Raw genomic sequence first — 115,343 nt, forward strand, 5'->3', positions numbered from 1 at the left:
CCGAGCAGCACCGAGGAGACGTACCCGCTGGGCAAGTCGCTGACCCCGTTCGGCTTCGCGCTGCCCAACGGGGCCATCAAGTACGGCGAAGTGCTGGGGTTCTAGGCATCCGCGCGCCCTTCGTCCCATGAACTCGCCCAGGGGCGAACCAGCGTCCCGTCTCGGACGGCTCCCTCGGCAGCGGCCGCAGTGTGCTGGACGACGTGGACGCGGCCGGGGCGGGCGCTGCACTTCGGGGCGGGGCCGGCTGTCGGTGCGAGGCACTGCCAGGTGTCGGCCGTGACTCACGCGAGGATCACGGTGGCGACTGGTCGCGGGCGGCGGGTCGAGGGCCTCGCCGGCCGAGTTTCCGCGCAGGCCCCGCGAGCGTCGTGACGGAGCCTGACGCCGTGCGCAGGCTCACCGAACACGCCCGCACCGGCTCGCCCAGTGATTCGAGCATCCTCTTCCTGAACTTCCTGACAGAGTCCCCTCCTCTTCACTGCCGCCGCATCGACGGGCGCCAGGTCGGGGGCACGCTCACGCATCGCCCCCTCATGCTGGACCGCCCATGGCGCAATCGGCGCAGAGCCTCAGGCACCCTGGCACGCTCATGAGGGTCCATGCGCGTGACCTTCGCTACCGCAAGGTCGATACTTCCAGCAGATGCGACTCCGCCGACCCCTGCCCGACCTCTCCAGACACCTGACGCCCCGTCATCAAGGTCGGTAGTGAGCCGACATCCGTATCCGCCGCAGTCCGCCCACGAGCGCCACGAACCACCAAGGTCGACAACTGGCCGAACCTGTGATGACCTGCAAAGGCCCAGGCCGGAGGCTCGTCTCATCGTCTCACCAGGAGGTACCCATGAAGATGCTGATCAACGTCGCCGAGAGCGTTGTCGCGGACGCGTTGCGGGGTATGGCGGCGGCGCATCCCGAGTTGACCGTGGACGTGGAGAACCGGTTGGTGGTGCGTCGGGACGCGCCGGTGGCCGGGAAGGTGGGAGTGGTCTCCGGGGGCGGCTCGGGACACGAGCCGTTGCACGGCGGGTTCGTGGGGCCCGGGATGCTGTCGGCGGCCTGTCCCGGTGAGGTGTTCACGTCGCCCGTACCGGACCAGATGGTGCGGGCAGCGGCGGCCGTGGACAGCGGTGCCGGGGTGCTGTTCATCGTGAAGAACTACACCGGTGACGTGTTGAACTTCGACATGGCGGCCGAACTCGCCGAGGACGAGGGCATCCGCGTCGCCAAGGTCCTCGTCAACGACGACGTGGCCGTGACCGACAGTCTCTACACCGCCGGGCGGCGCGGCACGGGCGCGACCCTGTTCGTGGAGAAGATCGCGGGGGCCGCCGCCGAGGAGGGGCAGCCGTTGGAGCGGGTCGAGGCGCTGGCCCGGCAGGTCAATGACAACTCCCGCAGTTTCGGCGTGGCTCTCAGCGCCTGCTCGACTCCGGCCAAGGGCAGCCCCACCTTCGATCTCCCCGCCGGAGAGCTGGAGTTGGGCGTCGGCATCCACGGTGAGCCGGGGCGTGAGCGGCGCGCGATGATGACCTCGCGGGAGATCGCCGACTTCTCCGTGAACGCCATCCTGGACGACATGAGCCCGCGCAACCCGGTGCTGCTGCTCGTCAACGGCATGGGTGCCACTCCCCTGCTGGAGCTGTACGGCTTCAACGCGGAGGTGCAGCGTGTGCTCACCGAACGCGGGGTCGCCGTGGCCCGCACCCTCGTCGGCAACTACGTCACCTCGCTCGACATGGCCGGCGCGTCGGTGACGCTGTGCCAGGTCGACGAGGAGTTGCTGCGGCTGTACGACGCCCCGGTGCGGACGCCGGGACTGCGCTGGGGTGTGTGAGGGAGCCGACGGTCGCCGCGCCTGGCGGCGCCGCGCGGCCCCATCCCTCACGGTCAGTCAATTCACGTACCACGCAAGGAGATTCCGTGCTCGACGCCGACTTCTTCCGTCGCTGGATGACGGCTACCGCGGCCTCGGTGGAGCGTGAGGCCGAGCGGCTCACGGCGCTCGACTCGCCGATCGGGGACGCCGACCACGGCAGCAATCTGCGCCGCGGTTTCACCGCCGTGGTGGCCGTCCTGGAGAAGGAGGCGCCGGGCACACCCGGCGCCGTCCTCGTGCTCGCCGGGCGGCAGCTGATTTCGACCGTCGGCGGCGCGTCCGGCCCGCTGTACGGCACCCTGCTGCGCCGTACCGGAAAGGCGCTCGGCGAGGCGGCCGAGGTGAGCCAGGCGCAGTTGACGGACGCGCTGCGTGCCGGGGTCGACGCGGTGATGGCGCTGGGCGGGGCCGCGCCGGGCGACAAGACCATGATCGACTCGCTGGTCCCGGCGGTCGCCGCGCTCGCCGAGTCGTTCGCCGCCGCGCGGGCCGCCGCCGAGGAGGGCGCCCTGGCGACGACGCCGTTGCAGGCCCGTAAGGGGCGGGCCAGCTACCTCGGCGAGCGGAGCATCGGGCACCAGGACCCCGGGGCCACGTCCGCCGCGCTGCTGATCGCGGCCCTCGCCACCGTCGAGAACCCGGAGGCCGCCGATGTCTGACGAGAAGCCGGTCGGCATCGTGCTGGTGTCGCACAGCGCCGCCGTCGCAGCCTCGGTCGCCGAGCTGGCGAAGGGGCTCGCCGGTGCGGGTGCCGCCGTTCCCGTCGCTCCGGCGGGCGGCACCGAGGACGGCGGCCTGGGCACCAGCGCCGAGCTGATCTCGGCCGCTGCCGCCTCCGTCGACCGGGGCGCCGGGGTCGCGGTCCTCACCGACCTCGGCAGCGCGGTCCTCACCGTGAAGGCCCTCCTCGCCGAGGGCGACGAACTCCCCGCGGGCACCCTTCTGGTCGACGCCCCGTTCGTCGAGGGCGCCGTCGCCGCGGTCGTCACGGCCTCGACGGGCGCGGACCTCGCGGCGGTGGCGGCCGCCGCCACGGAGGCGTACGCGTACCGGAAGGAGTGATCCTTCACGGAACCCGGCCCGCGTTCCGGGGCCTGCCGTCCGATCGGACGGCAGGCCCCGGACGGTTCGGTCAGCCCGCCGCCCCGCCCCGCATCGTCGCGCCTCTGCGCATCGTCACCCCCTCCACCCAGGCCCGCGCCAGTTCCTCCCCCTGTGCCACCGCTGCCTTGTGGTTCTCGATCGGGGTCACCCGGGAGTCCTCGAAGACGATGTAGGTGACGCCGGAGCCGGTGCCGCCGCTGCGCGGGTCGGGGCGGATGCCGAGGCCCTGGGCCGTGGCGTACGAGGCCTCGCCGATGATGTTCTTGGGGCCGGTGTCGCCGACGACGGCGTACTGGACCCGGTCGCCGTGGACCACGGCGGCGACGGAGCCGCCCTTGATGCCGTGGACCCGGTAGTCCCAGGTGCGGCTCGCGACGGGGACGACGATGAACGGCAGGCTCTCGGAGCGGAGATACCGGCCGTCGGACTGCAGGAACGACGTGGCGGGCTGGAACCAGGGGTCGGTGTTCTTGTTGCAGCGCGGGCTCGGCCGGCCGTCGCAGTCGATGTCCATGTCGGCCTTCCAGTACACCGCGCCGTCGACACCGCAGACCGGGATGACGGCGGGGGTGCCGGCGTCGCTGCTGTAGAGCCCCTCGGAGACCCGGACGCAGCCGCGTGCCTTGGCCAGCAGCTCGGCGGCGCTCACACCGCCCTCGCGTTGTGCGGGGCCCTGCTGGTGGGCCAGGGCGGGAAGGGTGACGGGGGCCAGCAGAGCGGCGCCGACGGCGGCCAGCGTCAACGAGCGGACACGCACGATGGGGACCCTCTCCTGGGGGGACATGACGGACACTCACCCAAAGGTGGTGGGGGGCGGAGAGGACGGCCACCGGGAGAGGGCCGGACGGATCACGGCGACCGCCGCACAGGTGTGCGGCCGAGGGCCCGGGCCCCACTCGGCCCCGGCCGCTCGGCCGCTCTCGTCGGCGCGGGATCGGCGACGACAGCGGCCCGCGCCGTACGACATGAACTGACCTGGCAAGAAGGCGAGTTCATGCCGTGTCGGAGCACCAGCATACGTAGCCGCACGCCGTGCCGTGAACCGTGTCCCGACCGGCACCGTCGCGGGGCGGAACATCCGGCCCGCATCCGTTCACTCCGCGCCCACCTCTTGATGTGACCGCGTCAGTCATGTCATACAGGGAGACAGGTACAGACCAATCCCGTCATGGCTCGACGACCGAAGGGGCCGGATCGTGCGACGCGTTCCCGTGCCGGCACTCGTCCTGGTGCCGATGCTCTGCGGCTCGCTTCTCCTCACGGCAGCCTGCGCGACGCGGGAGAGCCCCGGTCGCCGCCCACCGCCGGCCCCGCCCGGTGTCACCGCCACCGCGGGCAGCGCCACCAGCGTGCACGTCATGTGGAACCGGGCGTCCGGCGAGCCGGAGATCGCCGGGTACGAGGTCTACCGGGGCCGTACGAAGGTGAAGGACGTGCCGGGCGGCGAGCACATGGTGGACGTCACCCGGCTCCGGCCGTCCACCACATACGTGTTCACGGTCCGGGCCCGCAGTGCCGCCGGGGACCTCGGGCCGCCCAGTGCGGAGGTCCGGGCCACGACGCCCGCCTCCGGGGTGGCGGACCACAGGCCCCCTGCCCGCCCGGGGCGCCTCGGCGGAAAGGTGGTCGGGAGCAGGGCGGTACAGCTGTCCTGGGAGCCGTCGACGGACGACCGGGACGTGGTGTCGTACGACATCCTGCAGGGCGACTCGAAGATCCACGGTGTGGGCGGGGAGCAGACGGCGGCCGTGGTCACGGGGCTGCGGCCCGGCACCCGGTACTCCTTCACCGTGCGGGCGCGGGACGCGGCGGACAACGTCTCACCCGTGAGCCGGTCGGTCCGGCTGACCACCGCCCCGGGGACGGACGACGGACGGGGCACCGCGCCCACCGGGTTCCGCGCCGTCACACGCCGGGACGAGGGGGCGTACTCCATCGAACTGTCCTGGCTGCCACCGTCGGTCGACGGGGTCATCACGGAGTACGAGATCCAGCTCGACGGGCGGCCGGCGACCACGCTCGTCTGGGGCGCGACCCCACCCCGGGGCCGGGCCGCCCACCGCTTCTACGTGGGCCGGGAGACCGGGGTGTCGTACCGGGTGCGGATCCGGGCGAAGCTGCCGGACGGAACCTGGGGCGGGTACTCGGCGGAGCGGACGGTGACCACCGGCGGGTGAGGCGGGTCGACCACTGAAGGGCGCGCCGGGCGGATCACCGCCGGCTCGACCGCCGTGGACCGAGCCCGGTCCCCCGCACGGCGCAATCCGTCACCTGGCCGGGGGCCGTCCGCATGCGGACGGCGCGAACGGCACGTTGGCTCACCCTGAGGCAGCACGGGTCTCCCTATCCTCGGCGACGCAAGGGATGTGCCGCCACCGTGCCGCTGGAGGACAGACCATGCGTACGTCTCAGCTACTCCTCCGCTCCGGCCTGTCGGTGGCCGCCGCAGCGCTGCCGATCGCCCTGACCGCGCCGACGGCCGTCGCCCTCCCCACGGGGATCTCGGTGAGCACCACGGGCTCCTCGGTCACCGTCACCACCAGCGATTGCCCCACCAGCACCAACGGCACGTTCGGCACCGCCTCGCTGCTCTCCAGCGGGCAGGCGAACTTCTCCCAGGGGCGTCAGGTGACCCTCACCGGCACGAGCACCACGCAGTCCGCCTCCTGGGCGAACGTGGGCCCGGGCACGTACACCGTGATCGTGGTGTGCAAGGACGGCACCACGGCGGGCACCCAGTCCGTCATCGTCACCGCCGCCACCCCCACCATCTCCACGACGGCCTCGCCCTCCCGGGGGCCCTCCCGGGGTGTCATGGGCGGTGTCGGTGGAGCGACCCGGGAGTACGGCACCGTCACCCTCGTGGGCGGCGGGGCGCTGGTGGCCGTCGGCACGGGGGCGGCCGTCTGGTACCTGCGTCGCCGCGCGAAGCCGCACCGTCTGTGAGCACCGGGTGAGCGGTCGCCCCGTGACGCGGACGGCCGCCTACTCGTTGCCCCCACGTCCTCCGCCGCTGCCGGTGTCCCCCGGCAGCGTCTCGAACTCCTCGAGGGCGTTCGTCAGCCACTGGGTCCAGAAGGTCTGCAGGTCGATCCCGGCCCGCAGGATCAGATGCTGGAGCCGGTCCTGTGCCGTGTCCCGGCCGGGTCCGAAGTCCCGCCTCTCGATCTCCTCGTACTCCGCCAACTGCCGCTGATGCAGGCTGAGATGGCGCCGCAGATCGTCTTCCAGACCGTTCGTGCCGACCACGGCGGCCGCGCGGAGCCGGACGAAGAGCGCGTCGCGCCACGGCTTGGGGTCCTGGGGCGCGGAGGTCCAGCGGGCCAGTTCGTCGCGGCCGGCCGGCAGAACCTCGTAGCTCTTCTTCCCGCCCCGGGCGGACCGCTCGGAGGGCAGGGCCCTGATGTAGCCCTCGCCTTCCAGTTTCCCCAGCTCGCGATAGATCTGCTGGTGCGTCGCCGACCAGAAGTAGCCGATCGACCTGTCGAACCGCCGGGTCAGCTCGAGGCCGGACGACGGCTTTTCGAGCAGGGCGGTGAGGATCGCGTGCGGGAGTGACATGGGCTCATCCTAGGAAGGGCCCGGGATCACGACAGCCGCACGCATCCTGTGGCCAGGCCTTCTACAGCGCCGCCGCCACCTCCGTCCCCTGCTTGATCGCCCGCTTGGCGTCCAGTTCGGCCGCCACGTCGGCGCCGCCGATGAGGTGCGCGGAGCGCCCGGCTGCGACCAGGTCGTCGTACAGGTCGCGGCGCGGGTCCTGCCCCGTGCAGAGGACGACCGTGTCGACCTCCAGGACCTGGCGGACGCCGTCGACGGTGACGTGCAGTCCGGCGTCGTCGATCAGGTCGTACTGGACGCCGGGGACCATGGTGACGCCGCGGTGCTTGAGCTCGGTGCGGTGGATCCAGCCGGTGGTCTTGCCGAGTCCGGCGCCGACCTTGGAGGTCTTGCGCTGGAGGAGGTGGACCGAGCGCGGCGGGGTCGGACGCTCGGGGGCGGCGAGGCCGCCGGGAGCGCGGTAGTCCATGTCGACGCCCCACTGCCGGAAGTACGCCGCCGGGTCCTCGCTCGCCTTCTCCCCGCCGTCGGTCAGGAATTCGGCCACGTCGAAGCCGATGCCGCCCGCGCCGAGGATCGCGACGCGGTCGCCCACGGCCGCGCCGTCGCGCAGGACGTCCAGGTAGCCGAGGACCTTGGGGTGGTCGACGCCGGGGAGTTCGGGGGTGCGCGGGGTGACGCCGGTGGCGACGACGACCTCGTCGTACGCCGTGAGGTCGTCGGACGCGACGCGCGTGTCCAGGCGGACGTCGACGCCGTGCGCGTCGAGCTGGGTGCGGAAGTAGCGCAGGGTCTCGTCGAACTCCTGCTTGCCGGGGACCTTGCGGGCCACGTTCAGCTGGCCGCCGATCTCACTCGCCGCGTCGAACAGCGTGACCTCGTGGCCGCGTTCGGCCGCGCTCACGGCGCAGGCGAGGCCGGCCGGCCCCGCGCCGACGACCGCGACGCGCAAGCGCCGCCGGGTCGGGGAGAGGACGAGTTCCGTCTCGTGGCACGCGCGCGGGTTGACCAGGCAGGAGGTGATCTTGCCGCTGAAGGTGTGGTCGAGGCAGGCCTGATTGCAGCCGATGCAGGTGTTGATGGCGTCGGAGCGGCCCTCACGGGCCTTGTTGACGAAGTCCGGGTCGGCGAGCATCGGGCGGGCCATGGACACCATGTCGGCATGGCCGTCGGCGAGCAACTCCTCGGCCAGCTCGGGGGTGTTGATGCGGTTGGTCGTGACGAGCGGCACCGAGACCGCGCCCATGAGCTTCTTGGTCACCCAGGTGTACGCGCCGCGCGGCACCGAGGTCGCGATGGTGGGGATACGGGCCTCGTGCCAGCCGATGCCGGTGTTGATGATGGTCGCCCCGGCCCCCTCGACGGCCTTCGCCAGGGTGACCACCTCGTCGAAGCTGGAGCCGCCGGGCACGAGGTCGAGCATCGACAGCCGGTAGACGACGATGAAGTCCTCACCGACCGCCTCGCGCACCCGGCGCACGATCTCCACGGGGAAGCGCGTCCGATTCTCGTACGAGCCGCCCCAGCGGTCGCCGCGGTGGTTGGTGCCGGCGGCGATGAACTCGTTGATCAGATAGCCCTCGGAGCCCATGATCTCGACGCCGTCGTACCCGGCCCGCCGGGCGAGGCGGGCCGCGTTCGCGTAGTCGTCGATCGTCTGCTCGACCTCGGCGTCGGTGAGCGCGTGCGGGACGAACGGGCTGATCGGGGCCTGGAGGGCGCTCGGCGCGACCAGGTCGCGGTGGTAGGCGTACCGCCCGAAGTGCAGGATCTGCATCGCGATCCGGCCGCCCTCGCGGTGTACGGCGTCGGTGATCTGCCGGTGCTGCTCGGCCTCGGCGTCGGTGGTGAGCTTGGCCCCACCCTCGTACGGGCGTCCGGCCTCGTTGGGCGCGATGCCGCCGGTGACGATGAGGCCGACTCCCCCGCGCGCCCGGGCCGCGTAGAACTCCGCCATGCGCTCGAAGCCACGCTCGGCCTCCTCCAGGCCCACGTGCATGGAGCCCATGAGCACGCGGTTGGGGAGTGTGGTGAAGCCCAGGTCGAGCGGGCTCAGCAGGTGCGGGTAACGGCTCATGGGGCCCTCCGTGCGTGGCGTCGTCCCCACCGTTGTAGACGACGCCACGCTCTTTGTGCAACTAGTTGCACAACGGCTGAGGGCAAGGCCACATCGGGGCGCGGCGAGTCCCGTGACAGGGGTCGCCCGGAGGTGCGGGATGCCTCAGGGTCTGGTGCCCGTCACCACGTGGGCGTACATCTCCTCCGAGACGGCCACGCGGGCGGTGAGGCCGGAGCGGCGGAGGGCGTCGAGGGCGAGCGGTGTCTGGCGTTCGCTCGTCTCGACGAACAGATGGCCGCCCGGGGCGAGCCATCCGGGGGCCTCGGCGACGACTCTGCGCAGGACGTCGAGGCCGTCCGTGCCGCCGTCGAGGGCGACGAGCGGTTCGTGGTCGCGGGCCTCGCTCGGCAGGAGCGGGACCTCGCCGCTGGGGACGTACGGCACGTTCGCCGCGAGGATGTCGATGTGGCCCCGCAGGCGGGCGGGCAGCGCCTCGAAGAGGTCACCCTCGTGGGCGTGACCGCCGCGGGGGGCGATGTTGCGGCGGGCGCAGCGGACCGCCGCCGGGTCGATGTCGGCGGCGTGGAGTTCGGCCGCTTCGAGCGAGGCGGCCAGGGCGGCGCCCACCGCGCCGGAGCCACAGCACAGGTCGACGACGACCGAGGCGCCGGGAACGGTGGCGAGGGCCTGTTCGACGAGGAACTCGGTGCGGCGGCGGGGGACGAACACGCCGGGTTCCACGGTGATGCGCAGGCCCGCGAACTCGGCCCAGCCGAGGACGAGTTCGAGGGGCAGGCCCGCGACGCGCCGAGCGACCATGGCGGCGGCCTCGTCGGGGGTGCGTGCGGTGGTGAGGATCAACTCCGCCTCGTCCTCGGCGAAGACGCAACCGGCGGCGCGAAGTGCCGTGACGACAGAGGTGGTGGAGAGAAGTGGCATGACAGCCGAGAGCCTTTCGGTGGGCCGAAGGGCGCTCCCGCGGTGGCCTATCGGCGATGCACCGCGCCGCGTTGAGGTGAGAGCACCCGACCTGACACAGCGGTAATGGGTCCCACCTCCTCGGTCGACGAGCTGACTGGCCCGGCAACCCTACCCCATGGTCACGGCCCGCCTTCAAGGACGCGAGCGCCTCCGCCGGGGCGCGCTTCGAGCGCTCGTTTCCGATGCTTCCGGCGACCTGCGACGCGCAGGGCCGGGCCGCGACGCGCAGGCCGAGGTGCGATGCGCAGGAATCCGAGCGCGTGCCGAGCGAGCAGCGCCGCGCCGAAGCCCGAGCCCGCCGCGTCGTCGGTGATCTCCAGCGGCATGTCGAGCGCGGCGGCGACGATCTCCGCCCACTGGGGGAGCCCAGGGCTCCCCCAGTGGGCCGTACCGAGGTGATCGGCGCGTCGGCGGCGAGCAAGGAGCGCCAGGGCCGGGCCGCGATGCGCAGGCCGAGGTGCGATGCGCAGGGCCGAGGCTCCCGGCGCGGCTCCGAGGCGCACGGCGGGCCCTCCCGGCACACTCCACCACCACACGCCGGCCACCCAGGGCCGCCTTCTCGTCACACGACCGGCCAACCCGGCCCGCCTCCCGGCCGCACGGCCGCCTCCCCGCCGCACGGCCAGCCACCCGTCGCACCTCCCCACCACACCGCCGCGTCGGCGGTCTCGGCACGGCACCGCGTCGCACACCCGGCCGTCGCTCCGGGCTCGGTTCCGAGGCGCACGACCCGGCACCCCGACACACCCTCCAGCCACACGACCGGCCCACCCGGCGCACCTCCCCACCACACCGCCGCGTCGGCGGTCTCGGCGCGGCTCCCCGCGCCCGGCCGACGCTCTGGGCGCGGCTCCGGTACTCGGGCACGCTGCCCGCCGCGCGTCCGCTACACCCCCACCCGCTCCTCCCCCGCCTCGACCACCGGCACGCGGGCCGCCATGAAGCGGGTGGTGCGGCGCAGGCGGAAGCCGAGGGATTCGTAGAGGCGGATGGCGCTCGTGTTGGTCGCGGCGGTGTGGAGGAAGGGGGTTTCACCGCGTTCGCGGATGCCGTGGGCGACGGCACGGATGAGGCGGGTGGCGAGCCCGGCGCCGCGGAAGGCCGGGTCGGTGCAGACCGCGCTGATCTCGGTCCAGCCGGGCGGGTGGAGCCGCTCGCCGGCCATGGCGATGAGGGCTCCGCCCCGGCGGATGCCGAGGTAGGTGCCGAGTTCGACGGTGCGGGGCAGGAAGGGGCCGGGCTGGGTGCGCTCGACCAGGTCGAGCATCTCGGGCACGTCGGCGGGGCCGAGGCGGACGGCCTCGTCGTCCGGGGCGGCGGCGACCCCGTCGTCGACGAGTTGCACGCCCGCCAGGTCGAAGGTCACCTCCCAGCCGGCCGGGAAGCCCCTGCTGTAGGCCGGGACCGGCACCTCGGCGCCGGGGCCGGCCAGCGCCGCCAAATCCGCCCAGTCGTCCGCGTCGAGGTCGTCGGGGAGGCCCAGCCACGGCGAGACGTCGAGCGGGTAGCGCAGCACCCGGCCGCGCCGCTCCGCGAAGTGGGCGTGCGGCCCGGTGAGGGAGGCGCGGGCGGGGTTGTCCAGGACGTGCGGCACGGTGCCCGCGCCCTTGCCGCCACTCGCGTACTCGGTCATGCGCTCTCCCACTCTGCTGCGCGGTCGTTCCGGTCGTCGGCCGCCGGGTCCGCCAGGTCCGTCGGCACCGGCTGAAGGCGGCAAGGGAGATCGCCGGGCCTCTATTCCCGGGCCTGCGGAGAGTTCACGCGGCCGCAATGATCGCCGCCCGCCCCGGGGCCGGAGCACCCTCCCCGGACACGTACGGTTGGACGGCTCAGCAATCACCGCCGTCACGTGGGACCCCATGAACGTCACCCGAGGCTTCACCGGACGCCCCCGCGTCCACCTTCCCGGACTGCCGCCCGGCCAGTACGACGCCGGCGACGACTGGCCCGTCCTGTCGGCCGAGGTCACCCCCGACCTCGCGCCCGCCGACTGGACGTTCCGGATCGACGGCCTGGTCGCCGAGCCGCGCTCGTGGGACTGGGACGAGGCGCACGGGCTGCCCGCGTCGGTGTACGAGGGCGACATCCACTGTGTGACGAGCTGGTCGAAGTTCGGGGTGCGGTTCGGGGGCGTATCGCTGGACGCGTTCCTGGACGTGGTCCGGCCCGACGCGTCCGCCACCCACGCGGTGGCGTACTCGCACAGCGGCTACACCACGAACCTCCCGCTCGCCGACCTCACCGGCGGGCGCGCCTGGATCGCCTGGGAGTACGGCGGCCGGCCACTGCCCGCCGAGCACGGCGGTCCGGCGCGGCTGCTGGTGCCGCATCTGTACTTCTGGAAGAGCGCCAAGTGGATCGCGGGCCTACGGCTCCTCGACCACGACGAGCCCGGCTTCTGGGAGCAGAACGGCTACCACGCGCGGGGCAACCCGTGGGAGGAGCAGCGGTACTCCGGTGACTGAGACGACAGCGACTGAGACGGCACAGACCGTGCCGGCAGGATCCGAGCCGGCACAGACCGATCCGGCACAGCCCGGGCCGGCACGGACCGAACTCGCCTTCACGCCGCCCACGCGGTTCGCCGTGCCCGGCCGTATCGCGGTGAGCGACCGGGCGGCGGCGCTCTGGCAGACGGCGACGCTGACGGAGATCCGGCGGGAGACACCGGCCGTGGCCACGTTCCGGTTCGCGGTGCCCGGGTGGGCGGGGCATCTGCCGGGGCAGCATCTGATGCTGCGGCTGACCGCCGGGGACGGCTACACGGCGCAGCGCCACTACTCGCTGGCGTCCCCGCCGGACGACGCCGGGCACATCGAGCTGACTCTGGACCATGTCGAGGGCGGCGAGGTCTCCGGGTGGTTCCACACCGAGGCCCGGCCCGGCGACGAGGTCGAGGTGCGCGGCCCGCTCAGCGGTTTCTTCGCCTGGCCCGGGGACCGGCCCGCGTTGCTGATCGGCGCCGGTTCCGGTGTCGTACCGCTGATGGCGATGCTCCGCCACCACCGGGCGCGCGGGCTCGACGTACCCCTGCGGTTGCTGGTGTCCGCGCGCGGGCCCGAGGAGCTGATCTACGCGGCGGAGTACGGCGCGGAGACCACGGCCGTGTTCACGCGGCGGGCGCCCGAGGGCGTGCCGGTGGGGCGGCTGTCGGCGGCGCAGGTGGCGCCACTGCTGGCCGAGCGGCCGCCCGGTGGGTGGGAGGCCTATGTGTGCGGCTCCAACGCGTTCGCCGAGCACGCCTCACGGCTGCTGGTCGCGGCCGGGCAGCCGGTGGACCGTATCCGCATCGAGCGGTTCGGCTGACCCTCCGGCCCGGACACCTCACCGTGCCGCCGGTCCGGACTTCCATGATTTCTGGCGCAAACCATGCCATCGCGTCCTCTTTCGGGTACACCGGAAGTGCGGACCAGTCCTAACCGGGGTTCTCGTACACGAGGGCCGTGCCGGTGAGGGAGGGCGAGATGCGAGGCCAGGTGTTCGGGTGGCGTTGGCGCTCCAATTCGCTGCGCCGACGCTCGGACGTCGTCGAGGCGTGGACGGTGCTGTGCGTCGTTCTGCTGCTCGTCCTCGTCGCCCCGGCCGCCGGGTTCGCGGTGGGCCGGTGGGCCCATGGGGACGCACAGGCGCACGCCGTGGCCGAGCGGGCCGCGCTCGACCGGGTCAGTGCCGTGGTCGCCGAGAAGGCCCCGGCCTCCGTGCCCTCGGCGCACGGCGACAAGCAGCCCACCTACTGGGTGCGGGCCCGCTGGACCGAGCCCGACGGCGGCTCCCGTACCGGTGAGGCCCGCGTGCCGGCGGGCACCGAGCGCGGCGACCGCGCCGACGTCTGGCTGGACGAGGCGGGCCGCAGCGTCCAGCCACCGCCGACCGACACGGCCGTCTGGCAGCACGCGCTGGCCATGGGGACCTGCGCCACCGGCGGAGTCGTCGGCATCGTGCTGCTCGGGCACTTCGTGGTCCGCAGGGTCGCCACCCGGCATCGACTGGCCGAATGGGAACAGGAGTGGGCGCGGACAGGACCCGACTGGGGACATCGCTGGGCGTGACAGTAAACAAGAACATTGCTCAGCTAAAGGCCGTGCACCACCTGTCGAACAACCCCAGAACATCCACAAAATTCATCCCGCCAACGCAGTTGATACTTCAATTGCCTTGCTGCCATACTCCGCTTTCTCCCCCACAGGCATGAGGCAGCGAAGAGGGTGCATTGTGTCCAACTCCACGGCACGGTACGACAGTTCCGTCCCGTATCCCCCCACACGGACAAGTCGACAGCCCATACACGCACACCCTGAATTTCGTTCAATAAGCGCCGCATATCGCAGATTCGGGGTAGGGGCGACCACGTTGTCCGTCGGTGGATTCCTGTCGTACGTCCTCCTGTCGAGTTTCGTACCAGGAGTAATGAACCAGCGATTGTTCGGACATCTGACGCTGGGGCTGACCCTCGGTCTGGCGCAGTTCGCCGTCATGGGTGTGACCGCGTTCCTGTACGTACGGCACATGCGCCGGAACATCGATCCGGTCGTCCGCCGGCTCCGGTCCCAGCTGGAGGACCGTGAGACCGAGCATCGTCGGGTTCCGGCCGGACGGCGGTTCCGCGCATGGTGACCTTCTCCGCGAGTGTGGCCGACGCGTTCGGCCTGCGGCTGACGTTCGTGCTGTTCCTGTCCGTCGTCGTGATCACCCTGTTCACCGCGTTGCTGACGGCACCCCAGCGGGACGAGATCAGCGAGTTCTACCTCGGCAACCGCGACATGTCGCCGCTGCGCAACGGCCTCGCCATGTGCGGCGACTACCTCTCGGCCGCGACGCTGCTCGGCAGCACCGGCCTCGTCGCCCTCACCGGATACGACGGTCTGCTCTACCTCGGCGGCACGGTCGTCGCCTGGATGATGGTGCTGCTGCTCATCGCCGAACCCCTGCGCAACGCGGGGAAGTTCACGCTCGGCGACGCCCTGGCCCGACGGCTCCCGCTGCAACAGCGGCCGGTCCGGCTGGCGCTCTCCATCTGCACACTCTCTGTGTGCACCCTCTATCTGGTGGCCCAACTGGTCGGCAGCATCGCGCTGATGACGCAGTTCGTCGGCGAACCCGGCCCGACCACCCGCACGATGACCGTGATCATCATCGGCACCATCGTGACCATCTACGCGGCCATCGGCGGCATGCCCGGCGCGACGTTCATCCAGGTGGTCAAGGCCGTGATGCTCGTCGCGGGTGTCACGGTGGTCGCCGTGCTGGTGTTGAACCGCTTCGACTGGAACATCGACGAACTGCTGGCGTCCGCGACCGCGGGCAGCGGACTGGGCAGCGAGTACCTGCAACCGGGTCTGCGCTACGGGGCGGGCCCCATCAGCAAGATCGACTTCTTCAGTCTGCAACTGGCCATCGTGCTCGGGCTGGCCGCGCTCCCCCACGTGATGACGCGGCTGCTCGCGCCGCGCCGGACCCGGGTGCTGCGGGCCTCGGTGGTGTGGGCCGTGGGCCTGGTCGGGTTCGTGTGTCTGATGGCCGGCGTGCTGGGTCTCGGCGCCACGGCCGTCGTGGGCCGGGAGACCATCTCGGACATCGACCACAAGGGCGACGCGGCCGTCCTGCTGCTCGCCAACGAACTCGGCGGCGAGGTCCTCACGGCGATCGTCTCGGCCCTGGCCTTCGTCACCCTGCTCGCCGTCGCCGCCGGTCTCATGCTCGCCGCGGCCTCGTCCGTCGCCCACGACCTCTACGGCGAGGTCATCCGCAAGGGCAGGGCCAAGGAGACGCAGGAGCTGGGCGTCGCCCGGATCGCCGCGGTGATCCTGGGCGTGCTCAGCATGATGTTCGCCCTCCTCGCCTGGGGCACCAACACCGCCACCCTGGCGTTCCTGGCCTTCGCGATCGCCGCGTCCGCGATCCTGCCGACCATCGTCTACAGCCTGTTCTGGCGGGGGTTCACAGGCCGAGGCGCCCTGCTCAGCCTCTACGGCGGACTGGTCATCTCGGTCCTGCTCGTGCTGTTCTCACCGGTCGTCTCCTCCACCCCCGGCTCGGTCTATCCGGACGCAGACTTCGCGTGGTTCCCTCTGCAGAACCCGGGCATCGTCTCGATCCCCGCGGGCTTCCTGCTGGGCTGGCTCGGCTCCCGTCTCGGTCCTCGGCAGGAGGAGAGCGTGTACGAGGACTTCGAGGTCCGGGCCCTGGTCGGGGCCGACCAAGGGTGAGCCGTGGGGCGTCGCGGGCCGGGAAAAGCCTCTTGGCGGGCCCGCGACGCCCCACGTACGGTGTGATCATCCGCACCTCAGAACTCAAAAGGTGGTCCTTCATGGCCCTGTTCGACCTGCCGTTGGACGAGCTCCGTGGTTATCGAAGCGCTTCGACGGAGCCCGAGGACTTCGACGCCTTCTGGGCGAAGACGCTCCAGGAGGCCCGCGAGCACGACCTCGACGCCAGGTTCGAGCCGGTCGAGACCCACCTGAAGACGGTCCAGGTGTACGACGTCACCTACTCCGGGTTCGGCGGACACCCGGTCAAGGGCTGGCTGGTCCTCCCGGCAGGCGCCACCGAACCGCTGCCCACTGTCGTGGAGTTCATCGGCTACGGCGGCGGACGCGGTCTGCCCCACACCTATCTGCTGTGGGCCTCGGCGGGCTACGCCCACTTCGTCATGGACACCCGTGGCCAGGGCAGCGCCTGGGGCGGAGGCGGCGACACCCCCGACCCGGTGGCCGGCGCCCCCGCCTTCCCCGGCTTCATGACCCGGGGCATCGACGCCCCCGAGAACTACTACTACCGCCGGGTCTACACCGACGCCGTACGCGCGGTGGAGGCCGCCCGCTCGCACCCGCTGACCGACGCCGCGCGCACGGCGGTCGTCGGCTCCAGCCAGGGCGGCGGCATCTCCATCGCGGTCGGCGGCCTCGTCCCCGACCTGGTCGCGGTCGCGCCCGACGTGCCGTTCCTGTGCGACTTCCCGCGCTCCACCACCATCACCGACCGCGACCCCTACCGCGAGATCGGCAAGTACCTCAAGACCCACCGCGGCCGCACCGAGCAGGTCGGGCGCACCCTCGCCTACTTCGACGCCGTGCACTTCGCCGCGCGCGGCCGGGCCGCCGCCCTGTTCTCGGCGGCTCTGGAAGACCAGACCTGCCCGCCGTCCACGGTCTTCGCCGCCTACAACGCCTGGGCCGAGGCCAACAAGCGCATCGAGGTCTACGACTTCAACGACCACGAGGGCGGCGGCCCCTTCCAGGAGGCGGTCAAGCTGCGCTGGCTGGCCTCGCGGCTCTGAGAGGACCCGACGGGATGGACACGGCCGAGGCCGCACAGCGGTTCGTGGAGGTGTGGCGGTGGGCGTGGGCCGCCCATGACGTCGACGCGATCCTGGAGCTGTACGCGAAGGACTGCGTGCACCGCTCGATGCCCTTCCGGGAGCCGCACCGGGGCCGCGACGAACTCGCCGAGTACCTGCGCTGGTCGTTCGCCGACGAGCGGGTCGACGACGTGCGGTTCTCGGAGCCGGTGATCGGCCAGGACGGTCTGGCCGTCGCCGAGTTCCGGGTGCTGTCCGAGGTCGACGAGGAGCCGCAGACACTCGCGGGCTGTGTCTTCGTCCGGTTCGACGCGGCCGGACTGGCCGTGGAGACCCGGGACTACTGGCACCTGGTCCCGGTCCGCACGGAGCCCGCCCGGCCGATGTTCCTGCCTCGGGCCCCTCGCCGGTAGGCGCGGGGCCGCCGCACGGGTTCCCTCCTGTCCGACCAGTCGGTATGTTCGGGGGGCCGGGCGGCCGCGCCCCGGCGAACGGCGGTGGACGACGGAGGGTTGATGTCTCAGTCTCAGGTGCGGGGTCACTGCGAGGGTCGGTTCAAGGCCGTGCGGAGCGCCTTCGAGGAGAACTTCGGCGAGCGTGACGAGCTGGGCGCGGCGGTCACGGTGACGCTGCGCGGGGAGACCGTGGTGGACCTGTGGGGCGGCTGGGCCGACGCGGCGCGGACCCGCCCCTGGGAGCGGGACACCGTGGTCAACATGTGGTCGACGAGCAAGGGCCCGACCGCGCTGTGCGCGCACATCCTCGCCGACCGGGGGCTGCTCGACCTGGACGCCCCGGTGGCCGCGTACTGGCCGGAGTTCGCGGCGGCCGGCAAGGAGCGGGTCCTCGTACGGCATCTGCTGTCGCACCGGTCGGGGCTCGCCGGGCCGCGTGAGCCGCTCTCGTTCGAGCAGCTCTGCGACTGGGAGCTGACCGTCAAACGGCTCGCGGCGCAGGAGCCCTGGTGGGAGCCGGGCACGCAGTCGGGGTACCACGCGATGACGTTCGGTTTCCTCGTCGGCGAGGTGGTCCGGCGGGTGTCGGGGCTGCTGCCGGGCGCGTTCCTGGCGCGGGAGGTCACCGGGCCGCTCGGCATCGACTTCACGATCGGCCTGCCGGACACAGAGGCGTCGAGGGCGGCCGAACTGGTCCATCCGCCGGCCGCTACGACCAGTGAACAGGCCGCTGTCTTCGCCCAGTTGACGCCCACCGCGCTGGCCGCGCTCGCCAACCCGCTCGTCGGCGCCGCCGAGGCCAACACCCCCGAGTGGCGGGCCGCCGAGGTCCCGGCCGCCAACGGCCACGGCACCGCGCGGGCGGTCGCCGCGTTGTACGGGATCCTCGCGCTGGGCGGTACCTGGGGCGGGCGGCGGGTGCTGTCGCCGGAGGCGGCCGAGCGGGTCCGCGAGGGCCAGGGCGCCTGCCGTGACCTGGTGCTCGGCGCCGGGTTCGGCCGGGACACGGAGATCGGGCTCGGACTGTGGCTGAGCGGCCCGCACGGCTCGTACGGGCCGAACCCCAGGGCCTTCGGCCACGACGGCTACGGCGGTTCCAGCGGCCTCGCCGACCCGGAGGCCGGCGTGTCCCTCGGCTACGTCATGAACCGCATGGGCCCGCACATCGCCGACGACCCGCGCAAGATGGCGCTCGTCGAGGCCCTGTACAGCGCGCTGTGACCCACCCGAGGCTTGGCCGAGGCGCCCTGCGCCACTCCTTGCGGTGCCCCTCCGTAGACCTCCTCGAAGCGCCGCGTGACGTGGCTCGGGCCGGTGAGAGCCCGGGCCCGGGCCACCGAGCGGATGGTGCGTGCGCGGTCGGCGGGCGGGCGGGGCCAGGGTGGAGGCGTACGGCGATGCCGTGGGCGTGTGCGATCCGGGCGGTGGTGAGGTCGGGCTCGGTCATGGGCGAGGGCCCGGGGCAGCGGTGACTCGGGCGGCGCGGCCCGGGCGGGAGACTCCGCGCCAAGCGGCCGGACAGCCGGTACGTGGCGTCGGTACGCGGGAGGGGCACACGTTCAAGGTGCGCGAGGCACAGGAGGCGATCGTCGGCGCGGTCACCGGCCCGCTGACGGCACCGCGGACTCTGCCTACGACAAGCCACGCCCCAACGCCCGGCCCGTGCTGAAGTCCGTGGGTGCACACGCCCGGCCATCGGCGTGGGCGTGTGCGTGGCCCACCGGAGGGGACGGACGTCAACTCGTCCGCCCCCTCCAGTACACGACGTCGTGTTATGCGTTCGCCGGTTCCGGCCGCGCCTCGCGCACCGGTGGTGCCAGGCGGCCCGTGCGGTGCAGCCCGTGGAGGGCGGCCGCGCACGCCAGACCAACTACCAACAGAGCCACCCACGGCAGCGCGGACATCCCCGCGGCCCGTGCGGCGTCGAGCGCCGCACCCGTCAGCAGGTTTCCGAGGGTGATGCCGACGCCACAGATGGTGTTGTACAGACCGTAGTGGGTGGCGACGAGGCGGTTGCCGGAGAGCCGGACGATGGTGTCCATCTCGAAGGGGTAAGCGATCATCGTCCCCATCGCGAGGAGCAGCGCGGACAGTGCCGGCGGCACGGCCGCGAGCATCCACAGCCCCACGCCGCCGTCCGGTACCGGGACCGCGGTGGCCGACAACAGCGGGACGAACGCCAGCCCCATCGTCAGCAGCCCCCAGGTCAGTGCGCGGCCCGGTTCCATACGGGCCTTGCACCAGGCGGTCACCTTCGTCTGGCCGAGGATCGTGCTCAACCCCGACACCGCGAAGAGCACCGCCACCGCGGCCGTTCCGAAGGTCCCTTCCCCGCCCAGCCGCCGCACTTCGAGCGGCAGCGCGAGGTAGACCTGGAAGGACATGACGTACGAGCCGATCATGGCCATGGAGAACAGCAGGAACGGCCGGTTGGCGAAGATGCCGCGCCACTGCGTCAGCACGCTCTCTCCCTGACCTCGCTTGCCGTTCTCGGCGTCGTCGCCCCGGCGGTCGGGCAGGGCCCTGAGCTGAACGACGCTCAACAGCGCGAAGATCCCCGCCGCGGCAAGGCACGTGACGCGGAAACTCACGCCGGTCAGCAGCATGCCCACCAGCGGGCCGAGCAGGATCCCGGCCTGGTAGAAGATGTTGAACAGCGCGAACGCCTCGACCCGCCGCTCGCCCGCGTCCGCCGCCAGATAGGCCCGGACGGCTGGGTTGAACAGCGCGCCGGCCAGTCCCGTCGCCGCCGAAGCGGCCAGTAGGGCGGGTACGGACTCCACCAGCCCGAGGGTCGCGAAGCCGATGATGCGCAGCATCAGCCCGGCTATGATCATGGGCTTGTACCCGAGCCGGTCGGCCAGCGTTCCGCCGAGCAGGAACATGCCCTGCTGGCTGAAGTTGCGTACGCCGAGGATCAGCCCGACCAGCCAGCCCGCCAGCCCCACGGGGCCTGCCAGATGCGCGGCCAGGTAGGGCATCAACATGTAGAACCCCAGGTTGATGGTGAACTGGTTCACCATCAACAACTGGACGCTGCGTTCGTAGGAACGAACCTGGGCGATGGTCGTCCTCACCTGTTCCCCTCCGCGAGTACATCGCTGCCGTCAAGCCGTTCGGCGACGTCGCCGTCCGCGGACGCCCCGGCGTCCGCGTCGTACGTGTCGAGCGGACCGGCCACGTCGGACCGCGGCGCGGAGTCGGCCGGCGTGAGCGGGTCGATGACGTTCTCGCATCGCGTCCAGCGGGTGACCTCCTTCTCGTCCAGGCGGCCGATCACCTCGGGTTCGGGCGCGGGCTGGGCGTCGAGCAGTCCGTGAGCCGCGCAGTAGTCGTCGTCGAAGACCGTGCCGAGGTACCGCTGCGGGCCGTCGGGGAAGATCGCCGCGATCCGGGTGTCGGCGGGCAGAGTGCGGGCCAGCCATCCGGCGACCATCGCCACCGCGCCGACGCTCCAGCCGCCGGTGGCATAGTGGGAAGCGGCCAGCTGACGGCAGGTCCACACCGCCTCCGCCGGGGCGACCCAGTGCACCTCGCTGAAGTTGTCGTAGGCGACATTGCGCGGGTAGATGCTGGAGCCCAGTCCCCGCATCAGGCGGGGACGGGCGGGCTGGCCGAAGATCGTCGACCCGATGGTGTCGACGCCGACCAGCTTGAGGTCCGGGTAGAGCTGCTGGAGTACGCGGGAGACTCCGGCGGAGTGTCCGCCCGTTCCCACGCTGCACACCAGCACGTCGATGTGGCCGAGCTCGGTGGCCAGTTCGAGGGCGAGCGGGGTGTACGCGGTGGTGTTGTCGGGGTTGTTGTACTGATCAGGGCACCACGAACCGGGATGCTGCCGCATCAGCTGGGCGACCCGGTCGCGGCGGGCCTGCTGCCAGCCCCCGGTGGGGTGCGGTTCGGAGACGAGATTGACCTGAGCCCCGTAGGCGGTCAGCAGCCGGGTCATGGACATCTCCAGACCCGGGTCGGTCACCAGCGTGACGGGGTGCCCGAAGACCATCCCGGCCAGGGCGAGCCCCAGTCCGAGGGTGCCGCTGGTCGACTCGATGATCCTGGCACCCGCCTGGAGTTCGCCGCGGGCGCGGGCGCGCTCGACCATGTGCAGGCCCGGACGGTCTTTGATGCCCCCGGGGTTGAAGCCTTCCAGCTTCGCCCAGAAGCCGCGGTCCGGCTCGGTGAAGGGCTGGGAGACGTGGAGGAGCGGGGTGTTGCCGACAAGCCCCCGTAGGGCGGAGCCGGCAGGAGTGAGGTCACTCTTGGTCATGGAGTGCATTTCGTCTTCGCTCTCATATCGATAGGGATGCGTGCGGATGCTCGTCCCGCGAGACGGTCGAGGCGCGCCACGTGGGCGGGGCAACCAGGGCCGACCGCGGTGGGGCTCCTATATGCGCCACCGGCAGATGGCAGTGAGAGCGGATCTGCCGCCGCTGGGAAGCGGTCTTCGAGCGGCGCCGGGGTGGTGACGCACGGGAGTTGCTGTGGCATCCGTCAGCGACAGCGCGGCGACGGCGGGCGGTGGAATCCGCGGGGACGACAGCGGGAAGGCTGCCTGCCCGAGGCGAAGGCCGTGGCAACGGTCGGGAGACTCGGAGGCATCCAGCTTCTCGACGTCCGAAGCCTCCGCAGACAGCGGGATTTCAGTCGCCGCAGCGGCCGAACGAGCCGGCGACTCCGGCGCATGGCGCTGATCGCCGAGGCACGTCAGCAGCACGAACAGCAGGGCGTACGCCGTGCTGCGGACGAGCCGGCTCCTCCACGGGGGACGTACGAAGGAGAGAGGGGCAAGGGAAAGGGCAGGGGTGGGCGGCACAGGTCCTCCGCGCGGCGGTCCCTGCCCGTGCGGGAACTCTCCCGGTCAGGGCAGGGATCGGTGGGGGTCGGGGAAGAGAGCGGTCGACCTTCCCCGCGCCACGCGGTGGGGCGCGGTGGGGCGCTGTGCGCAGGAGGTCGGACGCCGTGGAACCGGTCACCGGGGAAGGCATGACGCGGCCTTGGGCCGAGTCCAGAAGTCCCGGGAAGGGTCGACCGGTCGGGAAAGCGCCGACCTAGATGCGAAGAATCGCGGAGTCCGCCGCTCGCGTTCTCGGGGCCGCGAAGTCCCGTGCCTCTGCCAAGTGCCGGGCGGGTCCGGAGCCGGGCGCCTCGTCTCCGCTCTCAGAACTCAGCCGAGACAGACAGGGCACAGCCACAGCGGGCCCCTGGGAGGGCTGCCCGACCGCACAGGTCTCACCTGCGTGCGGCTGTCCGTGGCCGTCGTGGCGGCCCTCCGGCTTCCCCGCCGACTGCACCCACGTGGCACTCGCAACGTTCACGGGTCCGACAGTTGGCTCGAAATGCCCGCCCGACGCCACGACGCTCTTGGCGGAGGTGAGGTGACTCATCGTCGCGTCCGGGCTGACGGCATGCGTATACAGCAGGCCGAAGAGGAACAGGCCCAGCCCAAGCACACGCGACAGAGCCGCTGATGAGCGGCTCCTCGGCATGCGAGAGGGAGACCAGTCCGTAATCACGTCGTGATCCTAACCTGATCACCGCGCCCCGGCGCGCCACCTCGGAAGAACATCGCCTGAACCCAGCCACATGACAGCTTCAGGGGCACCGGGCGGGACCAACCGCCCCGAACCGCCGGGGACTTCAGCGTTCGCAAACGCCCTGATCCGCTCTGCACGACTGCCTCGAAGAACGGGGGAACGGTGCGACCGGACCGCAGTCCGCTCCTCCGGGAGCGTCGACACAGGCGCATGTCGAAGTCAGAGCCTGTGGAGCTGCCGGTCCCTGACGTCGGGGCCGTGGTGCCCTGCTGCCCGCCGATCACCGCCGATCACCGCCGATCACCGCCAAGCAGCTGTAGCAGGCCGACGCGGAGAAGATGGACGCGATGTCCAAGGCCCTGTCCGACCCGGACGCGGTCACCTCGCCGGTCAAGTCGGCGGTGGTCGCCGCCCGTTGACCCGCTCCGCCGGGCCGGGCAACCATGCCGGGCCCCGGCGACCACACCACCCGGTCACCCCTTGCGGGTGGCCACGACCATCCGGCAGCGTGGGCTGCCGTCGGGCCGCCGCCCGAACTCGGGCAGCGCGAACAGCTCCACCTCGAACCCGGCGCGTTCCAGCTCACGCCGTACGACGCCGAGCCGGAACGGCCGGTAGTACATGACGAACGGCGGCCGCCAGACCGCGTTGCGCACGCGCATCGCCGCGTCGAAGCCCAGGGCCGCCCAGTACCAGGGGGAGTTCGGAGGGGCGGGAGCCGGCAGCGGGAACGCGAAGCGTCCGCCCGGCCGCAGCACGGAGTGCGCCTCGGCGAACAGGCCCGGCAGTTCCTCCGGCAGGAAGTGCCCGAACGCGCCGAAGCTGACGGCCAGGTCGAAGACGGGGGCGAAGGGGAGCGCCAGGGCGTCACCGCGCACCCACGAGACGCGGGGGCCGCCGGAGCGGGTGGTGGCCCACCCCGGGCCACCGGAGCCAGGGGTGACCGGAGCCGGACCCTCGGAGTCAGACGGGGCCAGACCCGGGCCCTCGGAGCCAGACGTGGCCGACACCAGACCCTCGGAGCCAGGGGCGGCAGAACCGGGGCCACCGGCGCCAGGTGTGGCCGGGCTCAGGGCTTCGGGGCCGACGGATGCGGCCACCGGGTCTGCGGAGCGGGTGGTGCCGGAGCCCACCCGTTCCCTCCCCACCGCCAGCATTCCCGCGCTGATGTCGACGCCGGTGACGCTCTCGCGGCACACCTCGCGCAGCACCTCCATCCCGGCTCCGGTGCCGCAGCAGAGGTCGAGGCCGTGCTCGAACGGGCCCATCGACGACAGGGCCGCCTCGACCGCTTCCAGGACGGAGTCGGGCGTACGGAACGGCGTCTGGTCGAACTTCGGCGCGAGCAGGTCGTAGCCGTGTTCGACGGACGAGAGCGCCTGGACGGCGAGTTCGCGGAGGCTGGGGCCTTGCGGGGTGAACATCACGTCAGCTTAGGCCTTGGCTCGGGGCAGCGGCGGGCGCGGACCCTCGCCTATGGTCCAGGGCATGACTTCGTTCCGTCCTGCCCCGACCTGGCTGGCCGACGCCGTCTTCTACCAGATCTATCCGCAGTCCTTCGCCGACTCCGACGGAGACGGCATCGGGGACTTCGCCGGAATCACCGACCACCTCGACCATCTGTCCTGGCTGGGCGTCGACACCGTCTGGCTGAACCCCTGCTTCGTCTCCCCGTTCCGGGACGCCGGGTACGACGTCGCCGACTATCTGAACGTCGCCCCGCGCTACGGCTCGAACGACGACCTCGCGGGGCTCGTCGACGAGGCGGGCCGCCGGGGCATCCGGATCCTGCTGGACCTCGTCGCCGGCCACACGTCCATCGACCACCGCTGGTTCCGGGCCTCCGCGAACGACCCGGACGACCACCGCTACATCTGGACGACGGAGGGCCGGCCCGACGGCTTCGTGGCGTCCCCCGGCACCCGCCCGGGCGCGTATCTCCCGAACTTCTTCGACTCCCAGCCCGCCCTCAACTTCGGCTACGCACGCGAGAATCCGGCCGAACCCTGGCGACTGCCCGTCGACGCCGACGGCCCGCGTGCCAACCGCCACGCCCTGCGCACGGTCATGGACCACTGGCTGGGCCTGGGCATCTCCGGCTTCCGCGTCGACATGGCCGCGTCGCTCGTCAAGGACGACCCGGACAAGACCGAGACCACCCGCGTCTGGACGGAACTGCGGCACTGGCTGGACGCCGCCCACCCGGACGCCGTGCTGCTCGCGGAATGGGGCGAGCCGGAGGTGTCCATCCCGGCCGGCTTCCACGCCGACTTCTTCCTCCACTTCGGCGGCCCCGCCGACGGCCTCGCCCTGCGCTCGCTGTGGAGCAACGGCGAGGGCACGGTCCACGAGAACTGGGACCCCCTCGACTGCTTCTTCGACGCGAGCGGCCGGGGCTCACCGCGGCCCTTCGTCGAGGCCTGGCAGCAGGCGTCCGCCGCCGTCGCCGATACGGGCGCCATCTCCCTGCCCACCGCCAACCACGACTTCTCCCGCCTCAACTGCGGCCCCCGCACGGCCGATCAGCTCCCCGCCGCCTTCGCCTTCCAGCTGACCTGGCCGACGCTCCCGGCGATCTACTACGGCGACGAGATCGGTATGCGCTACGTCCCGGGACTGCCCGACAAGGAGGGCAGCGTCCTCGGCCCCCGCTACAATCGCGCGGGCTCCCGCACCCCGATGCAGTGGGACGACACCGCGAACGCGGGTTTCTCCACCGCCCCCACCGACCGCCTCTATCTCCCCGTCGACCCCTCCCCCGACCGCCCGACCGTCGCCGCCCAGCGCGCCGACGACACCGCGCTCCTCCACCTCGTACACCGCCTCATCTCCCTGCGCAGGCGCACACCCGAGCTGGGCTCCGGCGGTTCGGTGGAGGTCCTGCACGCCGGATATCCGTTCGTGTACGTGCGGGGCGGGCGGTACCTGGTGGTGATCAACCCGCAGCGGCACGAGGCCTGCCACCCGTACACTCCCGCCGTGCGGAGCGCTCTGGAGGGGCAGGGCGTGGCCCTCGTGGACGGCACGATCACCGCGCGGGGTTTCGGATACGGGATCTTCGAGCTCGGCGGTTAGCCGTCGGGGCCGGATGCCCGGAGCCCCGCTCCGGGCATCCCCCGTGTACCGTGCGGACGCCTACGCGGACTTCTACGGCGCGGGCGAGGCGGCCACGTTCGGCTCTTCGCCGTACGCCGTGAGGAAGCGGTCGCGGAAGGAGTCCATGCGCCAGACCGGGGCGTCGTCGCCGGGCCGCAGTCCGTCGGACCAGCCCCAGTCGTCGATCCTGTCGAGGACCTCGGGGTCGTGGGCGACGATGGTGACCGGTACGTCGTGGTCCGCGCCGTTGCCGCTGACGCTCGCCATGGGCTGGTGGTCGCCGAGGAAGACCAGCACCGTGTTCTCGTCGCCGTACTTCTCCACGTACTGCAGAAGACTGTGCAGCGAGTACTGGACGGACTTGCCGTACTCCTCCTTCACCTTGACCGGGTCGGTGAACACGTCGGCCGGGTCCTTGCCCGCCTTCTCGATGTCCTGGTAGACCGAGCCGTCGCCGACCTCGTCCCAGCCGACCATCGTCGGCAGCGGCGCCCACGGCTGGTGGCTGGAGGTCAGGATGATCTCCGACATCAGCGGTTTGTCGCCCTTCTTGGCGGCCTCCAGACGCTCGAACGCGGTGAGGGCGTACTGGTCGGGCATGGTCGACCAGCTGAACTTCGGCCCCTGGTAGCCGAGATCACGGGAGTCGTAGACCTTGTCGAGGCCGTAGAAGTCGCCCTCCGGCCAGTTCTTCTGCACCCCGGGCACGATGCCGACGGTCCGCCAGGCGCCCGTCTTGCCGAAGGCGCCGGGCAGGGTGAGGCGTTCCCCGGCGGTGACGGTGCGGTAGCGGCTCTGGTTGTCGATCCACAGGCCGGTCAGGAACGTGGAGTGGCCGAGCCAGCTGCTGCCGCCGTACGTCGCCGAGGTCAGCCAGCCACTCCTCGCCGCGAACCCGGCCTTGCCCAGCGCCTCGCCCTCCTCGTCGAGGGCCGCGTTCACCCCGGGCGCGATGGCCGGGTCCTCCAGGGCGGCGCGGCCGTAGCTCTCGATGAAGGTGATCATCATGTCCTTGCCGCGCAGCCCGGTCAGCAGCCGGTCGGCGGGCACATCGGCGAACTTGTCCTTCTTGGCCTCCTTGGCGAACGCGGCCTCGTCCCGGAGGGTCTCCTGGACCCGGCCCCAGCGGTCCTGCACGAAACCGATGGTGTTCCTGGAGGCGACCGCGGTGTTCTGGATCGGCGTCAGGCCGAGCGCCGCGCAGGTGATCCACACGGTTCCGGCGACGATCGTACCCTTGGTCGCCCGGTCCCGGTCACGGACCAGGAGGTTCACAAGCCGCACCACCGCCAGGGACATGACGACGAACAGCAGCAGCACGAGGGCCACGAGACCGATGACGGCGGCCAGCGCGCCCGTGGAGCCGAACGTGTCCTGGACGTACGATTCGGCGTCGTCCAGCAGGCCCCAGTCGAGGACCACGTTGAAGCCACGGCCGAGGAATTGGTTGAAGCCGATGTCCAACGCCTTCACGACCACCAGCGCGGCCAGCCCCACCCCGATGACGACCGCCGCGGCCAGCCTCGGGCGGCGCGGCAGCACCATCAGCAGGGCGGCGGCGAGGATCGGCTCCACCGGTATCCGCAGGAACTGACGCGCCTCGAAGAACTCGGCCTTGCCCGGCATCAGCAGTGCGAAGAACACCAGGGCGGCGGCCAGCGCGGTGACGCTCCAGGACAGAACGCGTGCGGCGACCGGGTACTTCGTCCGGAACGCCGTCCGGTATCTCCGCCATCGGCGGACGGGCTCACCGGTCCTGGCCGGCGTGTCCTCGACGGGGGTGTCCGACACCGACGGGTCCTCCGCCGGCGACGGGTCCTCCGCCGACGACTCGCTCGCCTCGTCCGTCTCGTCCGTGTCCGGTGATGGGCTGGAGCGCGTGAAGAGCGACACGCGACGTTCCTTCCGTGCGAAGACCGCTGGTGGTGCCCCCCTCTGTACGAGGGGCCGACGGCATCAGTTCAAAGACCACGGGTAAGCCATCGGTAAGGAACTCCCCAACGACCGGCCACCGGTGGTGGTACACTCGCCTTGGCACGTGTGTATCGCCCACTCTCGGGCTCCGGTGCCACTCTCTCGGATCGTCAGATCCCTCTCGCCGAACCGCCCGTCGATTCGCGACAGGCCGTCGGCTTCCCCGCACCACCCGCCACCTTTCGGCCCGCCCTCTTCCGCGCTGCCGTGCACGGCTCCGCCGTACCCCGGGTGTATGCCCCTCCCCTCCCCCTTCCGCATGCGTTTTCCCCTTCCCTGACGTCCTCGAAAGGACCACCACCCATGACCACCACCACACTCGAACGCACCTCCACCGATCGGCAGCCTCCGGCCCGGGTCACCGGCGTCCTGGAGATCGCGCAGGGCGGGCAGGGACACCTGCGCGCCGAGCGCGGCCTGCCCACCCCGTCCGACCCGCAGGTCCCCGCCGCGCTGATCCGCCGGTACGGGCTGCGCAAGGGCGACACCGTCGAGGGCGTACGCGACGGCCGGCGCGCCCTCACCGAGGTCGAGCGGATCAACGGGCGTACGCCCCAAGAGCTGCGCGGCCGCCCGCACTTCCACGACCTCACCCCGCTGCACCCGCGCGAGCGACTGCGGCTCGAACACCCGGCGAGCGGTCTGACGGGCCGTCTGGTCGACCTCGTGGCACCCGTCGGCAAGGGGCAGCGCGGGCTGATCGTGGCCCCGCCCAAGACCGGCAAGACGGTGCTGCTCCAGCAGGTGGCCGCCGCGATCGCCGCCAACCACCCCGAGGCCCACCTGATGGTGGTGCTGGTCGACGAGCGGCCCGAGGAGGTGACCGACATGCGGCGCTCCGTGCGGGGCGAGGTGTACGCCTCCACGTTCGACCAGTCCCCCAAGCAGCACATCGCGCTCGCCGAACTCGTCGTGGAGCGCGCCAAGCGGCTCGTCGAGCAGGGCGAGGACGTCGTGATCCTGCTGGACTCCCTGACCCGGCTGTGCCGGGCCCACAACAACGCGGCCGCCTCCGGTGGCCGCACCCTCAGCGGTGGTGTCGACGCCGCCGCGCTGCACGGCCCCAAGCGGCTCTTCGGCGCCGCCCGGCTGACCGAGGAGGCCGGCTCCCTCACCATCCTGGCCACCGCCCTGGTGGAGACCGGGTCCCGCGCCGACGACTTCTTCTTCGAAGAGCTCAAGGGCACCGGCAACATGGAGCTCCGCCTGGACCGCGCCCTCTCCGACCGGCGTGTCTTCCCCGCCGTCGACATCACCCCGTCCGGCACCCGCCGCGAGGAACTCCTTCTCACGCCGGGCGAGTTGACGGCCGTGCGCGGGCTGCGGCGGGCCCTGCGGTCGCGCGAGGGGCAGGCGAACCTCGAAACGCTCCTGGAGCGGATGCGCGCCACCCCTGACAACGCGACCTTCCTGCGGCAGGTGCATCCCACGCTCCCGGCGGCATGACATGAGGCATCCGGGTGCTCGATCCGCGCGCTCGGCCCTGGCACCCCGCTCCACGGCACGACCGTTCCTACGTTTGCGATATGACCATCGGATTCTCATCCCGCGTCCCTCGTGTTGCCCGCGCCGCCGTCAGCTGCTCCCTCGTCTGTGCGCTCGGGGCCCTGGCCGTCGCGACGAACCCCGAAGGTGCCGGCCTCCCGGTCGAGGCGGGCGCGCAGGACCCCAAGGCCGCGCAGGAGACGCCGTCGCTGCACCGGCCGGGGACGCGGGTACGGCCGCGGGCCGGGGCGCCCCGGGTGCCGCAGGACGTCTCCGCGGTGTCGTGGCTCGTGGCCGACGCCGACAGCGGCAAGGTGCTCGCCGCGCACGACGCGCACCGGAAACTCCCGCCGGCGAGCACGCTGAAGACCCTGTTCGCGCTCACCGTGATGCCGGGACTCCCGGCCGGCCTCCGACACACCGTCGACCGCGAGGAGCTGGCGGGCATCGGCGCCGGGAGCAGCCTGGTCGGCGTCAAGGAGGACCGCACCTACAGCGTCGCCGACCTGTGGCGCGGGGTCTTCCTCAGCTCGGGCAACGACGCCGTGCGCGTCCTGGCCGCCCTCAACGGCGGCTGGAAGGCCACCGCCGAGCAGATGCAGGACAAGGCCCGCGCCCTGGGCGCCCGGGACACCCACGTCGTCTCGCCCGACGGCTACGACGCGCCCGGCCAGGTGTCGTCCGCGTACGACCTGGCGGTGTTCGGGCGGGCCGGGCTGCGCAACGCGGAGTTCGCCGGGTACTGCGCCACGGCCACCGCGAAGTTCCCTGCGGGAGGCTGGTCGTACGCCATCCAGAACACCAACCGCCTGCTCACCGGCGCCGGTGTCGAGCGCTATCCCGGGCTGATCGGCGTCAAGAACGGCTACACGAGCAACGCCGGCAACACGCTGATCGCCGCCGCCAGGCGCAACGGGCGCACCCTCGTCGCGACGGTGATGCGGCCCCGGTCGGGTAGCCGCTACGCCGTCTACGAGGAGGCGCGCTCCCTTCTCGACTGGGGTTTCCGTGCCGCCGGGCGCGTCGACGCCGTGGGCTCGCTCCTGCCGCCGCGTCCGGCGGCGGGCCCTCAGGCCGCCCCCGGGTCACCACCCGCCCGCGAGGACGAGGCCGAGGTCACCGCCCCCGGCTGGCCGGTGGCGGGCACGATCACGGGCGCGGCCGGGTTCGGCGCCGCGGCCGTGGCACTGATCCTGCGGCTCAGCAGGGGCCGGTTCTCCCGCGGCTGACCGACCGGCAGCCACAGCAGCAGGCCCAGGGTGATCCACACATAGGTGTTGCTGCCCACGAAGCCGCCGAGGCCGGACGCGTCGTCGAACCACAGCCAGACGACGCTGCTGCACAGCACCCCGTACAGCGCCGCCGCGAGCGGCAGCAGTCGGCGGTGTCTCACCAGGACGGCGAAGGACGGGAGCAGCCAGACCAGATGGTGCACCCAGGTGATCGGGCTGACCAGACACGCGGTCAGCCCGGTGAGGGCGAACGCGGCCGCCCAGTCCTCGGCACGCACCGCCGCACGGACCCGCCGCACCCACAGGCACAGCACCGCCAGCACGAGCAACGCCCATATGACGCGGCCCGGTTCGTGCGGTGCCCCGAGCCGGGCCAGGACGCCCTGCAGCGACTGGTTGGAGACGTAGTCGAGACGGCCGATGCGGCCGGTGTCCCACAGGGCCTCGGTCCAGTAGAAGCGGGAGGCGGCCGGGGCGATCCAGGCCGCCGCCGCGGTGGCGGCCGCGGCGACGGCCGTCGCGAGCCCGGCGGCCCGCCACCGCCGGGCGAGCAGCAGCAGTCCGATGAAGATCGCGGGCGTCAGCTTGATCGCCGCCGCCAGGCCGATGCCCACGCCTGCCCGGCGGCCCCGGCCGGTGGACAGCAGCCAGGCGTCGCCGAGCACCAGGGCCAGCAGCAGGAGGTTCACCTGGCCGAAGCTGAAGGTGTCCCGCAGCGGTTCGAACAGGGCGAGCGCGCAGAGGGCGAGGGAGGCGCCGAACCAGCCGTGGCGGCGCAGGAGCGGCCCGGCCAGCACGTACAGGACGGCCGCGAGCGCCGCCAGGTTGAGCCCCAGGCACAGCACGATCGCGGTGCGCAGCCCGACCAGCGCCATCGGCAGCATGGTGACGGCCGCGAAGGGCGGATAGGTGAATCCGTAGGTCGTGCCGGGCACCAGGTAGTCGTAGATACGGCCGTCGTGGTGGACCCAGGTGTCGATCGTGCCGTGGTAGACGCGCAGGTCGAACCAGTCGCGCAGCAGTGGGACGGTCGCGGTGAAGACGGTGACGGCGACGGCCAGGGCGAGGACGAGGAGGACGCGGGCGCGGTCGGTGCGCGGCCGGAACCACCTCTGGCGCGGTTCGCTCATGCCGTGCGCTCCAGGGCCGGCGCCCGGGAGGCCTGTTCGGCCTGCCACAGCACGACCACCGCGAGCACTCCCCCGCACACCGCCAGAACGATCTGCGCGGTGTCCGCCGGATCACCGCTCGGCAGGACGGCGAGGGCGAGCACCCCGCTGGCGGCCGCGACCCGGCGCTGCACCGAGGCGTTCCGGGCGGCGGCGATGAGGAACAGGCCCCACAGCGCGTACCAGGGGCGGACCGCGGGACCCAGTGCGGCCACGACGGCCAGGCTGAGGCCGAGCGCGTACACGGGGCCCGGCCTCAGCCGGAGCCAGATGAAGAGGACGACGGCGAGGGTCAGCAGGAGTCCGGCGGCGCGCCAGGCCGGGAGGGCGAGGGGGGCCAGGTCGCTGCCGAGGCCGTGCAGGAGGGTGCCGGTGGCGCGGCCGAGGACGCTGGTGGGCGACCAGTTCTGCGGGGACACCGGGGTGCGCAGGGCGGCGATCCAGCCGTATCCCGTGCCGGCCAGGGCGGTCACGGCCGCCGTGGTGGCGGAGGCGACGGTCAGGGTGGCCGCGGTCGTCCGGATCCATCGGGTACGGCCGCGCATCACGACCAAGGCCAGCAGGCCGAGCGCGGCGGGTGCCTTCACCAGGGCGGCGAGCGTGACGAGGACGACGCCGAGGAGGTACCAGCGTCCTCGCGCGAGCACCAGCCCGACGCCCAGCAGCCCCAGCATCATCGCGTCGTTGTGAGCCCCGGCCACCAGGTGCAGGAGCACGAGCGGGTTGAGCGCGCCGAGCCAGAGGGCGACGGCCGGGTCGGTTCCGCCGTGCCGGGCGAGGCGGGGCAGCGCCACGGCCATCAGGGCCACTCCGAGCAGGGCGATCAGGCGCATCCCGATGAGCCCGGCCGGTATCCGCCCCTCGGTCAGGCCGGAGAGCCCGGAGGCCATGACGAGGAAGACCGGGCCGTACGGTGTCGCCGTGTGCCGCCACATCGGTGCCACCTCGTCTGCGAGCGGACCGCCGAGGTGGGCGGGCCCGTGCAGGTAGACGTCCATGTGGGCGTCGACCATGGCGCCCTGGGCGAGGTAGCTGTAGACGTCCCGGCTGAACAGCGGTGGCGCGAGGAGCAGGGGTGCCGCCCAGACGGCCAGCACGAGGAGCAGGGCGCGGGGTGTGGGTGGTTCGGGTCCGCGTATCACCTTTCCCAACAGCGCCCAGGCTGCTGTCAGCAGGACGACGCCGAAGTAGACACCGACCAGACCCAGCGCACCGCGCCCCGAGGTCGGCGAGAGCAGGTCCTGGACCGGCAGGGCACCGGCAGTTTCACCTCCCAGGGCGAGAAAGGCGGATCCGGCCAGGCCGAGCGCCTGGCAGCGGCGGAGATCGACGGGAAAAGCGATGGCCAACACTCGGTCAGCGTGTCAACGCCGGGTGGCGCGGAGGCGACGCGGCACCTTCCTGACGGGTACCGGGACGTGACGACGAAGAAGTGACGGACCGTTGGTCCTGGTGCCGGACGGGGCCTCAACGCCGCGCGTGGCGGATCTTCAGCCGCCCGAACCCCATGGCCCCGGAGATCCGGATCGTCGGCCCGCCGGCCGGGGGGCGCCGTGGGGGCTTGTAGAGCGTGTCCTTCCACCCGGTGCGCAGATCCTCGAAGTCGACGATCGCGTCGCGAGGCAGCGTGATCTTTGCCCTGCCGGTGCCGAGGTGCAACTCGATGTCGACCACCGGATGCTCGATGACCGCCCGGGACAAGTCCAGGTGCACCCTTCCGAATGCGGACTCGACCTTGAGGGTGCGAGGTACCCGCCATGCGCCTCGCCGCTTGATCCGTCCGCCGGCGGCGGCAATCGTGGACGTGGTGCCGGCATTCTTCTCCGGGAGCGAGGCCAGAGCCGGCACGAGCTCGCTGTGCGTCTTGGCGGTGAGGGCCCGGTGGAGGCGTTCGTCCATCGCCTCGTGTGAGAGGTGCCCTTCGGCGTAGGCCTCCTGCAAGCGCTGCACGGCCATGTCGCGGTCGTCTTCGCTGATCAGTGACGGCAGGTCTTCCGGCACAGAGGTCATCGTCTCACTCTAATGCCGTGCCGACGAGGCACCATAGGTGACCGCGCCTCGGCCGACCGTCCGAGGGTCGACCCACCGGAGCCGGAATTCCCGGTGCCGCACCGCCGGTTCACCCACTGTCGTGGTGAGCTGCGGATCATCGGATACCGCGCGTCCTTCGCCGCACGTCTGCTCGACCGCCGTACGCGCGACGTTCCTCCGTGGTCCCGGCCGCGGCGGCCGACCGCGTGTGGGTCACCAGGTCGTGGCCACTGAGCGCAGCGCGGTCCACGTGTCGCCGTCCCTGGCGTAGTCCATGGTGAATCGCAGTGGCCAGTCGGCGTGTGTGCCGTAGACCGTTGCCTCGGTGACGATGCGGGCGACGAGGCGGGCCGTGTCGCCCTCCACGTCGACGGTGACGTTCTTCTCGGTCACGCCGTGGTAGACGAACCGGCCGGCTCGCATCTGGGACAGCCACTCGGCCTTGGGCTGCTGGTACCCGGTGATGTGGGTGAGGGTGAAGCCGTCGTCGAGCAGGTCGTCCAGGGCTTCGGTGTCGCCGTCGGTCATCGCCCGCAGGTGGGCGCGGTAGGCCGCGAGCACCTCTTCGCGGGCGTTCACGTCCAAGGGTGCGTTCATGGTGGCTCCTGTCCTGTTCGGGGTCATTCGGCGGCTTGGCGTCGGGGCAGCCGTACTTCTTCGAGGTCGAGATGGCGCTGGACGTGGCGCAGCACGGTGTCGTCGATCTCGTGGTCGTCGCGGAGGCGGAGCACGGTGGAACGTTTGTGGGCGAGGAGGGCCAGGCGCAGGGCGGTGTAGTGCCGGTGGTGGCGCAGGGCGTCCGTCTCGTCGGAGGCAGCGGTGTCGCCGCCGGCGCGGACGACGAGCAGGTGGGTCTCGTACTCCTGGCGCATGCGTTCGGCGACCGCCGGGTCCGTGTCCAGTTCCTCGGCGAGCGTGGGGAGGGCCTTGAGTGCCTCCTCGGTCGCGGTCGTCTCGGCGAGGAGGCGTTCCCCCGCCACGTCCCTCTCGACCCCGCCGGCCTGGACACGGCCCTCGTGGCAGGCTCGGGTGCCGCGGAACCAGGCGGAGGTGGGGCCGTTGACGGAGCGGACGTAGATGCCGTTGTCCACGCGTACGACCCAGATCGTGCGCCAACCGCTCAGTAGGCCGTCCCGGCTCCGGGAGGCGACCTCCAGTTCCTCGGCCGCGCCGACCCGATCGAGTTCGTCGTCGGTCCAGGGAGCAGTGCTGGTCATCGGTTCATCTCCTCGGTCCTCGGATGACTGCTACCGCAGGGCGGGCTCGAACAGGGCGAGGCGGGAGGGGACTCCCCTCACCGCGGGAAGATCTTCAAGCCTGGTCGCCGTGCTCGCATCACGGCAGACCGTGCCATGCCGGAAGCCGGCGTTCCAGGGTGTGACAGGGCCCCCCACATCGCTGTCGGCGCCGCCGTGATGGTGTCTCCGCCGACAGTGAACCGGCCGCGCCGGGTGACGAACCGTCGCATGAGGGCCCCACGAGCGCCCGCTGTTCGCCGCCGCGCCCCGGTCCTGTCAGCGGCACAGCTCAACCGAACATCGCGGATACGTTCCCAAACTCTTGACGACTGCCATATGACTGCGTAGACATGACCGCGCAGTCAGACGAACGGCGTCTGACCTCATCGGGCTTCGATCGTGCGGCCATCGGGAGACGTCATGACGCGAGGGACGGGGCGGGACGAAATCCCCGGCGCGCCGCGCAGCGTGGACGTGGCCCGTGCGGCCGGGGTCTCGCAGAAGACGGTGTCGCGGGTCTTCAACGACGAGCCGTACGTCTCCGCCGAGGTGCGCAGGCGGGTCACGGAAGCCGCTGAGCGGCTCGGTTACCGGCGTAACAACGCCGCCCGGGCGCTGGCCTCCGGACGGACCCGCTCGATCGGCGTGGTGACGTTGGGCACGACCCTGTACGGTCCCGCCTCACTGCTCATGGGTGTGGAGAGGGTGGTCCGGGACACGGGCTACGCGCTCCGCGTGGTCAACACGATGGAAGGCGACCCGGCGGGCCTCGCCGGCGCTGTCGAGCTCCTCGACCAGGGCGTCGACGGCATCGTCATCTCCGAGCCGATCGAGGAGGAGGGGGGCGCCGACCTCTCTGTCCGCGTCAGCGTGCCGGTTCTGGTCCTCGGCGCGCCACCGCCCTTCGCGGCCTCCACCGTGTTGTTCGGGGGAGGCGGCTCGGATCTGATGGCCCGGGCGGCCGTCGAGCATCTGCTGGACCTGGGGCACCCGACGGTCCATCACCTCGCCGGTCCCCAGCGGTGGTACGCCGCCAAGGACCGTCTCGAGGGCTGGCGGACGGCGCTGGCCGTACACGGCAGGGACGAGCCGCCGGCCATCGAGGGCGACTGGTCGGCCGCCTCCGGTTACGCGGCGGGCCGGGAACTGGCCGCCGACCCCGAGGCGACGGCGGTGTTCGCCGCCAACGACGACATGGCGATCGGCCTGATCCGGGCTCTGACGGAGGCCGGGCGCCGGGTGCCGGAGGACGTCAGTGTCGTCGGCTTCGACGACAACCCGGTCGCCGCCTATGTGACACCTCCCCTGACCACGGTGCGGCAGCCGTTCGACACGGTGGCGCAGGAGGGGCTCAAGCGACTCGTGCACGCCATCGAGAACCCGCAGGCAGAGGCCGTGCCGGCGAGCGACCCACCGGTCGACGTCGTTGTCCGTGCTTCGACCCGGCCCCCGCCGCTCCGGACGCCCCGGACGCCCCCGGGACGTCGACGACATAGCGGCTCCCGATCCCGAGGAGAGGCGTCCAGTCCCTCGCTCCCGAAGAAAGGCCCGTCCACCCACCACTGAACGGCGCCGATCGGTCTGGGCCGCAGAGCCCGGACCCGGCGTGTGAGCCCAGGGGCCGCCCGCCGTACCGGCCATGGTTCAGCCCTGTCCATCCCGACCGCGTCCCCGCCACGGCGGACGACCCCGCACCACGGACGACGCGCGCATTCCCCTTCGCCCCGCGGCTCTCGAGCCACATGGCTACCTGGCCACATGGCTACCTGGCCACATGGCCGCATGGCCGCATGGCCGCAGCGCTCCTCGGCCCGTCCCGCAGACGCCTGCGTGCCGTACACCGGTCGCAGCCCGCGCAGCCGCGCTTCCCGAACCCGTCCGGATTCGACGTCCAGATCGTCCCGCCCACGCCTGCTCTCTCCTCGTCACCCCCTTGCCACACGCCCTCCCCCGGCGTGCCGTCCCCTTCGCCATCGGCGGGAGTTCACCATGCCCACATCCGGATCCCTCACCGGCTCCTCCCCCATGAGCCATCCCCTGTTCCTCTGTTCCTCACCACGACGGGTGCCTTGTCGCCCGGGGCGGCCCTGGCCCTCACCGCCTGCGGCGGCGGTGGTTCCGGGAGCAGCTCCTCCGACTCCGCCGAGCCGGCCGGTCAGACCGACATCGACAGGGCGATGAAGACGCCGACCGGGCTGAGTTCTGGACCTGGGTTCCGAACATCACCGAGGAGGTCGCGCTCTTCGAGAAGAAGTACCCGTGTGCGCGGGCCGAGGACGCGAAGCTCTCCGACGCCCTGAACGGCACGTCACTCCCCGCAGGCGCGGCACTTGACCTCGGCGCCTGGGAAGTACGCGTGTTCGTCTCCTGATCCGACCCGGACAGGTATCACCTTGATCATCCCCCGAGGAGAAACCATGCATAGAAGAAGAGCAGGGAAAGCGCTGGGAACTTTCGTCGCGGCGTCCGCGCTGCTGGCCATACCCGCGTCCGGTGCGCAGGCGTACAACCCGACGGGCGGGACCCTGTACCAGCTCGGCAGCGAACCGTGTCTGAAGGGACGCGGTAACTGCGCGATCTACCCGAAGTCGGCGCAGCTGCCGAGCGGACGTCTGGTCGCGGCTTTCGAGAAGTCGACGGTCGTGACGGAGACGGGCAGCGCCGACAAGCAGACGCTCCCGGTCTACAAGAGCGACGACGACGGCACGTCGTGGCAGCCGCTGTCGGAGGTCAAGGCGCCCGCGTACATCTCCAGCGACTCCAAGTACGCGAAGTACACGAGCAACTGGACCAACCCCTACCTCTACACGCTTCCGCAGGACGTCGGGGACCTGAAGCAGGGCACACTGCTCCTGGCGACCGTGGTGTCGGGCGACGACTACTACTACAAGGAGCACAAGGCGGCCGATCCGAACTGGACGCCCTCCAACGACGGCGACCGCAAGGACCTCGCGATCGCCCTGTACTCCAGCACCGACGACGGTGCGACGTGGAAGATCCTGAACGTCGTGGCGACCGGCGGCTGGCAGGGCGGCAGCGCGGGCGCGACCGGACAGAACATCGCGAACGCCAACACCAACAAGCAGGTCGATCCCCTCTGGGAGCCGTACCTGATGGTCCACAAGGGCAAGCTCGTCTGCTACTACTCCGACGAGAACGACTATCTCGGCTTCAACGCGACCACCGGCGTCCCGACCCTCGACCCGGCGAACGACACCGCCAAGGACTCCCTCGGACAGATCCTCGTCCACAAGACCTGGGACGGCCGCAGCACGAACTGGAGCGCGCCCGTCGTCGACATCGCCGGACTGACCCAGGACATGGGCGGCGGCAAGACGGAGATCGGCGGCGGCCGGCCCGGCATGACGAACGTCGTCCGCACGACGGACGGCAAGTGGATGCTTCCCTTCGAGTACTGGGGCGGCGGGGCAAACACCAGGTACGTGCTGGCAGACAGCCCGCTGGAGTTCTACAAGGGCTCCGCCACCGGCACGGACGTCGCTTCGCTGCCGGTCGACTCCGGTTCTCGTCCGCTCGCCAGAGGCGGCAGTCCGGTGATCATCAGGCTTCCGGGAGGGCGCCTGGTCTACAACGCGGCCGGCAGCGGCAACGTCTGGGTCAACGAGAGCGGCCGCAGCGACGGTACGTGGAAGGAGTATCAGACGACATCTCAGGGCGGCTACAGCCGCAACCTGCAGTACGTCGAGGGCACCGGCCGCATCGCGATCCTCAACAACCAGGGCACCTCGACACTCAAGTTCGCCGAGGTCGATCTCGGGCACTCGGACGGCGCCTACTACCAGCTGGTGAACAGGAAGACGGACCAGGTGATCGGCACCGGCAACAAGACCAACGACGCGAACCTCGGCAACGGCGACGTCCCCGACGTCCGTCTGGAGGCCCCCGGCTCGGCGGCGAACGCGGACACCCAGTTCTGGCACGTGGTGACCGAGCCCAACGGCGGCAAGACGCTGCTGAACAAGGCGGGCGGACGCGCGGCAGCCATCTGGACAGGGAACGCGACCGTCGGTCAGCGCATCGGCCAGTGGGTCGACAACAGCGCCACCGGCAGCTGGAACCTCATCAAGACCGACGACGGCTTCTACAGACTGCAGTCGGTCAAGAACACGAACCTGTACCTGACTGGCGCGTCCGCCAGTGCGCCGCTGACCTTGCAGAACGCGGCCACGGACGGCTCGCAGGACTGGGAGCTCGTCGAGTAGGCTCCGGCCCGGCCGCGGGCCCATCGCTCGGCGGGTGCTGCTGCGCGGGGCGTCGTACTCCTCCTCCGAGACCTTCTCCAGCCACTCGGTCTCGGAGGTCTCCTCGCCCGGCGGGGTGTGGATCGTGTCGCCGGGGGGCCTCGATGACCGTGCCGTCGCGCGTGTCGAGGAACAGCGGGCGGCCCTGCTCGTCGACTGCGGGGTTGCTGCGGGCGCGGCTGGTGCGTTGTCCCCCCATGGCCGGGTGACCAGCCCTGCGGCGAGCGGGCTCCAAGGCGGCGTTCGGCTGCGTTTGGTCGGGGTGCGTGATGCAGACGCGGTCGACGCCGTCGAGCATCGACGACGCGCCGAGGTAGCGGACCTTGCCCGCCTTGACGACGTCGTGCAGCACCCGCGTCTCGGGGTCGAAGCGGTGGATCTGGTACAGGTCGATGTAGTCGGTGTCCAGGCGGGCGAGGGACGCGCCGACCTGCTCCAGGATGGCCTTGCGGGACAGCCCTCCACCGCCGGGGCCCTGGCGCATCGGATAGAACACCTTGGTCGCCAGGGCGATGTCCTCACGGCGGGCGTACGTGCGCAGCGCGCGCCCGACAATCTCATCCGAGGAGCCCCGCAGCAGATGTTGGCGGTGTCCCAGAACGTCACGCCGAGCTCGGCCGCCTGCCGGAGACCGGCTCGGCCCGCTCGCCGTCGAGTAGCCACGGCATCTCCGCCGCGGGGATGCCGAAGCTCATGCGGCCCAGTGCGATCCGGCTGACCTTCACGCCCGAGGTTCCCAGGCGTGTGTATCCCATCGAGTGTCTCCTTGTGGTGAACGTCCGCTCTGCACCCACCTCGCGGCAGCAGCCGACCGCCGGTGACGGCTCCCTCGCAGTGCATCGCAGAGCTTCGGTCAGCAACTTCTCGTTGCGCGGCCCGACATGGGCAGAGACCTGCAGGACCGCAGACACGGGGAGGGGGCGAGGTGATCCGGTTACGGCCTGGGCCTGCGGGCGTGCAGGACGTAGGCCGACGGCGAGTTCCGCCAGACGGTGCGGCCGGGAACGACCTCTTCCAAGCGGTCGGACAGCAGGTCGCGGAATCGGCGTGCTGAGACCAGAGGGGCGGCGTGGCGATAGGCGAAGGTCGTGAAGGCGCCGGTCGGTGCGAGAACCGCAGCCAGTACCTCGACGAGGTGTTCCTGGACTGTGACCGCACTGTGGCGCGGACCGGAGGAGAACGTCCTGCCGCTCTGCGAGGAACTCGGCATCGGCTTCGTGTGCTGGGCGCCGCTGGGCATGGGCTTCACGACCGGCGCGATGAGCCCGTACTTCCCGTTCGCGGAGGGAGACCGCCGGACCGCGATGCCCCGCAACAGCCGGGACAACCTGGCCGCCAACATGCCACTGGTACAGCTCCTCCAGGACTGGGCCGTACGCAAGGGCGCCACGCCCGCCCAGATCGACCTCGCCTGGCTGCTGGCCCAGAAGCCGTGGATCGTACCGATCCCCAGCACCACTCGGCTGTCCCATCCTCCTGGAGAACATCGGCGCGGAAGAGGTCAGGTTCAGCCCCGACGAACTCCAGGAACTGAACGCCGCCGTCGCGAGCATCACCATCCACGGTGCCCGGCTCTCGCCGGCGGGCCTCGCGCTGACGGGCGTCGAAGCACCGCCCCGCTGACCGACCACGCGGACCTGTCTGATCCGGTCCCCTGCCGAACTCCCGCACATCGAGGCGATGTTCCGCCGGGGACGGCTTCGGCTCGCGCTCAAGCGCTCGTGATGACCGCCCGCCGATGCCGGGCGGACCAACTCCTCGTTGGCGGACTGCTGTCAGAAAACAGACAATCCCGTCAGGGTGGTGAACCGGTCCAGCGCCGCCACTCCCGCCACCGAGTTGCCCCGCTCGTCCAGCCCCGGACTCCACACGCACAGCGTGCAGCGCCCCGGGACGACCGCGATGATGCCGCCGCCCACCCCGCTCTTGCCGGGCAGGCCCACGCGGTAGGCGAACTCGCCGGCCGCGTCGTAGGTGCCGCAGGTGAGCATCACCGCGTTGACCTGTTTCGCCTGGCTGCGGGTCAGGAGGCGGGTGCCGTCGGCGCGGACGCCGTGCCGGGCGAGGAAGGTGGTGGCGAGGGCGAGGTCGGCGCAGGAGGCGGTGAGGGAGCACTGCCGGAAGTACTGGTCGAGAAGGGCCGGTACGGGGTTGTCGATGTTGCCGTACGCCGCCATGAAGTGGGCGAGGGCCGCGTTGCGGTCGCCGTGCGCCGACTCGGAGGCGGCGATCTGCGTGTCGAAGTCCAGGTCGGGGTTGCCGCTCTCCGACCGCAGGAAGGACAGCAGTTCGCCCGCCGCGTCGCCGGTACGAGTGTGCAGGCGGTCGGTGACGACGAGGGCGCCCGCGTTGATGAACGGGTTGCGCGGGATGCCGCTCTCGTACTCCAGCTGGACCAGGGAGTTGAAGGGGTTGCCGGAGGGCTCGCGGCCCACGTGCTCCCAGAGGGCGTCGCCCTCCCGGGCCAGGTCGAGAGCGAGGGTGAAGACCTTGGTGATGGACTGCGTGGAGAACGGCTCGCGCCAGTCCCCCACGCCGTACACCGTGCCGTCGAGCTCCGCGACGGCCATGCCGAAGTGGCGCGGATCGCGTGCGGCGAGCGCCGGGATGTAGTCGGCGGGCCGGCCGCGGCCCGGGGTCCGCTCGATCTCCTCGGCGATGCGTTCCAGGACCGGCTGGAAGGTGAGGGACGACGTCGTTGTCATGATCACCATTGTGCCTTCCGCGCCGGTCCTGGCGCGTCGTCGCAGGTCAGTGGGTGGGCCGGTGCGGGGATGAGCCGGCCCTGGGTACGTCAGGCCAGGGGGCCTACGCTGCCCGCGAGCACCTCGGGCCGCAGCAGTTCCCGGAGCCGTTCGGCGGGCAACAGGCCCTTCTCCTGGACGAGTTCGGCCACGCCCCGGCCGGTGGCGAGGGCTTCCTTGGCGATGTCGGTGGCCGCCGTGTAGCCGATGTACGGGTTGAGGGCGGTGACCAGGCCGATGGAGTTCTCCACGGCCGCGCGCAGCTCGTCCTCGTTGGCGGTGATGCCGTCGACGCACCGCTCGGCCAGGGTCAGGCAGGCGGCCCGCAGATGCGTGAGGGACTCCGACAGGGAGTGCAGGATGATCGGCTCGAACGCGTTGAGCTGGAGCTGTCCGGCCTCGGCCGCCATGGTGATGGTGACGTCGTTGCCGATGACCTCGAAGGCGACCTGGTTGACGACCTCGGGGATCACCGGGTTCACCTTGCCGGGCATGATGGACGAACCGGCCTGCACCGGCGGCAGGTTGATCTCGTTGAGGCCCGCGCGCGGCCCGGAGGACAGCAGCCGCAGGTCGTTGCAGCTCTTCGAGAGCTTGACGGCGATCCGCTTGAGGACGCCCGACATCTGCACGAACGCGCCGCAGTCCTGGGTGGCCTCGACCAGGTTGGCGGCGGTGACCAGCGGCAGGCCGGTGATCGCCGCGAGGTGGCGGCGGGCCGACTCGGCGTATCCGGCGGGGGCGTTGAGGCCGGTGCCGATCGCCGTGGCGCCGAGGTTGATCTCATGGATCAGCTCGACGGCCTCGTCAAGACGGGACCGGTCCTCGTCGATCATGACGGCGTATGCGGAGAACTCCTGACCGAGCGTCATGGGGACCGCGTCCTGCAACTGTGTACGGCCCATCTTGAGCACGTCGCGGAACTCGACGGCCTTACGGGCGAAGGAGTCCTGCAGGACGGCCATCGCCTTGAGCAGTCCGTGCACCGCGAAGACCGTCGCTATCTTGACGGCGGTCGGGTAGACGTCGTTGGTGGACTGGCCGAGGTTGACGTCCTCGTTGGGGTGCAGGTACTCGTACCGGCCCTTCTCGTGGCCCAGCAGCTCCAGCGCCCGGTTGGCGACGACCTCGTTGGCGTTCATGTTGGTGGAGGTGCCGGCGCCACCCTGGATGACATCGACGACGAACTGGTCGTGCAGCTTGCCGTCGCGGATCTCCCGGCAGGCCTCGATGATCGCGGCGGCCTTCTCGGGGGCGAGCAGGCCGAGTTCCTCGTTGGCGCGGGCGGCGGCCTCCTTGACGGCGGCCAGGGCGTCGATCAGATGGGGGTAGGCGGAGATCGGGGTGCCCGTGATGGGGAAGTTCTCCGTGGCGCGCAGGGTGTGGACGCCCCAGTACGCGTCGGCGGGGATGTCACGGTCTCCGAGCAGATCGTGTTCGCTGCGGGTCGCTGCGGCGGTCATGGCGGTGCGGGTCCTCTTCTTTGAGGCGGGTGCGGGCGGCCGCCTTCGTCGGGCGCGGCTCCTGTGGGGCCGCGCCTTCGAAGGCGGTTCGAAGGGAGACGAGATTGCGGAGCCGAGGGTTCAGATGTCCGTGGTGTCCGCGAGCGGATCGAGAGCCCTGGCCGGCCGGATGTGCCCGACGACGTCGCCGCCACCGAGCAGCGGGGCGCCCGCGAAGCCGGCGAGGACGACCGGGTCGACGCCGGCGCGGGTGAGGGCCGCCGCGGTGACGGGGATCCTGGCCCGGTTGGCGCCGTCGGCGATCTTCACGGCGACGGCCCGGCCGTCCGGGAGCGCGGCGACCTGGACCCCCTCGAAGCCGTCCTTGGTGAGCAGTCCGGGCACGGCCCGCATCAGCTCGGCCACGTCGCGCCCGGCGCCGGACGCCATCTCGGCGTGCGCGCGCATGGCGTCGGCGACCGTGCGCTCGGGGGTGCCCTCGGTGGCGGTGGTGATCCGGGCGAGGGCGCGGGCCAGGCCGTGCAGGGAGACGGAGAAGAGGGGGGCGCCGCAGCCGTCGACGGTCACCCGGGCGATGGCCTGCCCGGTGAGGTCCTCGACGATCTCGGCGATGGCCTGCTGCAACGGGTGGGCCGGGTCGAGGTAGTCCTCCAGCGACCAGCCGTTGAGCCTGCAGGTGTAGAGCATGGCCGCGTGCTTGCCGGAGCAGTTCTGCGCGAGACGGGAGGGCTGCCTCCCCTCGCGTATCCACTCGTCCCGGACGGCCGGGTCGTAGGGCATGTCGGTGACGTTGCGCAGATCGTCTTCGGTCGCCCCGGCCAGCTCCAGGATCTGCCGGGTTCCGGCGAGGTGGCGTTCCTCGCCGGAGTGGCTGGCCGCGGTCAGGGACAGCAGTGCGCCGTCCAGGGGCAGTCCGGCGCGCAGCATTGCCACGGCCTGGACTGGTTTGAGCGCCGACCGGGGGTAGAACGCAGCCTCGATGTCGCCGAGTTGGAGTTCCACCTCCCCGTCGGCACCCAGCACCACGACGGAGCCGTAGTGGATGCCCTCGATGACACCTCCGCGTACGAGGTGGGCGACGGGGGCGTGGAGCGGTTCCCGGATCGCGGGGGCCGCGGCCACCGGAGCCGCAGGGATCGCCGCGGCGCCGGTGGTCGTGGGGTCGTACATCACTGCCTGAATCACTTCTTCACTCCGGCCGACTGCTGGGCGACCCGGCGACGGACGCCGAACCACCCCGCGATCAGCGCCAACACGATGAGGGGGAGGCACAGCACGGTCGTGCGGCCCGCGCCGCCGTCCGCGTACATCAGGACGAGGACCGACGCCAGGAAGAACAGCGTCACCAGCTCGGTCCACGGGGAGCCGGGCAGCCGGTAGCTCGGCCGGGTCAGCTCACCCTTCTCGGTCTTCTGCCAGAACACCAGGTGACAGATCATGATCATGCCCCAGGTGCAGATGATGCCGATCGCGGCGAAGTTGAGCACGATCTCGAACGCGTCGGCCGGGACCACGAAGTTCAGCCCGACGCCCAGCACACAGATACCGCTGGTGAGCAGGATGCCGCCGTACGGGACCTGACTGCGGCTCATCACGCCGGTGAACTTCGGGGCGGAGCCGGCCATCGCCATCGAGCGCAGGATGCGGCCGGTGGAGTACAGGCCCGAGTTGAGCGAGGACATGGCCGCGGTCATCACGACCAGGTTCATGATGCCGCCGGCCGCCGGGATACCGATGTTGGAGAGCACGGTGACGAAGGGGCTCTCGCCGGCCTTGTACGAGGACCAGGGCAGCAGCATCGCAAGGAGCAGGACGGAGCCGACGTAGAACAGGCCGACGCGCCACATGATCGAGTTGATCGCCTTCGGCATGATCTTCTCGGGGTTCTCGGTCTCGCCCGCCGCGACGCCGACCAGTTCGACGGAGGCGTAGGCGAAGACGACGCCCTGGATGATCAGCAGCATGGGCAGCAGGCCGTTGGGGAAGATGCCGCCGTTGTCGGTGATCAGGGACGGGCCGGGGGTGTGGCCGTCGACGGGCTGCTGGGTGACCAGCAGGAAGATGCCGATCAGCATGAAGATGACGAGCGCGCTGACCTTGATGATCGCGAACCAGAACTCCAGTTCGCCGAACATCTTCACCGAGATCAGGTTCACCGCGAGGACGACCCCGAGCGCGATGAGCGCGATCACCCACTGGGGGATGTCGGAGAACATGCCCCAGTAGTGGGTGTAGAGGGCGACCGCGGTGATGTCGGCGATACCGGTGGTGGCCCAGTTCAGGAAGTACATCCAGCCGGCCGTGTAGGCGCCCTTCTCGCCGAGGAACTCCCGGGCGTAGGACACGAAGGCGCCGGACGAGGGCCGGTAGAGGACCAGTTCGCCGAGGGCGCGGACGACGAGGAAGGCGAAGAGGCCGCAGACCGCGTACGCGATGAAGAGGGACGGACCGGCGTCGGCGAGACGGCCGCCGGCGCCGAGGAAGAGGCCGGTGCCGATCGCGCCGCCGATGGCGATCATGTTGACGTGGCGGGACTTCAGGGACTTGCTGTAGCCGGCGTCTCCGGCGTCGACGTGACCGGGGGTCTGTCCGGCCTGTACGACGTCTTTTTCGAGGGACTGCTCGCTCACGTCTCGCGTCCGCCTTCCGTGGAGCTGTCCGTGCGCGGGGAACGCACGATGTCGGTGAGGGTGGTCTCGACGCGGTCGAGGTGGTGGGACATGGCCTCCACCGCGTCGTGTTCGGAACCGTCGATCAGCGCCTCGACGATGGCCCGGTGCTCGCGGTTGGACTGCTCGCGCCGGCCGCCCAGCTCGTTGAGGAAGGCCGACTGGCGGGCCAGTGCGTCCCGGATCTCCTCGATCACCCGGCGGAACACCGGGTTCTGGGCGGCCTCGGCCACGGCCAGGTGGAAGAGCGTGTCCATCGCGACCCAGGCGGTGGTGTCGGTCTCCCGCTCCATCCGGTCCAGGAGGTGGGCCAGATGGTCCAGGTTCTCCGGGGTGCGGCGCACCGCCGCGTACCCGGCGACCGGGATCTCCACGTGCCGGCGCACCTCCAGCAGGTCGCTCGCCGCGTAGTCGCCGAAGGTGGGGTCCTCGACGGTGTTCGCGATCACGAAGGTGCCCTTGCCGGTGCGGGACTGGGTCAGGCCCATCACCTGGAGCGCGCGCAGCGCCTCGCGCAGTACCGGACGGCTCACTTCGAGCTGCCGGCAGAGCTCCGCCTCCGAGGGGAGCTTGTCGCCGATGGCGTACTTGCCGCGCTCGATGGCGCCGCGGAGGTGGGTGAGCACCGCTTCCATGGCGCTGATGCGCCGGGGTGCCGAGCCACCTGTCTGGCTGTCTGACAGGTTCACGGGGGTGATCCTGCGGGTGACGGGCGGGGGCTGTCAAGGGGTCCCGGATTCGATCTTCCAGGTCACGGGCGGTTGTGGATCAGCCCGGTGCCACCGGCCCTGCCCGGGCCGAGCACTGTCAGCTGAGCCCGCCCGCGCCGAGCAGCCCGAAGAGGAGCACCCCGACCACGATCCGGTAGGACACGAACGCGTTGAAGGAGTGCCTGGTCACGAACCTCAGCAGCCAGGCGACCGAGGCGTATGCGACCGCGAACGAGACGGTGGTGCCGGCGATCAGCGGGGCCGCGCCCACCCCCGCACCGAGGGCGTCCTTCAGTTCGTACAGCCCGGCGCCGGTCAGGGCGGGGATACCGAGGAAGAAGGAGAGCCGGGTGGCCGCGACCCGGTCCAGGTCGAGCAGCAGCGCGGTGGACATGGTGGCGCCGGAGCGGGAGAAGCCCGGGAAGAGCAAAGCGAGGATCTGCGAACCGCCGACGAGCATCGCGTCCCGGAACCGGGTGTCCTCCTCCGCGCGCCTGCGCCGGCCCACCTGTTCCGCGACCCACATCACACCGCTGCCGACGATCAGCGATCCGGCCACCACCCACAGGGAGGCGAGCGGCCCCTCGATGAGCGACCGGGCGGCCAGCCCCACGACGACGATCGGGATCGTCGCGGCGATCACCCACCACGCGAACCGGTAGTCGCGGTCCTGCCGCTCCCCCGCGTCGAAGAGGCCCCGGAACCAGGCGGAGCCGATCCGCGCGATGTCCTTGCGGAAGTACACGAGGACGGCGGCGATCGCGCCGACCTGGATGACCGCCGAGAACCCGACGACGGCCTTGTCCTCGACCTGGATCCCCATGAGCCCTTCGGTGATCTTCAGATGACCGGTGGAGGACACCGGCAGGAACTCCGTCACTCCCTCCACCGCTCCGAGGACGACGGCCTGACCGACGCTGATGGTGCTCATGGGGTCCAGTTCTGCTCGGCGAGGGCATGACCGACAAGGGCATGACCGACGTACGGCCGGCCACGGTCACCACGGTCACGGCGACCGTGATCGCGCCGGGGACGCAGTCGTACTACAGCCGGGTAAGGGTCCGTCGTTCAGGACCAGAGGGCCTGCGCCGCCGCCACCCCCACGAAGGCCGCGCCCAGCCCCGCCGTCACGCTCGCGACCACGTTGGCGGCGGCGTGGAAGCGGGCACCGCTCTGGGCCAGCCGCAGGGTCTCGTACGAGAAGGTCGAGTACGTGGTGAGTGCCCCGCAGAGTCCGGTGCCGAGGAGAAGGTGCAGGTCGGAACTGGCGGCACCGGCCGCGACGGCACCGGTGAGAGTGCCGAGGACCAGGGATCCGGCGACGTTGACCGCGAGCGTCCCCCAGGGGAAGTGCGTGTCGTGGCGTGCCTGCACGGCGCGGTCGGTGAGATAGCGCAGGGGGGCGCCGACCATTCCGCCGACGATGACGAGCACCCAGTTCACGACGACCTCTTACCTTTCTCACGTGCTGCGGCCGGCTCTGCGAACCCGGCCCGTGGGGGCCGGCTTCGCAGAGCCGGCCGCGCCGTCGTCGCCGCGAGCCAGACCGCGGTGAGGGCGGCGAGGAGGGTCGCGGCGAGATAGGCGAGGGCGGTGGCGGGGCGGCCCTCCTCCATCAGGCGCTGGATGTCGACGGCGTACGTCGAGAACGTGGTGAAGCCGCCGAGCACTCCGGTTCCGAAGAAGGGGCGGACGAGGCGGTGGGCCGCGCATCTCTCCGTGATCGCGACCATGACGAGACCGATCAGGAAGCAGCCGACGACGTTGACCCAGAACGTGGTCCAGGGAAACCCGGCGGTCCCCGTGGGCCAGAGCAGGGAGGCGCCGTAGCGGGCCGCCGCGCCGATGCCACCACCGACCGCGACCACCGCGACGACGGGTGCCTGGCCGTGCCAGGGGGCGGGGTGGGGTGGGTCGGCGACGGGGGCGTCGGGGGACCGCGGTGCCTCGGGCGTGCCGGAGGGTTCCAGGGCTGCGGCCCCGCCGGAGGAGGGGAATCTCCGAGCTTCGGGCCCGTTGGGGTGCGGGGCTGGCATGGGCGTGCGTCTCCTACTCGCCGGGGTCCGGGCGTCCGCCGGGCGCGCTCCGTCGCAAGCAGGGACCGTTGTCGGCGCCGGTGCCGCGGTTCGGGTACGGCGGGCCCCACCGCCGCGCCGCGAGCAGATCGCGGCCGGTCGACAGCCTAACGCGACCGCCCTCCGCACCCGTACTCGGCCCGTGGCGGGGCGAGGGCTCCACGCGTCCGGGCTTCGTCGGGCGCCGGACCCTGGCCGGGATGGACCGGCGATCACCGCTGACCGACTGCGGCCCTGACCGGGCCCGGCCTCCCCCGGCCCCTGGCAGGGCACCGGGCCCTCCCTCACGACCTCGGGTTAGGTTGGCCGTCACCGACCAGGGAGACCGCCGTGCCCGCCCGCCCCCGCCTGCTGTACGTCACCGACCTCGCCTACCCTGCCCGGGGGCGGCGCTACGGCGACGAGGACATCTTCCTCACCTCCCGGCTGCGCGCGGACTTCGACCTCGCCCTGTGCCACCCGCTGGACGCGGCGGCGCTGATGGACCGCTTCGACGCCGTCGTGGTGCGCAACAGCGGGCCCGTCCTGCACTACCAGGAGGCGTACGAGGCCTTCCGTGAGCGGGCGACGACTCTCGCGACCCGCGTCTACAACCCGCTGACGGGCCGCGCCGACATGGCCGGCAAGCAGTACCTGCTGGACCTCACCGGGGCCGGGTACCCGGTCATCCCCACCGTCGACCGGCCCAAGGACCGGGGACGGCTGCCCGAGAGCGTCGCGTACGCGGTGAAGCCGAAGGCCGGCGCGGACTCCATCGGCCTGCGTTTCCTGACCGGGCCCGAGCTGGCAGACCTCACCTGGGGTGACGTTCTCGTCCAACCGCGCGTCGACTTCCGCTACGAGGTGTCCTTCTACTACGTCGACGACACCTTCCAGTACGCCCTGTACGCGCCCGACCCCGACCGGCGCTGGGTGCTGGAGCCCTACGACGCCTCCGGGGCCGACCTCGACTTCGCCGGGCGCTTCATCGGCTGGAACACCCTCGACCACGGCATCCAGCGAGTGGACGCCTGCCGTACCCGGGACGGGGGTCTGCTCCTGGTCGAGTTGGAGGACCTCAACCCGTATCTGTCGCTGGACCGCGTGCCCGAGCCGGTCCGGGACTCGTTCGTGGACGCCATGACAGCCTCGCTGCACGGCTTCCTGGACACGACGGTCGGCTCCTGACGACCGACAGGGGCCACACGCCGAGGCGTGTGGCCCCTGTCAGGGACGCTGAGCGCTACCGATGGCTGAACCACGCCATCGCAGGAAGCGCCCTGTCGTCATAGCCGAACAGCGCCTGGTTCTCCCAGCCGTTGCCGGAGGACGCGTCGGTGGGGTCCCAGCCGTTGCCGGTGCGTGCGGTCCAGGTCGACTCCCAGTAGAAGATCCCGAGACCACGGCCGTTCGGGACGGCCTCGACGATGCTCGCGACGTCCTTCATCCAGCGGGTCTGACCGGCGGTCGTGGCCGGGTAGCCGGACACGAGTTCACTGCTCAGGTCGATGATGTTCTCGTGCGAGTCCTCGCTGTCGAGACGGAAGGGGTAGGCCGTCTCGGCGAGGAACACCGGCTTGGAGTACCGGGATGCCGCGTCGTCCAGGGTCGTCTGGAAGTCCGCGAGCGTGCCGTGCCAGTAGCCGTAGTACGACAGGCCGATGACGTCGAACTTCACGCCGTTGGAGACCGCGCTGTCGAACCACCAGCGGGTGCCCGACAGGTCACCGCCCTTGGCGAGGTGCAGTGCCACCTGGGTGGAGGAGTTGACCGCCTTGACCGCGTCGTAGCCGGAGTTGAGCAGACCGGCGAGCTGCGACCAGTTGGAGGTGGAGCCGGCGGACCACAGCATGCCGCCGTTGATCTCGTTGCCGACCTGGACCATGTCGGCCGTGGTGCCCTGGGACTTGAGGGCGTTGAGGACGTCGTAGGTGTGGTTGTAGACGTCCGTCCTCAGCTGGCTGTAGGAATGCCCCGTCCACGGAGACGGCACGGTCTGCGCGCCCGGGTCCGCCCAGGTGTCCGAGTAGTGGAAATCGACCAGCAGCTTCATGCCCTGCGCCTTGATGCGCTTGGCGGCGGCGAGCACGCGCGTCTTGTTGTTGTAGCCGTCGGCGGGGTTCACCCAGACCTTGACGCGCGCGTAGTTCTGCCCGGCGCTCTTGAGGATGGCGAGCGCGTCGCCGGTGGTGCCGGAGCTGTTCTTGTAGACGCCGCCCTTGGCCTCGCTCTTGATGAGCGACGACACGTCGGAGCCCTTGATGGACAGGCCCGTCGTACCGGAGGCGAAGGTCAGGTCGTCGACGTTGATCCAGTTACCGGCGTTCGCGTCGGAGTTGACGCTGATGGTGCACTGGTTGTTCGTCACCGCGATCGAGGTGACGATCCGGATCCAGCCGCTGGAGGAGACCGGGATGTCGGTGCGCTGCTCGGCGCTGCCGCAGTTCTTCAGCGCGAGGTAGGCGGAGTTCTGGCCGCCACCGGAGCGCACCCACGCGGTGAGCTTGTAGTTCCCGTTGGTCAGGCCGGACAGGTACTGGTAGGTCTCCACCTTGTAGGCCGAGGCCGAGTAGTGGGAGAGGCGGTAACTGCCGCCGTGGCCACCGGACTCGGTGAAGGAGGCGGAGTTCTGCCCGCCGGCCGAGTACGTCGACCAGCCGGCCGGCGTCGCGGTCCCGGTGCCGCCGGACTCGAAGCCCCCGTTGGTGAGCGTGGAGGCGGCGGATGCCGACGTGGCGGGCAGGGTGGTGAGCGCCAGGCCTGCGAACAGCGGTATGAGCAGGGCCCTGAGGGCGCGTCTCGCGTGGAACATCGTCGTCCCTTCGACGAAGGTGGGGACCTGGTTGCGCGGTGCTGTGGTGGCGCCGCGCCCGAAGGCCGTGGGCGCGGCGCCACCGTTACCGGCCGGATGTCCCCAGAGATCCGGCCGGTGTCGGGGATGGCCCGAGGCTGGGGGGCGGCCCCGGGCGGGGAGCGGCGGCCGTCACCTCCTACGGCTCGGTGACCGGCCGCCGCCCACATCTGGTGATCAGGTGTCGAGGCGTACGACCCTGATGCCGCCGGCGGGTACGGCGAGGTGGCCCGCCGCGCGTTCGCCGGTGAGGAGTTCGGTGCCGTCGGTGTCGAGCGGCACCTTCGTGTCGAGGGCGGTGTGGTTGATCGCGAAGAGGAAGTCGCCCGACTCCCCCGCGCGGCGGACCACTTCGACGTCGCGCGGCAGGTCGGCGCGGGGCGCGATGCCCGCGTCGTCGGCCGCCCAGCCGAGCAGCGCGTCCAGACCGTGCGCGTCGAGGCGGGTCGACACGTACCAGGCGGAGCCCTCGCCGAGCCGGTGCCGGGTGACGGCGGGCCGGTCGGCGGCGAGCCCGTCGGCGTACGTCCACACGGCCTCGGCGCCGTGCGGCACCACGAACTCCGTCCACACGTCACCGGTCAGTTCGGAGCCGTCGGGCCCGGTGATCCGCACGCTCTCCCCGCCGAGCAGCGGCGAGAACTCCTCGACCGTCAGACCGAGTACGTCCCGCAGGGCGCCGGGGTACGGGCCCTCGTGGACGGCGTCGTGCTCGTCGACGATCCCGGAGAAGTACGAGACGACGAGGGTGCCGCCGTTCTCGACGTACGCCTTGAGGTTGTCGCCCGCCGCTCGCGTCATCAGGTACAGCGCGGGGACGACGACAAGGGGATAGGCCGACAAGTCGGCTTCCGGGTGGGCGAAGTCGACCGTGAGATGACGGTCGTAGAGGGCCTCGTAGAACGCGTCGGCGCGTTCGCGGGCCTCGTGGTCCTCGCTGGGGCGCCAGGCGAGGTTCTGCGCCCACCAGGAGTGCCAGTCCCACAGGACGGCCACGTCGGCGACGGTCCGGCTGCCGCGGATCTGGCTCAGCGAGTCGAGGGAGGCGCCCAGTTCGACGACCTCACGCCAGACCCTCGACTCGGTGCCGGCCTGCGGCAGCATCGCCGAGTGGAACTTCTCGGCGCCCCGCCGGGACTGCCGCCACTGGAAGAACATGGCGCCGTCGGAGCCGCGCGCCACATGGGCGAGGGAGTTGCGGGCCATCTGCCCGGGGGCCTTGGCGGGGTTGCGGGCCTGCCAGTTGACGCCCGAAGTGGAGTGCTCCAGGAGCAGCCAGGGGGCCCCGCCGCCGACCGAGCGGGTGAGGTCGGCGGCCATCGCGAGGTTCACCTGGGTGCGGCGGCCGTCGGTGATCAGGTAGTGGTCGTTGGTGACGAGGTCGACCTCGCGGCCCCAGGCCCAGTAGTCGAGGGAGTCGCACTGGCTGAGCGCGGTCATGAAGTTCGTCGTGACCGGGATGCCGGGCGCGAGGCGGTGCAGGATGTCCCGCTCGGCGACGAAGTTCTCGCGGATGGTCTCGTCGGCGAACCGCTTGTAGTCCAGCGCCTGGCCGGGGTTGCCGACCGTGGGGGCCACGCGCGGCGGGTTGATCTGGGCGAAGCCGGTGTAGTGCTGGCCCCAGAAGGCGGTGCCCCAGGCCTCGTTGACCGCCTCGACCGTGCCGTACGTGCGCTCCAGCCAGCGGCGGAAGTGCGCGGCGCAGGAATCGCAGTAACAGGCGGAGACGGGGACGCCGTACTCGTTGTGCACGTGCCACAGGGCGAGCGCGGGGTGGTCGGCGTAGCGCTCGGCGAGCTGGGTGGTGATGGTCGCGGCGGCGGCCCGGTAGTCGGCGTTGCTGTGGCAGATGGCGCCGCGCGAGCCGAACTCGTAGCGGGTGCCGTCGGCGGTCACGGGCAGCGCCTCGGGGTGCTCGCGGTAGAACCAGACCGGCGGGACGACGGTGGGGGTGCCGAGGTCGACGCGGATGCCGTTCTCGTGCAGCAGGTCGAGCAGGCGGTCAAGCCAGGCGAAGTCGTACACCCCGCGCTCGGTCTCCAGCAGGGCCCACGAGAAGATGCCGACACTCACCATCGTGACGCCGGCCTCGCGCATCAGCCGGACGTCCTCGTGCCAGACGGTTTCCGGCCACTGCTCGGGGTTGTAGTCCCCACCGAAGGCGAGCCTGGTGAGGCCCGTGGGGGTGGTCTCCGGCATGGATTTCTCCCGTTGCGTCGATCATCTGGGAACGTGCACACACAGCGGCGGCGGTGCGAGCCCAACATAACCGCACAGCAACAACCATTGACAAGTGTCCGGGATGTTTCTCTACTGTGAACGCTCACAGACGCACTACCTGTGAACGCTCACAGAGCATGGCATGGTCTTCGCAGCAGGCGAGGACCCAGGTCAGGGGAGAACGATCCATGCCCAACATCACGAAGCACCGGCGCTTTGTGGCCACTGCCGTCGCCGTCACGCTCGGCGCCACCACACTTGCCGCCTGTGGCGGGTCCGACGACGACAGCGAGGCCCAGTCGGGGCCGGCGAAGCTGACGTACTGGACCTGGACGCCGGGCATGGACAAGGTCGTGGACCTGTGGAACAAGGGGCCCGGCAAGGAGCAGCAGATCACCGTCACGGTGAAGAAGCAGGCCTCCGGCGACACCCTGGTCACCAAGATCCTCACCGCGCACAAGGCGGGCAAGGGCCCGGACCTGGTGCAGGCCGAGTACCAGGCACTGCCGACGCTGGTCAGCAATGACGCGGTGGCCGACATCGCGGACGAGGCGCAGGACGCCAAGGGCAAGTTCGCCGACGGTGTCTGGCAGCAGACGACGCTGGGCTCGGACGCGGTCTACGCGATCCCGCAGGACATCGGGCCGATGATGTTCTACTACCGCGAGGACCTCTTCAAGAAGTACGACCTCACGGTCCCCAAGACCTGGGACGAGTTCGCCGAGACCGCGCGGAAGCTGAAGAAGGAGGACCCGGACGTCGATCTGACGACCTTCTCCGCCAACGACTCCGGTCTCTTCGCCGGTCTCGCCCAGCAGGCCGGCGCCGCGTGGTGGACCACCGAGGGCCAGAAGTGGAAGGTCGGCATCGACGACGCGGCCACGCAGCGGGTCGCCGACTTCTGGGGCGGCCTGGTCAAGGAGGGCGCCGTCGACAACCAGCCGATGTACACCCCGGCCTGGAACAAGGCGCTCAACACCGGCAAGCAGATCGCCTGGGTCAGCGCCGTGTGGGCGCCGGGCACGCTGACCACCGCCGCGCCCGACACCCAGGGCAAGTGGAAGGTGGCGCCGCTGCCGCAGTGGTCGTCCTCCGAGAACACGACCGGCAGCTGGGGTGGTTCCTCGACCGCCGTCACCACGGACTCGAAGAACCAGGGTGCCGCCGCGAAGTTCGCCACCTGGCTGAACACGGACCCCGACGCGCTGACCGCGCTGGCCAAGGAGGGCGGCATCTACCCGGCCGCCACGACCGCGCAGACCAGTGACGCGTTCGCCGAGCCGCCGGCCTTCTTCTCCAACCAGGCCGACTTCTACACCACGGCCTCCGAGATAGCGAAGACCACGGCGCCCTCCGCGTGGGGCCCGAACGTGAACGTCGCGTACACCACCTTCAAGGACGCGTTCGGCGCCGCCGCCAAGAACAAGTCGGACTTCGGCGCCGCCCTGAAGACGATGCAGGACGACACGGTCGCCGACATGAAGAAGCAGGGCTTCGAGGTCGCGGAGTGACGACGGCACGCCGGAGGTCGTACGGGGTCAAGGGGGCCCCGTACGCCTTCCTCCTCCCCGCGACGCTTCTCTTCGCCCTGTTCTTCGCGCTGCCCATCGGTTACGCGGTCTGGCTCAGCCTGCACAAGGTGCAGGTCAAGGGCCTGGGCCTCGGCTCGGGGGCACGAAGCGAAGTGTGGGCGGGCTTCGAGAACTACACCGACGCGCTGACCGACTCCGAGCTGCTGGACGGCACCCTGCGCGTCCTCGGCTACGGCGCGATCGTGGTCCCGCTCATGCTCGGCCTGGCGCTGGTCTTCGCCCTGATGCTGGACAGCGACAAGGTGCGGCTGGCCCCCTTCACCCGGCTGGCGATCTTCCTGCCGTACGCCGTCCCGGGTGTCGTGGCGGCCCTGCTCTGGGGCTTCCTCTACCTCCCGGACGTCAGCCCCTTCTACTTCGTCCTGGAGAAGCTGGGGCTCCCCCAGCCGGACCTGCTGGACGGCGGCGGCCTGTACGCGGCGCTGTCGAACATCGCGATCTGGGGCGGCACCGGCTTCAACATGATCGTCATCTACACCTCGCTGCAGGCGATCCCCGTCGAGGTGTACGAGGCCGCGAAGCTGGACGGCGCGACACCGCTGCAGACCGCCCTGCGGATCAAGATCCCGATGGTGGCGCCCTCGCTGGTGCTGACCTTCTTCTTCTCGATCATCGCCACGCTCCAGGTGTTCAGCGAGCCGACCACCCTCAAGCCCCTCACCAACTCCGTGTCCACGACGTGGAGTCCGCTGATGAAGGTGCACCGGGACGCCTTCGGCGAGGGCGACATCTACTCGGCGGCCGCCGGCGCGGTGATCATCGCCGTGGCCACCCTGGTCCTCTCGTTCGGCTTCCTGAGGGCCGCGAACTCCCGTCAGAAGCAGGAGGCAGCACAATGAGTTCTCTTGCCGTACACAAGGCGGCCCCGGCGGCGGGGACGACCCCGGGAACCGCCCAGGGCCCGCCGCTGCGCCGCCGGATCGCGCTCGTCCCGACGCTCACGCTGTTGCTGGGCGCGATCTACTGTCTGCTCCCGGTCGCCTGGGTGCTGATCGCGGCCACCAAGTCGGGCAGCGAACTGTTCTCCACCTTCACCTTCCTGCCGGGCAGCGGTTTCGGGGACAACCTGTCCGACCTGAACGCCTACCGCGACGGCGTCTACTGGCAGTGGATGGGCAACTCCGCCCTCTACGCCGGCCTCGGCGCCCTCCTGTCGACGGCCGTCTCCGCGGTCAGCGGCTACGCGCTGGCGATCTACCGCTTCAAGGGCCGCGAGGCCGTCTTCAACGTCCTGATGGCGGGCGTGCTGATGCCGCCGGTGATCCTCGCGATCCCGCAGTACCTGCTGATGGCGAAGGCGGACCTGGCGGACAGCTACTGGTCGGTGCTGCTGCCGCTGGTCCTCTCCCCGTACGGCGTGTACCTGTCCCGGATCTACGCCGCTGCCGCCGTCCCCTCCGACGTGGTCGAGGCCGGCCGGATGGACGGGGCGGGCGAGTGGCGGATCTTCACCCGGATCGCGCTGCCGATGATGGTGCCGGGTCTGGTGACGGTCTTCCTGTTCCAGTTCGTCGCCGTCTGGAACAACTTCCTGCTGCCGTACATCATGCTCAGCGACGACGAGAAGTTCCCGATCACCCTGGGCCTGTTCACGCTCCTCGAACAGGGCGCGAACGCTCCGGCGCTCTACACCCTGGTGATCACGGGTGCGCTGCTCGCGGTGATCCCGCTGATCGCGCTCTTCCTGGTCATCCAGCGGTTCTGGAGCCTCGATCTGCTGTCCGGAGCCGTAAAGTCATGACCATGAGCAGTACGGGGGGCAGGCGCAAACCGCCGACCATTCACGACGTGGCGCGCGAGGCGGGAGTCTCCAGGGGAACCGTCTCACGCGTGCTCAACGGCGGTCACTACGTCAGCCCGACGGCCGCCGAGGCGGTCAACGCCGCGATCCGCAGGACGGGTTATGTCGTGAACCGGCACGCCCGCTCGCTGATCACGGGCCGCTCCGACTCGATCGGCTTCCTGCTGACGGAACCGCAGGAGAAGCTGTTCGAGGACCCCAACTTCAATGTCCTGCTGCGCGGTTGCACCCAGGCGCTGGCCGCGCACGACATCCCGCTGCTGCTGATGGTGGCCGGCACGGAGGACGAGCGGCGCCGGATCACGCGGTACATCACGGCGGGCCACGTCGACGGGGTGCTGCTGGTGTCCAGCCACTCCGGGAACCCGGTCGCCCAGGAACTCCGCGAGGCGGGGATCCCCCTCGTCCAGTGCGGCAAGCCCATGGCGCCCGGCTCCAAGGTGAGTTACGTGGCCGCCGACGACCGGGACGGCGCCCGTGACATGGTGCGCCATCTGCTGTCGCTGGGCCGCCGCCGCATCGGCGTCGTGACCGGCCCGCTGGACACCCCCGGCGGCGTCGACCGTCTCGCCGGCTACAAGGAGGTGCTCGGGGAGGCGGGCGTCGAGATCGACGAGCGGCTCATCGTCTCCGGGGACTACAGCCGGGCCAGCGGCGAGGCGGGCACCGAACACCTGCTGGCGCGGGCTCCCGACATGGACGCCGTGTTCGTGGCCTCCGACCTGATGGCGCAGGGCGCGCTCGCGGCACTGCGCCGGGCGGGCCGCCGGGTCCCCGAGGACGTGTCGGTGGGCGGGTTCGACGACTCGGCCGCGGCGACGGAGGCCGTCCCCGCGCTCACGACGATCCGCCAGCCGTACGACCGCATCAGCAACGAGATGGTGCGGGTCCTGCTGGCCCAGATCGGCGGCGAGGACCCGGCGGCGGTGATCCTCCCGACAGAGCTGGTACGGCGGGAGTCGACGTGAGGCACCGCACGGCGTGAAGGGCGGGTTCTCCCACGCCTCTCGCGCCGATTCGTCCGGTTGCCGGCCGAACGTCATCGACACGGCGGACAGCATCGCCGCGCGTGCCACGCTCTGGCGCGGCGGAAAGCGGAGCCGGTCGCGGCCGGCCCGGACGTGGGCCTTTCCGTCTGGTCGGCCCTGGAGGGAATCCTCCCTTCGTCCGGCACGCAGCGCATGCGCGAGTGGCCCACCGTAAGGGGCGGGGACGCCTGGTCATCACCCGAACAGTCGTCCGAAGATCGCGTCGCCACCGGGATCGGAACACCGACGTGGGGGTACTCGACGCGCACCGGCCCGGCATCCGGTTGGAGACTGGAGTGCGGCCGGGGTGTGCCGACGGACGAGACCAGGACACGACTGCCATGAACAGCGACAGCAATCACCGGGGCACGGAGACCGTCGTCTCCAGCCATTCCGTCTTCGGGGCGCCCTGCTGGGTGAGCCTCACCAGCCGGGACCTGCCGGCCACGGAGAACTTCTACGCCGCCGTGCTGGGCTGGCAGTGGCGTACGGCCAAGCTCGGCGACCACTTCCGGATCGCGCTCGCGGACGGTGTGCCGGTCGCCGGGATCGCCGGGGTGGCGACCCTGTGGCAGATGGCGGTCGCCTGGACCCCGTACTTCGCCGTGTCCGACGCGGACGCGGCGGCCTCCCGGGCCAGGGAGCGCGGCGGCACGGTGGCGGTCGGTCCCCTCTCCTTCCCGCCCGGCCGGGCGGCCCTGCTGGCGGACCGGCACGGGGCCTCCTTCGGGATCTGGGAGGGCGCGCTCTTCACCGACTGGGACACCTGGCGCAAGGCCGCCCCGGCCTTCATCCGGCTCCACACCCGGGACGCCTTCGACGCCGCGATCTTCTACGGCGAGGTGCTGGAGTGGGCCACCGAGAAGCCCGGCTGCTGCGAGGTCCGCTACGAGGGGAACGAGGTCGTTCTGCGCAGCGAGGGCGAGGCGGTGGCCCGGATCACCTCCGGCGCGCTGGAAGCCGCGCCCGATCCCACCATCCGCCCGCACTGGCAGGTCCACTTCTCCGTCTCCGACGTGGCGGATCGTGTCGAGGCCGCCCAGCACCACGGCGGCACGGTCCTCGCCCAGAACGCGTCCGAGGCGGTGCTCCGCGACCCGGACGGCGCCCAGTTCACGATCACGTCGCGCAGCGAACGCTGACCGCCGCCGGGTGACTCCGGCGGAGTCCGCGGGCCCGTGACGGCCGTGACAGCGGCGGGGGTCAGCCGGCCCGGGAGGGCCGCGACAGCAGGACCAGCCCCCGGGCCTCGACGGTGATCTCCGTGCCCGCCTTGTGCTCGGACTCGTCCGAAACATCGTCCGGCTCCGCGGCCGTGTCGACGCGGGTCGTCCAGCGTTCGCCGTACGCGGCCCCGGGAAGGCGGAAGACGACCGGCTCCCAGTGGCTGTTCAGCAGGAGCAGGAAGGAGTCGTCGACGACCGGGCCGCCGTGGGGGTCGGGCTCGGCGATGGCGTCGCCGTTGAGGAAGACGGCCACGGCGTGGGCGTCGGAGCGGTCCCAGTCGGCGTCGGTCATCTCCTCGGCGTCCGGCAGCAGCCACACCAGGTCCGGGAGCGGCTGGTCCGCGCGGGTCGGCGTGTCACCGCGGAAGAAGCGGCGGCGGCGCAGCACGGGGTGGGCGGCGCGCAGCGCGATGAGGTCGCGGGTGAAGGCGAGCAGCGCACGTCGTTCGTCGTCCAGCCGCCAGTCGAGCCAGGAGACCTCGTTGTCCTGGCAGTAGGCGTTGTTGTTGCCGCGCTGGGTGCGGCCGGACTCGTCGCCGTGACTGAGCATCGGGATGCCCTGGGACAGCAGCAGCGTGGCCAGGAGGTTGCGCTGCTGGCGGGCGCGGAGCGCTCGGACGCGCGGGTCCTTGGTGGGGCCTTCGGCTCCGCAGTTCCAGGAGCGGTTGACGCTCTCGCCGTCCCGGTTGCCCTCGCCGTTGGCCTCGTTGTGCTTGTCGTTGTACGAGACCAGGTCGCGCAGGGTGAAACCGTCGTGCGCGGTGACGAAGTTGACGCTGGCGCGCGGGCGGCGCCGGCTGTGCTCGTACAGGTCCGAGGAGCCGGTCAGCCGGGACGCGAACTCGCCGAGCGTGTGCGGGCGGCCGCGCCAGAAGTCCCGTACGGCGTCCCGGTACTTCCCGTTCCACTCCGACCACAGCGGTGGGAAGTTACCGACCTGGTAGCCGCCTTCGCCCAGGTCCCACGGTTCGGCGATGAGTTTGACGCGGCTGATCACGGGGTCCTGCTGGATCAGGTCGAAGAACACCGAGAGGCGGTCCACCTCGTGGAACTGCCGGGCCAGCGTGGCCGCCAGGTCGAAGCGGAAACCGTCGACGTGCATCTCGGTGACCCAGTACCGCAGCGAGTCCATGATCAGCTGGAGGACGTACGGGTGCCGCATCAGCAGGCTGTTGCCGGTGCCGGTGGTGTCGTAGTAGTGACCCCAGTCGCCGTCCACCAGGCGGTAGTACGAGCTGTTGTCGATGCCCCGGAAGGAGAGGGTGGGGCCCTTCTCGTTGCCCTCGGCGGTGTGGTTGTAGACCACGTCGAGGATCACTTCGAGGCCGGCCGCGTGCAGTGCCCTGACCATCGACTTGAACTCGGTGACCTGTTGGCCGCGGGTGCCGTGGGCGGCGTAGGCGTGGTGCGGCGCGAAGAAGCCGATGGTGTTGTAGCCCCAGTAGTTGGCGAGGCCCCGGTCCTGGAGGACACCGTCCTGCACGAACTGGTGGACCGGCATCAGCTCGATCGCGGTCACGCCCAGCGAGGTGAGGTGCTCGACGACGGCGGGGTGGGCCAACCCGGCGTAGGTCCCCCGCAGTTCGGCGGGGACGTCGGGGTGGGTGCGGGTGAGGCCGCGGACGTGTGCCTCGTAGATGACGGTGTCGGCGTACGGCCGCCGGGGCGGGTGGTCGTCCCCCCAGTCGAAGAACGGGTCGGTGACCACGCCGAGCATGGTGTGCCCCGCGCTGTCGGCGCCGGGTTCGTACAGGGAGGGGTGGTTGTCCATCTGCCCGTCCACGGCCGTGCTGTACGGGTCCAGCAGCAGTTTCGCCGGGTCGCAGCGGTGGCCGGCGGAGGGATCCCAGGGGCCGTGCACGCGGTAGCCGTAGCGCTGCCCCGGTCCGACGCCGGGGAGATGGCCGTGCCAGACGAAACCGTCGACCTCGGTGAGCGGGACGGAGCGGTGGCGGCCTCCGTCGTCGACGAGGACGAGGTCGACGCGTTCGGCGACCTCGCTGAACAGCGCGAAGTTGGTGCCGGTGCCGTCGAAGGACGCACCCAGCGGGTAGGGGTGCCCGCTCCACACGGGCGCCCCTTTCCGGTCACGCCGCGCGGTCACCGCGCGTCTTCGCGTGCGTCCGGCGCCTCACCGGCGGGTACACCGGCGAGGACGGCCACGGGCATCTCGCGGGGTACCTGGAGCACTTCGCGCAGGGCGGGCTCGGGCACCGCCGGGATCAGGCGCACGCTCTGGTCGACCGGTGCGCGCTGGGTGAACCAGATGACCGTGCTGCCGGTGTCCGTGGTGCAGCAGCCCCAGCCGTTGCTCAGGGCGGCGATACGGGTCAGGCAGGGGCGCAGTTCACGGTCCGGGCGCAGCTCACGGTCGTTCTCGGCCACCGCAGCGATGAGGTGCTGACCGTTCCACCACATCTCGATCGACGTGTTCTTGTCCGTCGCGTGCTCCTCGATCGCGCGCAGAAGCAGTTCCGCGCTGTGGCAGACGGGCTCGACGAGGGTCTCCAGGTCCCAGAACCGGAGGTGAGCGGCCAGGATGCGCCTGACCCGTTCGACCCGCTCCGGACTGACTTCCACGTCGAGGTGGTAGTAGCGAGGCACTGCGGTCTTCATCGTCGTTGGCTCCTCACCGGCGAAGCTCACGCCCACATGCACCAAGCGTGAGCACCGATCACTTCTGAGTCAGCTCCAGAGTGGGAGGGCTACGCCATTCGTGCAACACGAGCGACTCCCGAGGTAGTTGAAGAACTAACAAGACGCCTGGTGGTTGCGCGTGCACCATGAGTGAAGTCATCGGCTCCGTAAGGGGTCGGTGCTCCTCCGTGCACGACCTCCCCCGGGAAGCGTGCTCCGCCGAGAGTGCCGGGAGGGACCAGCACATGCTGCTGCCCGCCAAGAACGAGGTGGCCAGACATCTGCGGCGCTACCGCACCTGGGAACGCGCGATGCTCGCGTCCCCGACCGACCGCGCGGCCCGGGAGAACTTCGAGAACTCGGGCTACACGCTGTGCGTGCTGATGGGCAAGCGCTGCGCCCGCGAGGCCGTGGCGGCCGCCGAGCGCTACCTGCAGACGAGCCTGCCCACCTACCTGCAGGAACAGACCGGCGTGCGCAAGCAGGAGACGACCGGCGCGACCCGCGAGGAGCGCACCGGCAAGACCCGTAAGGACCGGACCGGCAAGACCCGTTCCGTCCGGCGTGGTCCGCCCTCCGGGCGGCGTTCCACGGCGGGGCGGTAGGACCCGTTGCAGCACCCGTTCGGCCCAGCGCCGACTACCGAGCACGGCGGAGGTGAGACCCCATGAGCCCGACCCCGGCACCGGCCGTCGGCCGCGTCCCCGTCAGGGACGTCCGCCCGCTCGTCGAGTGTGGCAGGCGTCCCGCGAAGGCGGTCGTCGGCGAGACCTTCGAGGTCACCGCGACGCTCTTCAGGGAAGGGCATGGCGTGGTGGCCGCCAATGTCGTGCTCAAGGACCCGGAGGGCCGCCCCGCCCCGTGGACCCCGATGCGCGAACTCGCCCCCGGCACCGACCGCTGGGGCGCCTGCGTCACCCCCACCTCCGTGGGCCGATGGACGTACCGCGTGGAGGCCTGGAGCGACCCGATCGCCACCTGGCGCCACACCGCCCGCATCAAGGTCCCGGCCGGCATCGACACCGGACTCGTCCTGGAGGAGGGCGCCGAACTCCACGCGCGGGCCGCCGCGGGAGTGCCGGAGGCCGGCCCGCACGCCGCCCTGGTGACGGCCGTCGCAAAGCTCCGCGACGACACCCTCCCGGTCGCCGACCGTCTGGCGGCGGCGTTGGCGCCGGAGGTGGACGAGGTCCTGACCCGCCACCCCCTGCGGGAACTGGTCACGTCGTCGGAGCCGTTGCCGCTGCTGGTGGAACGGGAACGGGCCCTGTTCGGCTCCTGGTACGAGTTCTTCCCGCGTTCCGAGGGCACCCCCGAGCAGCCCCACGGCACGTTCCGCACCGCCGCCCGCCGCCTGCCCGCCATCGCCCGGATGGGCTTCGACGTCGTCTACCTCCCCCCGATCCACCCCATCGGCACCACCTTCCGCAAAGGCCGCAACAACACCCTCTCCCCCACCCCGGACGATGTGGGTGTGCCGTGGGCGATCGGCTCCCCGGAGGGCGGCCACGACGCCGTCCACCCGGATCTGGGCACCATCGACGACTTCGACCACTTCGTCACCGAAGCCCGCGCACTGGGCCTGGAAGTCGCCCTGGACTTCGCCCTGCAGTGCTCCCCGGACCACCCCTGGGTGCACAAACACCCCGAGTGGTTCCACCACCGCCCCGACGGCACCATCGCCTACGCGGAGAACCCGCCGAAGAAGTACCAGGACATCTACCCCATCGCCTTCGACGCCGACATGCCCGGCCTCATCACCGAAACGACACGGGTGCTGCGGCACTGGATGGACCACGGGGTACGGATCTTCCGCGTCGACAACCCCCACACCAAACCGGTCGTCTTCTGGGAACAGGTGATCGCCGACGTCAACGCCACCGACCCCGACGTCATCTTCCTGGCCGAGGCCTTCACCCGCCCGGCGATGATGCACACCCTGGCCGCCACCGGCTTCCAGCAGTCCTACACCTACTTCACCTGGCGCACCACCAAAGCGGAACTCACCGAGTACGCCACCGAACTCGCCGGCGAGGCCGCGAGCTACATGCGGCCGAACTTCTTCGTCAACACCCCCGACATCCTCCACGCCTTCCTCCAGGAAGGCGGCCGCCCCGCCTTCGAACTCCGCGCCGTCCTCGCCGCGACCCTCTCCCCCACCTGGGGCGTGTACTCCGGCTACGAACTGTGCGAGAACACCCCCCTCAAACCCGGCAGCGAGGAGTACCTCGACTCCGAGAAGTACCAACTCCGCCCCCGCGACTGGGACACAGCCGAACAAGACGGATGTACGATCGCGCCCCTCATCACGGCGCTCAACGACATCAGACGGCGCCACCCCGCACTGCACGGGCTCAGGAACCTGCGCTTCCACCACACGGACAACGACGCGGTGATCGCGTACGGCAAGCGCACGGGCTCGGACGCGGTCGTGGTGGTCGTCAACCTCGACCCCCACCACATCCAGGAGGCCTGGATCACGCTCGACATGGCGGAACTCGGCCTGGGCCCGGGCGAGCACGTGCCGGTGCGCGACGAGCTGACGGGAGAGACCTACCGCTGGGGAAGGACGAACTACGTGCGCCTGGAACCCGGGCGGGCACCCGCGCACGTCTTCCACGTCCAGCTCCCTGCCGAGAGCACGTCGTCCTCGTCGCAGATCGGAGCGTCAGCCACGCCATGACCACGAACAAACCCATCCCGGACACCTTCGAGGACACTCCGCAGAAGGACCGGGACCCTGACTGGTTCAAACGCGCCGTCTTCTACGAGGTCCTCGTCCGCTCCTTCCAGGACAGCGACGGCGACGGCATCGGCGACCTCAAGGGTCTGACCGCCAAACTCGACTACCTGCAGTGGCTGGGCATCGACTGCATCTGGCTCCCGCCGTTCTTCACCTCGCCCCTGCGCGACGGCGGCTACGACGTCTCCGACTACACCGCCGTCCTCCCCGAGTTCGGCGACCTCGCCGACTTCGTGGAATTCGTCGACGCCGCCCACCAGCGCGGCATGCGCGTCATCATCGACTTCGTCATGAACCACACCAGCGACGAGCACCCGTGGTTCCAGGAATCGAGGAAGGACCCCGACGGGCCCTACGGCGACTACTACGTCTGGGCCGACGACGACAAGCAGTTCCAGGACGCCCGCATCATCTTCGTCGACACCGAAGCCTCCAACTGGACCTTCGACCCGGTGCGCAAGCAGTACTTCTGGCACCGGTTCTTCTCCCACCAACCGGACCTCAACTACGAGAACCCGGCCGTCCGGGAGGAAATGCTGGCCGCCCTGCGGTTCTGGCTGGACCTCGGCATCGACGGGTTCCGCCTCGACGCCGTCCCCTACCTCTACCAGGAGGAAGGCACCAACTGCGAGAACCTCCCGGCCACCCACACGTTCCTCAAACACGTCCGCCGGGAGATCGACGCGTTGTATCCGGACACGGTCATCCTCGCGGAGGCGAACCAGTGGCCGGAGGACGTCGTCGACTACTTCGGCGACTTCGCGAGCGGGGGCGACGAATGCCACATGGCGTTCCATTTCCCCGTCATGCCACGCATCTTCATGGCCGTGCGCAGGGAATCCCGCTACCCGGTCTCGGAAATCCTCGCCAAGACCCCGGCCATTCCCTCCAGCTGCCAATGGGGCATCTTCCTGCGCAACCACGACGAGCTCACGCTCGAAATGGTCACGGACGAAGAACGCGACTACATGTACGCGGAGTACGCCAAAGACCCGCGCATGCGCGCCAACATCGGCATCCGCCGCCGGCTCGCCCCGCTCCTGGACAACGACCGCAACCAGATCGAACTGTTCACCGCCCTGCTGCTGTCCCTGCCCGGCTCGCCGATCCTCTACTACGGCGACGAGATCGGCATGGGCGACAACATCTGGCTCGGCGACCGCGACGCCGTACGCACCCCCATGCAGTGGACGCCGGACCGCAACGCGGGCTTCTCCTCCTGCGATCCCGGCCGCCTCTACCTGCCGACGATCATGGACCCCGTCTACGGCTACCAGGTCACCAACGTCGAGGCGTCGATGTCGTCGCCCTCGTCGCTGCTGCACTGGACGCGCCGGATGATCGAGATCCGCAAGCAGAACCCGGCGTTCGGCCTCGGCAGCTACACCGAGTTGTCGTCGTCCAACCCGGCCGTGCTGGCGTATCTCCGGGAGGCCCCCTCGATCGAGGAGGACGGGGACGACCTGGTGCTGTGCGTGAACAACTTCTCCCGCTTTCCGCAGCCCACCGAACTCGATCTGCGCGCCTACGAAGGACGCCACCCCGTCGAACTCATCGGCGGCGTCCGTTTCCCCGCCATCGGTGAACTGCCCTATCTGCTCACCCTCGCGGGCCACGGCTTCTACTGGTTCCGGCTCTCCCGAGTCCTCTCCCGCGCTGCCCGAGGGCGTTGAAGCGCGGGCCGGCGAAAGGACGCGTCACCATGTCGAAGACCGCAACCGCACTGCTCCGGCCGAGCAGCGACGGGGTCGCCGCCGACCTCATGACCTCGCTCGCCGGACTGCTGCGCGCGTGGCTGCCGCGGCAGCGCTGGTTCGCCGGCAAGGACCGGCCCGTCACGGACCTCGCCCTGCTGTCGATGACCGAGCTGTATCCGGGCTGTCTGCATCTGCTCGTGCACACCGGTCAGCCGAGCCACACCGGCCACAGCGGGGTGCCCGCGCCCGGTGGCGCCGCCCCGGCAGGTGACTGCTATCAGCTGCTGCTCGGGGTGCGCGAGCAGGTGGTGCCGCGCCTCGGCCGGGCGCTCATCGGGCAGGCGCACGAAGGTCCGTTGGCGGGGCTGACCGTGTACGACGCGCTGTACGACCCCCGCTCGGCCCAGTTGCTCCTCGAGCGGCTGCGGCACCCCGGTACGACGGGCCCGCTGTGTTTCGAGGCGGACCCGGACGTACGGGTACCGGCCGGTCTGGCGCCTCGGCTGCTGGATGCCGAGCAGTCCAACTCCTCGCTGGTGTACGGGGACGCGTTCATCCTGAAGGTCTTCCGGCGCATCCAGCCGGGCGTGAACCCCGATCTGGAGGTGCCGGGCGCGCTGGCCGGGCAGGGGTGCGGCCGGGTACCGGCGCCGGTCGCCTGGTTCAGGACCACCGATCCGTTCCCGGCGACACTCGGCGTGCTGCAGCCGTTCCTGCCCGACGCGTCCGACGGCTGGACGCTGGCGCTCGGCGCGCTCGCCGCCGGGCACGACTTCACCGCGCAGGCCCGTGAGCTGGGCCGGGCCACGGCGGAGGTGCATCTGGCACTGGCCTCGGCCTTCCCCTCCGGGGCCCATGACGAGAACGGACGGACGGCGGCCGCGATGACCGAGCGGCTGGACGCGGCAGCGCGCTGCGTACCGGCGCTGCGGCCGTTCGTCCCCGGGCTGCGCACCGCCTTCCGTGCCCTGCTCTCCTGCGACGTCGGGCCGCCCGCGCAGCGTGTCCACGGCGATCTGCACCTGGGACAGGTGCTGCGGGCCGGCCGGGAGTGGTTCGTCATCGACTTCGAGGGCGAGCCGTCCCGTCCGCTGGCCGAACGGTGCGGCACCCAGTCGCCGGTGCGGGACATCGCCGGCATGCTGCGTTCCTTCGACTACGCCGCCCGGCAGCGTCGCCCCTGGCGCCCGGAGTGGGCCCGCCGCTGCCGGGAGGCCTACTGCGCGGGCTACGCGGCCCACGCCGGCTGGGACCCGCGCAAGAAGCACGGACTGCTGCGCGCCTATGAGACGGACCGGGCCGTGTACGAGGTCCTCTACGAGGCCCGGCACCGCCCCGACTGGCTTCCCGTACCGATGGCGGCGATCGAGCGTCTCGCCGTGAGAGGAGACTGACCGTGGCCCTGCGCGACACCACTTCCCCCGAGGCGGCGGGCCCGCCCCCGCGCAGGCCCCGGCTGACCGTGGCCGCCCCTCCCCTGGCCCCCGACGACCGTGCGCGGCTGCTCTCCGGCGCCCACCACGATCCGCACGCCCTGCTCGGCGCCCATCCGGTGCCGGGCGGGGTGGCCGTGCGGGCCCTGCGTCCGTACGCGCATGCCGTGAGCGTCGTGATCGACGGCGAGCGCACCTATCTCGCCTCGGAGGGCGACGGTCTCTTCTCCGTCCTGCTCCCGCTGGACGCCGTCCCGGAGTACACGCTGCTCGTCGCCTACGAGGACACCGACCACGAGGTCCATGACCCGTACCGTTTCCTGCCCGCGCTCGGTGAACTGGACCTGCACCTGATCCGTGAGGGGCGGCACGAGCAGCTGTGGAAGGCGCTCGGCGCCGAGCCGATGACCCACCAGGGCGTGACCGGCACCCGCTTCACCGTGTGGGCGCCGAACGCCCGAGGGGTGCGGGTCGTCGGGGACTTCGGCTGCTGGAACGGGACGGCGTTCCCGATGAGGTCCCTCGGTTCGTCCGGCGTCTGGGAGCTGTTCGTGCCGGGGGTGGGCGAGGGCGCCCACTACAAGTTCGAGATCACCTCCCGGCACGGCCACCGTCTCCTCAAGGCCGACCCGATGGCACGCCAGGCGGAGGTGCCGCCCGCGACGGCGTCCGTCGTCACGGCCTCGCACTACGAGTGGGATGACGCGGAGTGGATGGCCGGGCGCGGGGACATCCCGGTGCACGAGGCCCCGTTCTCCGTCTACGAGATCCATCTTCCGTCCTGGCGGCCGGGGCTGACGTACCGTCAACTCGCTGATGCACTCCCGGAGTACGTCCGCGACCTCGGCTTCACCCACGTCCAGCTGATGCCGGTCGCCCAGCACCCGTTCAGCGGCTCCTGGGGCTACCAGATCACCGGTTTCTACGCGCCCACGGCTCGGCTCGGCACCCCCGACGACTTCAGATACCTCGTCGACGCGCTGCACCGGGCCGGGATCGGTGTGATCGTGGACTGGGTGCCCGCCCACTTCCCCAAGGACGACTGGGCACTCGGCCGCTTCGACGGGGAGCCGCTCTACGAGCCCGGGGACAGCCGGCGGGCCGAGCATCCGGACTGGGGGACGTACGAGTTCGACTTCGGCCGCACCGAGGTGCGCAACTTCCTTGTGGCGAACGCCGTGTACTGGTGCGAGGAGTTCCATGTCGACGGGCTGCGGGTGGACGCGGTCGCGTCGATGCTCTACCTCGACTACTCGCGTGACTCCGGCCAGTGGTCGCCCAATGTGTTCGGCGGACGCGAGGACCTGGACGCGGTCGCGTTCCTGCAGGAGATGAACGCGACCGTGTACCGGCGGGCGCCGGGTGTGGTGACCATCGCGGAGGAGTCCACGGCCTGGGACGGGGTGACCCGCCCGACGGACAGCGGTGGGCTGGGCTTCGGGCTGAAGTGGAACATGGGGTGGATGCACGACTCGCTGGGCTACATCGAGCACGAGCCGGTGCACCGCAAGTACCACCACAACGAGATGTCGTTCTCGATGGTGTACGCGTACAGCGAGAACTACGTCCTGCCCATCTCCCACGACGAAGTCGTGCACGGGAAGCAGGCGTTGGTGTCGAAGATGCCGGGCGACTGGTGGCAGCGGCGGGCGAACCACCGGGCGTATCTCGGGTTCATGTGGGCCCACCCCGGCAAGCAACTCCTCTTCATGGGGCAGGAGTTCGCGCAGGGGGCGGAGTGGTCGGAGGCCCACGGACCCGAGTGGTGGCTGCTCGATCCGGAATACGTCGCGCAGGCCGACCACCGGGGGGTGCGGGACCTCGTCCGCGACCTCAACACGACCTATCGCCACACCCCCGCCCTCTGGCAGCGGGACACCGACCCGGCCGGCTTCCAGTGGGTGAGCGGGGACGCCGCCGAGGACAACGTCTTCGCGTTCCTGCGGCTCGACGCGGACGGCACACCGCTCCTCGCCGTCTCCAACTTCAGCCCCGTGGTCCGCGCGGACTACCGCCTGGGAGTGCCCGGAGACATCTCGGCGTGGCGCGAGGTGCTGAACACGGACGCCGCGGTCTATGGGGGGAGCGACGTCTCCAACGCGCACCCCGTGACACCCGAGCCCCACGCCTGGCACGGTCGTCCGGCCGGCATCCGCGTGACCTTGCCTCCGCTGGCGACGGTGTGGTTCCGCCCGGCGTGACGTCCTCGCCCCCGCCGCACCCGCCCTTCCCGTCCCCAGGGGCCGCGCCCCTTCTGGTCAGGATCGGAGAAGCCCGGCGGGGCCCTCGCGTCCTAGCGTGGACCGCAGATCCCAACGACCGGAAACGACCTCGGAGGAATACGCCATGACCGCCGGACTCAAGACCATCATCTACCCCGTCAAGGACCTGGCCGGGGCGAAGGCCCTGTTCAGCGCCCTGCTGAAGGTGGAGCCGTACGCGGACTCGGCGTACTACGTCGGGTTCAAGGACGCGGGGCAGGACGTGGGGCTGGACCCCAACGGCCACGCGAAGGGGATGACGGGTCCGGTGCCGTACTGGCACGTCACCGACATCCGGGCGACGCTGGCGGGGCTGCTCGGCGCCGGGGCGGAGACGCTGGAGGACGTCCACGACGTGGGCGGCGGCCGGCTGATCGCCTCGGTGAAGGACACGGACGGGAACCTGATCGGGCTCGTGGAGGACACCGCGGCGGAGTAGCGCGAGGGCGATCGTTGCGCCTGCACAAGTTGCACGGACAACGATCATCTCGCCCTCTGTTACCGTGCACATATGGCAGCGAACACGGCCGACGTCCGGCTCGAGGAGCAGTGGCGGGGCATCCTGTCCGTGCACGCCCGCACGATGTGCGAGATCGACCGCGTGCTGCATCCGCACGGCCTGGGCGCCAGCGACTTCGAGGTGCTCGACATCCTCGCGTCGGGCATGGCGGCGGCCACGGCGGCCGGGGACCTGTGCCGGGTGCAGAACATCGCGGAGAAGGTCCACCTCAGCCAGAGCGCGCTCTCCCGGCTGATCGGCCGGCTGGAGAAGGACGGCCTGGTGGAACGGTCCGTCTGCGCGGAGGACCGGCGCGGGGTGTGGGTCACCCTCACGGACAAGGGCCGCGACCTGCACGCGGAGGTCCTGCCCCTGCAGCGTGACGTCCTGGCCCGCATGTTGCGGCAGGGCTGACCCAGGGCGTCGCGAGAGCGAACGGCCGGGCCCCACCCGGTTCTCCGCGCACCGCTCCCTCAGCGCAGCAGTTCCCGTACGGCCTCGAAGGCGGCCTCCACCGTGGCCGGGTCGGCGCCGGGGCGGGCGAGGGCGCTCATGGGGATGGGGGTGACGGGCGGGAGTCCGTCGTACGGGGTGAGCCCGTCGGGAGCGGGGCCGACGGCGGCGAGGAGGGCGACGCCCTGGCCGGTGCGGGCGATGTCGAGGACGCCGGCGAGATAGCCCGCGTCGCCGACGACCGTGGCGGCGACACCGTGCGCGGCGAGCGTGGAGATGGCCCGGCGACGGATCGCGCACGGGTCCTCGACCGCCACCAACGGGACCGGGACGGGGGCCGTCGGCGCCTCCCAGCCGGGCGGGGCGTGCCAGGTCAGGGGCAGACCGCCGACAGGGGTGCCCTCGGTCGCGGCAGCCTCGGTGACGTACACCGCGACATCGACACTCCCCCGCTCCACGGCCTCGACGAGCCGTGCCGAGCGGTCGATGCGGAACCGCACGCGGCAGCCCGGGCGCACCTCCTGCACGGCCGCCGTCAGCCGTGGCAGGAACTGGTCGGCCGCGTGCTCGGTGGAGCCGATGGTGACGGCGTCGCCGTCGGTGTCGAGCAGGGCACGCACGGCCTCGTCGTGGACGGCGAGGATGCGGCGGGCCTGCTCGACGAGGAGCCGTCCGTCGGGGGTGAAGCGGGTACCGCGCCCCTCGCGTTCGACGATCGCGCGGCCGAGCGTCTTCTCCAGCCTGCGGACGTGCTGGCTCACCGCGGACTGGCTGAGGGCGAGGGAGCGGGCCGCGCGGTGGAAGCCGCCGCAGTCGGCTATCGCGGTCAGACTGCGCAGGGCCACGATGTCGAGGACAGGTTGGGGCATGCGGCGACGGTAGCCGCCGCCCGGCATCGATCGCGATTCCTGATCGGTTTCGATGCGGAATCGTCGTTGGACGTGACGCGGCATCGCCGGTCATGATGAACGCATGATTCCCGCGACCGCCTCTGCTGCCTTTCTGACGCAGCGCCGAGTCATCGACTTCGGCGTGGCGTGCAGCGCGCGTTGTCGTTGATCCGCTGATTTCCCCCGCCGCCGCTACGGCGGCGCTCTCTCCGCGCGCACGTCGAGTGATCCTCCGTTGAACTGACACACGTGTCCGTCCGGCTCTCGCCCACGTGCGCTCTCGCTCCTTTCCCCTGCCCTGAAACGGGAGTTGCTTCCCCATGCCCTCCTCCGCACTGTCCTCCTGGGACGAACCCGAAGGCCTCGCCGCGCGCGGCACGCTCGTCGTGCTCGCCGGACGGGGTGAGCACGGCGGCGTGTACGAGCGGTTCGGCCGCCGTCTCGCCTTCGACGCCTACCGTGTCCGCGCCCTCGGCGATCCGACCGCCGACCCCGCGGTCCTCGACGCGGCGGCCAAGCTCCTGGCCGACGAGTCGCTGCCCGGCCCCAAGGTGCTGGTCGGCTCCGACACGGGCGCCCGGTACGCCGTACAGCTCGCCGCCGAGCGGGCCGCGGGACTCGACGCACTGATCCTCGCCGGGCTGCCCATCGGGTCCTGGACGTCCGGGAGTTGGGAGGCCGAGGCAGCGGCACGGACCGCCTGCCCCACCCATCAGGGGCGGCTGGCGAACGACCCGGACTTCCGGCGGGGCGTGCTCGACGAGAGCCCCGACGACCTGCCGGAGCTGCGCCTGGACCTCGTGGACGTCCCCGTGCTCGCCCTGCACGGCACGGACGACGCCGTCAGCCCGCTCGACGGGGCGCTCGACGCGTACGCGGGCCACCCCGGGGTACGGACCGTGACCTTCGACGGCGGTCGGCACGACGTACTGAACGACGCCCTGCACCGCACCGCCGCCGCCACGGTGGTCCTCTTCCTCGAACGACTGCGCCTGTCCGCCGAACTGCCCGCCATCGCGGAGGGTGCGGTATGAGCGCCGGCACGGACACGGGGACGGACATCGGGACGGGTGCGGGTGGCGGGCGGGACACGCACGGGCGGGTCACCACCTCCGTCGCCGAACTCGCCGCACGGCTCCGCTCCGAGCGTCCGCCCGTACTGCTCGATGTGCGGTGGGCGCTCGGTGACCCGCACGGCCGCGAGCACTACGCGGCCGGGCACATCCCGGGCGCGCTGTATGTGGACCTCGACACCGAACTGGCCGCGCCGCCCAGTCCGCAGGGCGGGCGGCATCCGCTGCCCGAGCTCGCGGATCTCCAGGCCGCGGTGCGGCGCTGGGGTGTCGAGGAGGGGCGGCCGGTCGTCGTGTACGACGATCTGGGCAACACGGCGGCGGCACGGGCGTGGTGGCTCCTGCGGTTCGCCGGGGTGGCCGATGTGACGCTGCTGGACGGGGCGTTGGGGGCCTGGAAGGCCGCCGGGCTGGAGCTGGAGTCGGGGGTGCCCGCCGCTCCGGCGCCCGGTGGTGTCGTTCTGCGACCCGGTGGGCTCCCGGTGACCGATGCCGACGGGGCCGCCGAACTCGCTCTGTCGGGGCTGCTGTTGGACGCGCGGGCGGCCGAGCGGTACCGGGGTGAGGTCGAACCGGTGGATACGCGGGCCGGGCACATTCCGGGGGCGGTGTCGGCGCCGACCGGGGAGAACCTGGCGGCCGACGGGACGTTCCGGTCGGCCGAGGAGCTGCGGGAGCGGTTCGTGGCGAAGGGCACCGACCGGGTGGAGCGCATCGGCGTGTACTGCGGTTCCGGTGTCACCGCCGCCCATCAGATCGCCGCGCTCGCCCTCGCCGGTTTCGAGGCGACGCTCTTCCCCGGCTCCTGGTCAGCCTGGTCCGCCGATCCGGCCCGCCCGGCCGTGGAGGGAAGCCGGCCATGACGACGAAACCACTTGTGCTCCCCCGGCGTCCGGCCACCGAGGGCACAGCGCCCACGCCGGCCCGCGTCACCATCCGGGGCACCGCGAGGACAGCGCGCCGTTTCACCGTCCCCCGTGCCGTCCGCCGCGCCTGCGGGCCTGTCGGTCTGGTCCTGCTGTGGTTCCTGACATCGGCGACCGGACTGCTCCCCGAGTCCGTCCTCGCCTCCCCCGTGGACGTCGTCCAGCAGGCCGTGGAACTGACGAAGAGCGGCGAACTCCCCGATGCCGTCGCCGCCTCGGGCAGGCGGGCCGCCACCGGGTTCCTGATCGGGGCGGCCGTCGCGCTGAGCCTGTCGCTGCTGGCCGGCCTGTTCCGGCTGGGCGAGGACGTCATCGACTCCTCGATGGGCATGTTCCGGGCGATCCCCTGGGTGGGTCTGATCCCGCTGTTCATCGTGTGGTTCGGCATCGAGGAGACGCCGAAGATCGCGCTGGTCGCGCTGGGTGTGACGTATCCGCTGTACTTCAACATCTACGGCGGGATCCGGTCGACGGACGCCCAACTCGTCGAGGCCGCCCGGATGATGGGCCTCGGTCGGCTGGGGCTGATCACGTACGTGATCCTGCCGAGCGCGCTGCCCGGGGCTCTCGTGGGGCTCCGGTACGCGCTGTCGACGGCCTGGCTGGCACTGGTGTTCGCCGAGCAGATCAACGCGGACGCGGGGCTCGGCCATCTGATGAGCAACGCCCAGCAGTACTTCCGCACGGACGTCATCGTGCTCTGCCTCGCCGTGTACGCGCTGCTCGGGCTGGCCTGTGACTTCGCCGTACGTGTCCTGTCGCGCAGGCTGCTGACCTGGCGGGCCAACTTCGAGGGGGAGGCATGACCACCGTGTCCGAGACCGCCACCGGTGTGTCCAACAGCGTGGAGATACGCGGCCTTTCGCGGGCCTTCGACGGTCATACCGTGCTGCACGAGCTCGATCTCGACATCAGGGAGGGCGAGTTCGTGGCTCTCCTCGGGCACAGCGGCTGCGGCAAGTCGACGCTGCTGCGGATCCTCGCCGGACTGGACGAGGAGATCGGCGGCGAGGTGACCGTGCCGGCCCGGCGCAGTGCGGCCTTCCAGTCGCCCCGGCTGCTGCCCTGGCTGAGGGTGTGGCGCAACGTGGTCCTCGGTCTGCCGGGCCGGGCGGACCGGGCGCTGGCCGCGAAGGCGCTGGACGAGGTCGGCATCGCGGACCGCGCGACCGTGTGGCCGAAGACGCTGTCCGGCGGTCAGGCCCAGCGGGTCTCGCTGGCCCGCGCCCTTGTCCGTGAACCCGAACTCCTGCTGCTGGACGAGCCGTTCGGCGCTCTCGACGCGCTCACCCGGGGCAGGGTGCAGCAACTGGTCGCCGAGCTGTGGCAGCGCCACGGTTGCGCGATCCTCCTGGTCACGCACGACGTGGAGGAGTCGCTGCTGCTCGCCGACCGCGTGCTGGTGATGGACCAGGGCCGTATCGCGCACGAGCTGACCGTCGATCTGCCCCGGCCCCGTGATCTGACCGCCCCCGAGTTCGTCTCCCTGCGCGCCCGCCTGCTGACCTGGCTCGGCGTGAACCGCACCCTGGAAGGAACCCCCTCGTGACACCCCCAGCAGTACGCCGGATCGCGGCCGCCGCGCTGAGCCTCACCGCCCTGCTGGCGCTGACCGGCTGCGGCGGCGACTCCTCGGCGCGGGCTTCCGCCGAGGACGGCCGGGTCACGCTGACCATCGGCGACCAGGCCAAGACCCTCCAGACCATCGTCGCCGCCTCCGGCGCTCTCAAGGGCGCCGACTACCGGGTGAAGTGGGCCGAGTTCGAGGGCGCGGCCCCGCTCTACCAGGCCGTGCAGGCGAACGCCGCCGACACGACGTACTCGGCCGATCTGCCCGCCCTCCAGGCGCTCAGCGGCGGGGTGCGCTTCAAGAAGGTCGCCGCGCTGAAGAACGACGGGCGGCATGTCGGGATCGTCGTCCGGGACGGGTCCGGCATCGACAGCGTCAAGGACCTGAAGGGCCAGAAGGTCGTGGTGTCCTCGGCCAAGGGCAGCATCTCGGAGTATCTGCTCGCCAACGTCCTTCAGCGGAACGGGCTGACGTACTCCGACGTGAAGGTGCAGTACCTGCTGCCGACGGACGCGCAGGCCGCCTTCGCCTCCGGGAAGATCAATGCGTGGGCGACCTTCGGCGTCTACCAGGCCGTCGGTCTGGAGCAGGGCGGCAAGCTGCTCGTCGACGGCGCCGACGGCCGCGTCAGCGGGTACGGCTTCATCGGGGCCTCCGACGAGGCCCTCGCCGACGCGGGCAAGAAGGCCGCGCTCGGGGACTTCCTGAAGCGGCTCGGTACGGCCCTGAAGTGGGCCGACACGCACGAGGACGCGTACGCGAAGGCCATCGTGGAACGCAACGGCGCCGACGAGTCCGTGGCGAAGACCCTCGCCTCGGCCGCGTACAGCCAGGTGCTGCCGATCGACGCCGAGGTGACGAAGACGGTCCAGGGCGTCGCCGACCTGATGAACGGCATCGGGGTGCTCGAACCGAACGTCGACGTGGCCGGGACCGCCGACACCAGCGTCCTCGAGTGACCGCTCTTCGACGACCTCAAGCGACTTTCCCTGACAGGAGTTCACCATGCCCGTGGAATTCATCAGCGCCGTCCACACCGCCCCCGGTGTCAACGGGCCCGCGGCGAGCGCCCGCACCGGCTTCGACCCGGACTACGTCCGCGAGTACGCCCGCGCCCTGGACGACGGCGGCTTCGACCACACCCTCGTCGCCTACCACTCGGCGTCCCCGGACGCCCTCCAACTGGCCCAGTTCGTGGCCACGCACACCGAACGGATCCGCCCGATCCTGGCCCACCGGCCGGGCGTCATCTTCCCGACGCACGCGGCACGCGCGCTCGCGACCCTCGACCAGATCAGCGACGGCAGGCTGTCGCTGCACATCATCTCCGGGGGCAGTGACGAGGAGCAGCGGCGGGAGGGTGACTACCTCGACAAGGCGGAGCGGTACGAGCGTTCGGACGAATACATCCAGATCCTGAGGAAGGTGTGGACGGCCGACGGACCCGTCTCGCACGAGGGCGAGTACTTCCGGTTCGAGGGCTACCACTCCGATGTGAAACCGGTGAACGGGCTGATCCCGGTCTCGGTGGGCGGATCCTCGCAGGACGCCTACCGGGTGGGCGGGCAGCAGGGCGACATCTTCGGGCTGTGGGGCGAGCCGCTCAAGGAGACGGCGGAGCAGATCGCCGCCGTGAACGCGGTCGCGGACGCCGCCGGGCGCCCCCATCCGCGGATCTGGGTGTCGTTCCGGCCGATCATCGCGCCCACCGAGGAGCTGGCCTGGGAGAAGGCCCACCGCACCCTGGGTGTGCTGAAGGCGGAGTCGGCCTCGTCGGACGCGTTCCGGCACTACCCGACCAGCGGGCGCCCGGCGAACGTGGGCTCGCAGCGGCTGCTCGACATCGCCGAGCGGGGCGAGGTGCACGACCGCTGCCTGTGGACGGCGCCGGCGGTCGCCACCAACGCGGCCGGGGCCTCGACCGCCCTGGTCGGCACTCCGGAGACCGTCGCGAAGGCGCTGCTCGACTACGTCGACATCGGCTGCGACCTGCTGTCGATCCGGGGCTACGACCCGCTGAACGACGCCATCGACTACGCCCGCCATGTCCTGCCCCTGGTCCGGCAGGAGCTCGCCCACCGCGCCGTCGGCGCCCAGGCCGCCTGACCTTCCGCCGGTCCGCGACACACCCCCATGGAGATCCCGTGTTCCAGCGCACCCTGCGCACGTCCGCCGCCGCTGTGGTCCTGACGCTCACGGCGGCGTGCGGCGCCTCCGCCGAAGCCGAGTCGTCGTCCTCGTCCTCGTCCTCGTCCTCGTCGGACCTGTCGTCCGTGACCCTGAGAGTCGGCGCCACCGGCTGGAAGAGCGAGGAGGCGATCCTCAAGTACGCGGGCCTCGACGACACCCCGTACAAGGTCAAGTGGAACCTCTTCCAGGGCGGTGACCTGCAGCTCCAGGCGATCCGTGCCGGTGCGCTGGACCTGGCGTCCTCCAGTGAGATCCCGCCGATCTTCGCTGCCGCCGACGGCGACCCGAACTTCGAGGTCGTCGCCGTGCAGCGCGCCGCGACCCTCAACCAGGAGGTCGTCGTCCCCAAGGGGTCGGAGGTCACCGACATCGCCGGCCTGAAGGGCAGGAAGGTCGGCTATGTGCAGAACACGACCGCCCACTACTTCCTGTACGAGTTGTTGGAGCAGGCCGGCCTGAAGTGGTCCGACATCGACGCCAAGCCGCTGCTGCCCAACGACGGCCTCGCGGCCCTCAACGGCGGCGGCATCGACGCCTTCGCCTCCTACGGCACCTCGATCATCACCGCGCACCAGCAGGGCGCCACGACGGTCGGCTCCGGCGAGGACGTCCTGTCGGGCAACTTCCTGTGGTCGGCCAGGGACAGTGTGTTGAGGAGCCCCGCGCGGAAGGCGGCGGTGGCTGATCTCATCGCCAGGATCACCCGGGCGTACGCGTACGTACGGGACGGGCACGAGGACGGCTTCGCGAAGATCACCGCCGAGGCCACCCACCAGCCGCTCGCGCAGGCGAGGAAGGATCTGCTCGACGCGCAGGCGCAGCGGCCCACGGTGGCCCGCACGGTCGGCGACGACACGATCGCCTCGCAGCAGCAGGTCGCCGACGCGTTCACCGAACTGGGCGCGCTGAAGGAGAAGTTGGATGTGAGGTCGTTCTGGACGACCGCACTCGACGCCGATCTGAAGAAGGCCCTGTGAGCAGCCACCGACGAGTGATCGACCGCCTCGCCGAACTGGCCCCCGCGTACGACCGGTCCGGCGACTTCCCGGCCGAGTCCCTCCGGGTCGCCCACGCAGCCGGGCTGCTCACCGCCACCGTCGGGGAGCGGTACGGGGGCCGGGGCGCCGGAGTGGAGGAGACGGCCCGCATCCTGCACGCGCTCGGGCAGGGCGACGCGTCCGTGGCCCTGATCTCGGCGATGACGCTGGTCGCGCACGCCCGCCAGGCGGCGCGACCGCACTGGCCCGAGGAGCTGTACGCGCGGGTCGTCAAGGAGTCCGGCGAGCGGCCGGTGCTGATCAACCACGCCCGTGTGGAGCCCGAGTTGGGCTCCCCCGCGCGGGGCGGGCTGCCCGCCACCCGTGCCCGGCGAACGGGCGACGGCTGGGCGATCAGCGGCACCAAGCGGTTCGTGACGGGCGCGGAGGGACTGAGCTGGTTCCTGGTCTGGGCGACCACCGACGAGGCCGAGCCGCGGGTGGGCACGTTCCTGGTGCCCGGCGGCTCACCGGGCATGGACGTCGCCGGCGACTGGGACCCGTTGGGGTTGCGGGCCAGCGGCAGCCACGACGTGACGTTCCGGGAGGTGGAGGTGCCGTACGAGCAGGTCATCGGTCTCGCCCCGTACGGGCCCGCCGCCGAGCAGGACAACCGGGCGGGAGCGGCGATCCATCTCCCGCTGGCCGCGCTGTACTTGGGGGTGGCGCGCGCCGCGCAGGCGTTCTTCCGCGCCTTCGCCCATGAGCGGGTGCCCGCCAATCTCGGGCACCCGGTGGGCCGCACGGAACGCTTCCGGGCGGCGGCCGGGGAGATCGAGGTGCTGCTGACCGCGGCCGAGGAGCTGGTGTTCGGCGGTGCCGCGAAGGTCGACGCGGGCGATCCTTCGTACACGCCTGAACAGGCTCTGGGGGCAAGGGTGTTGGCGGACCGGCACGGGGTGCGGGCGGTGGAGCTGGCCGTGCGGTTGCTCGGCAATCCGGGACTGGCGCGGGGCAATCCGCTGGAGCGGCACTTCCGGGACATCCAGTGCGCGCCCGTTCACGCGCCGCAGGCGGACATCGCGCTGCTCGCGATCGGGTCGAAGGCGCTGGGCCTGTGACGGCGGCACCGGAGACGACCGTATCGGCGCGGTTGCTGGGGCTGCTCGCCCGCGATCTGCCGCTCGACCGGCTCACCACCGACCCGGCGGGGCTCGCCGCGTACGCCACCGACCGCTCCGGCACCCGGCCGGACGGGGGTCCGTCGGCCGTGGTGCACGTCCGGCGGACCGAGGACGTCACCGTGAGTCTGCGGCACGCGCACGCCCTGCGGGTGCCGGTGGTGCCGCGCGGCGCGGGCACGGGCCTGTCGGGCGGGGCCGGCGCCGGCGAGGGGTCGCTCGTGCTGGATCTCTCCGGGATGAACCGGATCCTGGAGCTGTCGGCGGACGACCAGCTCGCGGTCGTCGAACCCGGGGTGATCACCGCCGAGCTGGACCGGGCAGCGGGTGAGCACGGCCTGCGGTACGCGCCCGACCCGGCGAGCGCGGCGATCTCCACGATCGGCGGGAACATCGCCACCAACGCGGGCGGGCTGCGCTGTGCCAAGTACGGCGTGACCCGCGACAGCGTGCTGGGCCTGGAGGCGGTGCTCGCGGACGGCACGGTGGTGCGCACGGGCCGTCGTACGGTCAAGGGTGTCACCGGCTACGACCTGACGGCCCTGCTCACCGGGTCGGAGGGCACTCTGGCGGTGATCACGTCGGCGACGCTGCGGCTGCGGCCCGTGCCGGTGGCGACGGCCACGCTCGCCGCGTGCTTCGACACCTTCGAGGCGGCCGCCGAGGCCTCGTACGCTATCCAGCGGGCCGGTGTCGTACCGGCGCTCGCGGAGCTGGTCGACGGGCCGGTGCTGCACGCGATCGATCCGGCGCTGCGGGAACGGGGCGCGGCCCTGCTGGTGGTGCAGTGCGACGGGGCGGGCGCGGAGGCGGAGGCGGAGGCGGTCGCCCGGGCGGTCGCGCCGTCGGCGGCCACGGTGGAGAGGACCTCCGACCCGGTCGAGGCGGAGTCCCTGCTGGCCGCGCGCCGACTGGCCCTGCCCGCACTGGAGCGGCTGGGGCGGCCGCTGATCGAGGACATCGCGGTGCCGCGCTCCCGCCTGGCGGAGGCGGTCCGGGAGATCCGCGCGATCTCCGCACGGCACGACGTGCCGGTGTTCACCATCGCGCACGCGGCCGACGGCAACCTTCACCCGATCGTCGTCGTGGACCCGGCCCTGCCCGAGCTGCCGGACGCGGCCTGGGAGGCGGCGGGCGAGATCTTCGCGCTGGCCCTGCGGCTGGGCGGCACGCTGACCGGGGAGCACGGGGTGGGGGTGCTGAAGCGGCAGTGGGTGGCGGAGGAACTGGGTCCGGCCGCCCACGGGCTGCAGCGGCGGATCAAGGAGGTGTTCGACCCGCACGGGATCCTCAACCCCGGCAAGGGGTTGTGAGGGCCGTGAGGGCCGTTCCCTCGTCCGTGGTCCGTGCGGTCAGATTCCGTGGCCTCCCAGGAGGGTGCCCACGTCATGGGCGTCGAGGGTGAGGCCGTGCGGGGAGCCGGCGTCGATGGTGAGGGAGAGGTCGGCGTCGGCGGGCCACTGGGAGGCCAGGGCTCCCAGCGGGACCACACGGTAGCGCGACACGTAGGGCAGCAGTTCGGCCATCGCGGGTTCCGAGGTGAAGACCGGCACGATCTGTTCGCCGCCCGGCTGCTCCAGGACGGGCAGCGCCACGGCCGTCGGATCGCTCACGGCCGCCTCGTCGGCGTCGTCCGGCACGGGAATCAGCACGTCACTGTCGGCGAGCGTGTTCAGCGCGGCCGTGTCGTGGGTGTCGAAGGCGAGCGCGGTCAGCGCGCGCTGGGCCGGTGTGGAGGCCTGGGGCGCGTGGTGGCCGTTGGGAGATATGTCCATGGAAGATCCCAAGTAGTGATGGAAAAGGCCGCCCGGGACGGCGTCCGTCCCGGGCGCTGCGCCCCTCGCGTACCCGACAGGGACGCGGGCATTCCTGTGCCTGGCCGATGCATGTGAGGTGTCCTGTGATGGGTGTGGAGGGGGCGGGAGGGACCAGGAGGGCGGGGTCGGAGGGTCGGGTGGTGAGGGGGATGCCGTCCGAGGGCAGGCGGCGACGGTCGCGGCCGACACGCCTGACCTCACCGGACGACGCCAGGCGCCGCTCACTTCAGGTACGGACGACAGCCGTGGTGGTCGTCGTCGGAGCGATTCAGGACCACTGGGGTGATCCAGACCGCCGAGAAGCCGATCACCTTGAGGAACGACACGAACCGGCGCCGGGTTGATCGATCGCGCGGCGGACGAATCGCCGGAGCTCCTGAGGGTGAGAACCAACCAGTAGTGGTGACCCGCGCCCACGCGCCCGCCAGGGCCCTCCGCCTAGCGTGGCCGTATGACCATGCAACCCTGGTTTCCCGCCGCCAAACTGGGCATCTTCATCCACTACGGCATCTACGCCGTGGACGGGGTGCCGGAGTCCTGGTCCTTCTACTGGGGCGAGGTGACGCACGAGCAGTACATGAAACAGCTCGACGGCTTCACCGCCTCCGCGTACGACCCCACGGCCTGGGCCGAGTTGTTCGCCCGGGTGGGCGCGAAGTACGCGGTGCTCACCGCCCGCCACCACGACGGCGTCGCCCTGTGGGACACCGCCCAGGGCGACCTGGGCGTCGTCCGGCGCACCCCTGCGGGCCGGGATCTGATCACCGGATACGTCGACGCGCTGCGCGAGCACGGCCTCAAGGTCGGCCTCTACTACTCGCACTCCGACTGGAACCACCCGGACTACGCGAGCGTCCGCCACCCCGAGATCGACCAGTGGTCGAACACCCACCCGGGCGGCAACGACGCCAACCCCTACTCGCATGCCGCACCCGGCGAGGAGGACCCCGCGGCCTGGGACCGCTACCTCGCCTACCGTGACGGCCAGGTGAGCGAGCTGGTCGAGCGGTTCCGCCCCGATCTGCTGTGGTTCGACGGCGAGTGGGAGCGCACCGAACAGCAGTGGCGGATACGTGAGTTGGCAGAGCTGATCCTCGCGGAGAACCCGGACACCGTCCTGAACGCGCGCATGCTCGGCCACGGCGACTACGCCACCCCGGAGCAGGGGGTGCCCCTCGAAGCGCCCGACGGGCCGTGGGAGTTGTGTCTGACCATCAACGACTCGTGGGGTTTCCAGCACCAGGACGACAACTACAAGTCGCAGCGTCAGCTGGTGCGTTACTTCGCCGAGACGATCGGCATGGGCGGCAATCTGCTGCTGGACGTCGGACCGAGGGCGGACGGGACGATCCCCGCCGAGCAGGTCGAGCGGCTGGAGGGGCTCGGCACGTGGATCGGCCGGCACTCCGACGCCGTGTACGGGACGGTCGCCGGGCTGCCCGCCGGGCACCACTACGGCCCCAGTACCCTCTCCGCCGACCGGCGCACCCTGTATCTGACGTGCTTCGACGTGCCGCGTGAGTCCTTGGCGGTCCGGGGGCTGCGTAATCCCGTCAAGAAGGTCACCGTCCTCGGCACGGGTACGGAGCTGGGCCACCGGGTGATCGGCGGCCTGGACGCCGTGCCCGGCGTGACCTGGATCGACGCCCCCGAAGAGGCCGACCTCGACCCGTACGCGACCGTGCTCGCCCTGGAGCTGGACGGGGAGCTGGACCTCTACCGGGGTTCGGGCCGCGACTGACCGAGGACCTCGTCGACGGTCACGACCCGGACGAGCGGCCGGTAGAGGTCCAGCACGTACAGGGCCTTGGCGTGCGACTCGTCGCCCGCGCCCGCGCAGGCGTCGGCGACCACCAGCACCTCGACACCCGCGTCGGCCGCCGCGAGGGCCGTGGACAGCACACAGCAGTCGGTGCTGACCCCGGCCAGGACCAGCCGCCCGTCCGTTCCCAGGCGGGCGGCCAGCTCCGGGCCCCATTTGCCGAAGGTCGGGGCGTCCACCAGGTCCCTCGCGTCGTCGGCGAGTTCGTCGACCAGGTGCCACAGGTGCGCGTCGGGGGGCCGCAGCGCGAAGGGCGCCTGGTCGTAGTACGCCCGCCAGGCTCCCTCGGGCCGCTCCGGCGCGATGAAGCGGGTGAACACCGCTCGTCCGGCGAAGGCCGGGAGCAGACGCCGTACGCCTGCCACGGCCTCGTCGAAGCGCGGGGCCGCCCAGGGGCTGTCGGGCTCGGCGAACACGCGTTGCATGTCGATGACGGCGAGGAGGCCGGGCGAGCGGTCGGTGCTCATGCCCGCTCCTCCTGAGCCCTTACCCGCCCCCGCGACAGGAGCAGCGTGCCGAGGAAGCCGATGGTCAGGGCGATCAGGACGCCCAGGTTGGCGTAGGCCCAGTCGCCGCCCTTGCCGCCGAGGCCCAGGGGGCCGAGGAGATAGCCCTGCCAGTCGAGCCAGCCCGCGGCGGAGTTGGTGACGAGGCCCCAGCCGAGGGCGGTGGCGGCGAGGGTGAGGAGGAGAGGGCCGGGCGGGATGTCGCCGTAGCGGCCGCTCGGGCGGAACAGGTCGGCCTCGGCGTAGTCGCGCCGGCGCAGCAGCAGGTCGGCCAGCATGACGCCGCACCAGGCGGCGATGGGGACGCCGAGGGTGGTGAGGAAGCCGATGAAGGGGCCGAGGAAGTCGTCGGCGAAGAAGACGATGTAGACGGCGCCCGCGATCATCAGCACGCCGTCGACGAGGGCCGCCACCGGGCGCGCCACGCGCAGGCCGGCCGCGAGCAGGGCAAGTCCGGAGGAGTAGATGTCCAGGACGGCGCCGCCGACCAGGCCGAGCACGGCGACGGTGGCGAACGGGATCAGGAACCAGGTGGGCAGGAGCGTGGTCAACGCGCCGATGGGGTCGAGGGCGATGGCCTCGTTGAGGTCGGCGGAGGAGCCCGCGAGGAGCAGTCCGAAGACCAGCAGGAGCAGCGGGGCGAGCGAGGCGCCGAAGGCGGTCCAGCCGACGACGCCCCGGCCGGAGGAGCCGCGCGGCAGATAGCGGGAGTAGTCGGCGGCGGCGTTGACCCAGCCGAGGCCGAATCCGGTCATCAGGAAGACGAGGGCGCCGATGAACTCCTGCGTGGATCCGGCCGGTACGGCGCTGACGGCCGACCAGTGGACATGGTCGGCGACGAGTCCGACGTAGACGACCGTCAGCACACCGGTGACCACGGTGATGACGGTCTGGAAGCGCATGATCAGGTCGAAGCCCATCACGCCGACCACCACGACCAGTGCGGCGACCAGGACGAGGGCCATCACCTTGGTCTCGCTGCCGCCGCCCGTGCCGAGCCGGCGGAAGACGGTGGCGGTGGCCATGGTGGCGAGCGCGCACAGCACGGTCTCCCAGCCGACCGTGAGCAGCCAGGAGACGACCGCGGGCAACCGGTTGCCGCGCACCCCGTACGCGGCCCGGCTCAGCACCATCGTCGGGGCCGAGCCGCGTTTGCCGGCGACCGCGACGAAGCCGCAGAGCAGGAACGAGAAGACGATGCCGACGACTCCGGCGGCCAGGGCCTGCTGGAACGAGATGCCGAAGCCGAGCGCGAACGCGCCGTAACTCATGCCGAGAATGGAGACGTTGGCCCCGAACCAGGGCCAGAAGAGGGTGCGTGGGGTGCCCTTGCGGTCCGCGTCGCCGATCACGTCCAGACCGTGGGTCTCCACCCGGAGCGGTCGGACGGCTGCGGTGCCGTCGGAAGCGGAGGTGCCGTCGGGGGCGGAAGTGCCGTCGGGGGCGCGGGAGTCCGTCATCGTCGACCTGCCTGTCTGATCGCGGACCTGTCCGTCCGATCATGCTGATCGCGTCGAGGGGAACCTAGGTGCGCCGGTCAGGGGCGTCAAGGTGGCATTCGTCCGGGTGCGGAGAGCGGGCCGCCGACAATGTCGGGCCCTACGTACAATCTTCGGGAATCGGCCGGAGGGTTCGCGTTCACGAACGTCCGGATCGGCCCGGGACGGCCCGGGGCCGGCTTCAGGGGGAATCGCATTGCCGTGGGACGTGGCTCCGCTGGTGAGCCGGCAGACCGAACTGGACCGGCTCGCCGGGGTGCTCGACGGGCTCACGGGGACCGGCCACGGCCCGACGGTCGTCGATGTCACCGGCGCGGCGGGGATCGGCAAGAGCAGGCTGGTGTCCGAGTTCTGCGCCCGGGCGCGGGACCGGGGTATGACGGTGCTGCGCGGCCGGGCGACCGAGTACGAGCGGCATCTGCCCTACCAGCCCCTCGCCGACGCCCTCGCGGACCTGGACGCCGAGGCCGGGATACCGTCCCCGCTCGCCGAGGTCCACACCATGGACCGCTTCGCCCTGCAACGCGCGGCGGCCGCCTTCCTGGCCCGGATCGCCCGGACGGGCAACGGCCTCGTGGTGGCCCTCGACGACGTGCACTGGGCGGACCCGGCGTCCCTGGAACTCCTCGACCACCTCGTACGACATCCGCCGCGGCGCGCCCCCGTGGTGATCGTGGTGGCACGCCGCGAACGGCAGACGTCACCCCGGCTCGCCGCCTCGCTCACCCGGGGCGTCGAGGCCGGGACGGTGCTCCGCCTCGAACTCGGCCCCCTGGACCGGAACGCCTGCCTCGCGGCCCTCGCCCCCGACCGGCCGGCCGAGCTGGCCGCCGAGCTGTACACGGCCAGTGAGGGCAACCCCCTGTACTTCCTCGCCCTGCTCCAGGCCGGCAGACCCGCGGGACTCAGCTCGCTGCTCCTGGACGAGCTGACGCCGCTCACCGACGGTCAGCGCGGGACCGTCCAGGCCGTGGCGGTGCTCGGCGATCACGCGGCACCCGCCCTGGTGGCGGCGGTCACCGGCCGCCTGGAAGTCGAACTCGACGCCGACTTCAGGGAGTTGACCGCCCGCGATCTCGCCCGGCCGGGGGCCGACGGCCGTTGGGCGCTGCGGCATCCGGTGCTGCGCTCCCTCGTCCACGACACCACCGATCCCCTGCTGCGCACCCGTATGCACCGGCTCGCCGCCGCCGAGCTGGCGCGGGTCGGTGCGCCGGTCAGTGAGCGGGCGCACCACGTCGAGCGGTCGCTGACCGGCTGGGACCCGCACGCCGTGACCGTCCTCACCGAGGCCGCCCGGCAGGCCGCCGCGACCGCGCCCGCGAGCAGCGCCCACTGGCTGGGCGTCGCCCTCGCCCACCTGCCCGAGCGGCCGGCGTACGGCCCGCTGCGCCGTGATCTGATGCTGCGGCGGGCCGAGGCGCTCGGCGCCTGCGGCGGGCTGCGGGAGAGCCGGGACCTGCTCCACGAGGTGATCAGCCTGTCGCCACCGGGCACCGACGACGGCGTACGCGCCTCGGCCGTCACCCTGTGCGCGGTCATGGAGCGCCACCTCGGCCGGTACGCGGAGGCCGTGGCCCTGCTGCGCCGCGAACTGGCCCGGGGCCGCGACCTCTCCCCCGCCGAGACCGTCCAACTCGGCCTGGAACTGGGCTCGTCCGCCCCGCACGCCAGCTCCTACCCGGATGTACGCGACGACGTGGCCCGCACCCTGGAACTGGCCCGGTCACTGGGCGACGAGGTCGCGGAGGCGGGGGCGCTGGCCGTCACCGCGCTCGGGGAGGCGTACGAGGGCGACACGGTGGCTGCCGCCGAGGCCGCCGACCGGGCCTCCGCGCTCATCGACTCCCTCACCGACCAGGATCTCGCGGGCCTGTGCGAACCGCTGGCCCGGCTGAGCTGGGCGGAGGCGTTCCTGGAACGGTACGCCGACGCGGAACGGCATGCCGAGCGCGGCCTCGCCGTCGCCCGCCGGGGCGGCCTGCTCTATGTGGTGCCTCATCTGCTGCTGTGCCGCTCCCACATCCAGGTCATGACGCTGCGGCTGGGGTCGGCCGTCGAGCTCGCCGAGGAGGCCGAGACGATCGCCCGGGGCATCGGCAGCGACGAGTTGCTCGCCTTCGTGCTGGCGTCCAAGGCCCAGGCGCTGATCCCCGCGCTGCCTCCGGGTGACGGCGGTGCGCTGACCGTGGCCGAGGAGGCCGTCGCCCGGGCCGGCGCCGGCACCCGCTGGTGGGCGTCCATCGCCTGGTGCATGCTCGGGTACGCCGCGCTCCACGCCGGTGATCCGGCGCGGGCGCGGGCCGCCCTGCTCCGGGCGGGCGGGGAGGACCTCGACGGGCTTCAGCCGAGCATGCGGCCGCTGTTCCTGGAGATCCTCGTCACCGCCGCCGTCGCCACGGGGGACCACGTCGAGGCCCGGCACTGGGCGGAACGCGCCCGCAAGGAGGCGGAGCGGCTCGGTCTCGTGGCGCAGCGGGCGTCCGCGCTGCGCAGCTGGGCGCATGTGCCGCTGGCCGAGGGGGATATGACCGCCGCGGCCGACCTGTTCGAGCAGGCCGCCGAGGAGACGGCCCGGGGCGGTGGCCGGTTGTGGGAGGCGCAGACCCTGCTGCTGGGGGCGCCTCTGAGCGCAGCCGTGGGGCGCACGGCCCGGGCTCGCGCCATGTGGGAGCGCGCTCTGCGCCTGAGCACCGAGGGCGACGCCCACTTGCTGGCCGGCCTCGCGGAGGTGATCCGCCCGGCCGTCTTCGGCGAAACGGGTCCGACGGGCGGGGTGCCGGGCAGGGGTCCCGGCCCGGGGGCGGGCATGGGCGCGGGCGCGGGGCCGGGCGCGGGTGCGGGCACGGGCGCGGGGCCGGAGTCGGGCGCAGGCGTCGGCATACCGTCTCCGTCTCCGTCTCCGTCTCCGTCTCCGTCTCCGTCTCCGGCGCCGGCGCCGGCGCCGACGCCCGTGGAACCGACCGTGCTGTCCCCGCGCGAGCGGGAGATCGCCGCCCTCGTCGCGGAGGGTCTGACCAGTCCCGCCATCGCCGAGCGGCTCTACCTCAGTCCGCGCACGGTCGAGACGCACCTCTCGCGCATCTACCGCAAGACGGGCGTCGCCTCGCGGGCGGCGCTGGCCGCCCTGCAGGTCCGGGGCGAACTGGGCGTCGGCGGCGCGTAGTCACGGTGGCGGACCTCACGCGCGTCGGCGGCGGACCGGCGACGCGAGGGTCGCCGGGCGCAGACCCGAGGACCTCACGGTGGGGGCGAGGCGGCCCGCACCGCACCGGCGCTTGTCGGGGGAGGTCGGGCGTCGAGACGGCCGTGGCGCCGGGCTCGACGCTCCGCGTGGGCGCCCGGCGTACGGCCACGGTCCTCCCGCGCGAGTCGAGGCCCCTCACACGCACGGCCGTCGACGAGGAGCACGCCCCCGACGTTCGGGCACGTCGGATCGAGGTACGGGGCCAGGTCGTAGGCGAAGTGAAGTATGGGAAGCCGTAGAGATGGAATCCCAGGTGTTTCCAGTCCCCCCCAGACGTGCGCGTTCTGGCACACCCCGCCGAATCGCAGCTCACCATGTGAACGCTGGTCGGCCGACACCTCACTCGGACGTGCTCCCTGGTCGCCAGGAGCGCGGTCCGCGCGAGGAGTTGACGCTCTCTCACGCTCCACGCAAGTTCGGCATATCGAACTTCAAGCAGAATGCTGAACTGGCATAGACATGACGGACATGGGGCGGTACGGCTGCGCCGTCAAGGGGCGAGTGCGATGGGCACCCCTCGGTGCGTCTCCCCGAGCGGGGTGGTTAGCATATGAGCGCCGCCTAGCTCGAAAGATAAATCTGTGACTGTCAACGAGGACTCGTTCACCCAATGGAAGAACCGCGAGGAGATCGCGGAATCGATGATCCCGATCATCGGGAAGCTGCACCGCGAGCGGGACGTGACGGTCCTGCTGCACAGCCGCTCCTTGGTGAACAAGTCGGTGGTCAGCATCCTGAAGACCCACCGGTTCGCCCGCCAGATCGCCGGTGTGGAGCTCTCGGTCACCGACACCCTGCCGTTCCTGCAGGCCCTCACCACGCTCGACCTCGGCCCCTCCCAGATCGACATCGGCTTGCTCGCCGAGGCCTACCCGGCCGATGACCGCGGTCTGTCGATCGCGGAGTTCACCGCCGAGGCCGTCGCCGGCGCCACGGGCGCCAACAAGATCGAGGGCGGCGAGGGACGCGACGTCGTCCTCTACGGCTTCGGCCGCATCGGCCGCCTCGTGGCCCGACTGCTGATCGAGAAGGCCGGCTCGGGCAACGGCCTGCGGCTGCGCGCCATCGTCGTGCGCGGCGGCGGGGAGCGAGCCGGCGAGGACATCGTCAAGCGCGCCTCCCTGCTGCGCCGGGACTCCATCCACGGCCAGTTCCAGGGCACGATCACCGTCGACGAGGCGAACAGCACGATCAACGCCAACGGCAACGAGATCAAGGTGATCTACGCGGGCGACCCGTCCGAGATCGACTACACCGAGTACGGCATCAAGAACGCCATCCTCATCGACAACACCGGCAAGTGGCGCGACCGCGCAGGTCTGTCGACGCACCTGCGCCCCGGCATCGACAAGGTCGTGCTGACCGCGCCCGGCAAGGGTGACGTCCCGAACATCGTGCACGGCGTCAACCACGACACGATCAAGCCGGACGAACAGATCCTGTCCTGCGCGTCCTGCACCACCAACGCGATCGTGCCGCCGCTGAAGGCGATGGACGACGAGTTCGGTGTGCTGCGCGGTCACGTGGAGACCGTCCACTCGTTCACCAACGACCAGAACCTGCTGGACAACTACCACAAGTCGGACCGCCGGGGCCGCTCCGCGCCGCTCAACATGGTCATCACCGAGACGGGTGCCGCCTCGGCCGTCGCCAAGGCGCTGCCCGACCTCAAGGCACCGATCACCGGCAGCTCGATCCGTGTCCCCGTCCCGGACGTCTCGATCGCGATCCTCAGCCTGCGCCTCGGCCGCGAGACCGACCGCGAGGAGGTCCTCGACTACCTCCGCAACGTCTCGCTGACCTCGCCGCTCAAGCGCCAGATCGACTTCACCAACGCCCCCGACTCGGTCTCCAGCGACTTCATCGGATCCCGGCACGCCTCGATCGTCGACGCCGGCGCCACCAAGGTCGACGGCGACAACGCGATCCTCTACCTCTGGTACGACAACGAGTTCGGCTACTCCTGCCAGGTCATCCGCGTCGTCCAGCACGTCTCCGGAGTGGAGTACCCGACGTACCCGTCCCCGGCGGTCTGACCGTCGCGCCGCAGTACCCGCGACCACGGGCCGGACGAGCGATCCGCTCGTCCGGCCCGTGGTGGGTCCGGGGTGTGCCCGTGGTGGGACGGCGCCGTGAGCCGAGCTTGAGAAGAGTCCGACCGCCGCATGCCGCGCGCCCGGGACGCCATGGGCCGCGCGAACGCGCGGCCGCCGAACGTAGCCGCGTTGTCGGTGGCGGGATCTACGGTTCCGCCATGCCCTTCTCCCTGACTCACGGACTGCCCGCCGGCCGCTTCACCCCGCACGGGCCGTCGCACATCTGGATCTCGGACGAATTCCCGCGCGCCCTCCGGGAGTTGTGGCCCCGGCTGCTGAGCGAGCACGGGACGACGGGTCTGCTGCCGGTCCTCTACCGCGGCGACGTCATCGGCGAGCCCCTGGACCCGGGGCTGGTCGATGACCTGTGTCTGGAGGAGGTGCTGGCGACGGGCTTCGCCGAGTACCGCCGTCGGCGACTCCCGCTCTGGACGAACCCGACGCCCGAGCCGGAGCCGGTGCCCGAGGACGTCGAGCCGTGGCCGCACGATCCCGGCCCGCCCTTCGCACAGTGGCCGGGCCTGGCGCCCGCGATGCCGGTCGCGCCCACGGGCCCGACGCCGCAGGAGGCGGCCTCCGGAGCACCGGCGCGCATCGCACGCACGGATCACGGAGTGCTCGACTGCCGTCTCGTGCTCGTCCCGGCCCGGCGCGGCAGCGACGCCCTGGCGTTGCTCGGCTGGAACTCCGAGGCGCCCCTGCCTCTGCTCTGTGCGCTGCTGCGCAGCTGGGAGGAACGGTTCGGTGCCCACCTGGTGGCCGTGCACGGCGGCACACTGGACATCTCCGTCGCCCGGCCGCCGCGCACCGCGGAACACGCGGACCTGCTCGCTCTCGAACATGTGCTCAGCACGGCGAACAACATCGTCGACGACCCGCCGACCCCGTTCCCCGACTACGCGGCCGACCTCGTGGGACGGGACCACTGGTCCTTCTGGTGGGACTAGCCTCCCAGGCGTCGTCCGAGGGCGCCGTCCGAGGGCGTTGTCAGTGGTGGGAGGCAGGATGGTCCGCATGACGACATCAGTTGCAGTGATCGTGGATGCCGCCGCCTACGCGCAGGCCGTCGAGGACGCGGCCAAGGCCTCGGCCGCCTACTACACGGGCGGTACGTCGGTGCTGGACGACGACACCTACGACCGGCTCGTGCGGGGCATCGCGCTGTGGGAGACCGAGCATCCCGAGCAGATACTGCCGGACTCGCCGACCGGGAAGGTGGCCGGTGGGGCGGTCGAGGGGGATGTGCCGCACACGGTGGCGATGCTGAGCCTGGACAACGTGTTCTCGGGCGAGGAGTTCACGACGTGGACGGCGTCGCTGGCCCGGCGGATCGGGCACGACGTGGAGCGGTTCAGCGTGGAGCCGAAGCTCGACGGGCTGGCGGTCGCCGCCCGGTACACGCGAGGGCGGCTGACGCAGTTGATCACGCGTGGCGACGGAACGGCCGGGGAGGACGTCTCGCACGCCATCGGCACCATCGAGGGGCTGCCCGGTGAGCTCGCCGAGCCGGTCACCGTGGAGGTGCGGGGCGAAGTCCTCATGACGACCGCCCAGTTCGAGCACGCCAACGAGGTGCGCACCGGACACGGCGGGCAACCGTTCGCGAATCCCCGCAACGCCGCCGCGGGCACCCTGCGTGCCAAGGAGCGGGCTTACACGGTGCCGATGACCTTCTTCGGCTACGCCTTGCTGGCGCTGCCGGGCACGGACGCCGACTCCGCCGCGCGGCTGGGCGAGCTCGCCCACAGCGAACTGATGGCGCGGGCCGCCGAACTGGGGGTGAACACCACCGCGAGTACGGCCGTGCCCGGTGTCACCGCCGGCACCGTGGAGGAGGTCCTGGCCCGGGTGAAGGAGATCGCCGCGCTGCGGGCCGAGCTCCCGTTCGGGATCGACGGGATCGTCGTCAAGGCCGACCTCGCCGCCGACCAGCAGGCCGCCGGGTCCGGTTCACGCGCCCCGCGCTGGGCGATCGCCTACAAGCTGCCCGCCGTCGAGAAGATCACGCGGCTGCTGGAGGTGCAGTGGAACGTCGGCCGTACCGGCATCATCGCGCCGCGCGGCGTGCTGGAGCCGGTCGAGATCGACGGCTCCACCATCACGTACGCCACCCTGCACAACCCCGCCGACATCACGCGCCGCGACCTGCGGCTGGGCGACCACGTGATGGTGCACCGCGCGGGTGACGTCATCCCCCGCGTGGAGGCGCCCGTCGCCCATCTGCGCACGGGGGGCGAACAGCCCATCGTCTTCCCCGAGGTGTGCCCGAGATGCGGCTCCGGCATCGACACCGGGGAACAGCGCTGGCGCTGCGAGAACGGCCGCAACTGCCATCTGGTGGCGTCCCTCTCGTACGCGGTCGGCCGCGATCAGCTCGACGTGGAGGGGCTCGGCCACACCCGGGTCGTGCAGCTCGTCGAGGCGGGCCTGGTGGCCGATCTCGCCGACCTGTTCGTACTCACCCGGGAGCAGCTCCTCGGCCTGGAGCGCATGGGTGAGACCAGCACCGACAATCTCCTCGCCGCGCTCGACACGGCCAAGGGGCGGCCGCTGTCTCGGGTGCTGTGCGCGCTGGGTGTCCGGGGCACCGGACGCTCCATGTCCCGCCGTATCGCCCGGTACTTCGCCACCATGGACAACATCCGCGCCGCCGACGCCGAGGCGATCCAGCGGGTCGAGGGCATCGGCACCGAGAAGGCCCCCTCCATCGTGGCCGAACTCGCCGAACTCGCCCCGCTCATCGACAAGCTCGTGGCGGCCGGGGTGAACATGACCGAGCCGGGCGCCACACCGCCCGCCCCGGCGGACGAGGAAGCCGCCGACACGGAGGGCGGCGCCGAGCCCGCGGGCGGTCCGCTCGCCGGGATGGCCGTGGTGGTCACGGGCGCGATGACCGGCGTCCTGGAGAAGCTCAGCCGCAACCAGATGAACGAACTCATCGAACGGGCCGGCGGGCGCGCCTCCTCCAGCGTCTCCAAGAAGACGTCGCTGGTCGTGGCGGGCGAGAACGCCGGCTCCAAGCGCGCCAAGGCCGAGACCCTCGGCATCCGCCTGGCCGATCCGGACGAGTTCGCCGCCCTCGTCGCCGACTTCCTCGAATGAACCGGCACGACCAATTAGTGGAACACGCTGTCAGGGGCCATCGGAAGCCCCCGGCCAGGAATCCTCGGTCGACCGACAAGAGCACTGCTCAGAAGAGCAACGGCTCCTCAGACCGCCTCGTCGGCGCCAAGCCTGACACCTCCGGTTCGGGCGAGGACATGTTGGATCGTCTCTGCGCGGCGGAGCAGCCCGAATTGGATGCTTCCGTCGGCAGCGATGCGCACGCCGTGGACCGCGGGGTCGGGAAGACTGTTGTAGTGGAAGGGTGTGGAGGAGTAGTAGGCGCCGGTGTCGAGGAGGGCCACGATGTCGCCGGGTGCGAGCCTGGGCAGCGGACGGGCCTGGGCGACCAGGTCGCCCGCGAAGCAGCAGGGGCCTGCGATGTCCTGGGGTACGGCTTCCCCGTCCTTGAGGGAGCCAGCAGGGTCATGTGCGGTGATCCGCAGCGGCCAGGCTTCGGGCATGAACACCGTACGTGTGGCCACCTGGGCACCTGCGTGGGTGATCGCGATCGGGCGTCCGCCGGAGGTCTTGGTGTATTCGACATACGCGGCGGTGAAGCCGTTCTTGGCCAGCAGGGACCGCCCGAACTCGGTGACGACCCGGTAGTCGCCGCTGAACAAGGCCGGCGCGTGGGCCCGGAGGTGAGCGACATACTCGTCGAAGCCCGGCGTCGGCTCGTCGCTGCCGAAGTTGACGGGCAGTCCGCCGCCGATGTCGATACCGGTCACCTGGCGCCGGCCGAGGTCGGCGTTGACCTGGTCGGCGAAGGCCACGGCCTTCGCGATGCCTTGGGCGATCAGATCCAGCGGGCAGCCCTGCGACCCGACGTGGGCGTGGACCCAGGTGAGCCATGGACGGTCCCGGTAGGCCTGGAGGAGCTGCTCCCGATTGGCGTCGTCCTCCAGCGGTATGCCGAACTTGGAGGTCGCGGTGGCCGTACTCATCGCGGCGATCTCCCCGCTGCCGACCTGAGGGTTGATCCGCACACCGATCCGGGAGGTGGACGAACGGCTTGCGAGGATCTTGTCGACGCGCCGGAGTTCCTGGAAGTTGTCCACGTTGACCGCGACACCCAGGGCCAGGGCCCGGTTGAGATCCGCGCGGGTCTTGGCCGGGGAGTCGAAGACGATCCGTTCGGGCGCGAAGCCGGCGGCCAGCGCCTGGGCGAGTTCGCCAGTGCTGGCGACCTCGCAGCCCATGCCATGCGTCCGCAGTTCCTCCAGCACCGGCACCAGGCAGTTGGCCTTCGCCGCGAACGTGTGCAGGGCCTGAACCGAGGACGGGAAGGCACGGTGCAGCGCCTCGACGCTCGCGGCGACGCCGTCGAGGTCGACAAACGCCGCCAGTACGGCATGGTCGGGGTCGAGAAGCCGCTCGCGTACGGCCGCGCGCAGGATGCGTTCGCGTCGTTCGGCTGCTGGGGAGGTGGTCATTCGGATCCTTCCGGATTCTGCCGAGCGGCTGCGAACCGGCTGCAGGACGAGACGAAGTCGTCGAAGAGACTGCGGTGGGCTCGCTGGTCGATGAGCTCTTCCGGGTGGTACTGGACGCCTACGATCCAGCGGTCGGGGTCCGTGGCCTCGACGGCTTCAACGGTGCCGTCCTCCGCTGTGGCGACCACCCTCAGCGCCGGTGCCGGTGTGGCGACGGCCTGATGGTGCAGGCTGTTCACCCGGAGGAACCGGGCATCGGACAGTCCGGCGAGGCGGGAGCCGGCTGCGATCCGGAGCTCGTGGACCTCCGAGTCCAGCGGCAGAACCTGGAGATGGTCGACCGGGCCGCCGGGCTCCAGGTGCTGGACCAGGCTGCCGCCCAGGGCGACGTTGAGGATTTGACAGCCTCGGCAGATGCCGAGTATCGGCATGCCCAAGTCGGCCGCGGCGGCGATGGCGTTCATCTCCAGAGCGTCGAGGTCCTCGTCGATGACCGTCTTGGGGTGCACCTCCTCTCCGAAGTGGCGGGGGTGCGGGTCGACTCCGCCGGGGAGGAACAGGCCGTCGACGCCTTCCATCACATGCCGGATCGCCGTGTCGTCGATGCCGGGCATGATGGCGATCGGTATCGCTCCCGGACTCGTCAGAGCCTGTACGTAGCTGTCGGCCAGCCTGAAGACGGACGGACGGTCAGGTAGGTCCCGTCCCAGGGTGACCGCGATCAGCGGTCGACGGACGACGTTACACACAGGGGGTGTCCCTCTCTTCGTGGCACAAGGTGGTCGGCGAGCGGTCGTGGTCCCGGACCGGACATGCCGGAGTGGTAGCGGCCTACAGGACGCTGTCGAGGAATGTCCTCGTTCTGTCGTGCTGCGGGTTGCTGATCACGTCGGTCGGGGCACCGGATTCCACGACGACGCCGTCGTCCATGAAGACGACCTGGTCCGCCACCTCGCGGGCGAAGCCGATCTCATGGGTCACGACGATCATCGTCATGCCGCTCTTCGCCAGATCGCGCATCACGTTCAGCACATCGCCGACGAGTTCCGGATCCAGGGCCGACGTCGGTTCGTCGAAGAGCATCAGCTTCGGATCCATCGCGAGCGCCCGGGCGATGGCCACCCGCTGCTGCTGGCCACCCGACAGTTGCGCCGGATACATGCCCGCACGATCGGTGAGACCGACCCGCTCCAGTAGTTCCATGCCTCTGGCGCGAGCGTCGGCTTTGCTCCGGCGCGCCACACCGACCGGGGCCTCGACGATGTTCTCCAACGCCGTGAGGTGGGGGAACAGGTTGAACCGCTGGAAGACCATGCCGATACTCCGGCGCTGGGCCGCGATCTGACTGGGTCTCATCTCGCGGGCATGACCACCGTGTTCGCGGTAGCCCATCAGCTCACCGTCGACGTATATACGCCCGCCGTCGACCCGCTCCAGGTGGTTGATGCAGCGCAGGAATGTCGATTTGCCGGAGCCAGAGGGCCCGAGCAGGCACATCACCTGCCCACGCTCGACACGGAGATCGATCCCCTTGAGCACCAGGTTCGCGCCGAAGCGTTTGCGGACGTCCCACGCCTCCACCAACGGCTTCGATCCGTCGAGGGCCTGCGTTGTCATGCGTCTCCTTCCGTCCTCGCGTCGGTGTGTGCGACCTGTGTGACACGGGTCCGCATCTGGCCCACCAGGCGGCGGGCCTGCTGCCAGGGAGTCAACGGCAGGCTTCGGTTGGTGCCGCGGCCGTATCTGCGCTCCAGGTAGTACTGCGGCACGGAGAGTACGGAGGTGAGGACCAGGTACCAGACGCTTGCGACGATCAGCAGCTCGACCTGGCGCAGGTTCTGTGCCGAGATCCAGCTGGTCTGCGTGTAGAGCTCCGGCACCGCGATGAGCTGAAGCAGGGCCGTGTTCTTGAGCATGGAGATCGTCTCGTTGCCCATGGGCGGGATGATCACCCGCATCGCCTGGGGCAGCACGATGCGCCGCAGGGTGTACGCGGGCGACATCCCCAGCGAGTGGGCCGCCTCGACGTTGCCGTGATCGACCGAGAGCAGTCCCGCGCGGACGATCTCGGAGGCGTACGCGGCCTCGTTCATCCCCAGAGCCAGCAAGCCGGCGACGAAGGGGGTCACGATCGCGTTGGTGTCCGCGGAGGCGAATTGAATCGAGGTGAAGGGGATACCCAGGGTGAGCTCCTGGTACAGCAGGCCGAGGTAGCCCCAGAACACGATCTGGACGAGCAGAGGGGTGCCACGGAAGAACCACGTGTACGCCCACGACATCACGCGCAGCACCGGGTTGGCGGACAGCCGCATCACCGCCAGCAGGATGGCGAGAGCCGTCGCCAGCGCCATCGCGCAGCCGGTCAGTGCGACCGTGAACAGGACGCCCTGGACGATCCGCCCGTCGAACAGGAAATCGGCGATCGTCAGGTGCTCGATGTTCGGGTTGTGCCAGAGCGAGAACATCCAGCCGGTACACAGGGCGATCAGCACCGTGGCGGCCACCCATCGCCCCGGGTGCCGCAGGGGCGTGGCAGCTACGTCGTGCGTGCCTGCGGCGGCCCGCTCGTCCGGCGCGAATCGGCTGCTGGTAAGTGCCGTCCTTCACCAGCGAGTTCAGCGCCGCCTGCAGAGCCAGGACGAGATCGTGGTTCTTTCGGAGCACCCCGATGCCGGTGTACACCGGACCGAATCCTGTGGGATGCGCAGGGTCACTCACGACTTCGAACACGGTGCCGCTTCCTGCCGTGGCGGCGTTGTACCTGGCGGGTGCCGCGTCGAGCACGTCCGCGACCGCCTTTCCGGCGCGAACCGCGAGGAGGGCGTCGCCTTCGGTGGGCAGTTCGATCACCGTGACCGGCTTCCTTCCGGCGGCCTTGCATTTCGGCTCCTGTGCCCTCATAAGGTCGGCCTGAGTGGTGGCTTTGGCGACCGCGACGGACTTGCCGCACAGGTCGAGCACCTTGCTGATCTTCTCCGGATTACCCTTCTTCACGACGATTTCCATTCCGGCGTGGAAGTAGTCGACGAAGTGCAGAGTCTTTTCCCGCTCCGGCGTGTCATTCATTCCGTACATGATGATGTCGTGCTTGCCCGACTGCAGTGAGGGGATGATGCTGTCGAATGCCTGGTTCTTGAAGTTGAACGAGACGCCGAGCTTTGCTCCGAGCGCCTGTCCCAAGTCGTAGTCGAATCCGGTCCACTTCTGGTTGGAGTCGAGCATCTCCATCGGCGCGTAGACGCCGCTGGCCACGTCGATCCCGGCTTGGAATCGCTTGGGAAGCAGTGCCGCGACCTTGGCGTCAACGGTGATCGACGGCTGAATCCTGCTTCCACTCGCGGCCGGGGTCGCAGTGTCGCCGGTGGCCGACGTGCCGCTACAGGCACTGAGCAGAATTCCCACGGTCCCCATTGCGAGTGCCGCGATGGTGAAACGACTTCTGGTCACGTGTGTCTCCATTCGAAGAAATCGGGTCCAGGTCAGCGTCAGGTGTCCGACCGGTTGAAGAATTTCGACGAGTCTTTCCGTGCGGAGTCCCGGAGCGGAAAGGTCATTGCGGCGATTGTTGTCCCCGCCCGCATCACTCGTCCTGATCCGATTGGACTAGGATCTGGCTATGGCTTTGTCCGATCACCCAAGCGGTGAGATCGTCGCCGACGCACCGGCCACCACGGTCCGGCACCTCGTCGCGACCATCGGATCGCCGGTCCTGCAGGTACTGACCGCGCCACGAGGACTGGAACAGACGGTTCGAGGGACCGTCCTGCACGACCCCCACGACCCCCTGCCGTCCGGCGTGGACCAGCTCCTGTTGCTGCCAGGGCTTCAGGGCGACCAAGCGGGCGCCGCCGAGCTCGTACGGGAGGCCGCCCACCGCGGATACTGCGCGATGGTCCTCAAGCTCAGGGGGACGGATACCAGCGCCCTCGTCGCGGAATCGTCGGCCGGCGGCCTCACCCTGCTCGCCGCGGCGGACGAGGTCTCCTGGCGCCACCTCGACGCGCTGCTGCTCTCCGCCCTGGGTTCCCAGGGGGGCGGGGGCGACCCGAAGGCCGGATCCGGGGACGGACTGTTCATCCTGGCGAACGCCGCCAGCGCCGTCATCGGCGGATCTGTTGCCATCGAGGACCTGGACCGGCGCGTGATGGCCTATTCGTCATCGCCGGACCAGCGCATCGACGCCCTGCGGCGCGAAGGAATTCTGAGCCGCCGTGTCCCGGAGATCGATCACAACCTCGAGCGGTATCGGGTCGTGCTCGGTTCGGACAAGGTCGTGCGCTTTCCCGATGCGCTCGGAGCGCTGCCCCGCGCGGCCATAGCCATCAGGGCCGGGACCCAGCCGCTCGGCACTATTTGGGCCATCGAAAGCACCGACGGCCTCGGCGGAGACGGTGAACAGGCGCTGGTCGATTGTGCACGCCTGGCCAGTCTGCACATTCTTCGCAGCCGCAATGCAAATGAACTGGAGCTTCAAAAACGCGAGAGCGCGCTGCTCGGGGCACTGGAAGGATCCTGGGCGGCTCACGAAACAGTCTTTCGTCTTTCCATTCCGTCAGGAGTCGACCTCGGGCTCCTCGGATTCGCCGCGACAACCGACGCGACGGGTTCTGTGGCTTTGACCGCTTACCTCAGCCACGCGCTGTCCCGCTACATCGTCCCCTTCCGCCCGGACGCGAGTATTGCCACGACGTCCCGTGCGGTCTACGTCCTGTTGCCGGGCGGTGGATCACAGGCTGCGAGGCGGATCGCGAGAGACGCGCTCACCGCGATCCGCGGGGCTTTCGGTGACAGCGTCCGCGCAGCGGTCGCCTCCACGGAAACGGATCCGGCGGCCCTGCCGGCCATGCGCCGGGAGATCGACGACATCCTGCGCGTGACGACAGCCCACGCCGACGCACCGCCGGTGGCCGGGCTGACCGACGTACACGCGCGGCTCCTGCTGGCTCGCGTTGCCGACGAGCTCAGCCGCGAACCGCGCTTGGGGCATCCCGCTGTCGCCGCGATGGCCGCCCACGATGCCGAGCACGGTACGGACTTCGTCGTGTCGGTCCTCGCATGGCTCGACGCGGTGGGCAACGTCGCCGAAGCCGCGACCCGGCTGGGTGTGCACTCCAACACCCTGCGCTACCGGCTGCGCCGGACCGCCGAACTCTTCGACATCTCACTGGACGATGCCGACGACAGGCTCTCGCTGTGGCTGCAGCTACGCCTCGTCCACCGCTGAGCCCGCTCATGGGCGCTGTCACGTTGGTTGACTGGGTGGGATGACCTTCTGGTCGATCGTGATGACCATCCGCTTCGCGATCTGCGAAGTTGCGTCGGGCGAGGCCTTCGTGGGGGACCCTGATCGAATACCTACCTTGCCTGCATCCGCGATCAGCTGGCTGTAGCACGTGGGGTCATTGCCATGGAGGCGTCGGTGTAGATCTCCGCGGTCCGGGTCGCCGAGCCGGGCAACTCCTTCTTCTTCGCCGAGAACACCATCTGCGGCTTCGTCTGGGCCGGTGACCACGGCTTCAAGGTCACCAACAACAGCTATTACACGGACCCGTGGCAGTTCAACTGCCCGGACAACATCGACCAGGCCGCCATCATCGAGGGCGTCAAGCGCGCCCAGGAGTACGCCGAGAGCAAGGGCTCCCTCCAGATCGCCGCCGCGGGCAACGAGAACTACGACCTCGCCCACAAGACGACCGACTCCGCGAGCCCGAACGACTCGACGCCGGTCACCCGCACCATCACCAACGCCTGCCTCGACATCCCGACCGAGCTGCCGGGCGTGGTCACGGTCGCGGCCAACGGCACGGGCGTCACCAAGGCCTCGTTCTCCAACTACGGGCAGGGCGTCATCGACGTCGCGGCGCCGGGCAGCAACGTGTACTCCACCGTCCCCGGCGGCGGCTACGGCAGCAAGAGCGGCACCTCGATGGCTACCCCGCACGTGGTCGGCGTGGCGGCACTCATCGCCGGCGCCGACCCGGGCATCACCCCGGCGCAGATCCGCGCCAAGCTGGCCGCCCAGGCCAACGACATCACCTGCCCCTCGGACAGCCGCTGCACGGGCACGACGGCCAACAACTCGTTCTTCGGCGAAGGACAGGTCGACGCCCTCAAGGCCGTGGGGACCACCCCGCCGCCCGGCAAGTACTTCGAGAACCTCGCGGACTTCGCCGTCAACGACAACGCGACCGTGGAGAGCCCGATCGCCGTCACCGGCGTGACCGGCAACGCCCCGGCCACCCTCAAGGTGGGTGTGGACATCAAGCACACCTACATCGGTGACCTGAAGGTCGACCTGGTGGCGCCGGACGGCACCGTCTACAAGCTGCACAACCACGCCGGCGGCAGCGCCGACAACATCGCCCAGACCTACACGGTGAACGCCTCCTCGGAGATCGCGAACGGCACCTGGAAGCTGCGCGTCAACGACAACGCCGCCTCCGACACAGGCAAGATCGACGCCTGGAACCTGACCTTCTAGTAGGACTCCGTTAAGTTGCTCTGGCTCTTGGGTTCTGGCTGGTGGTGGATGTTCTGGGCAGGGGGCGGTGGCAGGTGGTGCAGGTGCCGGTCCAGCAGTTCAGCAGGTCCTGGATGGTGTCGAGGATCTGGTAGAGGGTGAGTCCGCTGTATCGGCTTTTGGGGCCAGGCGCTGTTCGGTGAGGAACGCGTGGGCGGCGGTGACCAGGGTGACGTGGTGGTGCCAGCCGGTCCAGGAACGTCCTTCGAAGTGGTCCAGGCCGAGGCCGTGTTTGAGTTCCCGGTAGTCGTGTTCTATGCGCCAGCGGATCTTGGCCAGGCGGACCAGTTCAGCGTGCGGGGTGTCGGCCGGCAGGTTCGACAGCCAGTAATCGGTGGGTGCTTCGGCGCCTTCGGGCCATTCGACCAGCAGCGTGACGTCGGGCAGGACACCGTCCCACAAACCCTCCTGCGCGGTGGCGGCGGCCTGGGCAAGGCGGCGGGACCGGACACCGGCCGGCCGCACGCGCAGCGCCAGAAAGCGCGAGCGCATCGGCCCGCGTGAGCCTTCACGCCAGGTCACCTCGGTGAAGGCCTGCCGCCCCTGGTCCGCCGCGAGCGCGGCCACCGGGGACGGCTTGTCGCGGTAGCGGGGCTGAGGCTTGCGGCCGTTGCCGGACCAGGGCGGGGCAGCGGGCACCGCATCGTGCGGGTGGACGGTCACGTCCGAGCGGATCGCCACCACGTAGCCGATGTTCCGACGTTCCAGCCCGTCGCGGAAGTCGGCGTTCTGCCCGTAGCCGGCGTCGGCCACCACCGCCGGCGGCACCAGCCCCCACCCGGCCAGCTCGTCGAAGACGTCCAGGGCCAGGCGCCACTTCTCCCGGTGCCCGACCTCCTCAGGAACCCCCGTCCTGCGTCGGCGGACCGGATCATCCGCCCACTCCCGGGGCACGAACAGGCGCCACTGCAGCGGACAGGACGCGGTGTCGGAGACCGCGTGCACGCTGACCGCGACCTGACAGTTGGCCTGCTTGCCCAAAGCCCCGCAGTACTGGTGAGCGACAGCGACCGACATCTTCCCGTCCTTGGGAAACGACACATCGTCGACCGCCCAGGCATCCGGGCCGATTCTCGGCACCATCCGTTCCGCGATCCGCCGCCGCACCGGCACGGGATCCCAGGTCGACTGGTTCACGAACTGCTGCAGGTTCTGCTCGTTGCCGTCCGGCAGCCGCGAGGCCATGGCCTGGATGGACTTGCGGCGACCGTCCACCATCAGTCCCCGCAGATAGCAGTCACTCTTGGCCCGCTGATCCTTGCGCGGCACCGACGCGAACACATCGGCCACGAACAACGCCAACTTCGCCCGGGCACGGTTCACTTCATGTGCATCCACACACCCACCATGCCCCCAAACAGCACCGCGAGACAGACCTAACGGAGTCCTACTAGCGCAGGGCCCGGCAACGCCCGCGTACAGCACGCACTGCGCCGGCGACAGCTCCCCGCCCGCGGTGTACGCCGCGGTCGGGGCCACCATGCCGGAGGCGTCCAGAAAGGCCGCGGGCGGCCTGGGCCGGTGTCCAGCCCACCGTGCGCCTCCCTGAGGAGCTGCAGGGCCGTGTCCACGCTGACCGGCCGGGCTGACCCTGACCCGGGGCACACTGGAGATCGTGTACGTCTGGTCGGAGATCGAGCGGATCGCCGTGGTGGCCTGGCCCCCGGCCAGGCATGGCTGCGGACGTCTGCCAGGGTCCCGGGCGGGCTGCGCATCCGCACCCTGGAGCACTGGGAATCGATGACTCACCGGAAGACCTTGACCAGGCCATAGTCCGCTACGCCGGCCGCCGCCACACCCGTATGGCACAGCTTCGTCAGACGGCTCCGGCATTGTCGCTGGCGGTGGTCCGTGCCGAGCTGCCCCGGATCGCTGCGGCACGACAGGCGTCCGATCCCCACCTCCACTATCTCGACGGACGCGAACTGCTCGGCCCCGACGAGGCAGAGGACCTGGCCGACGGCCTTCACCCCACCGCCGCCGCATACCGTCACATGGGCAAGCGCTTCGCAGCCCACGCCTTCGCGACCGACGGTCCCTTCCGCTGAGTGAGCCGGGCTCCACACCCCGCACCAGGTGTGGAGCTTCCACGTAGGCAGGCAGGGCAGGTTCCCCGCCCGGCCGCGGTAATCCCGTACGCGCGAAGGTCCGTCCGAACCACGCGGGGCGCGGTCCGGCTCGCACCTGGTCAACCCATGGCGGATCTGTGCCGCGAACCCGGCCGTGCGACTCACAGCCGAATGATCACGAGGGCCGCGTCGTCGGTGGCACGGCCGGAAGGCAGGAGGTCGTGGAGGAGGGCGTCGGCGAGGGATTCCGGAGTGGACCGGCGGTGGCGGGCGAGGGCGTCGGCCAGACGAGCGAGGCTGAGGTCGATGTCCTCGTCACGACGCTCGATCAGTCCGTCCGTGTAGAGGACGAGGATGTCGCCCTCGGTGAAGCCGAGGGTGGCCTCGGGGCGGAGGGTGTGTTCCGGGCGGGCGCCGAGCGGCGGATCGGTGGCCTGGTCGAGGAAGGAGACCGTGCCGTCGCGGCACAGCAGTGCGGGCGGCAGATGGCCCGCGCTGCTGTAGGTGATCGTGTGGGATTCCCAGTCGATGCAGGTCTGCACGGCGGTGGTGTTCTCGGCGCCGTCCACGGAGCGTGCGTACAGGCCGAGCGCGTCCAGCGCCTGGGCGGGGCCGTCCGCCACCAGGGACGCGGCGCTCAGCGCGCTGCGGAGCTTGCCCATGACGCCGGCGGCGGCCAGACCGTGGCCGACCACGTCACCGACGGCGATGCCGATGCGGTCGGCTCCGGACAGGCCGACGAGGTCGTACCAGTCGCCGCACACGTTCAGCGCGTCGGTCGCCGGCTGGTAGCGCACGGCCGCACGGTGGTCGCCGAGCGGGTGGGGCGCGGGCAGCATCGCCTTCTGCAGGGCGAGCGCGACCTCCCGTTCATGGGCGTGCGCCTCGCGCAGCCGTTCGTTGACATCCTGCAGCTCACGGGCGCGGGTGTACAGCTCGGCCTCCATCACCCGGGTCCCGTCGCCGGGGGCGCGCTCGCGGGCCCGGATCAGCTCGGTGACCTCCTCCACCTTGTGGATCAGCAGCACCACCTTGCCGTCGGGGCCGAGGACCGGCGCGTTCACCGGGCTCCAGTACCGCTCCTCCCACTCCCCCGGCCGCTGCGCCGACTCCACGTCGTAGCGCTGCAGCGCCATCGCGTCCCGCTCGCCGCTGCGCACCACCCGGTTGAGGGAGGCCGCCAGGTTCCGCATCCCGTTCGCGGACGGGTCGGTGGGGTTGTCGGGGAACACGTCGAAGAGGTACCGACCGACCACCTGCTCGCGGGTGCGGCCCGACATCCGCAGAAACTCCTCGTTCGCGTCCGCGTACACCAGCTCGGGTGTCAGCAACGCCACCATGCCCGGCAGCGCCTGGAACACCGCCGCGTAGTCGATCGCCGTATCCTCCATGGTCGCCGCCTCAGCGTCGGTCGCCTTCCTGTGATCTCCACCATAGGAGCCGAAAGCCGTCGGAGCGCGGTCCTGTACAGCGGAAACAGGCTGGTCACGCACGGTTGTGAGCTATGAGACGCAGCGTCGCGGGTTTCGCGGGATCCTATCGGGTCGAAACGGGTCTCGGCTGAAGCGGTCGTCGACGGTCTCCAGGGCGCTGGCCTCGGTAGGGGAGGCCGCCGCGCCCCGCTTGACCTCGCGGTCCCGCAGGGAGCCCACGCCGTACGTGTCCTCGCGGCTGGACAACTCCGCCGCTTCGCGCGGGTAGGGGCCGATGTCGATTCCCGCCTGCCGCACGTCCTCGCACAGGTCGCGCAGTGCGAGGAGTTCGTCACGGGTGTCGGAGCCCTGGTCGACGGCGGACATGGGGAGCAGCCTCAGAGAGCCGCGTTCACCAGAGCGACCCGCTCCTCGATCCCGATCAACCACTCCACCAGGTCCCCCCTCATGGACCGAACCGAGCCGGGCCCGGCCGGCCACCCCGCCCACCGGACGACAGGGCACCCGGCCGGTGTCGAAGGAGTAGGAGGCGCTGACGACGGCTCGGAGGCTCAGCAGGGCTGTCGCCACACCCCGAGTTCCAGTCGCTTCACCATGGAGGACAGCTTCAGCCGGCGGGACTCGGCGCAGAAGCCGCTCCGGGGTTCCGTGTACTCCACGTGGAACACGGCCTTGCCTGCCTCGATGAAGGGGGTGAGGCGCCCGCATTCGTCGTACTGCGCGCACTCCTCGTTGACGGCGAAGTCGAAGTCCGCCACCAGCTGGGGGATCTGGGGCAGGTCGTTCTTCAGCCCCACCGACAGGCCGCGTTCATGGGCGATGTCCGCGATCATGCGGTTGTACGTCAACTGGTCCCGCGCGGTGAGCGGGAAGCCGGTGTCGTTGCCGTAGCCCTCCACCAGGTCGGGCTCCACCGCGTCGAAGCCCTTGTCGCGGCACATGTCGAAACGGCGTTCCATGAGGGGCCGCAGCACGTCGGACTGGCGGATGTCCAGCCACCGCTCCCCCGCCCAGCCGTTCTCCTCGCCGAGCAGCGACCGCGGGAAGGCGTCCTTGTCGGGCCGGAAGTCCTCCCAGGCGCCGACGTTGATGTAGCAGATGACCTTCCGGCCGTCCCGGTGCAGCCGGGCCACGTCCGCCGCGGAACTCTCGAAGCCGTCGATGTCGTAGACCGGCACGTCCGCCGACGGGTCGACCTTCCCGTCCAGCTGCCACTGCCACGCGAGTCCGGGGCGGGGTTTCCACCGGTCCTTCGCGGAACTCGGCGAGGGCGCGGGCGAGTTGGCCGACCGGTCCCCGCCGCCGTCCCCCGTGCAGCCTGTCAGCGTCGAAGCCGTCAGCACGGCCAGAACCGTCAGCGGGGCCAGGTGCGCGAGCGTCGGCCTCCTCATCGGTCCGTCCCGGTGAGGGCGGGGGTCAATCGCCCCCAGGGGTTGGGTGGTTCGCCGGTCACCGGGCCGCAGACCGCGGCGCCTCGGTCGTGTGCGGTGCGGACGGCGAGGGGTACGAGCGCCTCGGGGACGCCGTAGACGAGGTGGCAGAGCCGCTCGGGGGGATGCCGGGCGGCCCAGGTGGGTCTGCTGAACGCCGACACGTACGTCGACCAGTGGCCCTCGAAGGTGACGGTCAGGTCGGCGAGGCGGGCGTACCCCGGGGCCGGATGGACCCCGGGGTTGAGGACGACGGTCCCGGCGCCGAGCCGGCGTACGGTCCGGACGAGCCGACGGCAGTCGGGCAGACCGTCCGGGGTGGCCGTCACCTGGTCGAGGAAGCAGCCGTCGGCCGCGTACCACTCCTGGTGACGGCGTACGTCGTCGGCGATCTCGGCGTGGTCGCGCACCCCGTAGTCGGTGTCGACGTAGCCGAGCAGCCGGGCCCCGGCCGCGCGGAGCGCCCCGGCCGCGGCGGTGAACGCGGGGTCGGGGCCGTCGCCGGGGCCGTTCGCCGGGTTGAGGACGACGCCGTACGTGCGGGTCGCGGCCCGGATCAGGCGGTGCCAGGCGCCCGGGTCCTCGGCCGGATGGACGTACAGCGGGATCAACAGACTCACGGTGTACGGTCACCCTTCTCTCCGCCCCCGCCGACCTTGCCACCCCCGCCGCTCTCCCACAGCGCGGTGAGCGCGTCGTCGAGGGTGTGGACCGGGCGCCAGCCGAGCGCCGCCTCGGCGGCGGTGATGTCGGAGCACTGCCACGACACGTCCGCCGAGCGAACCGATCCGACCACTTCGGCGGAGCCGGGCGGCTCCGCCGCGTCGGCCGCGTCGGCCGCACGAGAAAACGCGGGAGAAGCCGCACGAGAAGCCGCAGGGGACGTCGCCGGATCGGTCGCACCCGTCGAGTCGGCCGGTCCTGTCCCTGCGCTCGCCCCCGTGCCCGCCGGGTTCTCCGTGATCCGTCCCCGGAAGCCGGCCTTGTCGGCCAGGCCCCGGACCACCTCGCGGACCGGGACGGCCCGGCCGCCACCGATGTTGAGGATGGGCGGCAGGGGGCCGGGGGCGGTGGCCGCGAGGGAGACCGCTCGGGCGACGTCGCGTACGTCGACGAAGTCGCGGTGGGCGGAGAGGTCGCCGAGGGGGAGCACGGCGTCGGGGTCGGGGCCTGCCGTGCGGAGCAGGCCGGCGATACGGCCGGGGAGGCCGGTGGGCGGTGCCCCGGGGCCGACGGGATTGCCGACCCGCAGGACCACCGCGTCCAGGCCGGAGGTGGTCACGGCGACCGTGCCCGCGAGCTTGGTCGCGCCGTAGGGGGCGAGCGGGCGGGTGGCCGCCGATTCCGTCACCCGGACGTCCGGGACGCCGGGGCCGTACTCGGCGGCCGAGCCCAGGTGCACCAGTCGTGCGCCGGGGGCAGCCTCGCGCAGCGCGGCGCACAGGACCGCGGGGCCCCGGGCGTTGACCTCGGCGAGGGTGACGGGGTCGCCGCCGGTCGCGCCCGCGCAGTTGATCACGGTGTCGGGCGCGGCCGACGCCAGGGTCTTCGCCAGTTCCTCACGGCGAACGGTGGCGAGGTCGATGGCGTGCTCGGCGGTGGGCGCGCGGCCGCCGCCGAGGACCAGCACGCCCGGCAGGGCACGCAGCCCCTCGACGACGTGGGTGCCCAGATAGCCGGTGGAACCCAGGACGAGAATGCGCATGTGGTGCTCAGGCTCCCTTGAGCAGAAGCGACTTGCGGGTGGTGAACTCGGCGTTGGCCCGGTCGTAGTCGTCGGGGCGGCCGATGTCCAGCCAGTATCCGTCGAAGTCGTAGGCGTGCGGCTGGTTCTGAGCCTCTATCAGGTCAAGGACCAACTCGTCGAAGCCCAGGGGCAGTCCGGGGGTGTAGCCGTCGAGGGTCGCGCGGGTGACACCGTAGACGCCCATGGAGACGCGGTAGTCCATGCTGGGCTTCTCGGTGAAGGCGACGACCTTGGCGTCGTGGGTGGTCAGCACGCCGAAGTCGATGTGGACCTTGCGGGCGTAGGTGGCGATGGTGAGCGGCGCCCCGGACTCGCGGTGGTGGTGCAGGACATCGGCGTAGTCGAGGTCGGTGAGGATGTCGCCGTTCATGACGAGGAACGTCTCGGGCAGCCGGTCGCGCAGGTTCAGCAGCGGGCCCATGGTGCCGAGGGGGCTCTCCTCCGTGGCGTAGTCGACGGTCAGGCCCCACTGGGAGCCGTCGCCGACGTAGGCGCGGATGATCTCGCCGAGGTGGCCGATGGCGATGGTGACGTGGGTGAAGCCGGCCGTGGAGAGCTGGCGCAGCACGATCTCCAGGATGGCGTGCTGGTCGCCGATGGGGACGAGCGGCTTCGGCAGCGCGGTCGTGTAGGGCCGCAGCCGGACGCCCTTGCCTCCCGCCAGGATCACTGCGTGCATGTGCTCCTCCTTCGTGGACTTCGCGGACTTCGTGAACTTCGTTGGCTTTGTTTGCTTCGTTGGCTTTGTTTGCTTCGTTGGATTCGTGGACTTCGTGGATGCGCGGGGACGTGCCGGGCGGGGGTCAGATGTTGTAGATGCCCGTCTTGTAGCGGGCGAGGTTGGCCGGGTCGCGGAAGAACTCCACGGTGTGCGCGAGGCCTTCCTCCAGCGTGTGGGCGGGCTGCCAGCGGGTCGCGGCGGTGAGCCTGCTCGCGTCCGCGACGAGCCGCATGACCTCGGAGCCCGCGGGCCGGATGCGTGCCTCGTCCTCGCGTACGTCCAGTTCGCTCTCCATGACCTTGCCGATCAGCGCGACGAGGTCGCCGACGGAGATCTCGCCGCCGGTGCCGGCGTTGAAGGTGCGGCCCACGACCTGTTCGGCGGGTGCGGTGCCGACGGCCAGGAAGGCCTGCGCGGTGTCCTTGACGAAGGTGAAGTCCCGGGTGGGGCGCAGGTCGCCGAGGGTGATGGTCCGCTCCCCCGCCGCGACCTGGCCGATCACCGTGGGGATCACCGCGCGCATCGACTGGCGGGGCCCGAAGGTGTTGAACGGTCTCAGGGTCACCACGGGGGTGTCGAAGCTCGCGTGGTAGCTGTCGGCCAGCCGGTCCCCGCCCGCCTTCGAAGCGGCGTACGGGGACTGGGTGTTGATGGGATGGTCCTCGGTGATCGGCACGGTCCGGGCGGTGCCGTAGGTCTCGCTGGTGGAGGTGTGGACGAGTCGTGGTGTGCCGAGGGAGCGGACGGCCTCCAGGACGTTGAGGGTGCCGGTGACGTTGGTGTCCACGTAGCTGTGAGGAGCCTGGTAGGAGTACGGGATCGCGATGAGGGCGGCGAGGTGGTAGGCGGTGTCGGCGCCGTCGAGGAGGCCACGGACCGAGCCGGGGTCGCGGACGTCGCCGAGGACGATGTCCACCTGGTCCAGGACGTCCGGGTGCAGGGTCTCCAGCCAGCCGTAGGAGGAGAAGGAGTTGTACTGGGCCATGGCCCGGACCCGGTGGCCGGAGGCGACCAGCGCCTCGGTCAGGTGAGAGCCGATGAAGCCCTCGGCTCCGGTGACGGCGGCGAGCGGTGCGGAGGTCAACTGGTGTGTCCTTCCGGTCGGTCGGATGTGAGGGGTGGGACGTGGGACGTGGGGCGTGCGCGGTGGTCGTGGGTGAGCGCGGGGCTCAGGCGTGCGGCGCGGGCCGGCCCAGCAGCCGCAGCGCGCACGCCGACAGACAGAGCGCGGCGGCGGCGCTGCACAGGGGCAGCGCCAGGTCGCCGGGTGGCAGACGCAGCAGGGTGACCGCACCGGCGCCGCCCGCCGCCGCGAGGCAGATCGCGGCCGACGGCCAGGCCGCCCCGAACGCCTGGAGCAGCAGCGCGGTCCACAGGACGGCCGCGAGCAGGAGCAGGGGGGCCGGGTCGGCGTCGGTGAGCAGGGCCGCGGGCAGCAGCGGCGCCAGGTAGGCGAGCAGGCAGAGGCCGAGGATCCCGGCCGAGCGCAGCAGGAACCCGGCGGGCGTCGCGACGGCGCGCAGGGCGGCGACCGACAGCCCCCGGTAGCGGTACAGCAGCCACTCCGCCGGGCCCATGCTGACGGTGAGCACGATCACCGCGTACGGCTCCTCCCGGCCCTCCAGCAGTACCAGCACGCCGGCGGCCAGGCCGAAGAGGCCGTACGGCAGGGACCACAGCAGACGCGGACGGCCGGCGCCGGGCACGGCCGGGACGGCGCGGGCGGCCCACAGGGTCCGGCCGGTGACGGCGAGCGTGGCGCACAGGGCGAGGAGCGGCAGTCCGGCCCGCAGCCACGGGCCCGGTTCCCACCAGGGCAGGACGGCGGCGCCGACGATCAACGGGCTGAGCGCGGCGAGCAGTTGACGCTCCCTGCCCAGGACCAGCAGGACACCCGCCGCCGCGAGGTACGCGGACTGCGCGGCGGCCACCAGGGTCACCGGGCCGCCCTCGGCGGGCAGCGCCGCGATCGCCGTGGCCACCGCCGCTCCGACGGGCGCGCCGGTCAGGAGCGTACGGCCCGCTTCGTGCCGCCCGGTCGCCATCCGCAGATGGGCGCGGTGGCCGAGGGCCTGGCCCCAGGCCCAGGAGACGAGTCCCGCCACGACGAGGGCCGGGGCGTGTGCTCCGGGGTTCCACAGCGGTGCGGTCAGCAGATAGGCGAGTCCCGGCAGGGCGAAGAGCACGCCTCGCAGGAGACAGCGCACGGTGTCCGGGCGCCAGGGGTCGGCGCTCGGCGCGGGTTCGGGGAACGTCCGTGGCACCCGTTCGTAGAGGGCCGCGGCGAGCGAGAACAGGTTCGGGTGACCGTACCGTTCCTTGATCAGGGAGGCGGTCAGGCCCTCCGCCTCCAACAGGGCGGCCACCTCGTACGGGTGGACGGCCGGGCCGACGCGGTCGGCGAGTTCGGCGGCGAGTTCGCTGACCGCCTCCTCGTCCGGGCCCCGCCGCGGCAGCCGGATGGCGAGTGTCGTGTCGTCGCCGAGGGCCCAGCTGGGGCGTCGGCGCGGGCGGCGCCGGTCGGCCAGCCGGATGGCGAGGGTGTCCTGTTCGACACCGCCGGGTTCGAGGGACATGGGCCCGCTCATCCGGCCACCGTGCTGATCGGGGTCGGTGCCGCCGCCGGGAGCGAGCCGATCGTCGACTGCCTGTCCAGCGTGGGCAGTTCGAGGTAGATGGACCGGAAGGTGTCGATGGTCTGGCGGAGGGTGAACTGCTCGATCACCCGCAGGCGCGCCGCCTCCCCCATCGCCCGGCGGCGCGCGGGGTCGCCCAGCAGTTCCAGCGCGGCCTTCGCCATCGCCTCCGGGTCGCGTGGCGGCACCACGAGACCGGTGTCGCCGACGGCCTCGCGCACGCCGCCCACGTCGGTGGAGACGGTGGCCCGCCCGCACGACATGGCCTCGATGAGGGTGAACGGGAAGCCTTCGCTGATGCTGGAGAGCATCACGACGTTGCCGGCCGCGTAGGCGTCCTTGATGTCGTCGACGCGTCCCTCGAAGGTGACGGCGTCCCCGTGCCCGAGCTCGGTGGCCAGGGCCTCGCAGCGCTCCCGGTAGGCCTCACCACCGCGCGGTGTCCCGCCGAACAACCGCAGCCGGACGCCCGGGAGTCGGGCCTTGACGAGGGCGAACGCCCGGATGAGGGTCTCCAGGTCCTTGATGGGGTCGACGCGGCCCGCCCAGCTGAGGGTGAGCGCCTCCGGCTCGGGCCCGGCGGGCGGGAAGGCGGCGGGGTCGACGCCGTTGTAGACCGTACGGATGGACTCGGGGTCGGCGCCGCCCTGTTCCTCCCAGAGCCGGTTGTAGCGGTTGCCCGGGGTGATCAGGGCGGCCCGGCGATAGGTCTCCTCCGCGAGGAGGCGGAAGAAGCCGAGGACGACGGCCTTGACCGGCCAGCGGTAGGGGGCGGTGCGGTAGCCGAGGTAGCGCTCGCGCAGATAGACGCCGTGTTCGGTCAACAGCAGCGGGACGCCGTGCCGTTCGAGGGCGGCGAGGCCCGGGAGGACGGCGACGCCGCCGCTGACCGCGTGCGCGACGCCGGTCTCGGGCGGCGGTGAGGCCAGCGGGCGAAGGGCGTGTTCGAGCAGGGAGGTCGCGGTGAGTGCGTCGTGCAGGGTGGGGCGGGCCTCCCGCACGGCCAGGCCCGGGCGGTTCCAGACGGCGGTCAGCAGGGTGATCGCCCGGTCCGAGCGCAGGAAGGGGCTCAGTGTTCCGTCCGCCGCGGCCCGTGCCATCGCGTACAGGGCGGGCGCGAATTCGTCCTCGGCCCGCGGATCGAGCAGCGCGGTCAGGAACCGCTCGTAGGCGGTGGCGAGTCGACGGCGGGCGCGGCCCCGGGGCGGGCGGCCCTCCGGCGGGTCGCCCCACATGGGGACGGACAGCACGCGGGAGACGTGGGCGGGCAGGTCCCAGACGACGGGTTCGCGTCCGGTGCCGGTGACGGCGATGACGTCGAAGTCGAGGTCGGGCATGCCCTGGACGAGTTGGTCGCACCAGACGCTCACGCCGCCGTGGCTGTGGGGATAGGTGCCTTCGGTGAGGAGGGTGACGCGCGCCGCGCCGAGTCGGCGCGCGTCGTGAGGAACAGGCATCGGTGTGCTCCACGGCCGTGGTGTGGGGTGGTTCCCTGCCGTCGCGGCCACCGGTGGGCGGTCCGGAACGACTTGTGGGCGGGCGCCGCGGGTCAGTTGTCCGCGGAGTACGGCACCCTCTCGCTCACGCCCGCGGGGACGCGGGTGTCCGGTGCGGGCTCCGTGGCCTCGACGGACTCGGTGGTGACGGCGTCCGGGGCGCCGGCGGACGTCGGCAGGGCGAGGGCGAGGGGGGCGCCCGCGGAGGGGGTCCAGCCGGAGACGGCGCCGGCGTAGGCGTCGCCGAAGGCGGAGCCGGCGAGGGTGGTGCCGGTGGGCGTGGTCGCGGTGACCGCCAGTCCGTCCGTTGCCTCGACGGTCACGGTGTCGCCGATGCGGTAGGCGGTGACCTCGCCGGCCTGGAGGGCGGCCCGCCAGGCGGCCCTGCGCCGCAGTTCGGCGCCGATGTCCTTCATCCTCAGGTTGACCACGGGGGTGTTCTCGGCGAACAGCGCCGCGTAGCCGTCGAGGACGCCGCTGAGCACCGGGTAGGCGATGCGGTCCTCGGCCAGGTTCGACTGGTGGATGAAGTGCGGCTTCGGGTCGTTGGCCAGGACGTGTCCGAGGGCGATCCGCTTCTCCAGCGGCACGATGACCTCTTCGTATCCGGTGGCCGTGTCCAGGGGTGCCGACAGGCAGGTGGTGGTGGCCGGGTTGTCCTCGCAGATGCCGCTGCCGCCCTGGGCGCGGCTGGTGTAGATCCAGTTGTACTCGTCGACCTGCTCGGCCGCCCTGCCCGCGTTGTAGAAGACGTTCATCGGGTAGCGGGGGACGGTCGTGGCGGGGCCGACCGGGCGCTGGGCGGGCTCGCGGGAGTTGTCGGAGCCGAGCCAGGTGATGTCGTTGTCGTCGAGGGCGAGCGCCAGGTTGGGGTTGTCCTCGGGCTGCTGCGGCAGCACCTTCATGCCGGAGTGCTCACCGGTGACCAACTCGTCGTTCTCCAGGGGGAGTCCGGCCGTCTCGCCCCAGACCCGGTTGGTGGCTGTCTCGTCGGAGATGTCGTTGCGGCTCACCCATCGGGTGGAGCCGTCGGCGTTGGTCGCGCATCTCCAGGGGACCACGGTGGTGTCCTGGACGCAGCCGAGGAAGGGGTGCGAGTAGGTGTGGTTGATCCAGCGGAACCGGTTGCGGTCCGCGATCAGCCGGTCGGTGAGCGCGTCGTCGCCGTTGTTGTCCTCGCGGTGGTCGACGCTGCCGGCGCCGTTGTACGCGAGGTCGAGGGTGAAGCCCTTGTCGGTCTGCCAGGCGGTGGCGTGGCCGACGTCGTCCGGGTTCATGCGGATGGGGTCGGGCTCGACGGTCGGGTCGGCGCAGTCGACGTCGCCGGGCGTGCAGTTGAGCTCGGTGTTCCAGCGGTCGTCGGCGGCGAACACGTCGTCGACGTGCACGGCGAAGTAGTTCCGCGAGGCGCCCAGGTGCACCCCGCCCGTCATCCACTCCACGATGCCGCGGGCCAGCAGCCGGAACTGCTGCTGGTACTGGTTGTAGACGAAGGTGACGACGAGTTCGCGCCGCCCGT

Annotated in this window: 94 protein-coding genes and 4 pseudogenes (2 of these 98 running past the window's edge); 50 read left to right on the top strand and 48 right to left on the bottom strand. The window is 71.1% G+C overall.

Annotated features, from left to right (window positions below; all coding sequences use genetic code 11):
• From OG272_RS03415 to OG272_RS03430, 4 genes are all read left to right on the top strand, one after another.
• Positions 1-105, top strand: partial view of an FG-GAP and VCBS repeat-containing protein gene (locus OG272_RS03415; protein ID WP_405892502.1) — the 3' portion only. 1,332 nt of this gene lie to the left of the window's left edge; the window shows 105 of its 1,437 coding nt (coding positions 1,333-1,437); its start codon lies beyond the left edge, outside the window; it ends in the stop codon at positions 103-105.
• Between the two features lie 741 nt (positions 106-846).
• Complete coding sequence (gene dhaK, locus OG272_RS03420) at positions 847-1,839, top strand: dihydroxyacetone kinase subunit DhaK (protein WP_405892504.1); 993 nt, start codon at positions 847-849, stop codon at positions 1,837-1,839.
• An 86-nt stretch (positions 1,840-1,925) separates the two neighbouring features.
• Positions 1,926-2,540, top strand: coding sequence for a dihydroxyacetone kinase subunit DhaL (dhaL, locus tag OG272_RS03425; RefSeq protein WP_405892506.1), 615 nt, complete (start codon positions 1,926-1,928; stop codon positions 2,538-2,540).
• Positions 2,533-2,943: a PTS fructose transporter subunit IIA gene (locus OG272_RS03430; RefSeq protein WP_326585052.1), complete on the top strand. Its 411-nt coding sequence runs from the start codon at positions 2,533-2,535 to the stop codon at positions 2,941-2,943. Before dhaL ends, OG272_RS03430 begins: the two co-directional genes overlap by 8 nt.
• Before the next feature lie 70 nt (positions 2,944-3,013).
• On the opposite strand, the gene OG272_RS03435 is transcribed toward OG272_RS03430, so the two are convergent.
• A complete protein-coding gene (locus OG272_RS03435) occupies positions 3,014-3,742 on the bottom strand; it encodes a glycoside hydrolase family 75 protein (protein ID WP_326585051.1) in 729 nt (242 codons plus the stop codon).
• A 478-nt stretch (positions 3,743-4,220) separates the two neighbouring features.
• Here OG272_RS03435 and OG272_RS03440 point away from each other — a divergent pair, with 478 nt between their 5' ends.
• A complete protein-coding gene (locus OG272_RS03440) occupies positions 4,221-5,162 on the top strand; it encodes a fibronectin type III domain-containing protein (RefSeq protein ID WP_405895979.1) in 942 nt (313 codons plus the stop codon).
• Positions 5,163-5,382: 220 nt separating this feature from the next.
• Positions 5,383-5,931, top strand: coding sequence for a hypothetical protein (locus tag OG272_RS03445; RefSeq protein ID WP_327731240.1), 549 nt, complete (start codon positions 5,383-5,385; stop codon positions 5,929-5,931).
• A gap of 39 nt (positions 5,932-5,970) precedes the next feature.
• On the opposite strand, the gene OG272_RS03450 is transcribed toward OG272_RS03445, so the two are convergent.
• From OG272_RS03450 to OG272_RS03465, 4 genes are all read right to left on the bottom strand, one after another.
• Positions 5,971-6,546, bottom strand: coding sequence for a PadR family transcriptional regulator (locus OG272_RS03450; RefSeq protein WP_326585049.1), 576 nt, complete (start codon positions 6,544-6,546; stop codon positions 5,971-5,973).
• A 61-nt stretch (positions 6,547-6,607) separates the two neighbouring features.
• On the bottom strand, positions 6,608-8,623 hold the full coding sequence (locus OG272_RS03455) for an FAD-dependent oxidoreductase (RefSeq protein ID WP_405892508.1): 2,016 nt from the start codon (positions 8,621-8,623) through the stop codon (positions 6,608-6,610).
• 144 nt (positions 8,624-8,767) lie between these two features.
• Complete coding sequence (locus OG272_RS03460; RefSeq protein WP_327731237.1) at positions 8,768-9,544, bottom strand: putative protein N(5)-glutamine methyltransferase; 777 nt, start codon at positions 9,542-9,544, stop codon at positions 8,768-8,770.
• 928 nt (positions 9,545-10,472) lie between these two features.
• The gene (locus tag OG272_RS03465; protein ID WP_327731236.1) at positions 10,473-11,219 is read right to left on the bottom strand and encodes a GNAT family N-acetyltransferase; all 747 of its coding nucleotides are present in this window, start codon (positions 11,217-11,219) and stop codon (positions 10,473-10,475) included.
• A 226-nt stretch (positions 11,220-11,445) separates the two neighbouring features.
• On the opposite strand from OG272_RS03465, the gene OG272_RS03470 reads away from it, so the two are divergent.
• The 8 genes from OG272_RS03470 to OG272_RS03505 all read left to right on the top strand — a co-directional run bounded on the left by OG272_RS03470 (position 11,446) and on the right by OG272_RS03505 (position 18,559).
• Positions 11,446-12,051 carry a sulfite oxidase-like oxidoreductase gene (locus OG272_RS03470; protein ID WP_326585045.1) on the top strand — a complete coding sequence of 202 codons (606 nt, stop codon included), beginning with the start codon at positions 11,446-11,448 and terminating at the stop codon, positions 12,049-12,051.
• Between the two features lie 121 nt (positions 12,052-12,172).
• Positions 12,173-12,892, top strand: a complete 720-nt coding sequence (locus OG272_RS03475; protein ID WP_328508252.1) for a ferredoxin reductase — start codon at positions 12,173-12,175, stop codon at positions 12,890-12,892.
• A 158-nt stretch (positions 12,893-13,050) separates the two neighbouring features.
• Positions 13,051-13,635, top strand: a complete 585-nt coding sequence (locus tag OG272_RS03480) for a hypothetical protein (protein WP_326585044.1) — start codon at positions 13,051-13,053, stop codon at positions 13,633-13,635.
• 139 nt (positions 13,636-13,774) lie between these two features.
• Positions 13,775-14,200, top strand: a complete 426-nt coding sequence (locus OG272_RS03485; protein WP_405892511.1) for a DUF485 domain-containing protein — start codon at positions 13,775-13,777, stop codon at positions 14,198-14,200.
• Positions 14,194-15,792, top strand: coding sequence for a cation acetate symporter (locus OG272_RS03490; protein WP_327731233.1), 1,599 nt, complete (start codon positions 14,194-14,196; stop codon positions 15,790-15,792). The genes OG272_RS03485 and OG272_RS03490 overlap by 7 nt, the downstream gene beginning before the upstream one ends.
• Positions 15,793-15,893: 101 nt before the next feature.
• A complete protein-coding gene (locus OG272_RS03495) occupies positions 15,894-16,862 on the top strand; it encodes an acetylxylan esterase (RefSeq protein ID WP_327731232.1) in 969 nt (322 codons plus the stop codon).
• Between the two features lie 14 nt (positions 16,863-16,876).
• The gene (locus tag OG272_RS03500; protein WP_327731231.1) at positions 16,877-17,296 is read left to right on the top strand and encodes a nuclear transport factor 2 family protein; all 420 of its coding nucleotides are present in this window, start codon (positions 16,877-16,879) and stop codon (positions 17,294-17,296) included.
• Between the two features lie 102 nt (positions 17,297-17,398).
• Complete coding sequence (locus tag OG272_RS03505) at positions 17,399-18,559, top strand: serine hydrolase domain-containing protein (RefSeq protein ID WP_327731230.1); 1,161 nt, start codon at positions 17,399-17,401, stop codon at positions 18,557-18,559.
• A 551-nt stretch (positions 18,560-19,110) separates the two neighbouring features.
• Here OG272_RS03505 and OG272_RS03510 read toward each other — a convergent pair.
• The 3 genes from OG272_RS03510 to OG272_RS03520 all read right to left on the bottom strand — a co-directional run bounded on the left by OG272_RS03510 (position 19,111) and on the right by OG272_RS03520 (position 24,296).
• A complete protein-coding gene (locus tag OG272_RS03510; protein WP_326585038.1) occupies positions 19,111-20,415 on the bottom strand; it encodes an MFS transporter in 1,305 nt (434 codons plus the stop codon).
• Entirely contained in the window at positions 20,412-21,614 is a 1,203-nt protein-coding gene (locus tag OG272_RS03515) for a PLP-dependent cysteine synthase family protein (RefSeq protein WP_326585037.1), read from the bottom strand. Before OG272_RS03515 ends, OG272_RS03510 begins: the two co-directional genes overlap by 4 nt.
• A 1,731-nt stretch (positions 21,615-23,345) precedes the next feature.
• The gene (locus tag OG272_RS03520; protein WP_326585035.1) at positions 23,346-24,296 is read right to left on the bottom strand and encodes a methyltransferase domain-containing protein; all 951 of its coding nucleotides are present in this window, start codon (positions 24,294-24,296) and stop codon (positions 23,346-23,348) included.
• 64 nt (positions 24,297-24,360) lie between these two features.
• Between OG272_RS03520 and OG272_RS03525 the strand changes: the two genes are divergently transcribed.
• Complete coding sequence (locus OG272_RS03525) at positions 24,361-25,947, top strand: alpha-amylase family glycosyl hydrolase (RefSeq protein ID WP_405892514.1); 1,587 nt, start codon at positions 24,361-24,363, stop codon at positions 25,945-25,947.
• A 72-nt stretch (positions 25,948-26,019) separates the two neighbouring features.
• On the opposite strand, the gene OG272_RS03530 is transcribed toward OG272_RS03525, so the two are convergent.
• On the bottom strand, positions 26,020-27,861 hold the full coding sequence (locus OG272_RS03530) for a sulfatase (protein WP_405892516.1): 1,842 nt from the start codon (positions 27,859-27,861) through the stop codon (positions 26,020-26,022).
• A 384-nt stretch (positions 27,862-28,245) separates the two neighbouring features.
• Here OG272_RS03530 and rho point away from each other — a divergent pair, with 384 nt between their 5' ends.
• Complete coding sequence (gene rho, locus OG272_RS03535) at positions 28,246-29,388, top strand: transcription termination factor Rho (RefSeq protein WP_326585032.1); 1,143 nt, start codon at positions 28,246-28,248, stop codon at positions 29,386-29,388.
• 80 nt (positions 29,389-29,468) lie between these two features.
• On the top strand, positions 29,469-30,656 hold the full coding sequence (locus OG272_RS03540) for a serine hydrolase (protein ID WP_327731224.1): 1,188 nt from the start codon (positions 29,469-29,471) through the stop codon (positions 30,654-30,656).
• Positions 30,657-30,883: 227 nt separating this feature from the next.
• Here OG272_RS03540 and OG272_RS03545 read toward each other — a convergent pair.
• From OG272_RS03545 to OG272_RS03565, 5 genes and pseudogenes are all read right to left on the bottom strand, one after another.
• Positions 30,884-31,789: pseudogene (locus OG272_RS03545) on the bottom strand (glycosyltransferase family 87 protein); the annotation flags it as partial.
• Positions 31,786-33,171: a polyprenol phosphomannose-dependent alpha 1,6 mannosyltransferase MptB gene (gene mptB / locus OG272_RS03550; protein WP_405895980.1), complete on the bottom strand. Its 1,386-nt coding sequence runs from the start codon at positions 33,169-33,171 to the stop codon at positions 31,786-31,788. The gene mptB and the pseudogene OG272_RS03545, both read right to left, overlap by 4 nt.
• Positions 33,172-33,295: 124 nt before the next feature.
• Positions 33,296-33,838, bottom strand: a complete 543-nt coding sequence (locus tag OG272_RS03555; protein ID WP_326585030.1) for a DUF1707 domain-containing protein — start codon at positions 33,836-33,838, stop codon at positions 33,296-33,298.
• 234 nt (positions 33,839-34,072) lie between these two features.
• The gene (locus tag OG272_RS03560; protein ID WP_328507930.1) at positions 34,073-34,456 is read right to left on the bottom strand and encodes a nuclear transport factor 2 family protein; all 384 of its coding nucleotides are present in this window, start codon (positions 34,454-34,456) and stop codon (positions 34,073-34,075) included.
• Between the two features lie 23 nt (positions 34,457-34,479).
• A complete protein-coding gene (locus OG272_RS03565; RefSeq protein WP_405892519.1) occupies positions 34,480-35,076 on the bottom strand; it encodes a DUF2255 family protein in 597 nt (198 codons plus the stop codon).
• Between the two features lie 441 nt (positions 35,077-35,517).
• Between OG272_RS03565 and OG272_RS03570 the strand changes: the two genes are divergently transcribed.
• Entirely contained in the window at positions 35,518-36,663 is a 1,146-nt protein-coding gene (locus OG272_RS03570) for a LacI family DNA-binding transcriptional regulator (protein WP_405892521.1), read from the top strand.
• Between the two features lie 851 nt (positions 36,664-37,514).
• A complete protein-coding gene (locus OG272_RS03575) occupies positions 37,515-39,320 on the top strand; it encodes an RICIN domain-containing protein (protein WP_326585026.1) in 1,806 nt (601 codons plus the stop codon).
• Here OG272_RS03575 and OG272_RS03580 read toward each other — a convergent pair.
• Both OG272_RS03580 and OG272_RS03585 read right to left on the bottom strand, forming a co-directional pair.
• Positions 39,217-39,957 carry an aldo/keto reductase gene (locus OG272_RS03580; protein ID WP_405895981.1) on the bottom strand — a complete coding sequence of 247 codons (741 nt, stop codon included), beginning with the start codon at positions 39,955-39,957 and terminating at the stop codon, positions 39,217-39,219. The genes OG272_RS03575 and OG272_RS03580 overlap by 104 nt on opposite strands.
• 4 nt (positions 39,958-39,961) lie before the next feature.
• Positions 39,962-40,114, bottom strand: coding sequence for a hypothetical protein (locus OG272_RS03585; protein WP_326585025.1), 153 nt, complete (start codon positions 40,112-40,114; stop codon positions 39,962-39,964).
• A 462-nt stretch (positions 40,115-40,576) separates the two neighbouring features.
• Between OG272_RS03585 and OG272_RS03590 the strand changes: the two are divergent.
• Positions 40,577-40,771, top strand: a pseudogene (locus OG272_RS03590) (aldo/keto reductase); the annotation flags it as partial.
• Positions 40,772-41,134: 363 nt separating this feature from the next.
• On the opposite strand, the gene OG272_RS03595 reads toward OG272_RS03590, so the two are convergent.
• From OG272_RS03595 to crcB (OG272_RS03630), 8 genes are all read right to left on the bottom strand, one after another.
• Positions 41,135-42,073: a glutaminase gene (locus OG272_RS03595; RefSeq protein WP_326585023.1), complete on the bottom strand. Its 939-nt coding sequence runs from the start codon at positions 42,071-42,073 to the stop codon at positions 41,135-41,137.
• An 80-nt stretch (positions 42,074-42,153) separates the two neighbouring features.
• Positions 42,154-43,566, bottom strand: coding sequence for an aspartate ammonia-lyase (gene aspA, locus OG272_RS03600; RefSeq protein ID WP_326585022.1), 1,413 nt, complete (start codon positions 43,564-43,566; stop codon positions 42,154-42,156).
• Positions 43,567-43,686: 120 nt separating this feature from the next.
• Positions 43,687-44,736 (bottom strand): asparaginase, encoded by a 1,050-nt coding sequence (locus OG272_RS03605; protein WP_327732346.1) that lies wholly within the window; start codon positions 44,734-44,736, stop codon positions 43,687-43,689.
• Between the two features lie 11 nt (positions 44,737-44,747).
• On the bottom strand, positions 44,748-46,196 hold the full coding sequence (locus tag OG272_RS03610) for an amino acid permease (protein ID WP_327731220.1): 1,449 nt from the start codon (positions 46,194-46,196) through the stop codon (positions 44,748-44,750).
• Complete coding sequence (locus tag OG272_RS03615) at positions 46,193-46,924, bottom strand: FadR/GntR family transcriptional regulator (protein ID WP_326585020.1); 732 nt, start codon at positions 46,922-46,924, stop codon at positions 46,193-46,195. Before OG272_RS03615 ends, OG272_RS03610 begins: the two co-directional genes overlap by 4 nt.
• A gap of 118 nt (positions 46,925-47,042) precedes the next feature.
• On the bottom strand, positions 47,043-47,876 hold the full coding sequence (locus tag OG272_RS03620; protein ID WP_405892522.1) for an undecaprenyl-diphosphate phosphatase: 834 nt from the start codon (positions 47,874-47,876) through the stop codon (positions 47,043-47,045).
• 137 nt (positions 47,877-48,013) lie between these two features.
• Complete coding sequence (gene crcB, locus OG272_RS03625) at positions 48,014-48,388, bottom strand: fluoride efflux transporter CrcB (RefSeq protein WP_326585018.1); 375 nt, start codon at positions 48,386-48,388, stop codon at positions 48,014-48,016.
• On the bottom strand, positions 48,385-48,981 hold the full coding sequence (gene crcB, locus OG272_RS03630; RefSeq protein WP_327731218.1) for a fluoride efflux transporter CrcB: 597 nt from the start codon (positions 48,979-48,981) through the stop codon (positions 48,385-48,387). The genes crcB (OG272_RS03625) and crcB (OG272_RS03630) overlap by 4 nt, the downstream gene beginning before the upstream one ends.
• Positions 48,982-49,350: 369 nt before the next feature.
• Between crcB (OG272_RS03630) and OG272_RS03635 the strand changes: the two genes are divergently transcribed.
• A complete protein-coding gene (locus tag OG272_RS03635; RefSeq protein WP_327731217.1) occupies positions 49,351-50,187 on the top strand; it encodes a hypothetical protein in 837 nt (278 codons plus the stop codon).
• Between the two features lie 55 nt (positions 50,188-50,242).
• On the opposite strand, the gene OG272_RS03640 is transcribed toward OG272_RS03635, so the two are convergent.
• Positions 50,243-51,811, bottom strand: coding sequence for an arabinogalactan endo-1,4-beta-galactosidase (locus OG272_RS03640; RefSeq protein ID WP_326585015.1), 1,569 nt, complete (start codon positions 51,809-51,811; stop codon positions 50,243-50,245).
• A gap of 216 nt (positions 51,812-52,027) precedes the next feature.
• Positions 52,028-54,049 carry a beta-galactosidase gene (locus OG272_RS03645; RefSeq protein ID WP_328222305.1) on the bottom strand — a complete coding sequence of 674 codons (2,022 nt, stop codon included), beginning with the start codon at positions 54,047-54,049 and terminating at the stop codon, positions 52,028-52,030.
• A 209-nt stretch (positions 54,050-54,258) separates the two neighbouring features.
• Between OG272_RS03645 and OG272_RS03650 the strand changes: the two genes are divergently transcribed.
• The 5 genes from OG272_RS03650 to OG272_RS03670 all read left to right on the top strand — a co-directional run bounded on the left by OG272_RS03650 (position 54,259) and on the right by OG272_RS03670 (position 59,633).
• Positions 54,259-55,581 (top strand): ABC transporter substrate-binding protein, encoded by a 1,323-nt coding sequence (locus OG272_RS03650; protein ID WP_405892523.1) that lies wholly within the window; start codon positions 54,259-54,261, stop codon positions 55,579-55,581.
• The gene (locus OG272_RS03655; RefSeq protein ID WP_326585012.1) at positions 55,578-56,501 is read left to right on the top strand and encodes a sugar ABC transporter permease; all 924 of its coding nucleotides are present in this window, start codon (positions 55,578-55,580) and stop codon (positions 56,499-56,501) included. The genes OG272_RS03650 and OG272_RS03655 overlap by 4 nt, the downstream gene beginning before the upstream one ends.
• Positions 56,498-57,403: a carbohydrate ABC transporter permease gene (locus OG272_RS03660; RefSeq protein WP_326585011.1), complete on the top strand. Its 906-nt coding sequence runs from the start codon at positions 56,498-56,500 to the stop codon at positions 57,401-57,403. Before OG272_RS03655 ends, OG272_RS03660 begins: the two co-directional genes overlap by 4 nt.
• Entirely contained in the window at positions 57,400-58,431 is a 1,032-nt protein-coding gene (locus tag OG272_RS03665; RefSeq protein ID WP_326585010.1) for a LacI family DNA-binding transcriptional regulator, read from the top strand. The genes OG272_RS03660 and OG272_RS03665 overlap by 4 nt, the downstream gene beginning before the upstream one ends.
• Positions 58,432-58,832: 401 nt before the next feature.
• Positions 58,833-59,633 (top strand): VOC family protein, encoded by an 801-nt coding sequence (locus OG272_RS03670; RefSeq protein ID WP_326585009.1) that lies wholly within the window; start codon positions 58,833-58,835, stop codon positions 59,631-59,633.
• Between the two features lie 61 nt (positions 59,634-59,694).
• On the opposite strand, the gene glgX is transcribed toward OG272_RS03670, so the two are convergent.
• Both glgX and OG272_RS03680 read right to left on the bottom strand, forming a co-directional pair.
• The gene (gene glgX / locus OG272_RS03675; RefSeq protein WP_327731213.1) at positions 59,695-61,821 is read right to left on the bottom strand and encodes a glycogen debranching protein GlgX; all 2,127 of its coding nucleotides are present in this window, start codon (positions 61,819-61,821) and stop codon (positions 59,695-59,697) included.
• Positions 61,818-62,333, bottom strand: a complete 516-nt coding sequence (locus tag OG272_RS03680; RefSeq protein WP_326585007.1) for a pep a2 — start codon at positions 62,331-62,333, stop codon at positions 61,818-61,820. Before OG272_RS03680 ends, glgX begins: the two co-directional genes overlap by 4 nt.
• Positions 62,334-62,599: 266 nt before the next feature.
• Here OG272_RS03680 and OG272_RS03685 point away from each other — a divergent pair, with 266 nt between their 5' ends.
• From OG272_RS03685 to OG272_RS03715, 7 genes are all read left to right on the top strand, one after another.
• The gene (locus OG272_RS03685) at positions 62,600-62,959 is read left to right on the top strand and encodes a DUF5133 domain-containing protein (protein WP_405892525.1); all 360 of its coding nucleotides are present in this window, start codon (positions 62,600-62,602) and stop codon (positions 62,957-62,959) included.
• A gap of 62 nt (positions 62,960-63,021) precedes the next feature.
• Positions 63,022-65,037 (top strand): maltotransferase domain-containing protein, encoded by a 2,016-nt coding sequence (locus OG272_RS03690; protein ID WP_405892526.1) that lies wholly within the window; start codon positions 63,022-63,024, stop codon positions 65,035-65,037.
• Positions 65,034-66,770: a maltose alpha-D-glucosyltransferase gene (gene treS / locus OG272_RS03695; RefSeq protein ID WP_405892528.1), complete on the top strand. Its 1,737-nt coding sequence runs from the start codon at positions 65,034-65,036 to the stop codon at positions 66,768-66,770. Before OG272_RS03690 ends, treS begins: the two co-directional genes overlap by 4 nt.
• 29 nt (positions 66,771-66,799) lie before the next feature.
• Entirely contained in the window at positions 66,800-68,188 is a 1,389-nt protein-coding gene (locus OG272_RS03700) for a maltokinase N-terminal cap-like domain-containing protein (protein WP_327731209.1), read from the top strand.
• 2 nt (positions 68,189-68,190) lie between these two features.
• Positions 68,191-70,428, top strand: a complete 2,238-nt coding sequence (glgB, locus tag OG272_RS03705) for a 1,4-alpha-glucan branching enzyme (protein WP_405892530.1) — start codon at positions 68,191-68,193, stop codon at positions 70,426-70,428.
• Between the two features lie 145 nt (positions 70,429-70,573).
• Positions 70,574-70,927, top strand: coding sequence for a glyoxalase (locus tag OG272_RS03710; RefSeq protein WP_326585001.1), 354 nt, complete (start codon positions 70,574-70,576; stop codon positions 70,925-70,927).
• Between the two features lie 72 nt (positions 70,928-70,999).
• Complete coding sequence (locus OG272_RS03715) at positions 71,000-71,401, top strand: MarR family transcriptional regulator (protein ID WP_326585000.1); 402 nt, start codon at positions 71,000-71,002, stop codon at positions 71,399-71,401.
• A gap of 59 nt (positions 71,402-71,460) precedes the next feature.
• On the opposite strand, the gene OG272_RS03720 is transcribed toward OG272_RS03715, so the two are convergent.
• Positions 71,461-72,309 carry a LysR family transcriptional regulator gene (locus OG272_RS03720; protein ID WP_405892531.1) on the bottom strand — a complete coding sequence of 283 codons (849 nt, stop codon included), beginning with the start codon at positions 72,307-72,309 and terminating at the stop codon, positions 71,461-71,463.
• Positions 72,310-72,650: 341 nt separating this feature from the next.
• Here OG272_RS03720 and OG272_RS03725 point away from each other — a divergent pair, with 341 nt between their 5' ends.
• From OG272_RS03725 to OG272_RS03765, 9 genes are read left to right on the top strand one after another with little or no spacing between them, the layout of a single operon-like run.
• Positions 72,651-73,364 (top strand): lysophospholipase, encoded by a 714-nt coding sequence (locus tag OG272_RS03725; RefSeq protein WP_327731206.1) that lies wholly within the window; start codon positions 72,651-72,653, stop codon positions 73,362-73,364.
• Positions 73,361-74,266: a sulfurtransferase gene (locus OG272_RS03730; protein ID WP_327731205.1), complete on the top strand. Its 906-nt coding sequence runs from the start codon at positions 73,361-73,363 to the stop codon at positions 74,264-74,266. Before OG272_RS03725 ends, OG272_RS03730 begins: the two co-directional genes overlap by 4 nt.
• On the top strand, positions 74,263-75,135 hold the full coding sequence (locus tag OG272_RS03735; RefSeq protein ID WP_326584996.1) for an ABC transporter permease: 873 nt from the start codon (positions 74,263-74,265) through the stop codon (positions 75,133-75,135). Before OG272_RS03730 ends, OG272_RS03735 begins: the two co-directional genes overlap by 4 nt.
• Positions 75,132-75,878 carry an ABC transporter ATP-binding protein gene (locus tag OG272_RS03740; RefSeq protein ID WP_405892534.1) on the top strand — a complete coding sequence of 249 codons (747 nt, stop codon included), beginning with the start codon at positions 75,132-75,134 and terminating at the stop codon, positions 75,876-75,878. Before OG272_RS03735 ends, OG272_RS03740 begins: the two co-directional genes overlap by 4 nt.
• Positions 75,875-76,858: an ABC transporter substrate-binding protein gene (locus OG272_RS03745; protein WP_405892536.1), complete on the top strand. Its 984-nt coding sequence runs from the start codon at positions 75,875-75,877 to the stop codon at positions 76,856-76,858. Before OG272_RS03740 ends, OG272_RS03745 begins: the two co-directional genes overlap by 4 nt.
• Before the next feature lie 46 nt (positions 76,859-76,904).
• Positions 76,905-78,005, top strand: a complete 1,101-nt coding sequence (locus tag OG272_RS03750; protein WP_405892537.1) for an LLM class flavin-dependent oxidoreductase — start codon at positions 76,905-76,907, stop codon at positions 78,003-78,005.
• A 38-nt stretch (positions 78,006-78,043) separates the two neighbouring features.
• On the top strand, positions 78,044-79,066 hold the full coding sequence (locus OG272_RS03755) for an ABC transporter substrate-binding protein (protein WP_405892539.1): 1,023 nt from the start codon (positions 78,044-78,046) through the stop codon (positions 79,064-79,066).
• Positions 79,063-80,187, top strand: coding sequence for an acyl-CoA dehydrogenase family protein (locus tag OG272_RS03760; RefSeq protein WP_327731201.1), 1,125 nt, complete (start codon positions 79,063-79,065; stop codon positions 80,185-80,187). Before OG272_RS03755 ends, OG272_RS03760 begins: the two co-directional genes overlap by 4 nt.
• Positions 80,184-81,560, top strand: a complete 1,377-nt coding sequence (locus tag OG272_RS03765; protein WP_405892541.1) for an FAD-binding oxidoreductase — start codon at positions 80,184-80,186, stop codon at positions 81,558-81,560. The genes OG272_RS03760 and OG272_RS03765 overlap by 4 nt, the downstream gene beginning before the upstream one ends.
• Before the next feature lie 39 nt (positions 81,561-81,599).
• Here OG272_RS03765 and OG272_RS03770 read toward each other — a convergent pair whose 3' ends face one another.
• The gene (locus OG272_RS03770) at positions 81,600-82,022 is read right to left on the bottom strand and encodes an SseB family protein (RefSeq protein ID WP_326584989.1); all 423 of its coding nucleotides are present in this window, start codon (positions 82,020-82,022) and stop codon (positions 81,600-81,602) included.
• A gap of 493 nt (positions 82,023-82,515) precedes the next feature.
• Here OG272_RS03770 and OG272_RS03775 point away from each other — a divergent pair, with 493 nt between their 5' ends.
• Positions 82,516-83,805 (top strand): alpha-L-fucosidase, encoded by a 1,290-nt coding sequence (locus tag OG272_RS03775; RefSeq protein WP_326584988.1) that lies wholly within the window; start codon positions 82,516-82,518, stop codon positions 83,803-83,805.
• Here OG272_RS03775 and OG272_RS03780 read toward each other — a convergent pair.
• Together OG272_RS03780 and OG272_RS03785 are read right to left on the bottom strand one after the other, a co-directional pair.
• Positions 83,781-84,353 carry an isochorismatase family cysteine hydrolase gene (locus OG272_RS03780; RefSeq protein WP_326584987.1) on the bottom strand — a complete coding sequence of 191 codons (573 nt, stop codon included), beginning with the start codon at positions 84,351-84,353 and terminating at the stop codon, positions 83,781-83,783. The genes OG272_RS03775 and OG272_RS03780 overlap by 25 nt on opposite strands.
• Entirely contained in the window at positions 84,350-85,852 is a 1,503-nt protein-coding gene (locus OG272_RS03785; RefSeq protein ID WP_405892543.1) for a purine-cytosine permease family protein, read from the bottom strand. Before OG272_RS03785 ends, OG272_RS03780 begins: the two co-directional genes overlap by 4 nt.
• A gap of 235 nt (positions 85,853-86,087) precedes the next feature.
• On the opposite strand from OG272_RS03785, the gene OG272_RS03790 reads away from it, so the two are divergent.
• The 4 genes from OG272_RS03790 (at position 86,088) to ligA (ending at position 94,336) form a co-directional block, all read left to right on the top strand.
• Positions 86,088-89,057, top strand: a complete 2,970-nt coding sequence (locus OG272_RS03790; protein ID WP_405892544.1) for an AAA family ATPase — start codon at positions 86,088-86,090, stop codon at positions 89,055-89,057.
• Between the two features lie 662 nt (positions 89,058-89,719).
• A complete protein-coding gene (locus OG272_RS03795; protein WP_326584985.1) occupies positions 89,720-91,174 on the top strand; it encodes a glyceraldehyde-3-phosphate dehydrogenase in 1,455 nt (484 codons plus the stop codon).
• Between the two features lie 218 nt (positions 91,175-91,392).
• Positions 91,393-92,181, top strand: coding sequence for a DUF4253 domain-containing protein (locus OG272_RS03800; RefSeq protein WP_327731198.1), 789 nt, complete (start codon positions 91,393-91,395; stop codon positions 92,179-92,181).
• Positions 92,182-92,248: 67 nt separating this feature from the next.
• A complete protein-coding gene (gene ligA / locus OG272_RS03805) occupies positions 92,249-94,336 on the top strand; it encodes an NAD-dependent DNA ligase LigA (protein WP_405892545.1) in 2,088 nt (695 codons plus the stop codon).
• A 107-nt stretch (positions 94,337-94,443) separates the two neighbouring features.
• Here the strand turns inward: ligA and OG272_RS03810 are convergent, their stop codons facing one another.
• From OG272_RS03810 to OG272_RS03830, 5 genes and pseudogenes are all read right to left on the bottom strand, one after another.
• On the bottom strand, positions 94,444-95,772 hold the full coding sequence (locus OG272_RS03810; protein WP_327731196.1) for a diaminopimelate decarboxylase: 1,329 nt from the start codon (positions 95,770-95,772) through the stop codon (positions 94,444-94,446).
• Positions 95,769-96,521, bottom strand: coding sequence for a gamma-glutamyl-gamma-aminobutyrate hydrolase family protein (locus tag OG272_RS03815; protein WP_326584981.1), 753 nt, complete (start codon positions 96,519-96,521; stop codon positions 95,769-95,771). The genes OG272_RS03810 and OG272_RS03815 overlap by 4 nt, the downstream gene beginning before the upstream one ends.
• A gap of 82 nt (positions 96,522-96,603) precedes the next feature.
• On the bottom strand, positions 96,604-97,389 hold the full coding sequence (locus OG272_RS03820; protein WP_327731195.1) for an amino acid ABC transporter ATP-binding protein: 786 nt from the start codon (positions 97,387-97,389) through the stop codon (positions 96,604-96,606).
• Positions 97,386-98,276, bottom strand: coding sequence for an amino acid ABC transporter permease (locus OG272_RS03825; protein ID WP_405892546.1), 891 nt, complete (start codon positions 98,274-98,276; stop codon positions 97,386-97,388). The genes OG272_RS03820 and OG272_RS03825 overlap by 4 nt, the downstream gene beginning before the upstream one ends.
• Positions 98,277-98,415: 139 nt before the next feature.
• Positions 98,416-99,231 (bottom strand): annotated as a pseudogene (locus OG272_RS03830) (transporter substrate-binding domain-containing protein); the annotation flags it as partial.
• Positions 99,232-99,388: 157 nt separating this feature from the next.
• On the opposite strand from OG272_RS03830, the gene OG272_RS03835 reads away from it, so the two are divergent.
• Both OG272_RS03835 and OG272_RS03840 read left to right on the top strand, forming a co-directional pair.
• Entirely contained in the window at positions 99,389-100,996 is a 1,608-nt protein-coding gene (locus tag OG272_RS03835; protein WP_328222316.1) for a helix-turn-helix domain-containing protein, read from the top strand.
• 201 nt (positions 100,997-101,197) lie between these two features.
• Positions 101,198-102,253: pseudogene (locus tag OG272_RS03840) on the top strand (S8 family peptidase); the annotation flags it as partial.
• Between the two features lie 99 nt (positions 102,254-102,352).
• Here the strand turns inward: OG272_RS03840 and OG272_RS03845 are convergent.
• Positions 102,353-103,630, bottom strand: coding sequence for an IS701 family transposase (locus OG272_RS03845; protein WP_327728809.1), 1,278 nt, complete (start codon positions 103,628-103,630; stop codon positions 102,353-102,355).
• Positions 103,631-104,094: 464 nt separating this feature from the next.
• On the opposite strand from OG272_RS03845, the gene OG272_RS03850 reads away from it, so the two are divergent.
• Positions 104,095-104,340, top strand: coding sequence for a hypothetical protein (locus tag OG272_RS03850; RefSeq protein ID WP_405892549.1), 246 nt, complete (start codon positions 104,095-104,097; stop codon positions 104,338-104,340).
• Positions 104,341-104,522: 182 nt separating this feature from the next.
• Here OG272_RS03850 and OG272_RS03855 read toward each other — a convergent pair whose 3' ends face one another.
• The 10 genes from OG272_RS03855 to OG272_RS03900 form a co-directional block, all read right to left on the bottom strand.
• The gene (locus OG272_RS03855) at positions 104,523-105,752 is read right to left on the bottom strand and encodes a SpoIIE family protein phosphatase (protein WP_328222317.1); all 1,230 of its coding nucleotides are present in this window, start codon (positions 105,750-105,752) and stop codon (positions 104,523-104,525) included.
• 111 nt (positions 105,753-105,863) lie between these two features.
• Complete coding sequence (locus tag OG272_RS03860) at positions 105,864-106,160, bottom strand: hypothetical protein (protein ID WP_326584975.1); 297 nt, start codon at positions 106,158-106,160, stop codon at positions 105,864-105,866.
• A 185-nt stretch (positions 106,161-106,345) separates the two neighbouring features.
• Positions 106,346-107,185: an endo alpha-1,4 polygalactosaminidase gene (locus OG272_RS03865; protein ID WP_327731191.1), complete on the bottom strand. Its 840-nt coding sequence runs from the start codon at positions 107,183-107,185 to the stop codon at positions 106,346-106,348.
• A complete protein-coding gene (locus tag OG272_RS03870) occupies positions 107,182-107,844 on the bottom strand; it encodes a spherulation-specific family 4 protein (protein WP_326584973.1) in 663 nt (220 codons plus the stop codon). The genes OG272_RS03865 and OG272_RS03870 overlap by 4 nt, the downstream gene beginning before the upstream one ends.
• A complete protein-coding gene (locus OG272_RS03875; RefSeq protein WP_327731190.1) occupies positions 107,841-108,929 on the bottom strand; it encodes an NAD-dependent epimerase/dehydratase family protein in 1,089 nt (362 codons plus the stop codon). Before OG272_RS03875 ends, OG272_RS03870 begins: the two co-directional genes overlap by 4 nt.
• Positions 108,930-108,936: 7 nt before the next feature.
• Complete coding sequence (locus tag OG272_RS03880; protein WP_327731189.1) at positions 108,937-109,650, bottom strand: sugar phosphate nucleotidyltransferase; 714 nt, start codon at positions 109,648-109,650, stop codon at positions 108,937-108,939.
• A gap of 124 nt (positions 109,651-109,774) precedes the next feature.
• Positions 109,775-110,776, bottom strand: coding sequence for a GDP-mannose 4,6-dehydratase (locus OG272_RS03885; protein ID WP_327731188.1), 1,002 nt, complete (start codon positions 110,774-110,776; stop codon positions 109,775-109,777).
• A gap of 85 nt (positions 110,777-110,861) precedes the next feature.
• Positions 110,862-112,280 carry a hypothetical protein gene (locus OG272_RS03890; RefSeq protein WP_327731187.1) on the bottom strand — a complete coding sequence of 473 codons (1,419 nt, stop codon included), beginning with the start codon at positions 112,278-112,280 and terminating at the stop codon, positions 110,862-110,864.
• On the bottom strand, positions 112,277-113,785 hold the full coding sequence (gene pelF, locus OG272_RS03895; RefSeq protein WP_327731186.1) for a GT4 family glycosyltransferase PelF: 1,509 nt from the start codon (positions 113,783-113,785) through the stop codon (positions 112,277-112,279). The genes OG272_RS03890 and pelF overlap by 4 nt, the downstream gene beginning before the upstream one ends.
• Before the next feature lie 92 nt (positions 113,786-113,877).
• A protein-coding gene (locus tag OG272_RS03900; RefSeq protein WP_405892553.1) for a hypothetical protein crosses the window boundary here: on the bottom strand, positions 113,878-115,343 show its 3' portion. It continues 664 nt past the right edge of the window; the window shows 1,466 of its 2,130 coding nt (coding positions 665-2,130); its start codon lies beyond the right edge, outside the window; the stop codon is at positions 113,878-113,880.

It is taken from the genome of Streptomyces sp. NBC_00104, from assembly GCF_045160825.1.
GTDB lineage: Bacteria > Actinomycetota > Actinomycetes > Streptomycetales > Streptomycetaceae > Streptomyces.

Excerpts from the sequence above, each read along its gene's own strand:
- dhaK (WP_405892504.1), top strand. The coding sequence starts at position 847 with ATGAAGATGCTGATCAACGTCGCCGAGAGCGTTGTCGCGGACGCGTTG.
- OG272_RS03430 (WP_326585052.1), top strand. The coding sequence starts at position 2,533 with ATGTCTGACGAGAAGCCGGTCGGCATCGTGCTGGTGTCGCACAGCGCC.
- OG272_RS03440 (WP_405895979.1), top strand. The coding sequence starts at position 4,221 with ATGCTCTGCGGCTCGCTTCTCCTCACGGCAGCCTGCGCGACGCGGGAG.
- OG272_RS03445 (WP_327731240.1), top strand. The coding sequence starts at position 5,383 with ATGCGTACGTCTCAGCTACTCCTCCGCTCCGGCCTGTCGGTGGCCGCC.
- OG272_RS03450 (WP_326585049.1), bottom strand. The coding sequence starts at position 6,546 with ATGTCACTCCCGCACGCGATCCTCACCGCCCTGCTCGAAAAGCCGTCG.
- OG272_RS03455 (WP_405892508.1), bottom strand. The coding sequence starts at position 8,623 with ATGAGCCGTTACCCGCACCTGCTGAGCCCGCTCGACCTGGGCTTCACC.
- OG272_RS03460 (WP_327731237.1), bottom strand. The coding sequence starts at position 9,544 with ATGCCACTTCTCTCCACCACCTCTGTCGTCACGGCACTTCGCGCCGCC.
- OG272_RS03465 (WP_327731236.1), bottom strand. The coding sequence starts at position 11,219 with ATGACCGAGTACGCGAGTGGCGGCAAGGGCGCGGGCACCGTGCCGCAC.
- OG272_RS03470 (WP_326585045.1), top strand. The coding sequence starts at position 11,446 with ATGAACGTCACCCGAGGCTTCACCGGACGCCCCCGCGTCCACCTTCCC.
- OG272_RS03480 (WP_326585044.1), top strand. The coding sequence starts at position 13,051 with ATGCGAGGCCAGGTGTTCGGGTGGCGTTGGCGCTCCAATTCGCTGCGC.
- OG272_RS03485 (WP_405892511.1), top strand. The coding sequence starts at position 13,775 with ATGAGGCAGCGAAGAGGGTGCATTGTGTCCAACTCCACGGCACGGTAC.
- OG272_RS03490 (WP_327731233.1), top strand. The coding sequence starts at position 14,194 with ATGGTGACCTTCTCCGCGAGTGTGGCCGACGCGTTCGGCCTGCGGCTG.
- OG272_RS03495 (WP_327731232.1), top strand. The coding sequence starts at position 15,894 with ATGGCCCTGTTCGACCTGCCGTTGGACGAGCTCCGTGGTTATCGAAGC.
- OG272_RS03500 (WP_327731231.1), top strand. The coding sequence starts at position 16,877 with ATGGACACGGCCGAGGCCGCACAGCGGTTCGTGGAGGTGTGGCGGTGG.
- OG272_RS03505 (WP_327731230.1), top strand. The coding sequence starts at position 17,399 with ATGTCTCAGTCTCAGGTGCGGGGTCACTGCGAGGGTCGGTTCAAGGCC.
- OG272_RS03515 (WP_326585037.1), bottom strand. The coding sequence starts at position 21,614 with ATGCACTCCATGACCAAGAGTGACCTCACTCCTGCCGGCTCCGCCCTA.
- OG272_RS03520 (WP_326585035.1), bottom strand. The coding sequence starts at position 24,296 with ATGTTCACCCCGCAAGGCCCCAGCCTCCGCGAACTCGCCGTCCAGGCG.
- OG272_RS03525 (WP_405892514.1), top strand. The coding sequence starts at position 24,361 with ATGACTTCGTTCCGTCCTGCCCCGACCTGGCTGGCCGACGCCGTCTTC.
- rho (WP_326585032.1), top strand. The coding sequence starts at position 28,246 with ATGACCACCACCACACTCGAACGCACCTCCACCGATCGGCAGCCTCCG.
- OG272_RS03540 (WP_327731224.1), top strand. The coding sequence starts at position 29,469 with ATGACCATCGGATTCTCATCCCGCGTCCCTCGTGTTGCCCGCGCCGCC.
- OG272_RS03555 (WP_326585030.1), bottom strand. The coding sequence starts at position 33,838 with ATGACCTCTGTGCCGGAAGACCTGCCGTCACTGATCAGCGAAGACGAC.
- OG272_RS03560 (WP_328507930.1), bottom strand. The coding sequence starts at position 34,456 with ATGAACGCACCCTTGGACGTGAACGCCCGCGAAGAGGTGCTCGCGGCC.
- OG272_RS03565 (WP_405892519.1), bottom strand. The coding sequence starts at position 35,076 with ATGACCAGCACTGCTCCCTGGACCGACGACGAACTCGATCGGGTCGGC.
- OG272_RS03570 (WP_405892521.1), top strand. The coding sequence starts at position 35,518 with ATGACGCGAGGGACGGGGCGGGACGAAATCCCCGGCGCGCCGCGCAGC.
- OG272_RS03575 (WP_326585026.1), top strand. The coding sequence starts at position 37,515 with ATGCATAGAAGAAGAGCAGGGAAAGCGCTGGGAACTTTCGTCGCGGCG.
- OG272_RS03585 (WP_326585025.1), bottom strand. The coding sequence starts at position 40,114 with ATGGGATACACACGCCTGGGAACCTCGGGCGTGAAGGTCAGCCGGATC.
- OG272_RS03595 (WP_326585023.1), bottom strand. The coding sequence starts at position 42,073 with ATGGTGATCATGACAACGACGTCGTCCCTCACCTTCCAGCCGGTCCTG.
- aspA (WP_326585022.1), bottom strand. The coding sequence starts at position 43,566 with ATGACCGCCGCAGCGACCCGCAGCGAACACGATCTGCTCGGAGACCGT.
- OG272_RS03605 (WP_327732346.1), bottom strand. The coding sequence starts at position 44,736 with ATGTACGACCCCACGACCACCGGCGCCGCGGCGATCCCTGCGGCTCCG.
- OG272_RS03620 (WP_405892522.1), bottom strand. The coding sequence starts at position 47,876 with ATGAGCACCATCAGCGTCGGTCAGGCCGTCGTCCTCGGAGCGGTGGAG.
- crcB (WP_327731218.1), bottom strand. The coding sequence starts at position 48,981 with ATGCCAGCCCCGCACCCCAACGGGCCCGAAGCTCGGAGATTCCCCTCC.
- OG272_RS03640 (WP_326585015.1), bottom strand. The coding sequence starts at position 51,811 with ATGTTCCACGCGAGACGCGCCCTCAGGGCCCTGCTCATACCGCTGTTC.
- OG272_RS03645 (WP_328222305.1), bottom strand. The coding sequence starts at position 54,049 with ATGCCGGAGACCACCCCCACGGGCCTCACCAGGCTCGCCTTCGGTGGG.
- OG272_RS03650 (WP_405892523.1), top strand. The coding sequence starts at position 54,259 with ATGCCCAACATCACGAAGCACCGGCGCTTTGTGGCCACTGCCGTCGCC.
- OG272_RS03660 (WP_326585011.1), top strand. The coding sequence starts at position 56,498 with ATGAGTTCTCTTGCCGTACACAAGGCGGCCCCGGCGGCGGGGACGACC.
- OG272_RS03665 (WP_326585010.1), top strand. The coding sequence starts at position 57,400 with ATGACCATGAGCAGTACGGGGGGCAGGCGCAAACCGCCGACCATTCAC.
- OG272_RS03670 (WP_326585009.1), top strand. The coding sequence starts at position 58,833 with ATGAACAGCGACAGCAATCACCGGGGCACGGAGACCGTCGTCTCCAGC.
- OG272_RS03680 (WP_326585007.1), bottom strand. The coding sequence starts at position 62,333 with ATGAAGACCGCAGTGCCTCGCTACTACCACCTCGACGTGGAAGTCAGT.
- OG272_RS03685 (WP_405892525.1), top strand. The coding sequence starts at position 62,600 with ATGCTGCTGCCCGCCAAGAACGAGGTGGCCAGACATCTGCGGCGCTAC.
- OG272_RS03690 (WP_405892526.1), top strand. The coding sequence starts at position 63,022 with ATGAGCCCGACCCCGGCACCGGCCGTCGGCCGCGTCCCCGTCAGGGAC.
- treS (WP_405892528.1), top strand. The coding sequence starts at position 65,034 with ATGACCACGAACAAACCCATCCCGGACACCTTCGAGGACACTCCGCAG.
- OG272_RS03700 (WP_327731209.1), top strand. The coding sequence starts at position 66,800 with ATGTCGAAGACCGCAACCGCACTGCTCCGGCCGAGCAGCGACGGGGTC.
- OG272_RS03710 (WP_326585001.1), top strand. The coding sequence starts at position 70,574 with ATGACCGCCGGACTCAAGACCATCATCTACCCCGTCAAGGACCTGGCC.
- OG272_RS03715 (WP_326585000.1), top strand. The coding sequence starts at position 71,000 with ATGGCAGCGAACACGGCCGACGTCCGGCTCGAGGAGCAGTGGCGGGGC.
- OG272_RS03720 (WP_405892531.1), bottom strand. The coding sequence starts at position 72,309 with ATGCCCCAACCTGTCCTCGACATCGTGGCCCTGCGCAGTCTGACCGCG.
- OG272_RS03725 (WP_327731206.1), top strand. The coding sequence starts at position 72,651 with ATGCCCTCCTCCGCACTGTCCTCCTGGGACGAACCCGAAGGCCTCGCC.
- OG272_RS03730 (WP_327731205.1), top strand. The coding sequence starts at position 73,361 with ATGAGCGCCGGCACGGACACGGGGACGGACATCGGGACGGGTGCGGGT.
- OG272_RS03735 (WP_326584996.1), top strand. The coding sequence starts at position 74,263 with ATGACGACGAAACCACTTGTGCTCCCCCGGCGTCCGGCCACCGAGGGC.
- OG272_RS03740 (WP_405892534.1), top strand. The coding sequence starts at position 75,132 with ATGACCACCGTGTCCGAGACCGCCACCGGTGTGTCCAACAGCGTGGAG.
- OG272_RS03750 (WP_405892537.1), top strand. The coding sequence starts at position 76,905 with ATGCCCGTGGAATTCATCAGCGCCGTCCACACCGCCCCCGGTGTCAAC.
- OG272_RS03770 (WP_326584989.1), bottom strand. The coding sequence starts at position 82,022 with ATGGACATATCTCCCAACGGCCACCACGCGCCCCAGGCCTCCACACCG.
- OG272_RS03775 (WP_326584988.1), top strand. The coding sequence starts at position 82,516 with ATGACCATGCAACCCTGGTTTCCCGCCGCCAAACTGGGCATCTTCATC.
- OG272_RS03780 (WP_326584987.1), bottom strand. The coding sequence starts at position 84,353 with ATGAGCACCGACCGCTCGCCCGGCCTCCTCGCCGTCATCGACATGCAA.
- OG272_RS03785 (WP_405892543.1), bottom strand. The coding sequence starts at position 85,852 with ATGACGGACTCCCGCGCCCCCGACGGCACTTCCGCCCCCGACGGCACC.
- OG272_RS03800 (WP_327731198.1), top strand. The coding sequence starts at position 91,393 with ATGCCCTTCTCCCTGACTCACGGACTGCCCGCCGGCCGCTTCACCCCG.
- ligA (WP_405892545.1), top strand. The coding sequence starts at position 92,249 with ATGACGACATCAGTTGCAGTGATCGTGGATGCCGCCGCCTACGCGCAG.
- OG272_RS03810 (WP_327731196.1), bottom strand. The coding sequence starts at position 95,772 with ATGACCACCTCCCCAGCAGCCGAACGACGCGAACGCATCCTGCGCGCG.
- OG272_RS03820 (WP_327731195.1), bottom strand. The coding sequence starts at position 97,389 with ATGACAACGCAGGCCCTCGACGGATCGAAGCCGTTGGTGGAGGCGTGG.
- OG272_RS03835 (WP_328222316.1), top strand. The coding sequence starts at position 99,389 with ATGGCTTTGTCCGATCACCCAAGCGGTGAGATCGTCGCCGACGCACCG.
- OG272_RS03850 (WP_405892549.1), top strand. The coding sequence starts at position 104,095 with ATGGCACAGCTTCGTCAGACGGCTCCGGCATTGTCGCTGGCGGTGGTC.
- OG272_RS03855 (WP_328222317.1), bottom strand. The coding sequence starts at position 105,752 with ATGGAGGATACGGCGATCGACTACGCGGCGGTGTTCCAGGCGCTGCCG.
- OG272_RS03860 (WP_326584975.1), bottom strand. The coding sequence starts at position 106,160 with ATGTCCGCCGTCGACCAGGGCTCCGACACCCGTGACGAACTCCTCGCA.
- OG272_RS03865 (WP_327731191.1), bottom strand. The coding sequence starts at position 107,185 with ATGAGGAGGCCGACGCTCGCGCACCTGGCCCCGCTGACGGTTCTGGCC.
- OG272_RS03875 (WP_327731190.1), bottom strand. The coding sequence starts at position 108,929 with ATGCGCATTCTCGTCCTGGGTTCCACCGGCTATCTGGGCACCCACGTC.
- OG272_RS03880 (WP_327731189.1), bottom strand. The coding sequence starts at position 109,650 with ATGCACGCAGTGATCCTGGCGGGAGGCAAGGGCGTCCGGCTGCGGCCC.
- OG272_RS03890 (WP_327731187.1), bottom strand. The coding sequence starts at position 112,280 with ATGAGCGGGCCCATGTCCCTCGAACCCGGCGGTGTCGAACAGGACACC.
- pelF (WP_327731186.1), bottom strand. The coding sequence starts at position 113,785 with ATGCCTGTTCCTCACGACGCGCGCCGACTCGGCGCGGCGCGCGTCACC.